The organism is Algoriphagus sp., assembly GCF_013373065.1.
GTDB lineage: Bacteria > Bacteroidota > Bacteroidia > Cytophagales > Cyclobacteriaceae > Algoriphagus.
Map to the genome: position 1 here is coordinate 1 of NZ_JABXIN010000022.1, position 115,343 is coordinate 115,343.

Sequence of the window (115,343 nt, forward strand, 5' to 3'; positions counted from 1 at the left end):
CGCAGGGGTCCCACCTCTTCCCATCCCGAACAGAGAAGTTAAGCCCTGCAGCGCCGATGGTACTGGGGTTACACCCGGGAGAGTAGGTCGCCGCCTCATTTATCAAAAGCCCCTTACATAAGGGGCTTTTTTCGTTTATAGGGACTACGAATTAATTTTTTAATGGAAAAGAGAGAGAATGGATTTCTTTGCTTAAGCTTTAAAAATTTACTTTAAAGTAACTAGGGAAACACCTGCACCTCCTCGATCCGCATGCTCATCTTGAACTTTTTGTACTGGTTGCATAGTATGAAGTAAATTCCGTGTTATTTCCCGTAAAATCCCATCTCCCTTCCCATGTACAATTCGTAATTCTTTAATTCCTAACATATAACCCTCATCAATAAAATTTTGAATCAGGGGCAGAACCTCTTCTCCTCTTTTTCCTCGAAGGTCGAGATTCGTTGAAAAATCCATTAATTTTTGCTGGGTTGTATAAGAAGTAGAATGTTTGGAATGAGTTTTTTTGCGAACTTCTGATTTTGAAATTTTTTCTAACCGTGACAGTTTAACCATCGATTTAAGGTCTCCGATGGATATTTCTGCTTCCTTATTTTTGAGTCCCAAAACTTCTGCAATAGCTCCGTTATCCTTTAATCGCACCCAATCTCCAACTTTTATTTCTCCTCCGATTGTTTTATAGGTTATGGGTTCAATACTTATTTTTTCGGGTTTTACCTTTGATTTAAATTGTTCCAGCGACTTTCTTACTTCTTTAGTCTTCTCTTTATCTGCTTTTTCCTCCTTAATAATTCGTATGGTATTTTCTATTTTTTTATTTGTCTCATCTAAAAGTCGCTTGGCCTCCAGTTTCGCTTCTTGAATAACTCGTTTTTTAGCTTGCTCGAGTGTCTCTTTTAGTTGATTGTATTCTTGAAGTCTTGTTTTAAGCAATTGTTCTTTTTCCTGGACATCCTTTAAAATGATTCCGTATTTGTTTTTTTCATTCTCAAGTTGGGTAAGGAGTCGATCATAACGTACCCGCTCATCTCCAATTTGAGATTTAGCATAATTCAATATTTCTTTTCGGATACCAATTTTAGAGGCAATTTCCAATGCAAAGGAAGAACCTGGTTTTCCAATTTGTAATTGATATAATGGGGATAGATGCTCTACATCATAGCGCATTGCAGCATTCACCAATCCGGGATGTTTATCTGCGGTCTGCTTCAAATTTCCGTAATGAGTCGTAACGATTCCGAAAACGCCCTTTCTATTTAATTCCAATAAAACAGCTTCCGCAATAGCTCCCCCAAACTGAGGCTCCGTTCCGGTACCGAATTCATCGATAAAAATGATTGTTTTTTTATCAGCAAAATCTGTGAAATACCGCATGCTCATGAGATGAGAACTGTAGGTCGAAAGGTCATTTTCCAAATTCTGCTCGTCTCCGATATCAATAAAGAAGTTCTTAAAAAGTGAGCACTTTGAATCAGGATGAACAGGAATTAACAAGCCACACTGAAGCATGTATTGTAACAGGGCGACGGTTTTCAGAGATACTGATTTACCCCCTGCGTTCGGCCCGGATATAATGACTAATCTTCGCTCTTTAGTTAATTCAATATCAATAGGTACGATATTTCTATTTTGAGCTTTTAAAGCTAGTTCTAAAAGTGGATGTCTTGCTTTTGTCCAGAATAGCTGTTGCTCCTTAAAAAGTTGAGGTTTATTACTTTCGGTCTTTAAAGCAAACTTTGCCTTGGCTCGTATAAAATCAATTAAACCCAAGAAATTGGTAGCTTTTCGAAGAGCTGGGATGGATGGCCGTAAGTGATTGGTCAATTCGGTTAGAATCCGAATAATCTCCCGTCGCTCCATGTATTCCAAGTCTCGGATTTCATTATTGATATCCAGTGCCTCTTCAGGCTCCATAAAGACAGTCTGTCCAGTTGCAGACTCGTCATGAATGAAGCCTCTCATTTTGCGTTTATTTTCCGCCGCAACAGGGATAACCATTCTTCCGGATCGAATTGTGATACCGGCATCTTCTACTGTCAGTCCTTTGGCCTTGGCTTCCTTGAAAATCCGCTCCATAACTTTTCGAAGACGGGTTTCTTCATAGATGATTTGGGATCGAATTAACTGCAACTCTTTACTAGCATTGCTTTTCATTTTCCCTTTTTCGTCCAAGACGCGATCAATCTCTTTCAAAAGGGAAAGATCCAAATCCATTACCATGGCCAATAATTGGGACAAAGTGGGATAAAAATCTCCATGCTTGGCGAAAAAATTCAAACAGCCTTGAAGTGTTCGTAAAGCCAGTTTGATTTCATGAAACTCTTCCTCGTCTAGAAATGTGCCTTCTAGCTTCGCTTTTTCTAGAAAAAAGCCCAAATCTGTAAAATTCGAACTTGGAAATGTTTCTCCTGAAATAAGAATTTCCTTAAATTCAGCCGTTTGATTTAATAGTTTCTGGATCAACTTCAGATCTGCTGAAAAGGAAATTTTGTCAACAAACCCTTTTCCCAAAGAGGAAGTACATTCTTCTTTGACTAGATCTTTGATCTTCTGAAAGTTTATCTTTTGTTCGAGATTTTTGGGGTATAGCATCAGAATGATTCTTGACTTTCTGGGGCAGATTCTTTTACTACCAATGAATCAATTACGCGGGCATAAAGTTTATCCATTTCATCCGGAAACTGTAAATAATAGCGCAAACTTTCATGGAAAATGGAATCCTCTACGCCATGCTTTTTGAACACCTCGAGTTCCATTAAAGAATAAACAGTTTGGGATGAATCGTAAGAAATGGGAAGAGCGCTAGCAATTCCTTCAGTGAGATGAATGTCAATTAAAATGCTCACCATTTCATCTTCAGAAAGTAGGGGGGATTGCTTTTTTTTACTTTCACATCCAAGAAGAAGGAAAAGTGTCAGAATAGCCCAAAACTGTGATTTCATGCACTAAAATTAGGTTTTTTTAACTGAATATCGAACGACCCTTCCTGTAAGCTTGATTTTATTATTGGAGAGGGAGGTTTATCTTAGGCCGTTAAATTGTCAAGGGATGAATCAGCAGCTTTTCAGCAAGCTTAGAAAGTATGAAATCATGATCCGAAAGGTGGCCAATAATCACCTTCAAGGGGATTATCAGTCTCTCTTTAAGGGTTCAGGACTTGAATTTGACGACTTGCGGCCCTATCAATATGGAGATGATGTACGGACTATTGAATGGAAAGTTTCTGCAAAAGGTCATGGTACCTTTGTAAAGACATTCAAAGAGGATAAGGAACAATCTGTCTATTTTTTATTGGATATTTCAGGTAGTCAAGATATTGGTCAAACCGGCCATAAGAAAATCGATCAAGGAAAAGTTATTGCCGGCGTTCTTACGCTTGCAGCCATTTTTGAAGGAAGCCAGGTTGGCTTGATCAGCTTTTCAGATCAAAAGGAAAAAGTGATTCTTCCGGGAAAAGGAAGTAAACAAGCCGTTAAGGTAGTTCGAGGTATTTTTGATCATCAAAATATTTCCCTAAAAACGGATCTCAATGAAATGTTCTCTTATGCCCTCAATTTGATAAAAAAGCGAAGTATCATCGTGGTTATTTCTGATTTCATCGATGAAGGATATGAGCGCTCATTTAGAGCGATGGCAGAGAAGCATGATTTAGTGGCTATTCAATTGACTGATCCACGGGAATCAGCATTGCCTTCCTTGGGAATAATCCCTGTTTTTGATAAGGAAAAGGGAAGAACTACTTGGGTAAATACTGCCTTTGGTAGTTTCTCAAAGAAAATATCAGAGACCTTTACCTCAGAACGTGATCATTTAAAATTGATTTGCAAAAAAAATCAAATCAATTATTTGGCGATTGATACTACCGAGGATATTGTATTGCCCTTGATGGAATTGTTTAAGTATAGAAACAAATCAATGAAGCGTGGTTAAGGTTAGGATTCTATTTGCTTTTCTTTTGCTATCTGCTTCCTTGATGGCCCAGGAGGTTCAAGTCAATGGATATTTTATGTCCGATTCTGCGAAACTTGGAGAGCGAGTGGGGTATGTGCTGAAAGCGACCTATCCTGCAGACCGACAGTTGATATTTCCGGATTCTACCTATGACTTTTCGCCATTTGTCCTCTTGGAAAAGCAAACATTCCTAAGTAGTACGCAGGACTCTGTGACTGCAGATAGTACCATTTATTTTCTTTCCAATTTTGAATTGGATTCGGTGGCTTATTTGACATTACCTGTTTTTGAGCTTTCGAGATATGATAGTATTACGCATTTTCCACTTGAGGCAAGCATTGCTGTGAAATGGACACTGGATTCAATTCCTGAGGAGTTGATGTTTCAGGAGAACAATGTATATCAACCTATCCCCAAAAAATGGGATTTGATTCTTTTAGGAATAATTTCAATAGGTTTAATCATTCTCATTGGAGGAGGCTACTGGTTATTTGGCGATCGGATAAAGCGGTTTTTGTTTGAGCGAAATGAGAAACGTAGGTGGAAGAAATTCGCGAAACGTTGGAATGAAGCAACTTCCAATTTGGAATCTCAGCCGAGTATGGAAGCTGCCGATGAACTTCTTGGAATTTGGAAAGGGTATATGGAGTCGATCACAGGGCTTCCGATCAAAGAATGGACTTCCAGCGAGTTAGGTGAAAAATTAGATGATTTGAAAATTTTCAGTTCCCTAAGAGCTATTGAATTAATTATTTATGCTGGTGCCCAATCCGAAATCAAAGAGGCTGCAGGTTACTTGCTGGAAGTGGCAGAGGAAAAGTTTGAGCAAAAACTAAAAAACATCAAGCATGATCGAGCAATTGTCTGATTTTTTTAGGTTTTCCTGGTTTACCCTCGAAGCTTTTCAAAGTTATGAGTGGGAGAAACCGCTATTTCTTCATCTGATTTGGGTAATTCTGTTTTTGATGCTACTTCGAAAAGCGATCAAGTTTTTGAAGAACCCAGTATTAGAACTATCACTACCCAAAAAAGTAGCTCAAAACAACCCTTGGACTTATTTAAGGCTTATTCCTTCGCTTCTTTTTTACTTGAGCTTGGTTTTTATCATAATCGCCTTGGCAAGGCCTCAGCGAACGAATGAACGAGTAGAGCAGTATACTGAGGGGATCGATATTATGCTGGTGATGGATATTTCGGAGTCCATGGATTTGCAGGATTTTTCTCCCAATCGTTTAGAAGCAGCTAAGCAAACTGCCATTGATTTTATTCAAGGTCGATTTGGCGATCGGATTGGGATTGTGGTTTTTGCGGGGGAGGCTTTTTCTTTGGCGCCTTTGACCAATGATTACAAATTACTGACCGAATTGATTTCGGAGATTTCATTTGACATCATGGAAGCAAAGGGAACAGCAATTGGTTCTGCCATAGCTGCAGGGACTAATCGTCTCAAAGATGCTGAATCTGTTTCTAAAGTGATGATATTGCTCAGTGACGGGGAAAGCAATGCTGGGAATGTAGACCCGCTTTTTGCGGCACAATTAGCATCCGCTTTGGGAATCAAAATTTATACGATCGCAGTCGGAAAAGATGGGATGGTTCCTTACGGAACGGATTTTTTTGGAAGACCGCAAATGGTTGAAAGCTATTTGGATGAAACAAACCTTCGAGAAATCGCTAATTTGACACAAGCGGAGTTCTTCAGAGCAAGTGACGGGAATGCCCTTCAAGATATTTTTCAACGTATAGATCAACTTGAAAAAAGTGAAATTATGGAAAATCGGTATCGGGAAACGACCGATTATTATCGGGTTTACCTTTTTTGGGGGATGATCTTTTTCTTGTTGTGGTTAATTCTGAAAAGCAGTTTCCTTAATAACTTCTTATTGGACTGATCCTTCAAAGGTTTTTTCCTTCCATTGAATCAATCGTGGGTTCATCATTGAAAACCATATCGGCGGAAAAAATGCAACAATGATCATAGCAGAATAGCCCGCTGGCAGTTGAGGACTTTCATCGTAGTGATTGAGAATTTGATATGGTTTATGGGCAAAAGCATGATGATCAGAATGGCGTTGCAATTGGAATAAGAGAAAATTACTTACCCTATGACTCGCATTCCAGGAATGAATGGGAGTTACCCGTTCATATCTCCCATTTTCGAGAAGTTTTCGTTCCATTCCATAATGCTCTAAATAATTAACAGCTTCCAAGAGGCTAAATGCTAAAATACTTTGTCCAAAAAAGAATACGGGGACTTCCCAAACCCATCGATCCAAAGCCATAGAAAATCCAATAAACACTAATGCTATAAATAAAATTGGAATCAGGGTATACTGGATCATTTCATTATGAACAGAGTAAAAGCGTAATTTTTTCTTTTGAAGTCGCTCCCTCTCTATTTTCCATGCGCTGCGATAACCATCACAAACTGATCGCAGCCAAAAAGCATAGAAATTTTCCTCGAATCGACTGGTAGCTGGATCTTCAGGAGTTGCTACCCGGACATGGTGTCCCCGATTATGCTCTATAATGAAATGCATGTAGCATACCGTCATCAAAAGGATTTTGGCGTAAAGCTGTTCTAATTTTCCGCTTTTGTGTCCTAATTCATGAGCGACAGTAATCCCAATTCCTCCTGTCACAAGTGCCATTCCTGTGGTCAATGAAAGCCAATCTACAATTGAAAGATTATCTGTGGCGACTACATAGAAAGCCCAACCTAGGACTGCTAATTGGATATAGACCCAGGAAAATGTTACCCATTGGTAAAACCGTTCTTTTGCGACCTTGGAGACTGCTTCTTTTGGAATATTCGTCGTATCCGTGCTGATCAAATAATCCATTAGGGGGACAAGAACAAATACAAAAATGTGAATCAACCACCGGTTGAATCCTCCCAAATAATATCCCGAGATAAGTAGAATAGGCAGGATTAATGCGCTAAAAAAACCGATTTTTTTAAGTACTCCCATTGTCGATTTGAGCTATGTCCGAATCTAATGCAAACCAAAATAAAAATCAATCTTAGGCAACTAGGTTCAGATTTCTGTAAATCCTGATTTATGTCATTTTTCAAGCTAGTTCCTGTCACTACTTCAGTTTTTTTTTGTTTTCATTTTTGACCTTCCAAATCAGTTATCTATGGGCAATTTCGCACTCATTAAAAAGTACAATACTCCTGCTCCACGGTATACCAGTTATCCAACTGTCCCTCTTTGGGACAATGATCTACTATCGGAAGATTGGGGTGAATTGGTTTCTAAATCATTTTCAATGTATGGAAAGGAGGATGGCGTAAGTCTTTACATTCATTTACCATTTTGTGAAAGTCTCTGTATCTATTGTGGATGTAATAAGCGTATCACAAAGAATCACGGAGTAGAAGAACCATATTTAGATGCCTTAATTCAGGAATGGAAAAAGTATTTGGAATACTTTGGGGAAAAACCTCAAATTTCTGGTATTCATTTGGGAGGAGGCACTCCAACATTTTTTTCCCCACAATCACTGAATTATCTGATTTCGTCTATTCTTAAATCGGCTGAGGTTTCAGAAAATCGTGAATTTAGTTTTGAGGGGCACCCTAATAATACGACCAAAGAGCACCTTGAAGTCTTAGCAGAGCTAGGGTTTGATCGGGTTAGTTTTGGGATACAGGATTTTGATGAAACAGTACAGCAGGCAATTCACCGGATTCAACATTTTGAAAAGGTTCAAAAAGCGACTGATCAAGCAAGAAGTTTTGGGTATACTTCCATCAATTTTGATTTGATTTATGGATTGCCTCACCAAACTCTACTTACGTTAGAGGACACTTTTGAAAAGGTGATTTCTCTTTCCCCCGATCGAATTGCTTTTTACAGCTACGCACATGTTCCAAGTTCATTTCCTGCTCAGAAGAGTTATGAAAATCATCTCCCTAATGAATTAGAAAAGCGAGAGCTTTATGAATTTGGAAAGAAAAAGTTGCGGGAAGCAGGGTATGTTGAAATCGGAATGGACCACTTTTCGAAGAAGGAAGACCCTCTTTATTTGGCTCTTCAGCAGGGAACTTTGCATCGGAATTTTATGGGTTTTACGACCTCGCCTTCAAAAATCCTGATTGGGCTTGGCGCGAGTAGTATCAGCGATATTCATTTGGCCTATGCCCAAAATGAAAAAAGCATTAATTCCTATCAATCCGTTATCGCTAAAGGAGATTGGGCTATTACAAAGGGGCATCGGATGACCAATGAGGACTTGATGATTCGCGATTTTATTCTGGATTTAATTTGCAATCATCAGTCAATCATTTCTAGAGATTTATGGGGAATATTGAGTGAAAACCAATTGCTCCAATTAGGCGAAATGCAGCAAGAGAAATTAGTAGAATTAGATGGAAATCAGCTTCAGGTTACCAAAGATGGAGTTTTATTTATCCGTCAGATCTGTAAGGTTTTCGACAATAGACTTCAGAATCAAACGAGAGAATTGGTGTTTAGCAAAGCAATTTGAGCCTATTCACAGACGGTGATGCCAATTTGCTCAGTTCCATAGTTGAAAATCTGGATATCAGGACTCAGTCCATGAATGCCCAGTCCCAATCCCCTGAAAATAAAAAGTACTCCCAATATCACTCCTAAATAGGGGATTGCTTTTTGGAAATTCAGTCGGGTTTTTACGCTGATTAATTTTCCTGAATACATTAAAAAGAGGAGGAGAGGGATGGTTCCTATTCCAAAAAAGAACATGTAAGTTGCTCCAAGGTAAGGGTTTTGGAAACCTAAAGCTGCAATAAGCGCCATATAAACCATTCCGCAAGGAAGTAAACCATTGGCTAACCCTGTTGCGAAAAAAGCTGGCTTTCCACCTTTCTTTAAGAAATAAGATAGTTTTGATTTTACCCAATAGACTACTCCTGATAGCCAAGGAATGGTCAAAATCTGCTCAGACTTCTTATAATTCAAAGAGAGCAAAACTAAAAGAACTCCCATTCCGATTGAAAATCCTTGTTGGATTCCTGCCAGCGAGAGGGAAAACCCTAAAAATCCAATTACTAAACCTAATGCCGCATAGGTTACACTACGTCCTAGGTTATAAAGAATTTTGTTCCACAGAAAGCCTGAATTCCCTGCATTTCCAACTGCCAATGCAATAGGACCGCACATTCCCACACAGTGGAATGAACCCAAAAATCCCAAAAGAAAGGCAGTCCAAAGCATTTAGATAGTTATTTTCTTTTCTTGATAAAAGGCCACGCCATTTTCAGTCCAGCTTAACTGGACTCTCCAATATCCAGGTTTTAAATCCGCCACTGAGACCGCCTTCTTTCCTTCTTCATTAATTTCAATGGATAAAGATTTATCCAGACTTGCGTCAGAAGGCCGGAATAATTGAAGGTTTCCCTTTGCTCCAACAGGAAGGTCTAAAATCATGGATTTTGTTTGGATATCATATCGTATAACCTCACGGTCGAGAGCCAAGGTTGAGGCTTCTTTATCAATTTGCTCTTGGTACTTGATTTCTGCTTCGTAATAATTATCCCTGACAAGTTCAATCCCATCCATTCTTACGGAGATCACAACCATAGTCATGATAATCCCAATAAAAACAATGATTGAAAGCAATATTCCTTTTCCCCAATTCATAATTTATTCTTTTGATACGGGAGCCATAAAGCTCGTTTCAATTTCGTCTATCTCTTTTTCCTTATGGATTAGCGAAAGTTTGACGTCCTGTTGCGGAGTAACTACCCTATTTTGATCCGTTACCAAGAAAAATCGTCCTTCTACCTTTGACTGAGGTTCCAATACCCAATCTTTTCCGCCTACCACTTCCACATCAAGTCCTTCAACAAGCGATGAAAGATGAACGGTTTGCTGTTCAAATGTTTTATTGATCAGAGTGATTTGGTATAGGTTTGAAACGGTTCCATTGTCACGTAATTGGTAGGTCATTCCTGGAAATCTCGTGATGGTTGCCTGAAGTTCATCCCGCGTTGCGATCAAGGTAATAAATGCAGTTACCAATAAAACCAAAACAACAGAATAGGCTCTTACTCTTCCGGTAATCAACTTTTGAAAACCTTGTTGAATACTGTTTTCGGAAGCGTATCGTATAAGACCTTTCGGCCGCTCCACTTTCTCCATCACCTCATCACATGCATCAATACAGGCAGTACAATTCACGCATTCCATTTGGACACCGTTCCGTATATCAATTCCAGTAGGGCAGACTTGTACACAAAGTCCACAATCTATACAATCACCTTTTGGTGACTCATCCACTTTATTTTTTCTGATCGGAGCCCTTGGTTCTCCACGCACATAATCATACATCACATTGATGGAGTTGTTGTCCAAAAGTACTCCTTGAAGTCTACCATAGGGACAAACAACTGTACAAGCTTGCTCGCGAAACCAAGTAAAGACAAACATGAAAATTCCCGAGAAGGCCACTAGGCCAATAAATCCTGCTAAGTTTTCGGTCGGGGGTTTGGTAATTATTTCTTGAACTTGATCGATTCCAATTAGGTAGGCCATGACCAAATGACCGATGAGAAGAGAAATTCCGGCGAAGATCAGGATTTTACTCCCCTTCTTTATGATTTTATTGGTATTCCAAGGGCTTGCATCAAGTGCTCGTTGTTGGTTTGCATCACCTTCAATCAAGTATTCGATTTTTCGAAACACCATTTCCATGAATAGAGTTTGAGGGCATGCCCACCCGCACCATATTCGCCCAAAAATGACTGTAAATAGAATAACAAAAACAAAAAATATCAATAAGAGAAAAATCAGTAAATGTGTGTCTTGAGGCCAGAAAACGGCTCCAAAAATGATGAATTTCCGCTCAAAAATATTGAATAATAACCAAGGTCTACCATCTACTTGAATGAAGGGACCGATAAATAAAATCGCAAGTAAAACCCAAGAAAGGTAGGTTCTGTATTTATAGAAAAAACCCCGAACTTTTTTGGGATAGACCCAATAACGTTTTCCATCCTCCTTAACGGTTGATAGTGAGTCGCGAAAGGATTCTGGATTGAGGTGTGGGTTTTTCTGTGCCATTTTGAATTTTAATTTAGGTCTACCGGGATTTCACCGGTAGACCAAATCTATCAAAGCGTCGTTGCCTCAGTTGTGCTTTCAGTCACGGACTCAGGCTCTGCTTTGGGAGTTTCTAATTCTCCCTGTGGTTCTTTAGGGTTTGCTGGAGAGGTTCCTACAAGTGTAAGGATGTAGCTGGAGACTTGTTGGATTTCCTGTGGAGAAAGTTGATCTTCCCAAGGAACCATCCCTTTGCTGACTACACCATACTTGACTATTGAGAAGACATCCTGAATGGAACCTCCATGCAACCAATATTGGTCTGTCAAATTAGGACCAACACCACCACCACCATCAGCAGCATGGCAAGCTGCGCAATTTGCTTCAAAGATGGACTTGCCTATCGCCAAGCTTGCCTGCGAATCATCGAACGTTACGTTGGTTTCATCAATGGAGGCCGCCATTGTGGCCATCCTAGCCTCAGCTGCTATAGCCTCTACTCGAAGCTCTTCCTGATACTCTTCCACACCGGTGAGTCCTAATCCAAGTATGGAGTAGTAGGTGAAATAGCCAACCCCAAAAATGATGGTTAAAATAAATACCCATTGCAGCCATGGAGGCATGAAATTATCCAATTCGGTAATTCCATCGTAGGAGTGATCAGCCATCATTTTGGCTTTTTCTTCTTTTCCTCCTACCACATCCATTTTACCGGTTACAAATCGCTCTTTAAACTTTTCCCACCAAGTTGGCTCATTTGCCAATTCTGGGTTTTCCTTTTTGAACACGGCAACCATGAAGGACATCAGGTATACCATTAAAAGGAGTAACAGTACAATCACAAGCAGAACGATGCCTAGAATGACCAATAGAGTCATCTGGGCGGGGTCCATAGCTTGTAGATCCGTATACCAATTGGAGGTTTCGGTCTGAGCAAATGCACTCAGGGTGGGAAACCACCCGATTGTTATTAAAAGGGTTAGAAACTTTTTCATGGCTGGTGTTTGGTTAATTCGTCATCATTTTCCATTGGTAGGGACTTCATATGGTCCACAAGTTCTTTGGGTAAGCTTTTCACCCAAACGAATACTCCCAGAAAAAACAGCACAAAGATGAGCAAGGAAATCACTGGGTAGATTTCGATATTTTCGATTGATCTTAATACTTCTTTATACATGATTTCCTGGGTTTAATTGGAAGCAGTTGCTTTAATATCCGTACCTAGACGCTGTAAGTAAGCGATCAGCGCCACAATTTCTGTGTTTGGCATCACCTCTACGCCTGCATCTTTTAAGTTGGTGACGATTTCATTGGCTTGTTTTTCCAAATCAGTCACTGCTTGCTCATCATACCCTTCTGGATATGGTACACCTAGTTTCTGTAGTGTTCTGATCTTAGCAGGTAGATCGGAGTAATCCATCACATTCTCCTTCATCCATGGATAAGGAGGCATCAAAGATCCTGGAGACATGGAAGTAGGGTCTTCCATGTGGAAGTAGTGCCATGAGTCAGGATATTTTCCACCGATACGGTGCAAGTCTGGTCCAGTCCGCTTCGATCCCCAAAGGAAAGGTCGATCATAGACGAATTCACCTGCTTTCGAATATTCGCCATATCGCTCAGTTTCAAAACGGAATGGTCGGATCATTTGAGAATGACAACCCACACAACCATTGGCGATATAGAGATCTCGTCCTTCTAGTTCAAGAGGGGTATAAGGTTTTACTGAAGAAATGGTCGGTACATTTGATTTTACCAAAATGGTTGGGATAATCTCAATTGCACCACCAATTGCAATAGCTACAGTTGCCAAAACGGTAAAGAAAACTGGCTTTCTTTCCCATGCTCTGTGCCAAAATTCTCCCGCTGGATTATAGTTTTTAGCCAATGCAGGAGCTTGATCTTCTTCATAAGCTTCAAAGGTTCCTTTTTGAGCTGTTTTGTACATGTTGTACACCATTATAATTGCTCCAGACAAATAGAGGAGACCTCCGAATGCACGTAGAATATACATCGGAACGATTTCTACTACAGTTTGAAGGAAGTTGCCATAGGCTAAACGACCCATTTCATCAAATTCACGAAGCATCAAGAATTGAGTCAAGGCGGATACATACATCGGGAGGGCGTAGAAAATTATACCCAATGTACCTATCCAAAAATGCGCATTCGCCATTTTTTGGGAGTAGATGGTAGTTTTGAAAAGTCTTGGCCACATCCAGTAAAGCATACCGAAGGTCAAGAACCCGTTCCAACCCAAACCTCCAATGTGAACGTGGGCTACAATCCAGTCAGTGTAGTGTGCAATTGCATTCACATTTTTAAGTGAAAGCATAGGGCCTTCGAAGGTTGACATACCGTAAGCAGTTACTGCAACTACCATAAATTTCAATACGGGTTCATTTCTGACCTTATCCCATGCTCCTCTTAAAGTCAATAGTCCATTCACCATACCCCCCCAAGAAGGAGCAATCAGCATCACGGAGAAAACCGTTCCCAATACCTGAGCCCATTCAGGAAGTGCTGTGTAAAGCAGGTGGTGAGGCCCTGCCCACATGTAGATGAAGATCAAAGACCAGAAGTGGACAATGGATAGCTTATAAGAGTAAACTGGCCGATTGGCTGCTTTAGGAAGGAAATAATACATCAATCCTAAAAAAGGTGTGGTTAGGAAGAATGCAACTGCATTATGACCATACCACCATTGTACCAAGGCATCTTGAACACCTGCATAAGCAGAGTAACTTTTAGTAAAAGACACTGGAAGTTCCAGGGAATTGAAAATATGAAGGACTGCTACTGTTACGAAAGAAGCCAAGTAAAACCAGATAGCCACGTACATGTGACGTTCCCGTCGCTTGATAAGTGTTCCGATCATGTTAGCTCCAAAAGCAACCCATACGAGGGCAATGGCAATGTCAATTGGCCACTCCAATTCTGCATATTCCTTGGAGGTTGTCAGACCAAGGGGTAGGGTGATGGCGGCAGCTAAAATGATTAATTGCCATCCCCAGAAATGGAACCAGCTTAAGGATTTGTTCCACATTGGGGTTTTTAGCAACCTCGGCATGGAGTAGTAGACCCCAGCAAAAATTGCATTTCCCACAAAGGCAAAGATTACTGCATTGGTATGCAGAGGACGAATCCTACCAAAAGTTGTGTAGGGATTGCCCAAATTTGCCTCAGGCCAGAATAGTTGGGTTGCGGCGATTACTCCCACTAGCATACCTACTATGCCCCAAATAATTGTAGCGGCTCCAAAATACTTGACAATCTTATTGTCGTATTGGAACCTTTCCAGTGTAGCGTCATTCATTGGACTTAGGTTTTATTGGTTGATGTTTACTTGTTTTTTTATGATTATCGAAAAGAATTCGTACGGAGGGGGTGTAGTCATCTTCAAATTGACCGCTTTTTACTGCCTTAAAAAACAGATACAAAAAGCTGCCTGCTAACACGAGACTTACACCGATTAAGAGAAAGATGACTTCCATATTATTTTTCGGTTTTTGATTGGATAAGGCCCATCTTCCAGGCTAATGCATTGGTAGAAAGGGTGGTGAAAACCACTACTGAAATACTGGATAGTGGCATCAAAACGGCACAAATCACAGGGCTCAGAATGCCCTGCACGGCCAGGCTGATGCCTACCACATTGTAAAGAAAGCTCAAACCAAAACTGGCTTTGATGATGTTCCGACTCTTCTTGGCGAAGTCGAGGTATTTTGGAATTTTTGAAAAAGAACTGGCATCAAGAATTGCGTCACTAGCAGGGGAAAAGTGACTTACCCGGTCTGAAATAGCGATCCCTACCTCACTTTCCTGAAGAGCTCCTGCATCGTTGAGCCCATCTCCAATCATAAGGGTTCTTTTTCCATCCTCGTTTAAGGATTGTAAATAGGTGAGTTTTTCGATTGGGTTTTGTTGGAAATGATAATAAATCGATTTTCCCAAATTTTGCTTTAGAGAGTTGAGTTCATGTGCATGGTCTCCAGATAGGAGGTGAAGTTCATAGCTCTGTTCAAGTGAAGAAATCACCTCAGGTGCCTTGGCTCTTAAACCTGACAGAATATGGAAATAGCCTAATTCAACTCCTGAAATGCTGAGGTATACAAGATTTCCCTCTCGATGAGAGACTGGATTTTTAATAGCACAGAAACTTGCCGAACCTAATCGGATTTCCTGTCCCAGATAAATTCCTTTTATCCCTTTTCCTTTCTCCTCTTGAATGAAACTTAATTTTTTTCCAGTAATATTTCCAAGCCACCCATTGATCCTGTTACTCAGAGGATGGGTGGACCGTGACACCATTGATTTTAAAATGGCTTTGGTTTCTTCTGAAAGGGATTCCCCGTAAAATTTGATTTGGGCTCTTGCAGGATCGGTTAAGGTTCCCGTTTTATCAAATACTACCGTATCCACCAAGGCCAATCGTTCTACCACACTGGCATTTTTGAGGTAAAATTTATCTCTACCAAAAATGCGAAGCGTGTTTCCCAAGGTGAATGGTGTGGACATGGCCAAAGCACAGGGGCAGGCTACAATCAAAACGGAGGCTAATACCTTGATGGCAAAAGACAGGTCTGTAGGAAGCCAGAAAAGGAAAGCGATCAAGGCAATGCTCAATACCGTCCAGGTGAAAATTCCTGAAACTTTATTTGAAAGTGGTTCGAGTAATTTATCCTTAGACTTTTCGAAACTCTCATTATTCCAAAGGTCTGTAAGGTAACCTTGGGAAGGAGATTTTTGAATGGTCAATAGAATAGGTTCTCCTTTTTGCCGTCCTCCGGCATAAATCAATTCTCCTTTTCGCTTGGGAACAGGAACTTCTTCTCCAGTTACAAAACTGTAATCGATATGAGCGGTATCGCTTAGTAATAAGGAATCAGCAGGGATTAATTCTTCATCCCGAACCAAGATTACGTCTCCAACCTCCAGTTTTGTTAGGGGAATAACTTCTTCTTGATTTTGGACTAATTTGGTGACAGCGATAGGAAAATAGGATTTGTAATCCCGATCAAATTCCAATGCTGAGAATGTTTTTTGCTGGTAGATTTTCCCGAGTAGTAAGAAGAAAAGTAATCCCCCAAGGCTGTCCATATAGCCGGCATTTCCATGGGCAAAAATTTCCCATAAGCTATAGACAAAAAGGGTAGCGATTCCTAATACGATCGGAACATCCATGTTGATCCGGCGCTGCTTTACTGAATTCCAAGCTGAAATGTAGTAGTCACTGGCAGCGTAGGTCACCACAGGAATGGCCAACAAGACATTGAGATAATTGAAAAGGCCACGGAAATTTTCAGCTATTAATTCTACTTCCGAGAAATATTCAGGAACGCTGAATAGCATCATGTTGCCAAAACAAAAACCGGCAACTGCCAATCGTTTTACAGTTCTTCGATCTACTGAACTGCTCTGAGCTTTTTTATCAAGGTTAGAAAGCGATATTTTGGGTTCATATCCTATGGTAGACAACAAACTGACTAATTCCTGCAAGCTTATTTTTTGATGCTGGAATTTGATCTGAACCTTCTTTTTTATGAAATCAACCCGACTGAATGTGATACCGGGGTGGATTTGATACAGGTTTTCCAATAACCAAATGCAGGAAGCGCAATGAATTAAGGGGATATAAAAAGTTACATGGCTTTCTGTTTCATTTTGGAAATCCAGAAGCTTCTTTGCGGTTTCTGGATCTTTGAGATAGTCAAATCGGTTGCTTCTGCTGCTTTTCTCTTTTTGACTTTCTCCTGGATGTGCCCCTAAATCATAGTAAGTGCACATATCATTTTCAGAAAGCACCTCGTAAACAAGTTTGCAGCCCTGACAGCAGAATATTTTGTCATCAATAGCCAATGCATCATTCTCGCAGGTTTCCCCACAATGATAGCATTTAGTTTTTTCGGTATTGATCGTATTGGGCATACTTTCTTTTTTACAAAAATTACCTATTAATCAAGCTAAAAACATGACATTTATCAGTTCTTGAAATGACTTAAACGGATAGATAAAAAGACAATTGGTTACTCCACATTTTACTTTTATAAAAATGATAGAGGACCTTGGTAAGGTCAGCTTGGTAATTTTTTGTAGTGACTAAAAGGGTACAATTGTGCTTGACAGCATAGGTCCAAAAGTCCCCAATTCGAATAAAATTGAACTTGATAAAGCTGGTTTCTCGAGTTGATTTTGCGACTAGTTGGATTAAGTCCTGCTCTTCTCGGATTTTGGATTTTGGAATAAAGGAGGGTGATATAATGGTAGCTTTGCTGTTTTTAATTTTATTCTGAAATAAATTGATGAAATGCCGAATTAATTGTGCGGATTGAGGAGTGCCATCGTAATGAAAAAGAAGGTGGTTGGTCGAAAAATCTGATACATAAAGTAAGACGGGGATTTCACAAACTTCTTTATCAATATGCTTGGGAAGTTCTTCCATCCGAAGCCAATCCAAAACTTTGATTAAATCTACCGTGATTAAGGAAGGTTCACCATCCAATGCGTCACACATGAGGCTTTCCAATTGTCCTGGCCAAAAATCCCTTGTTAAAACGGGACAGTTATATTCGCGCATAATTTCATCAGGCAAATGAAGTTTGATGCTATAGGGTATTTTGGTCTCCATAGACGTAGGTGTTTATGCAAATCTACATGGACCCTTCGTCGACCATTGTGACCAATTCCATAAGCCTATATGATTAAAGTCAGGTTTTTGGTAGCGTATAAAAGAATTTTGAAAAAAAATAACGCTGATTTTTACGAGTAAGGGTAAAAAAAAGAGGGCCTTGAAAGCCCTCAATAAATAGTGTGTGTTGGATTGGTTTATTTTTTAACAAGATTAAAAACATAGCTTCCTGCAACGGCTTGCACTCCGTTAATTCTTGCCCCTGGTGCAGGAATTGTAAATTGCAATCTTAGATTATCACCCGTTTTGGTAAAGGAAATTTCTCTTCCTGCGGCAGGTTTTCCACCAGTTAGAGAAAATTTATCAAAGTTGGTTCCTGCAAAACTCCAATTTCCTGAAGCATCAAACAGATCATTGTTGTTTAATGTAGTATAAGTTTTCGCAGAGCCGGAGTTCATGATCAATTCGAAATTTTGATAAAGATCAGTAACTGCTGTTCCACTTCGAGTCACGGATCCACCTCCAGCAATCGCCCAAGCTTGTGTCCCTGTTCCTGTTAGGGCTTCAATGGCTAATTCTTCAGGTGTTTTTTGTGGAGGTTGAGGTGAGGGGCTATCTCCACCACAGGCCCACAAAAAAGTAATTAAAAATGCAAATAGGGACCATTTTCCTACAAACTGTTTCATACTCTTTTCAATTAGAAATTTAAAATTAGGGATATACTCCTAAGTTCAAAACGTGTAATTTATTTATAATCTTCTAAAGCCAATTTTTGTTGGCAAAAATCATATTCACGCTGCTCATTTGAGCAAACAATCAGAATTCGATTCAATTGATAGCTTTCTACAAGTTTTTGATACCAAGCGATTCCTTTTTTATCGAGGTTAGATGTTGGTTCGTCAAGAAAAATCACATCCGATTTGGATAGTAAAGCAAGGGCCAGCTTCAGCCTTTGCTTCATTCCAGAAGAAAACTGGGAGACGAATTTCCCATGATGCTCTTTTAAGTAAACCAATTCGAGAATTTCTTGTATAGAAATACCTTTAATTGGCTTTTTAAACTTAAAGTGGAAATCCAGTAATTCGGAGAGTGTGAATTCTTCCGGTAGCTCCAAGTAAGGCGCAGCTATACTTAGATGCTTAAACCAATCCGATTCTTCTATTCCTTTTCCTTCAATTGAAAATTCGATCTTTCCAGAAGTCAAAGGGATGGAGCCTGTTAGGCATTTCAATAAGGTTGATTTACCGGAACCATTGCTCCCCGTAATCGCTAAAGAATCACCGGACTCCAATTGGATCGAAAGATTTTTGAAAATCCATTCGTATTGGAAGCGTTTTGAAGCTGCTTCTACTCGGATTTTCATGCAAATTAGTTAATATAACCCTTCATGACCCCTCTTTCTGAAGAGCGGATGAAGTTTAAGATTTCATCTCGTTCCTTCGTCGCAGGTAAATTGACCTCAATTTCTTCTAGTGCTCTTGAATTATTCATGCTATTCAAGAAAAGATACCGGTATACTTCCTGAATATGGGAGATCGTTTCTGAGGTAAAACCTCTTCTTCTTAAACCTAGCGAATTGACACCCGCATAGGAAAGAGGTTCTCGTGCAGCTTTTGTAAAAGGAGGCACATCTTTCCGAACCAAAGAACCTCCAGAAATCATGGCATGCATTCCGATTTTCACAAATTGATGAATCGCACTTGATCCGCCAACAATTGCCCAGTCATCGATGGAAACGTGTCCTGCAATCTGAACGGAGTTTGCAATGATAACATTGCTACCAATCACACAATCGTGAGCTATATGTACATAGGCCATCAGTAAACAATTACTTCCCACGACAGTGGTCTGCTTATCGACAGTTCCTCTACTGATTGTTACACATTCCCGAATGGTGGTATTGTCTCCGATGACTACGGTTGATTCTTCACCTTGAAACTTTAAATCCTGCGGAATCCCGGCAATTACTGCTCCGGGGAAAATTTTGCATTTTTTCCCAATGCGGGCACCTGGGAAAATAGTAACGTTCGGTCCAATCCAAGTATCATCCCCAATGATTACATCCTCATGGATCATGGTGAAGGGATCGATCTTCACGTTTTTGCCGATCTTGGCATCCGGGCTGACGTGTGCAAGTGGACTAATCATGATTCCTTTCGAGTTATACTAGCTGTCATCACTGCTTCGCAAACGAGCGTGTTACCTACATAGGCTTCCCCTTTCATTTTTGCGATTCCACGTCGGATTGGAGCCAGTAGTTCACATTTAAATATGAGTGTATCCCCAGGAAGGACCATTTTTCTGAATTTACAGTTTTCAATGCCTAAGAAGTAGGTCCAATAGTTTTCAGGATCGTCTACGGTACTTAGGACCAAAATCCCTCCTGTTTGAGCCATTGCTTCCACTTGTAACACTCCGGGCATTACTGGGTTTCCTGGAAAATGCCCCAAAAAGAATGGTTCATTCATGGTGACATTCTTCACGCCAGCGACTACAGTATCATCCAAGTAGATGACTTTGTCTAAAAGTTGGAATGGATATCGATGAGGAAGGATGTTGCTGATTTGATTAATATCCATTACCGGTGGCAGCTTTGGATCATAGTAGGGAATATGGGAAGAGGAGGATTTCTCCATTGCTCGCTTGATCTTTTTAGCAAATGCCACATTCGCTGCATGTCCAGGCCTTGCCGCCAAAATCTGAGCTTTTAATGGTCTCCCAACTAAAGCCAAATCGCCTACCACGTCCAATAATTTGTGTCTGGCAGGTTCATTACGGTATCGTAGGTCTACGTTGTTTAAGATTCCCTCTTTTTTGACTTCCACATGAGGTTTGTTGAACATCTTTGCGAGATGCTGCAATTCCTCTTTTTCAACGACGCGATCGACTACCACAATCGCATTGTTTAAATCTCCCCCTTTGATTAGGTTAGAATTATAAAGCATTTCCAATTCGTGTAGAAAACAAAAAGTTCTACAAGAAGCGATTTCAGATTTGAATTGGCTGATATCTGTAATGGATGCATGTTGACTTCCTAATACTGGAGAATTATAATCCACCATTACAGTCACTCGGTAATTATCCGTAGGAAGCGCGACCATCTCAACTTCACGAGATGAATCTTTGTACTGAATGCTTTCCTGAACTTCAAAAAATCGTCGAAGGGCATTTTGTTCTTCCAAGCCAGCTTCTTCCAAAACTTCAATAAACTGAATGGAAGATCCGTCCATAATCGGAGGTTCAGGCCCATCCAATTGGATCAATACATTGTCTATTTCCAACCCAACTAAGGCTGCCAATACATGTTCGACAGTATAAACCCGGGCACCGTTTTGCTCTAGGGTAGTTCCGCGTGAAACGTCAACCACCAAGTCGCAGTCTGCATCCACCGTAGGTCTGCCTTCAAGGTCAACTCGCTGAAATTTGATGCCGTGGTTAGGAGGGGCAGGTAGAAAAGTCATATTGGAAATCACACCAGTATGTAGGCCCACACCGGAAAGTTCCACCTGTTTTTTTATAGTATGCTGTTTTACTTTCATTTGTTAATCAACCAATTGGATTGTGTTGGGCCGCAAAATTAAGGCTTTTTTTCGAGTTCTTTGATTCGGCTTTCCAAGTCCTCCAGATTTTTGAAGATTGAGTAGGATTTTAAAAAGTGCTTCATCTCCAAACCGATGTATCCGAAAATGGTCTGTCCAGGTTTTTTGATCGACTTACTTATACCCGTATTCGCACCAATTGTGGTGTTATCAGCAATTTTCAAATGACCGACTATCCCAGCTTTGCCGGCAATAACACAGTTTTTACCTATTTCAGTGGATCCAGAAATTCCAGTCTGAGAAGCGATTACTGTATTTTCACCAACAATTACATTGTGGGCTATTTGAACCAAATTATCAATTTTTGCACCCTTGCGGATGATGGTTGATCCCATGGTAGCACAATCCACGGTGGTATTTGCGCCTATACTAACCCAATCTTCCAAGATCACATTTCCGATTTGAGGAATCGCTTTATATGAGCCATCCTCCTGAGGTGCAAAACCAAAACCGTCGGAGCCAATTACTACTCCCGGATGAATCTCGCAGTGGTTTCCAATGATTGTTCCATCACATATTTTTGCTCCTGCATGGATGATGCAATGGTCCCCGATTTTTACCTGATTTCCGATAAAGGCATGGGGGTGGATCTTCACTTGATTTCCGATTTGTGAATTCTTCCCAATGTAGGAAAATGCTCCTCGGTAATGACCTTCCCCAATTTGACTGCTCGGATCCATGTAGCTAGGTTCTTCTACCCCTTGGAAGGAGGCTTTTGTGAATTGTGAATAGGTTTCAAGGATCTGAGTAAAGCTGGAATAAGCATCTTTTACCCTTATGAGATTGGTTTGATAGGGTTTATTTGGCTGGAATCCTTCTGATATGATTACTGCTGAAGCAGCGGTTTGGTATAAGTAGGGTTCGTATTTTTCATTTGCCAAAAAACTGATTCCCCCGGGTTTTCCTTCCTGTATTTTGTCCAGTCGATTTACTGTGACGTTTTCGTCTCCTTCTACTTTGCCGCCGAGGAGATCAGCGAGTTGCCTTAAGGTGAATTCCATACAGCAAATTTGGGTTTAGTGATCTAAATTAGGTTTTTGGCTTTACATATGTAGTATTTCTTCACGATTTTACTCATGATTTTGATGTTTGGCAGGTCAGCTGCTTGAGCCACATCCACTACATTGCCTTTTTTAGTTAAAATAGAAATCCGATCTTTTGCCAGGTAACCATAGTTGCTTAGGGAGCCACTTGAAAAGAAATAATTCAGATCCTTTTCAGGGATTCCTAATTTTTGTATAGTTTTTAATCGAGAAGCTTCCAATGCATCTTCCTCAAAAGGGTCATTGCTAAGTTGAATTTTAAAAAGGTTCCGAGTTAAAAACATGGTGGATATATTTCTGAGTACGTAATCTTCAGATTTTTTCCAAAGCTTGATGGCTCCCCAAATATCAAAATCGTCCAGTTCCAAGAAGATCTTCAACAATGCTGGATTTCCTTCGAAATCAGCCAATTGTAAGTTGTTTTCTAATAAAAAATTAAATTCGTCTGAAACAGGAAAGGAAACGCCTGTTGATTTTAGGTCTTTTGCTCGCTGGATCAGATTAATTAGCATTTTCTCCGCACTGACAGTCGTTTTGTGGAGGTAAACCTGCCAGTACATCAACCTTCTTGCACTCAGGAAATTCTCAATGGAATAGATTCCCTTTTCCTCAATTACGATTTGATCATTTTTCACATCCATCATTTTGATGATGCGATCAGCTCCGATAGTACCTTCTGAAACCCCAGTAAAAAAGCAATCCCTTTGTAAGTAATCTAATCGGTCAATATCTAACTGACTCGATACCAATTGATGGAAAAATTTCCGTTCGTATTGATTTTTGAAAATTTTCAAAGCCAAATCCAATTCTCCACTCACTTCTTGATTCAATAGATCAATGATCATCAGGGAGAGTTTTTCATGGGGAACCCCTTTTAGCAGGCTGTATTCCAGCGCATGGGAAAAGGGTCCATGACCGATATCGTGCAAAAGAATGGCTATCAATGCCGCTTCGAATTCTTTGTCGCTGATTTCTGTTCCTTTATTACGGAGATTTTCCAATGTGATCTGCATAAGGTGCATTGCGCCCAAGGCATGATGGAATCGGGTATGCAAGGCGCCTGGGTATACGAAGTCTGTCAAACCTAATTGCTTGATCCGGCGTAATCTCTGGAAGTAAGGGTGGTCAATGATCTCAAAAATCAATTCACTCGGAATCGTGATAAAACCATAAACGGGATCATTGAGTATTTTCTGGCTTTTCAAGGAGGCCTGTTTTGTTTACCCAAAAGTAATTATAATTTTAAAAGAATCAGAAATCGGTATGTCTCAAAAAGCACGCATCCTCTGGGCAGATGATGAAATAGATTTGCTCAAGCCACATATATTATTCTTAGAACAAAAAGGCTATGAAATAACCACAGTCAATTCTGGGGTAGATGCCATTGAAGAAATAGAAAAGGAGTCTTTTGACTTGGTTTTTTTGGATGAGATGATGCCGGGGATGACTGGACTGGAAACACTCCAACAGATCAAACAGATCAAACCTCAGATTCCGGTGGTGATGATCACCAAAAGTGAGGAGGAGCAAATCATGAATGACGCGATTGGAGGAAAGATAGCCGATTACTTGATTAAACCACTGAATCCCAGTCAAATATGGCTTTCTGTAAAAAAAATCTTACAGAATAGGCAATTAATTGAAGAAAAAACCACGCTGAGTTATCAGCAGGACTTCATGAATATCAGTATGTCTTTGGGGGAAGCCGAGGATCATGAAGATTGGTCGACTATCTATAAAAAACTCACGTATTGGGAGCTTCAAATCGACCAGACTGAGAATAAGAGTATGCAAGAGGTTCTTGAAACCCAAAAAACCGAGGCAAATTCGAATTTTGCCCGATTTATCAAAAAGGAATACATCCATTGGATGGATGAACGAAATGCTGAAAAGCCCTTACTTTCTCATCAGGTAATGCGAAAAAAAGTATTTCCACGAATCAAAAATGGAACACCCTTATTTTTCATTGTTATTGATAATTTGAGGCTGGACCAGTGGGAGGACGTGGAGCCATTGTTGACTCCTTATTTTACCATCCAAGAGAAAGAAACCTATTACAGTATTCTGCCCACCACAACCGCTTTTGCAAGGAATGCGCTTTTCAGCGGAATGATGCCTTTGGATATGGCCCGTTTTTATCCTCAATATTGGGAAAACGAGGATTCAGATGAAGGGAAAAATAATTATGAGGAGGAGTGGTTGAAAATCAATCTCGAAAAGAATCGCCTCAATTGTAAATTTTCCTATACAAAAATCCTTCAAGCCAATCAGGGGAAAAGTGCCTTAGACCAATTTCATAACATGCTCCAAAATGACCTGAATGTATTGGTCTATAATTTTGTGGATATGGTTTCTCATGCCCGAACAGATATGAAAATGATCCGGGAATTGGCACCTGACGAATCAGCCTATCGATCCTTAACCAGGAGTTGGTTTGAGCATTCCACACTTTTTGAAATGCTCAAAAAAATACAGCAAGCTGGAGCTGAAGTAATTATTACAACAGACCATGGTACGAAACGGGTGAATAAACCTTATCGGATTATTGGGGATAAAAATGTAACGACAAACCTTCGCTATAAACAGGGTAAAAACCTGAGTTTTGAACCTGGAAAAGTATTTGAGATTTCAAAACCCGAAGAGGCAAAACTTCCTCGACTGAATGTTTCCAGTACGTATGTCTTTGCTGTTGAGGATTATTTTTTCGCCTATCCCAACAATTATAATTACTATGTCAACTATTACAAGGACACTTTCCAACACGGTGGTGTATCTTTGGAGGAAATGATTGTTCCTTTTCTATATCTGAGACCAAAATAGAGAGCCTTGATATCAAGAGTATATGAATTGAAGGACTTAGAAGAAATTGCTCAATGGCTTATTGAGGAAGCTTCTGAGGAGAAAATTTGGGTGTTCCAAGGTGAAATGGGTGCGGGTAAAACTACCTTGATTCGTATGATTGCCGATAAAATGGGTTTAGTGGATGAAGTCAGTAGTCCTACGTTTTCACTGGTTAACCATTATGAAACTCAAACTGGAGAATCGATCTATCATTTTGATTTTTATCGATTAGAAGATCCTGATGAAGCTTTGGATATCGGAATAGAAGAGTATTTTTATAGTGGAAATTATTGCTGGATTGAATGGCCTGAAAAACTCGGAGCGTATATCCCGGAACATTTTCTACATGTAAAAATTGAGTATCAGAGCCCATCAAGCCGAAAAATCACTTTAGAACATTTCCAAGATGCCTAACGAAATCAAAGAAATTGCAGCTGCTGGCCTTCTTCCAAAGGAAGCTCCCGCGGTGGTTCAAAAAGGAAAACGTTCCATCACTATTGGCATTCCTAAAGAAAAATCTTCGGAAGAGCGACGGGTAGTGTTAACACCGGAGGCAGTAGGGCTTTTGACTAATAATGGTCTGGGAGTGGTCGTCGAAACAGGTGCTGGTAAAGCCTCGAAATTTTCAGATCAGGATTACTCAGATGCAGGTGCCAAGGTGGTTTATTCTCATGAAGAAGCTCTCAAGGCTCAAATCGTTCTAAAAGTTGATGCCCCTGATTTATCAGAAATCGATAAAATGAATCCCGGAAGCTGTTTGATTTCTGCTTTGCAGATTGGAAGACAAACTCGGGAATTTATAGAAGCCCTCAATGCCAAAAAGATTACTGCCATTGCATTTGAATACTTAGAAGATAAGGTAGGAGGGATGCCTGTTGTTCGGGCTATGTCGGAGATTGCTGGCAGTACAGTGATGCTTATAGCGGCTGAGTACCTTTCGAGTGTTAACGATGGCAAAGGACTAATAATGGGAGGAGTGACTGGGGTGCCTCCGACGCAGGTAGTCATCATTGGTGCTGGAACTGTGGCAGAATATGCCGCTCGGACTGCGTTAGGTTTGGGAGCAAATATCAAAGTATTCGACAATCATATTTACAAATTACGGAGGTTGAAGCAGTTGCTAGGACAGCAGATATATACTTCAACCATTGATAATTTGACCCTGACTCAGGCGCTAGCTGAGGCAGATGTGGTAATTGGTGCGCTTCGTGCCGAAAAAGGCAGGAATAAGATCGTGGTTAATGAGGAGATGGTGGCCAATATGATGCATGGAAGCATAATCATTGACGTGGGAATCGATCAGGGTGGTTGTATTGAAACAGCTCGGATGACTACCCACGAAGATCCTATCTATTTTGTACACGATATAATCCATTATTGTGTACCCAATATTGCCTCCAGAGTTTCCCGTACAGCCTCCTATTCCTTATCAAATATTTTTACACCCATCATTTTGCAAATGGCGGATTTGGGAGGAGCAGAGGAGATGATTTTTAATTACCGCTGGTTCCTGAGGGGAGTATATACGTATAGAGGAAGTCTAACCAATGCCTATTTGGCTAGGAAATTCGACCTAACCCACAAAGAGTTACAATTGCTGTTGGCAGCTCGGTATTGATTTAGGAAAGCAAATTTTGTCTCAATAAAAACTCCAATTGCTCATTGGCTTTGATCAAAGCTTGCGTCAGGCGTTCGTTTTCTCTACGAAGTGAAAAAACTTCGTAAGCATTTTTGATCACAGTTCGTAAGTAATCTTCCTCCCAAGGTTTGGTAAGATAATGGTATACCTGACCTTTATTAATTGCATCAATTACGGCTTGAATGTCCGTATACCCAGTTAATAAAATTCGAATAGGGCTTGGGTGAATTGGGATAATGGATTCTAAAAATTCCACACCTGTTTGCTCAGGCATCCGTTGATCTGTGATGATAATTTCAATATCCTCTTTTTCCAGAATTTCACGGCCTTCCTGGGCAGAAATAGCTAAAAAGATCTTATAATCTCTTCTGAAAGTGGCCTTAAATGCTTGAAGATTATTTTCTTCATCATCCACATAAAGAATTTTGATTTTTTCTTCTTTCTTGTCTTCCATTTCTAAGCCCAACAGGGTACGAATTAAAATTTCCCCAAATAATTATTTTTTCTTGTCAAAAACAAACGGCGACAGTTTTTCATTTTCCCTTTTTAGTTTATCAATTAACATTTAAAATTAAATTAGAAATTGATTTGAGAATCAAAATCAAAAACTAACTTTACCTTGCATATCACCCATTTATGCTCAATTCATGCTAGCTTCACCGAAGATTAATTTGGCAGGGCAGGCTTATCCTGTATTTCTTGATCCAAAATTACCTCAGCATCTTGAGGAGATTTTGCGATTGAAGGAGATGCAGTATGTCGTAATTGTGGATGAGATTGAAAGCCAAGTAAAAGATCTTATCAAAGCAGATTCTCCAAATAAGACATTTTCTCCAGAAGAGTTGTCTGAGGGTGTTGAGGAATTTTTTCGAAAAGAGAATCGAGAAACTTATGGAAACTGGGTTTATTTCCCTTGGAAAAACCACTTGGTGCATTTACTTCCTGAAAAGGAATTTATTCGAATCCGGACTATTCGGAATAACTATAAAATAACTCCAAAAGAACAAGAAACCTTAGCTGGCAAAAAGGTAGGTGTAGTAGGGTTGTCAGTTGGTCAAAGTATCGCACTTGCAATTGCTTTGGAAAGAAGTTGTGGAGAATTGAGGCTTGCAGATTTTGACACCTTGGAGCTCAGTAATTTAAATAGGCTAAAAACAGGGGTCACAAATTTAGGTCTTGAAAAGTCTGTGATTGCTGCTCGGGAGATTTCTGAGATAGATCCATACTTGAATCTTAGCTTATTCAAAGAAGGGGTCACTGAAGAAAACATTGATGATTTTTTAACCAAGAACGGAAAGTTGGATTTGGTGATCGATGAATGTGACAGTCTGGATATGAAGATTTTGCTTCGTCAGAAAGCCAGGTCTTATGGGATTCCCGTTTTAATGGATACTTCTGATCGAGGGATGTTGGATGTGGAGCGATTTGATCTTGAACCTGACCGTCCAATTTTCCATGGCTTAATGGGGAACATCGATCTTAATTCACTAAAAAATCTCACGAATCAACAAAAAATAGGGGTCGGTTTAAAAATTACCGGAACTGAAACTCTATCCCCTCGAATGAAAGCATCTTTATTAGAGGTAGGGCAGACCATCAGTAATTGGCCTCAGTTAGCTTCAGCCGTTTTTTTGGGAGGAGCTTCAGTTGCCCATGTGGGAAGAAAACTGCTTCTGGGAGATCCAGTTAAATCGGGTCGTTATTACGTGGATTTGGACGAGATCATCCATTTGGAAACGCTTGAAGAAATCGAATCTGAAGTTCCAAAAAAAGTGAAGAACGGAGATTTCAAAGAGTGCATTCCTGATGATATTCTCCCCTCTGGTTATTTGCCTTCCGAAAAAGAACTCGAGGAAATGCTCTCCTTTGCCAATTTAGCGCCATCTGGAGGGAATATTCAGCCTTGGATATGGGTATTGGACAAACGCGGAGTTCTTCATTTATTCCATGATAAGGAGCGAAGCTATTCTTTGCTTGACTACAAGGGTACAGGATCTCTAATTGCTTTTGGGGCTGCGCTTGAAAATTTGAGAATTTATTGTGGGAAACATGGGATTGAAATCGAGATCATTTCCCAAATCCAAGAGTTTGAAGATGATTTGATTGCGAGTATCCGACTTGTTAGTAAACAAAATCAATCTCTGGACGTCCCTCACCTGGATTTGTATGAGGGAGTTGCTATTCGATGTACCAATCGAAAAAATCCCAAAAGAAAGCTTCTGGAACCAGATCAATTGGAAATGCTTCTCGCTTATGCAGCTGAAGATGGGATGAACTTGGATTTCCTTGCCGAAGAAAGCGATTTAGAAAAGCTTTCAGAAGTTTTGGGGGGGATGGATCGGATGCGATTGTTTCATGAGCAAGGCTTGCAAGACTTTATTCATGAACTGAGATGGAATAATAAAGAAGCCCAAGAAACCAAAGATGGGATTGATATTGCCACATTGGAACTAAGTGGTGCTGAAAAAGCAGCAATGGGCTTATTGAAAGACCCCCGAACTGTTAAGTTTTTTAGAAAATTTTTGATGGGATATGGATTGACTAAAATATCCCATTCTACCTTGATGGCAAGCTCGGCCATATTTTTGCTACAGAGTAAAAAATATACACCCCAAGCCTTGTTAGAAGCTGGAAAAATCATACAACGCATTTGGATCAAAGCCAACCTTCTAGGAATAAGCTTCCAGCCGGTAACTGCATCCTTGTTTATTTTTCAGCTTTTGAAACGGGAAAATGACCATGGGTTTGAGGAACGGGAAGTGCAGTTGATTGCAAATCATTATGAGTCCTTAAAAAAACTCTATGGAGTACAGGAAGGAATGGAAGAAATTTTTATGTTCAGGCTAAATTACGCAGGAGAGCCAAGTATGCGATCTTATCGAAGGGACGTAAGAGAAACTCTTATATTAATTTGAAGGAATGTTTCGATTGATTGCATTTAGGGCGGTTGATGATCGGGAACGATGCGAGAAATTCATTGAAGGGCATCGTATGGTACTAGAAAGTATTGGTGTGAAAAAAGTCACTTCCGCCAATAACGACTGGATGTTTAATCCTGATGTGATTGTAGTAATTGTAGAATCCAGTGAGGATAACATGGTTTATGGTGGGGCAAGGATTCATAAAGCAAATGATAAATTTCCTCTTCCAATGGTCGAGGCTATTGAGGAGTTAGATAGCAGCATAAAGGATGTTATAAATAAGGATTTAGATGCTGGAACTGGGGAGATTTGTGGTTTATGGAATTCTAGAAAAGTCACTGGCTTAGGGATTGGGGCAATTTTTATGTCAAAAGCATGCTTAGCTTTAACTCCAAAACTTGGTTTAACCTCCTTGTATGCATTATTCGCTCCCATGACCGTAAAGCTAGGTTTAGAAATGGGATATGAAGTTTTGACTGAAGTTGGTAATAATGGTACATTTTATTACCCTAAATTGGATTTAATAGCTACAGCTATGAAACTTCATGATGCTGTTAATCTTCCAAAAACTTCTGAAGAACATCGTGAATCAATATTTGAAATACGAAATAATAAACGCCTTTTGATTAATGAAAATTATAGAGGAAGAAATATCTCTCTAGAATATACATCTTATATAGAATGATTAGAAAAAGTATATTTTTATTAGTTTTTGTATCTGTTTTGATTTCTTGCCAACAAAAAGAGAATGAAGATTTTTCATTTATTGGATGGTATAAATTATCAGAACAGCATCAAGACATTAAAAGTCTTATTGATCTATCAAATAATGATTATAATAAATCGGAGGAAAATTATCTTTCTTTGGGTTATTCTGACGAGCCTTTTTGGATAAAAATTGAATTAAACGAAACACAAAAAACAAAACAAAATAAATTTCTATCTCTTCCAAACCCAATGTTGAATAGTATTGAGGTTTTTGATGAAGCTGGAAATTTATATAAGGAAACGGGTAGGTTGAATTATACCAAAGAAAATTATGATAGTTTCTTTAATTTTGTTGATTTAGATGGGTTTAATGGAGATGTCTTATTTTTAAAAGTCTCTAGTTTTGGAAACAATAATATACCAATTGAAATCCTTTCAGAGTCCGATTATTCTTTTTCAATAGATGAAAGGAATTTATTTTTCGGGATTTATTTTGGGGTTGTTTTCGCAATGTTTTTTTATAATCTTTTTCTTTGGGTGTCTACCAAAGATAATATATATGGTTTATATATTTCATACATTTTCTTCGTAGGATTGACCCAAGGAATTTTGGGGGGATATATAGATAGTTACTTATGGCCAAGTAGTATCTATATGAGGAATTATAGTTTTTATATTAGTACCTCAATTGTGAATATTGTTGGTATTTACTATTCTCTTAAATTCCTTAAGATAAAAGACTTTAATAGAAAAGTATTTTCATTAGGTAGAGCAATCATTGGTGTTTATTTTTTTATTTTATTCTCCTTTTTGATTGATATCGGTATTGGCCAATTAAAATTCAGATTTCTTCAAATCTTTTTGGGAATAGTTCCTTTTTATTTATTGTCAATTTCCTTTTATAGTCTCAAAAAAGGTTATCGTCCTGCCAAATTCTTCTTAGCATCTTGGTTTTTGCTGATTTGTAGCATGATTGTTTTCCTTTTAAGTGATTTGAATATCCTTCCACATAATTTCTTCACAAACTATGTGTTTACGGCCGGTTCAACCTTTGAGGCTTTACTGCTTTCTTTCGCACTTGCTGATAAGATCAATATCCTGAAAAAGGAAAAGGAAGAAGAGCAAGCCGAACGCTTGAAGGTTTTGAAGGAAAACGAAGAATTGGTACGGGAGCAAAATACCTTATTGGAAGAGAAAGTTCGATTGCGGACGGATGAATTGGAACAGGCTCTTCGAAATCTCCAAAATACCCAAAGCCAGCTGGTAAGCCAGGAAAAAATGGCCTCCCTTGGTCAGTTGACTGCTGGCATTGCGCATGAAATCAATAACCCGATCAACTTTGTAAGTTCCAATATCACACCATTGAAACGTGATATCAATGACATAATGGAAGTCATTGATTTTTATCGTGAAACGGCGCAAAAAGAATTCCAGGAAGGGTCCAAGAAGAAAGCTGCTGACCTCGAGGAGGAATTGGAATTGGATTATGTGCTTGAGGAAGTTAATCAGCTACTCAAGGGGATGGAAGAAGGTGCTAAGCGTACGGTTGAAATTGTAAAGGGTCTCCGGCTTTTCTCCCGTGTGGATGAACAGGATGTGAAAAAAGTTGACCTGCATGATGGAATCAACAGTACGCTTATTCTTTTGAATAGCTCTATTCCAGGTAAAATCAGAATTGTTAGAGAATTCGGAGAATTGCCAATGGTTGAATGTTTAGCGGGGAAAATCAACCAAGTGTTCATGAACATTATCAACAATGCGGTACATGCCTTGAGCGACCGCATTGATGAAATCAAGGATCCAAAAATTGAAATCCGAACCCGATCTATGGGAGATATGGTGTCTATCGAGATTGAAGACAATGGTCCAGGGATGCCGGAGAATGTAAAACAGCGTATTTTCGAACCATTCTTCACTACCAAAGCAGTTGGGAAAGGGACAGGTTTGGGGCTTTCAATAGTTTATTCTATAATTGAGAATCATAAAGGAACGATGGAGGTAGAAACTGAAGTCGGCAAAGGAACAACTTTTATCATTACGCTACCAGTCCACCAAAGCAACGTCAAGCATGAATAGTAGTGATATTCGCGTGCTTTACATCGATGATGAGGACAATAACCTCAAATCATTTAGAGCAACATTAAGAAGAGATTTCAAAATTTTTACTGCCATTGATGCTTTTGAAGGGCTAAAGATTGTGCAGGAAGAGGAAATTCATGTCGTGATTGCCGACCAGCGAATGCCGGGGATGACGGGTACTGAATTTTTTGAGAAAATGATTGAGATTAATCCGGATCCTATCCGGATTCTTTTGACTGGTTATTCGGATATCGCTTCTGTAATTGATGCGATAAATAAAGGCGAAGTCTACCGATTCATCGACAAACCATGGAATATCGAGCAGATCAAAAACTCCATTAAAAATGCTGCTGATATTTACTTCATGAAACAAGAGCTCAGGGAGAAGAATATTAAACTCCAAAAACTGCACACGGAGATGAACCAGTTCGTGTACAGTTTGTCTCATGAACTAAGGGGACCTTTGATGAGTATCTCTGGAGTTTCCAAACTTGCAAAAATGGAGGTTCAAGATCCTCACGTGCTTGAGTTTTTTGAAATGATTGATTCGGCTACAACCAAGTTGGATGATTTCATCTACAAGATGCTAGACTTTTATCGGTCCACTAAAATTGACCACAAGGTCGTAGCCATCGATTTCAAAGAAGTGGTTGATCAACAGATGGAAGCCTATCGGGCTAAATTTGATTTGACCCATTTTCATGTAGAGGTACAGGTCACCCAAAACGAGGAGTTCTTCTCTGATGATTCCAAGATTCGGGTGATTTTGAATAACCTTTTTTCCAACTCCGTACAGTTTCAGAAAAATGAGCCAGGGGAAAAAAGAATTGCCTTAACGGTTGATGTTCGGGATGGAAATGCCACGATTATGTTGGAGGATAATGGGATTGGAATTGAAGATCGTCACCATCCTGAAGTATTTAATTTGTTTACCCGGGCAACCCAAAAAAATGTTGGGACAGGTCTTGGCTTGTACATGGTAAAAGAGGCCGTCGAACAATTAGGAGGAAATGTTGAGTTAGAGTCTATTTTGAATGAAGGCACAACCGTTCGAGTAGTTCTTCCTTCATTGAATTTTTAAGCAAGGCTGGGCTTTTGAACATGAAAGCCTATCTTTGCACCAAACTTTTTCTCAACAAAACAAATCCGTATGATTAATCCTTGGCACGATGTAAATATCGGAAAGAACGCTCCTGAAATCGTTATGGGCGTTGTGGAAATTCCAAAAGGAAGTAAAGGGAAATATGAGCTTCACAAAAAATCAGGTATGCTGATGTTGGACCGCGTGTTGTTCTCCGCTGTTCACTATCCGGCAAACTATGGTTTTATTCCCCAAACCTATTGTGAGGATCATGACCCGCTCGATATCCTGATTATTTCTCAGATTGATATTCCTTCCATGACCCTTGTTGAAGCCAAAGTAATCGGTGTTATGCGAATGGTCGATGGGGGAGAAGCTGATGATAAAATCATTGCCGTTGCTGCCGGTGACCAATCCGTCAATTACATCAATGATATTGATGAACTACCTCCTCATTTGATGAAAGAGGTGCATCGCTTCTTTGAGGATTACAAAAAACTGGAAAACAAGGAAGTAAAGGTGGAGGACTTTTTGGGTAAAGAGGAAGCCTTACGAATTATCACTGAAAGTATTCAACTCTACGATAAGCATTTTAGAAATCAACGATAAAAAGAAGCCTGAGAAATCAGGCTTTTTTGTTTTTGACTTCTTTTTTTGGGGCTTTTTTGCGAAGATATTTTACCAATTCAGTATAGGACTTGTGCTCATGATTAGACACGGAAAACGACTGCTGATCGGAAAATGCAACGGTCAGTTGTCTGAATTCTTTTTTATTAGCCATTAAAATTTCCTCTTCCCAAGCAAGGATTTCTGAAACAGGATAAGCCTTCTGAAAACTTCTTAACGGCAATTTGAGGATAATTTGGTCTCTACCGGCTGTAATAAACCGAAAGCCAGCCATCATTTTAACAAGTAGCATCAACAAAACTACCGTGATGATGGATGCAGCTATTAGGTAAAACCAAAGCCCAAAACTTCCCTTGTATGCGAAATCCCGAAGAATCATGATTAGGCCTGCTATTAAAATAAGGACTATAAGCCCTAAAGAGAAATAGGTGGAGCCTTTCGGTTTGATGACAATCATGCTTGTTTTTCCAGTTCGATTAATTTCTGGTAGGCAAAACTCTCCAATTCCTTGAAAAAAGCGAAAAAAATCACCTCAAATTCATTCTCATTTTCAAGCAAAGCCAAATGGGCTTCCTCCATTTTAGAGTCGAAATTGGTTCGTTTGGCCATTCCGGTTAGTGCTCTTCGGATTCCTTGAATTTCACCATACTGCAAAAGCCAGTTTTCTTTTTTCATCCAATGGTACATGCCGGCAAATTTCTGTGGGAAAATCAAGGAATACCGGTCTAAGGTTTCGTATACTTCCTCAATAAACTTTTCCAAAGCCTTTGCTGAAAACTGATCCCAAACTTTGATTAGGAAATAATCAAAAAAGACATCTGTAATAACAGAGGAGTAATGCCCAAACTTTGGTCTCAAAAAAGATTGGGCAGCTTTAACCAATGGATGGGAATCCGTAAAAAGATCGATTTCTCGATGCAATTGAATTCCGGTTCTAATTTGCCTTTCGAAGGATTCTATCTGCTTTCCCTTTACAAAATCAGCAATAAAATTCCCGACCAGGATTTTTTCTTTTCCGAAGGACAGAAATGCATGCGCGAGGAAATTCATGAATAAAAATTAGCAGAAAACTCTATTGCTTTTGATTAGTTTCGCTTACAAAATACGGATTGATGGACAAAGTCACGGAGGAATTAAAAAAAGGTCTAAAACTTTTACGTTTGGAATGGGAAGAAGACTTATCCCAATACAAAAAGAAGTTCCTGAATACATCTCTCGCTGACAAGAAAAAAGAAGGGATTAGCTGGCATCCTATTCAGGTCAAAAAAGCTAAAATCGGAATGGGAGAGCGGCTTTTGGTTGAAATTGAAAAACTAGATTCATCTCAAAACTCAGCCTTTCAATCCGGTAAATCTGTCGCATTTTTCTCCACACAAGAAGGTTATACCAAATCAGAGTATCGTGTAAATGGAGTAATCAATCAGGTGAAAAAAGATTCCATGGTAGTGACACTGCAAGTGGATGAACTTCCCGAATGGATGGATAGCAGCAGGTTGGGAGTGGATTTACTCTTTGATGAGGGAAGCTATCGGGAGATGGAATTTGCCTTGAAAAAAGTGATCAAGCCTGAGAATGTCCGTTTAATGGAATTGCGAGATATTCTTTTGGGAGACAGGCCACCTTCGTTTACCAGTCAAAAAGAAGAAGTTAGAGCGGGGCTAAATTTTTCCCAAAATCAGGCTTGCCAAAAGGTAAAGGAAGCAAAAGATGTTGCAGTCATTCATGGACCTCCGGGGACAGGGAAAACCACTACCTTGATTCAGGCCATCTCTGAAGCAGTTCAACTAGGGCAATCTGTTTTAGTCTGTGCCCCAAGCAATGCTGCTGTAGATTTGTTAGTAGAAAAATTGACAGATCAGGGAATCAATACGCTTCGGATAGGTCATCCTGCTCGGGTGGAGGAAAAGATTTTAAACCAAACCCTGGACGCCAAAACAGCCTTTCATGAAAGTTTTCGAGACTTGAAGAAACTCCGAAAGGAAATTGATCAGTACTTGAAACTGGCCAAGCAATACAAACGAAACTTTGGTCCGGAAGAGCGACGACAACGAAAATTGCTTTTTGATGAGGTGGGTAGAATTCGGGAAGCCGCCAAACATCTGGAAGAATATATCTCCTATGATATTTTTCAAAAAACGCAGGTGTTTGCGAGTACTTTGGTCGGGGCTTCTTCGGTTCATTTGAGGGGAATGACCTTTGATGTGGTATTTATCGATGAGGCTGCCCAGGGCTTGGAAGCAGCCACTTGGATTCCCATCTTGAAAGCCAAGAAAGTGGTTTTTGCTGGAGATCACCTTCAACTTCCGCCTACAATTAAATCATATGAAGCTGCCAAATCAGGGTTAGAAGTAACACTTTTCGAAAAAGTAATACAGCGAAAACCTCAATCGGCTCACATGCTTCAAGTTCAATATCGTATGAAGGAGGAGATTATGGGCTTTTCAAACGAATATTTCTATGGAGGGAAATTAGAAGCAGCAGAAAACACTCAATCTCATTTTTTTGAAAATGAACCGGTGCTCGAGTGGATTGATACCGCAGGTGCTGGATTTTCTGACAGGCAGGAGGAGGAAAGCCTGAGTACCTTCAACCCTGAGGAGGCACGATTTGCCTGTCGTTATTTGGAGGATTTGATCAAGCGGATTGGAGTAGGAAAAATCAAAGAGAATCAATGGACGATTGGCCTAATTGCGCCCTACTCAGCCCAAGTCCGTTATTTAAGACATTTGATTTTTGAAACCTTTGATTTTCCGAATCTGAAGACCTTTTCAGACTTGATTACCATCGATACGGTGGATGGATTTCAAGGACAGGAGCGGGATTTGATGCTGATTTCCCTGACTCGCTCCAATGAGCGGGGAGAGATCGGATTTCTAGCCGATGAGCGCCGAATGAATGTGGCCCTGACCCGCGCCAAGCGCAAGCTGGTCCTGATCGGAGACAGCAGTACCTTGGCTAGCAACTCCTTCTTTGATTCCCTTTTGGTTTATTTTGAGGAAAAGGGGGGCTATCGAAGTGTGTGGGAATTCTTGGTGGATTGAAAGATTTAACAATCAAGCAACAAATTTTCCAATTTTCCAATCTTTCAATTTCTGGAAATTCTTTCCTGCTGATAAACTAGGTTCAATAAACTTAGAACCTCTCCAAAAGCTTCTGCGGATTTCAATTGCTCCTCCGAAACTTTCTTTCCCAATAATCGGCAAAGCAAGAGGCCATAGATCCCGTTTAGGCAGATTTGGATTTCATTTCCCAGATCTTTTCCTTCTGCATCTAGAATAGCCTGTAAGATGTGCGGTTTAGCTTTTTTATAGGTTTCAAAATAAGTTTTATCAGATTTAAGCAGTTGCCAGTGGATTTGGGAAAGCTTCTGTACCAGTTTTTGAGTTTCCTCCAGATGACCTTTTTCCAGAATCCCTTCTTTTTCCATCTGATTTCTAAAATCCCGATACCAGTTAAAAATCCCTTCTTTCTCCATTTCTTCTACTGGAAAATGAGCCACTACATACTGTCGAATTTCCTCCAGATTCCCTTGGAAAGAGCGGATTAAATCCTCCTGCTGATAGAGATAAATGATGTATTCGGCTATGTTTTGGGACTTTTTGTTGTCGGCGATGGATTGCATGAATTGGTTTTGTTTATGAGGTAAAATTAAAAGTAAACAGTTAGAGAGGGAAATACCATAGAAATACTATTGAAATAAATCCACCTTCGATGAATGAAATAAAACTGCCCAGAAGAGTCATTTAGCGTAAAGCCTATTTCGCCGAAGGTTTATTTCAAAAAGCGAAGTGGTTGTATTTCCACTGTATTTCTTTTGTACTTTGTCTAAGCTGTATTTCAACTGTATTACTCATAAATTCTCCTTCTTTTTCCCTACTTTTGCGCCCTGAATGACTATGAAAAACATACGAAATTTCTGTATCATCGCCCATATTGACCATGGGAAGAGTACACTGGCGGATAGGTTGTTACAGTTTACCAATACGGTAACTGACCGAGAGATGCAAAATCAATTATTGGACGATATGGATTTGGAACGTGAACGAGGAATCACGATCAAATCCCATGCGATCCAGATGAAATATAATTACAAGGGGGAAGAGTATACATTCAACTTGATCGATACCCCTGGACACGTGGACTTTTCATATGAAGTCTCCCGGTCGATTGCAGCTTGCGAAGGGGCTTTGTTGATTGTAGATGCATCCCAAGGTATTGAAGCCCAGACCATTTCCAATTTGTATTTGGCGATGGGACATGACCTGGAGATTATTCCTGTCCTAAATAAGATCGATTTGCCGGGTGCTGATCCAGAACTTCGTGCCGATGAGGTAATTGATTTGATCGGTTGTGATCGGGAGGATATTATTTTGGCTTCCGGAAAAGAAGGAATCGGGATCGAGGATATTCTGAATGCCGTTGTAGAGAAAATTCCAGCTCCAACTGGAGATCCAGAGGCACCTTTGCAGGCCATGATTTTTGATTCGGAATTCAACTCATTCCGTGGCGTGGAAGTAATCTTCCGTATTTTCAACGGAACGATTAAAAAAGGAGATAAAATTAAATTCGTCAATACTGGACGTGAATACGATGCCGATGAAATCGGTATTCTTGGCCTGAACCAAATCCCGCAGCAATCTATGAGTGCCGGGAACGTAGGTTATCTCATATCCGGCATTAAGGTCGCCAAGGAAGTTAAGGTTGGTGATACGATCACGCATACGAAGCGTCCTTGTGAAAAAGCCATTCAAGGTTTTGAAAACGTGAAGCCCATGGTATTTGCTGGGATCTATCCGGTAGATACCTCTGAATTTGAAGAATTGCGGGCCTCCATGGAAAAGTTGCAACTCAATGATGCATCCTTGGTATGGGAGCCCGAAACATCTGCAGCTTTGGGCTTTGGTTTCCGATGCGGTTTCTTGGGAATGTTGCACATGGAAATTGTTCAGGAGCGTTTGGAGCGGGAGTTTGATATGACCGTCATCACAACGGTTCCTTCGGTACAATTCCGTGCTTTGATGAATGATGATACCTATCAGGTTATTAATGCTCCGTCTGACATGCCTGATCCCAATAAATACAAGCACATTGAGGAGCCTTTTGTAAAAGCTTCCATCATCACTGCGGCTGAATATGTCGGTCCAGTGATTCAGTTGTGTATGGAAAAACGGGGTCAAATTAAGAATCAGGTCTATCTGACATCCGATCGTGTCGAGTTGCAGTTTGATATGCCATTGGCAGAGATTGTATTTGACTTCTTCGATAAGTTGAAGACCATATCCCGCGGTTATGCATCCCTAGATTATGAATTAAAAGGTTTCCAGCCGTCCCACATGGTTCGGTTGGATATCATGCTTAACGGGGAGCCTGTAGATGCTTTATCTGCCATCGTTCACCGGGACAAAGCTTATGAATGGGGCAAACGATTGTGTGAAAAGTTGAAAGAATTGGTACCTCGTCAAATGTTCGAAATTGCAATTCAGGCAGCTATCGGAACCAAGATTATTGCACGAGAAACAATTAAGGCTTTGCGTAAAAACGTCTTGGCAAAGTGTTATGGTGGTGATATTTCCCGTAAGCGTAAATTGCTTGAAAAGCAGAAAAAAGGAAAGAAACGCATGAGGCAAGTCGGCAATGTCGAGGTTCCTCAGGAGGCCTTTATGGCGGTGTTGAAGCTCGATTAGAAATACGAGGTACGTAATACGAAATACGTGGGATAGAGTATTTGAACTTAAGGTTAAAATGAGCCAAGCATTAAAAGATAGAACAAAAAAGTTTGCACTTGATGTTTGGCAGTTGTGTTCAAAATTACCTCATTCCAGAGAATTTAATAATTATGTGAATCAGCTGCTTAGGTGTTCAAGTTCAATTGCTGCAAATTATAGGGCTGCAATGAGAGCAAAATCTAATGCTGATTTTATTAACAAGTTAAAAATAGTGGAAGAAGAAGCTGATGAAAGCCAATTCTTCCTTGAGCTTCTTCAAAGTATAAACCGAGATGAGAGTTTAAGTCAAGAATTTGAGAGATTACTTAAAGAAGTTGATCAATTAATCTCGATAACCGTTGCTAGCTTGAAAACTGCTCGTTCAAAATTTAAAAAATGAACCGAATTTTGAGATGTCCGTACTTCGTATCTCGTACTTCTAATTTTGTTTGATCTTAAAAATAATCAGTAATGCCAATTATCATCGACGGTAAAAAAACCTCACAAGACATAAAAAATGAAATTGCTGCGCGGGTAGCCGAAATCAAAGCTGAGGGTGGAAAAATCCCGCATTTGGCTGCGGTGCTAGTAGGAAATGATGGAGCTAGCCAAACCTACGTAGGAGCAAAGGTGAAAGCCTGTGAGCAGGTGGGCTTTGAATCTACTTTGGTACGTTTGGAAGAAACCGTATCCGAAAGTGAATTGCTTCGCGTGGTGGAAGACATCAATAACAATCCTGAAATTGATGGCTTGATCGTACAATTGCCGCTTCCAAAACATATCTCTGTTGACCGGGTAACTGATAAAATCAAGCCCAAAAAGGATGTGGATGGATTTACCCCTGCCAATGTAGGCAGAATGACGCTCAATTGGCCGGCATATGTAGCAGCTACACCTTATGGGATTGTGGAATTGCTGAAGCGTTACGAAATCGAAACTTCCGGAAAGCACTGCGTGGTAATTGGCCGAAGCCATATCGTAGGAAGCCCGATGAGTATTCTAATGGCTAGAAATGAATATCCCGGAAATGCTACGGTGACGCTGACGCATAGCCGAACCAAAAACTTAGCTGAGATTACAAAGACAGCAGACATCCTGATCGTGGCGATAGGCAAGCCGGAATTTGTGACAGCTGATATGGTGAAAGAAGGAGCGGTGGTGATTGATGTGGGAATTCATCGAATCGAAGATGCTAGCAAGAAATCTGGTTTTAGGCTAATTGGAGACGTGAAATTCGATGAAGTTGCTGCGAAAGCTTCAGCGATCACGCCTGTTCCTGGAGGAGTTGGACCAATGACGATCGCTTCACTTTTGTACAATACCTTGCTGGCTGCAGAGGGTAAAATTTACAGATAAAATATTTTGGCAAAAGGAAGGAAAGGGTTTGCATCAGATGCCGTCACTTTCTACTTTTGCAATCCTAATCCGCGCATGTGGTGAAACTGGTAGACACGCCATCTTGAGGGGGTGGTGCTCTATGGGCGTGGAGGTTCGAATCCTCTCATGCGCACCAAACCTTCCCAAATAGGGAAGGTTTTTTTATTAATGGCGAATTGATACACAGGAATTTTGGCTATTTTTCGGTGAAATCAATTCACTATGAAAAAAGCATTATTACCCCTTTTATTTCTTGTTTTCTTTGGTTTTTCAAGCCTTCAGGCCCAAACCCCTCATTTTCCAATTGTTAAGGGTTTTGGGGGAATCTATGAAGTTCCTGATGCGACCGAAAGGCCTGATCCTACACTGGAATACAAAATCCTAATCGATTTGATTTCTGGGACTGAAACGCCGGAAACTATCAATCGCTACGTAGATAATGTCGCTAGACTGATGAATTTGCATGGATTGGCAGGTGTTCCCAAAGAGCGTTTGCATGTAAAAGTGGTCGTACATGGAGGGGCTATTTTCTCTCTTTTGAAAAATGAAAACTATCAAGAAAGATTTAAGGTGGATAATCCGAATTTGAAAGTCTTTGATGCCTTGAAAGAAGCCGGAGCTGACATCTTGGTTTGTGGTCAATCCATGGTCCTTCGGAAATTGAGTAAAGAGGATCTTTGGCCGGGTGTGGAAGTAGCTCATTCTATGCTAACTACGGCGACTACCTACGTTCCTCAAGGCTATACGATGCTTCGATTTTAGGGCTTTGAAGGGAATGTTTGAATCTCTAATTCAGATTTGAACTTTTCGCCCCAAAATTCCTTTAAATTGCTGTACCTTTGTACCATCACGCTAACTTATCTCCCGGTCAATGAGTGACGCAATTAAACACGAATGCGGAATAGCCATGGTAAGGCTCCGCAAATCTCCCCAATACTACATTGATAAATATGGTACGCCTGCCTATGCTTCCAACAGAATGTATGTCCTGATGCAGAAGCAAATCAACCGCGGTCAGGATGGTGCAGGTGTAGCCAATGTCAAAATCAACACTAAACCCGGTACTCGTTACATTAGCCGATACCGGTCTATAGAGCCTTCAGCTGTTAATTACATCTTTGAAAAAATCAGCAAAAAGTACAAAAAGGCTAAAAAACTAGGAGGACATGATGGCCTGAGCGATGCCGAGTGGTTGAAGGAAAATATTGCGTTTACAGGAGAAGTTTGGCTGGGACACTTGCGATATGGAACCCACGGAGAAAACAGTATAGAAACTTGCCATCCTTTCCTCAAGCAGAACAACTGGCGAAGCCGAAATCTGGTTATGGCCGGAAACTTTAACATGACCAACGTAGAGGAACTTTTTGGAAAACTCGTACAGCTTGGCCAGCATCCCAAGGAAAAAACCGATACGGTGACGGTAATGGAAAAGATCGGTCACTTTTTGGATGAGGAAAACCAGCGGATCTTTGACAAATACAAGCATCAATATACCAATGAGCAAATCACTCAGTTCATAGAGGATGAGTTAGATGTAGCTCGAATTCTAAGAAGATCTTGCCGAGACTTTGATGGGGGTTATGCCATGTGTGGCCTGATTGGAAACGGATCCAGCTTTGTAGTTCGTGACCCATCGGGAATTCGCCCGGCTTATTATTATGCTGATGATGAAATCATTGTCGTAGCTTCCGAAAAACCCGCAATCAAATCGGCTTTTAATATTGATTTCAAAGCCATCAAAGAAATTCAGCCAGGTCATGCCTTGGTGATGAATAAAGACGGTTCTTTCTCTGAAGAAGAAATCATGCCGGCTCGTGAGAAAAAATCCTGTTCTTTTGAGCGGATTTATTTTTCAAGAGGAACGGATCCGGATATTTATCAAGAGCGAAAAAATCTAGGAAAGGCCCTTATTCCACAGATTCTGAAAGCAATTGATTTTGATCTCAAAAACACGGTATTCTCTTATATTCCAAATACAGCTGAAACAGCGTTTTTGGGAATGATAGAAGGTTTGGAAGAATATCTCGTTGCCAAGCGAAAAGAGGTTTTCTTGGAAGGAAAGCCTCATGTGGGAGATTTAGAGGAATTGTTGAATTTCCGACCTCGCGTTGAAAAGCTTGTCAGCAAAGATGTCAAACTCCGGACCTTCATCACCAATGATGACGATCGGGATACCATGGTAAGTTCTGTTTATGATACGACTTACGAGGTAGTAAGACCGGGTGTTGATACTTTGGTGGTAATCGATGATAGTATCGTCAGGGGTACAACTTTGGAAAAAAGTATTTTGACCACTTTGGATAAGTTGAATCCGAAACGAATCATTATTGTATCATCAGCTCCACAAATCCGCTACCCGGATTGTTATGGTATTGACATGTCCCGAATGAAGGACTTTATCGCTTTCCGAGCAGCTACAGCCTTGCTGAAAGAGCGAAAGATTGATAATATTATGGAGGAAGTGTATGAAGCTTGCCAAGCGAATCAAAGGGCCTCTGAGAACTTTGTAAAGCGGGTATATGATCCATTTACAGATGAAGAAATCTCAGATAAAATTGCCGAGATCGTAACTTCCCCAGAAATTAACGCTGAAGTAAAGGTTATTTACCAAACTGTAGATGCGCTGCATAACTGTATTCCTAATCACACTGGGGATTGGTATTTTACTGGTGATTATCCTACAAATGGGGGGACATGGGTGGTTAATAAAGCCTTTAAAAACTATATGGAAGGAAAGACTATTCGAGCCTATTAATCGAATTGGATTATTAATATTTAAAAGGCGTTGGGTATCTTCCCTGCGCCTTTTTCATTTTATATCTTAGTGAATATTTATTGAAGAAAACTCTAAACGTATGACGATTGATATTTCTCTGTTGAAGCAGGTGTGTGAAATTGCCGGAGCTCCCGGTTTTGAAAAGCGTATCCGGGATTTGGTGATTGATTTGGTACGTCCCCTTGTGGATGAAATCCGTACAGATAATCTTGGGAACGTAATCGCAATCAAAAAAGGAAAGCGAAATCCAGATGGAAAGCGGGTCATGGTGGCTGCACACATGGACGAAATTGGATTTATCGTAACCCATATTGATGATCAGGGCTTTGTTCGTTTCCACACACTCGGTGGATTTGATCCAAAAACCTTGACTGCCCAGCGTGTGATTGTTCATGGTAAAAAGGATTTGGTAGGCGTAATGGGAACCAAGCCTATTCATGTCATGAGCCAGGAGGAGCGGAATAAATTGCCAAAGACTACGGATTTTTTCATCGATTTGGGAATGTCAAAAGAGGAGTTGGAAAAATATGTTTCTGTTGGGGATCCGATTACCAGAGAGCGAGAATTGGTAGAAATGGGTTCTTGTGTGAATTGTAAATCCATTGATAATCGGGTCGCTGTTTACATTTTGATTGAGGCTTTGAAAAAAATCCAAAACCCAGCCTACGATGTATATGCAACCTTTACGGTGCAGGAAGAAGTTGGGATTCGAGGTGCAAATGTCGCAGCTCATGGAATCAATCCGGATTTTGGAATTGCTTTGGATACCACCATTGCCTTTGATGTGCCGGGAGCACAGCCGCATGAAAAAGTGACCGAACTTGGAAAAGGAACTGCTATCAAAATCATGGATGCAATGACCATCTGCGATTACCGCATGGTGGAGTTTATGAAGCAAACCGCCAAAAAGGAAAAAATAACCTGGCAGCCTGAAATTTTAACTGCCGGAGGAACGGATACAGCCGGTGTACAGCGAATGGGGAAACAAGGTGCGATCGCAGGTGCGATTTCCATTCCGACCCGTCACTTGCATCAAGTAATTGAAATGGCGCATAAACAAGATATCGCCGATTCGATCGAATTGTTGGTTTCTTGTCTCGAGCAAATCGATACCTACAATTGGAGCCATTAAAAAAGGCCTGAATTCACAGGCCTTTAATTAATTCAGAAACTCTTCCTAGATTAACTGGGGAGAGTTTTCTTATCCCAATTTTGCCAAGCTATCTTCCAAAGCCTTGATTTTGGCTTCTGCGTCAGCTTGTTTTTTCTTTTCCATTTCCACTACCTGAGCAGGAGCATTGTTGACAAAACGTTCGTTGGAAAGCTTTTTCATCACTGTTGCTAAGAAGCCCCTCGTGTATTCTAGTTCCTTTTGCAGATTGGCTTTTTCTTCCTCAATATTGATGGAATCACCCATAGGAACAAAGCACTCATCAGCCTTCACGACAAAACTCATGGCATTTTCCACTTTGTCTGCAAAACTCAAGGAAGAAAGGTTTGCCAACTTGGTCAGGACAGATTCAAACCGAGCGTATAAATCCGGGTTTTTGGAATTGATCGTCAAATCCAAAGTCTCTTTTGGAGACATGCCCTTAGAGGCTCTTAAATTTCTGATTTGCGAAACTACTTCGAAAACCTGAGCCGCTTCTTCAATGATCTTCTCGTCGAATGATTTTTGACTTGGCCAGCTAGCTAAAATCAAAGATTCCTCAACCTTCCTTTCCTGAATCTGATGCCAAATTTCCTCTGACAAGAAAGGCATAAAAGGATGAAGTAACTTCAAAATTCTCTCGAAGAATTCGATCGTCTGTTCGTAAGTCTTCTGGTCAATGGGTTGCTGATAAGCAGGCTTGATCATTTCCAAATACCAGGAACAGAAATCATCCCAAACCAATTTATATGTCGCCATTAAAGCATCCGAAATACGGAACTTTTCAAAATGGTCATTGATCTCTGCTAAAGCTTGCTGAAATCGATTCTCAAACCATTCTATACTCGAAGCATTTGCTGATCCGTCCAAATTTGGATCAATCTCCCAGCCTTTTACCAAACGGAAAGCATTCCAGATTTTATTGGCAAAATTCCGTCCCTGTTCAACCAGTTTTTCATCGAATGGCAAGTCATTTCCGGCAGGGGAGGAGAAGAGCATACCGGTGCGAACACCATCTGCTCCATATTGGGCTATCAATTCCAAAGGATCAGGGGAGTTACCCAAAGACTTGGACATTTTCCGCCCTAATTTATCCCGTACAATTCCCGTCAAATAGACATTTCGGAAGGGCTTTTCACCCATGTACTCGTAACCGGCAATGATCATTCGAGCCACCCAGAAGAAAAGAATTTCCGGAGCAGTTACGAGGTCATTGGTTGGGTAATAGTATTTTAAATCCTCATTTGGTTTTCCTGTTGTGAATACGTCCGTATCAAAAACAGAAATCGGCCACAACCAAGAGCTGAACCATGTATCCAAAACATCCTCATCCTGCTTCAAATCCTCTAGGGTGAGGTTTGAATTGAATTGTTCATTGGCAAGCTGAAGTGCTTCTTCGGCGGTTTTCGCAACCACAAATTCCCCATTTGGTAGATGATAGGCAGGAATTCGATGACCCCACCAAAGTTGTCGGGAGATACACCAATCCCGCACATTTTCCATCCAAACGCGGTACATGTTTTTGAACTTTGGTGGATGAAGTTGAATGATGTCATCCATTACAGCCTTGAAAGCAGGCTTGGTGATTTCATCCATTTTCAAAAACCACTGCAAAGAAAGCTTTGGTTCGATGACTGCATCGGTCCGCTCGGAATGACCCACATTGGATTTGTAATCTTCGATTTTTTCCAACTGGCCAACTTCCTCAAGTAGTTTTCCGATTTTCTTCCGAGCTAAGAATCGATCCTCTCCAACTAAGATCTGGGCCTTTTCATTCAAGGTTCCGTTATCATTGAGGATATCGATCACCTCGAGCTTATGCTTAACTCCCAGTTCGTAGTCATTGAGATCGTGAGCAGGCGTGACTTTCAGACAGCCCGTTCCAAACTCCATGTCCACATATTCATCTTCAATGATTGGAATAGAGCGGTTGATCAAAGGAATGATCGCTCTCTTTCCTTTCAAATGCGTGAATCGAGGATCATTTGGGTTGATACAAATGGCTGAGTCAGCCATGATGGTTTCTGGTCGGGTTGTAGCGATGGTCAAAAACTCATTTTCGGAACCTTCAATTTTATACTTGATGTAGTATAATTTCGAAGCTACCTCCTTCATGAATACCTCATCATCTGAAAGAGCAGTTTGTCCTTTCGGGTCCCAATTGACCATGCGGATCCCTCGGTAGATTTTACCTTTCTTATAGAGATCTACGAAAACTGAAATCACCGCATCGCTTAATCCCGGATCCATAGTAAAGGCCGTTCGGTCCCAGTCGCAAGAGGCTCCCAATTTCTTTAATTGCTCCAGGATAATTCCTCCATACTTTTCCTTCCATTCCCAAGCATGCTTCAGAAATTCTTCTCGGGAAATGTCCTTTTTATCAATACCTTTTTCTTTTAAAAGCTGAACGACCTTTGTTTCCGTAGCAATGGAAGCATGGTCTGTTCCAGGAACCCAGCAGGCATTTTTGCCTTGCATACGAGCGCGACGAATCAAGACATCCTGAATGGTATTGTTAAGCATGTGACCCATGTGAAGGACACCGGTAACGTTTGGTGGTGGAATCACAATGGTGTAGGGCTCTTTGCTATGATCAACTTTCGATGAAAAAAGCTTGTGTTCCATCCAATAGGCATACCATTTGGCCTCGGCCTGTGACGGATCGTATTTACTGGAAATAGACATGCTCGGATTTTGTTTTTCGAAGTCGCAAAAATAGCAGAAAAAGGGGAAAAGGCCTTGAATGATGTAGGCTGTAAAAACAAAAAGACCGGGAAATACCGGTCTTTTTGAAGTTTTGAATTTTGTGTTTAATCTCCTTTGTATTCATCCCAACTTAATTCAGCTTGAGGATGTGGAAACTGTGTGAAAATAGTTCCTCCATCAAAGGTCGTTGGAATTTCATCCAATCTATTGTATCGTCGTGCATCTATCCAACGGTGGCCCCAAGGTTCTGCCCACAGGGAATATCTTCGTTGATAAAGGATTTCATCAATCAAAGCACCTTGAGTGGTGGAACCTTCATAATCACCTAATCCAGCTGCATTTCGAATGATATTAATTGCTTCCACCGCTTGGTCAGTTTGACTGAGATTGGCATGTGCCTCAGCCTTCAAGAGAATCAATTCTTCATTTCGAATAAAAGGAATGGAAGTGGTATTCGAAGCCCATCGTGCATCTTGGTGGGTGCCTACCAGCGTTCCTGCGTCTGTTGAAACAGTAACAGGTGTATCTCTTTCGAAGAATTTAGAAGCAACTCGCAAATCTCCCGGGGTAGCATCTTCTAGAACAGAAGGATGGACAACGATCAGGGTATTTACAGCGGCATTCGGTACATAATAAAGTGGATTGAAAATATCAGGGGCTGCTCCATAAGGATGCGCAGGACCCGCATTTAAATCTCCATTTAAATCCATGAAAGATGCGTCAAGGGCTGATAATACGCCTTGCCAATCTTGTCGATAGGCGTTCAGTCGAGCCGTAATCGCTCGGTTGACTTGTCGCAATCCTGCTATTGTATTGAAACCGTCAAATCCACGAGTGAGGGTAAATGGAAATGCTCCTGATCCAGCTGAAGATAAAGCTGCGTCTCCTTCATCCAAAATGCCCTTTATTGTTTCTAAGGCTTGTTCGTAAGAAACAAATGGCCCTGGATTCAATGGGTCTGAGACATCAACTCGGATTCCATTTTGGTATACAAAATTGGCAGGAATCATGAATTGATAGCCTTGTATGGTTTTGGCAAAACCGCTTACTGCACTCTTGGAAGCTTCAGAAATATTTTCGGTGTTTTCTGCAGCGGTGATCAAAACGTTTGCTTGATTGATCGCTTGGTAAGGGGATGCCCACGAACCACCACCTGTGGTTCCAAAACCAAAGTAGGAATTGTCAGGCGTACGGCCATTTTGTCCAAGCCAGTCCGTCTGGAATCGTGGATCGGATGCATTGAGGTACCAGATTTCCCTTCCGAATGTATTCCAGGCTTGAGAAACGTTTGTTACATAGCCTCTGTGCCTGGATTCCAATCCAGTAATTAGAAACTGAATCTGTTCACGAGTGGCGTTATCAGAAACCGAACCTATAGAAGGGTTGTTAGGATCCTGAATCTCATCCAACTGAAGTGGATTACAAGCTGCCAGTACACCTGCAACTGCAATCACTTTGCTTATATTTTTAAGTGTATTTTTCATATGGTTGCCGGTTTAAAAGTCAATAGTTAAGTGAAAGAATACGCGACGAGGCGTGGGATAAGGTGCGATATCCACGTTGTTAGCAACTGCCTGAGCTCCGAAAGTGGAGGTTTCTGGGTCATAGCCTTGGTAGTCAGTAAATAAGAATGCATTATTTACAGATCCACCTACACGGATATTTTGAACAGCACTTCCAAACCAAGTTTGAACTGTTGCTCTCGGTACGGTGTAGTACAACCCTATTTCACGAATTTTTACAAATGTTGCGTCCTGAACCCATCGACCTGCATTGTTGTAGGGTTCCGGCTCTCTTTGTCGTCCATTCGGAATTCCATCTCCGTTGTCATCATCAAACCAGCCATTGGTAGTACCTCCGCTGTCTGTTAGGAAGGAAGTCAAGTTGATGTTGTCACCGCCTTTTCTCCAGTCCACCAAGACAGAAAGCTCCAATCCTTTGTAAATATTTAAGCTATTGAAGAAGGATAAGTTAAAGTCTGGCTGAGAATCTCCCCAGATTGTAAATCCTCCTGGTACACTTGGATCGGCTGGTGTACCCACGATTGTTGTTGGAGAATATCCTTCCGCATAAAGGAAAGTACCCAAGCCAGCACCAAATGCTCCTGAAATATATGTTGGAATTCCCAATCGGGTCATTTCAATTTGATTTTTCCAGAAGAGTACGCGAGAGAACCATTTGAAATTCGGATTCTCGATAATGTTACCTGAAAGTGCGATTTCCACCCCTTTATTTTGAAGCTCTGCTTCATTACTTGGGGTAGTGGTTACACCCGTAGAAGGAGAAAGTCTCAAGCTTTGGATGTTGTTTTGAGTGTTTTTGATGTAATACGTTGCCTCTAAGCTTAGACGATTATTAAACATCCCCAAGTCCACACCAAATTCTAACTCGGTTGCTGTTTCAGGTAAGATTTGAGTATTTCCAATTTGAGTGGAAACAACCGAACCTAGCAATCCGCCGATATTGGTGCCACCTAGTGGTGTAAAGGTTGCTCCGAATCCTACAGGACCGGCTGTTTCACCATAGGCAATACGAGGCTTCACTTGGTTGAAGACCGAAGAGTTCCAGAAATCAAAGTTTCCTAAATTCACAGCTAAGGAAGCTCGTGGGAATGCATAGTATTTGTTTGGATCACCATTCAAGGTAGACTTGTCCCATCGGATACCTACAGTACCGATTATTTTGTCTTCAAAGTTGGCTTCTTGCTGTAAGAAGATACCTGCTTCTTGTACTTCTTGCGTGAACTCTTGGTTAATTTCCTGAATGGCTGCTTGTCTTAGGTTAGTTTGGCCAGGAACGAGTCCTCTACCTCTATTGAAGAGGGCATTTTCATTGAAGTCCAGTCGAACCAAACCTGCCTGAGAGTTCATGTTGACTTTTCCTAAATTCCAGTTGTAAACCAAGGCTGCCTGGAAGTTGGTGTTAAAGCTTTCCTGCTTTCCTTTTAGGATATCACCAGGATTCGCTTGCGCTCGCTGGAATTGAAGAAATTCTGGAAGATAAATCAGCGTCCTGTTTTGCAAGAAATCCAAACCTCCTGCAAGTGAAGCTTTTAAGAAACTATTCTCAGTCTTCAAAAGATCAATGTCCAAGGTAAAGGCCTGAATAAATCGATTAACTTCCGAATTATTGATGGCATTATCAGTTACAGCAACTGGATTATCTGAAAAATATGGGTTAACAGGATAGGTGCCATCTTCATTTCTTCTCAGGTCAAAATAATTAGGCACATAAGCGATGCTATACCCAATTGAAGCACCGGTGTTGTTTTGGTTACCCGTGAAACCCCGGTCTGTGCTCGATTGAATGTAGTTAGAAGAAACTCCCAATTTAATTGCATTGGAAATTTTGTGGTCAATATTTGCCCGTACCGAATATCGCTGGAAACCTGTATTTCTTACGGTACCTTCTTCATCGGAAATATTTCCTGATACAAAGAATTTTGTCTTTTCATTTCCGCCGGTCACATTGATCCGGGTGTTCAGAAGGGTCGCTTGATTATTGTAAAAGAAATCCTCATAATCCACGAAATTTCCTGATGCCTGAGCAGCTCTAAAACGCTCCAATTCCAGAGGTCTTCTTGCTTCAGGGAAGTAGAAATTAATTTTCTCCTCACTCCATTCATCAACACCTAATAGTCTTAGTGGCTGAGCGAAACCAATGTCCTGAGAAAGGGAAACGGTGGTTCGGCCTTCAGCACCTCTTTTCGTAGTAATGATAATTACCCCTGCATTTGCACGTGTACCATAAATTGCCGCTGCAGATGGTCCTTTCAAAACTTCAATCGTTTCGATATCTGCAGGATTCAAGTCAGCGAGACGGTTTGCACCATCATCCTGATTACTTCCTCCTGCTCCCGTAACAGTAGCTCGACCAGTTCGCTGGGAAGCATTGGAAATGTAAACACCATCTACAATAATCAAGGGTTGAGAAGCTCCGGAAAGACTAGAAATACCCCGTAATTGAATGGATAATCCACCTCCCGGTGCACCGCCATTGGATCGAATTGTTGCACCGGCCACTTTGCCATAAAGCGCACCATCAGTGGTTTGAATGGTAGTGGTTCCTGTTAAATCTTTCGCCGAGACAGTTGAAACGGCATTTGCTAGGTTACTTCTCTTTACAGAGGATGCAAGTCCTGTTACGACTACTTCCTCAAGGTTTGTTGCATCTTGCTTCAATTGAATCGTCAGATTGCTCATTGAAGTGGAAACATTGACTTCTTGAGAAAGATATCCGATCGAGGAGACAACCAAGGTAGCTTCGCCACTACTAGGAACTGTCAAGGAAAAATTCCCGTCAAGATCTGTAATGGTCCCGGTGGTAGTCCCTTTGAGGAGGATACTTGCTCCGATTAACGGCTCCGATGTCCGTTCGTCAGTTACCGTTCCTGAAACGGTAAACTGCGCCCACGCCCAACCTGTAGAAATCCACAGGAAGAATAGTGGTAGCATTAGTTTGTAGGTTTTTTTCATAGAAATAAAAATTGGTTAATTGTAATCTTCAAATTAGAGAATAACTGTTATGGTTAATAGTCTTTTTAGTTATTCTTTCTTTAAAGTAGTATAAGTGGAAACTATTGAGGATATTTTGTAATTATTATGTTTTTAAATAGAATTATTTAAATAAAAAAGGGAGGTTCAAACCTCCCTTTCAAATTTTCAATTTGGTAAGACTTTACTTTTTAATCATGGGCAAAACTACTCGGCTTAAAAATTTACCGCCATGATGGATGGAGTTGGTTGCGACAACTCCTTCTGATTCGTCATAATTATTTCCACCGGTATTCATGTTTCGGTCAAATCTTGGGAAGTTTGAGCTTGTTACTTCGATTCTGATTCGATGGCCTTTGTCAAAGTAATTGGACGTACTCATAGGAGTCATTTTGATTTCATAGACCTTTCCATCCTCCATCCAGACCTCTTTGTCATAGCCTTCCCGATAACGAACACGCTGTATGGTTTCGTCCAAATTGTAGGCTTTGCCGTCAGGATAGACATCAATCAATTTGATCGTTACGTCGGTATCTTTTGCGTCTGAACTGAGATAGAGGTAGGACTCAATAAATCCAGAAATTTCAACCCCTTCCTCCAAAGGTTCAGAGGTGTAGACTAAGATGTCGTCCCGCAATTCCATTTCCGATTGATCAAAAGAACCTCCTTGGACGGCATTTCCCGTACAGCAAACATTTCCTCCATAAGAAGGGACTGGATTCATCGGGTCGTAGTTGAAGGTGTCTTTATTTTCTTTTTTAGGAGCTTTGGATACTAATTTTCCATCTCCGTTTCGCGTATTTGCATTTCCTTCAGAATCAAAATAGAAAGAAGTCATTACCGCATCCTTGGGTGGCCAGACATCAGAAGATTGCCATTCGTTTGTACCCATAGTGAAGTAGGTCACTTTCGGAAGATTGTCAATTGTTTGGCTGGATTCTCCTTTGAGCCACTTGTCAAACCAAGCCGTAATGACCTCGTCATAATTCCACCGTGCATCTCCCATACTTCGTTCACCGACAACGGTGTTTTCTGTAGCCCGGGTGTAAGAGCAATGCAAAACAGGAGCAATTACTAGATATTGATTGTCTCGTGCCATTTGGCTAATGGCATTTTGTCTGGCATGATTGTATAAAGCAATATTGGGGGAGGTGGACACATCGTACCAGGATACAAACCACATACTTGGCTTATCAAAAGGCATGTTGTCATGATATAATCCGCCTTGATACCAGCGGGCATCATTCGGTTTTCGAGTGATCATTTCCTCATAAATTCCTTGTGGTCCATTGACATTCTTGATGATGTCTTGTACCGGTAAGTGAGCTAAACCTTCTTTCCAATCCACTCTTGGATATTCAGGAGCCATGTCATAAAATCGCTGCAATCTCAATAAATCTTCTTGACTAATTCCGCGCCGAAGTCTCGGGGCCAAAGGATCATGCTGTGTGCCATAGAGCCATGCTGTAAAAAGCATTTGGCCAGCTCCACCTCGGTACCAGTTTCCTTGCTCAAAATATTCTCCAATTCTACCAACACCGGCTCCATAGCCTTGGGGAACTAATGCTGCCAAAGCTGGGTGATTAAGAGAAGCCGCAGCCATCTGCCATTCAGCAGTAGAAGAACAGCCCAAAAGCCCAATCTTACCATTACTCCAGTCCTGCTTGGCCATCCAGTCGAAAGCGTCGTAACTGTCAGTTAATGGGGTGCCTAGAATATCCCAGTCGCCTTCGGAAAAGAATCTTCCACGCTCATTTTGAACTACATAGGCATACCCTTTCTGAACCCAGGAAAGTGCGGTTTGCATAGTTCGGGTTCGTAATTCTCCATCCCCATAGGTGTTAAAATTGTATGGGGTTCGGGAGAATACGATGGGTACTGGTTGGTCAGTTTTTGGTCGGTAAATGTCAGTTGCTAAGCGAATTCCATCTCGCATCGGCATCATGACTTTTTGGTCGACGATTGCTACTTCCTCCAGTTGATCAAGAATGGATTTTTCTTGGCCAAAAACCTGTATTGAGAGCAGAAAAAATAAGGATAGTAACAGATGAAGCTGTAATTTTTTGTACATGGCTTTTAGAATTTGATTAGGTAAAAACTACTGGTTTAATTCCTTTTTTTCAAAAAAATAATGATGAAAGGTTAAAATGGGATAGGAGTAATTTTCGAAAAGATAGATTTAAATGGAAGGGAATTTCTTTTTCACTTTCGATTTCATGGATAAGCTATAAATTTGCTTTCTCAAATTTTTAATACGAAGCGAACCGAATGATGATGTCTGAGCTGAAAACTTGGGTTGAAATACCAAAGAACTCTGATTTTACAATCTATAATCTTCCTTTTGGGGTGTTTAAAAACAAACGCCTCAGCCCCAGAATTGGGATAGCGATCGGGGATAAAATTGTGGATCTAAGTGTATTGGATCAAGAAGGTTTCTTTTCGGATTTATTTCTGCCGGAGGGGATTTTCCTACAGGATTCTCTTAACGAGCTGATTTCTTTGGGAAAAGCCCAAACGCGTAAAATTCGAGAGCGGGTTCAGGATTTATTGCTAGCTGATAATGAAAAACTACGCGATCATTCTATCCGTGGAAAAGTAATGGTCAATCGAAAGGAGGCAGAGATGTTGCTTCCTGTTAAAATCGGTGACTATACGGATTTTTATAGTTCCATGGAGCATGCAACCAATGTTGGGAAAATGTTCCGAGATCCGGAAAATGCGCTTCTGCCTAACTGGAAACATTTGCCTGTAGGTTATCATGGTCGTGCATCTTCCATCATTCCTTCTGGAGTCAATATCCACAGACCCAAAGGCCAGTTTAAGGATCCAGATATGGAAAGTCCTTCTTTTGGACCTAGTCGAAGAATGGATTTTGAACTTGAATTGGCATTTATTACCGGTAAGCCAACCAAATTAGGCGACTCTGTATCAACTGCAGAAGCAGAGGATTATATTTTCGGTTTTGTGCTTTTCAATGACTGGTCTGCTAGAGATATCCAAGCATGGGAGTATGTTCCACTGGGTCCTTTTCTAGGAAAAAACTTTGCTTCTTCCATTTCACCTTGGGTGGTAACCTTGGAAGCCTTGGATTATTTCCGCGTGGAAGGTCCTAAGCAAGATCCGGAGGTATTACCTTATCTTCAATGTGAAGGCCTGCATAGTTTCGATATTAATCTAGAGGCTTACATCCAACCTGAAGGAGCGAGACAAGCTAGTCGTGTATGTCTTTCCAATTTCAAATACATGTATTGGAATATTGCCCAGCAACTGGCGCATCACACGGTAAATGGATGTAATATCAATGTAGGAGATATGATGGCTTCGGGAACCATTTCCGGTCCAACCGAAGATTCCTTCGGTTCCATGCTGGAGCTGAGTTGGAAAGGAAGCAAGCCTATCAAATTGGAAACAGGGGAGGAGCGGAAGTTCATCGAAGACGGAGATACCGTCATAATGAAAGGCTATGCTGAAAAGGATGGAATTCGGGTTGGATTTGGAGAAGTAAGATCCAAATTGCTGCCTGCTAAATAAGTTGAAAAAAATCCCTGAATAAGATCATTCAGGGATTTTTTATTTAATCAAATCTTACTTTCTGGATTTTAGAATTTCCAGTAAAAGTTCTGGTTCGTCTGTGGTAATTTGGTCAATTCCTTGATCCAAAAGCCAAGTCATGGTTTCGGGGTCATTGACAGTCCAGGAATTGGTAATTAGTCCAAGTTCGCGAGCTTCCTGGATCCATTCTGGTTTCATTTTTAAAATCCGAAAGTTGTAATCAAATCCATAAAAACCTGCACTTCTTAACTGGGAAGGTGATTTATCACCTGTCAAGTAAGACACTTTGGCTTCCGGGTCAGTGGCAATTGCTTTCAAACCGCCTTCATAGCTAAAGGTGATATACTCCACCCAATCTTCAGCATGAAGTTCATGCACGGTTTTCACCACAAGCTCTCCGATTTTTTCACTTCGCGCTACGCTGATTCCAGAAGGTTTAAATTCTAAAATTAGCTTGGTTTTATTTTGCTTCATCCCTTCCTGAAGGTACTCTTTGAGAGTTGGTATTTTTTCTCCATTCGGGAGAGTCTTAGTCAAAAGTTCTTTATATGTAACCTGCTCGATTTCCATCCCTTCAAATTCTGCGTCATGGTTGATTACCAAAACTTCATCTGCTGTCATCCAAACATCAAATTCGGAACCTTCACAACCTAGCCGAATAGCTTCTCTAAGGGAAGCGATGGAGTTTTGCGGAAATGCATTGTTCTTCCAAGCACCCCGGTGAGCTATGACTTTATTTTTGATAAAGGGGGATTGGGCGACTGATGCGAATGAAATTAGGAAAAGCATGATTGTAAGTAATCCTTGCATAATGAATTGGTAGGAGGTAATTGAAGCGATTAATTTTCTTCTGATGTATTCTTTTCGTTTTTATTCGACCCAGTCATTTTATATATCAACCATCCGATTCCAACCAAAAAATGAAGCGCTAAAACAGAGACTACAATGATTAAGGTGGTGTTACTTTGCATGGTATTGGATGGAGCTTTTTAAGCTAAAATAAAAAAGCCAACCCGAAGGTTGGCTCTAAAATATGATAGTTTACTGAAATCCGAATTTTTTCAATCCTTCATGGCTGATTTTAATTGCTTCCAACGGATCCAATCCAAAGGTATTATCCTGTTCTACCAAGTAGTAAACCATTCCTGATTTGTCCTTTTCTGAAAGGATTTTGGAGAAGTCTATATTTCCTGTCCCAACAGGCGCAAAATTACCTTCATCATTCATGTCTTTCACGTGCCATGCTTTGAAACGGCCCGGATACTTTTCAAAATAAGCCAAAGGATCAGCTCCTGCTTTGGTAACCCAGAAAAGATCCATCTGATAATTTACATGAGCTGGATCAGTATTTTCCAAGATATAGTCAGTCAAGATCGTACCGTCTTCCATAGGCTTAAACTCAAAGTCGTGGTTATGGTATAAAAGCTTCAGTCCCGCAGCACTACACTTTTCACCGATAGTGGAAAGGATATTTACCAAATCTTCTTTGGTGCCTTTCATGCCCATACCATCTGGTCCGAAGGTAAACATACCCATAGGTGGAACAGGGATAACAAAGTATTCAAATCCTGCTGCCTTGGTTGCGGCGATTTGTTCGTCTGCATTTTCCAAAGTAACTCCACCCATGTGGGTGCTTTTTGGTTCTAGATCGATGGATTCTAGGTAGCTTTTGAACTCAGCTGGTTCCATTCCATAGAATTTTCCATCTGCATAACCAGCAGCTTCAACATAAGCATAGCCTGCATCGGCTACTTTTTGAAGAGTACCTTTTGGGTCTTCGGACATGGCATCTCGTAAGGTGTATAATGCCAAGCCTCCAAAATTAGATGATGTCATTTCTGGGGTCTCGGTTGTTTCCGTATTTTCGGTAGCTTGCTGACTACATGATGCCAAGGAAGCTACCAAAAGGGTGATTAAGAAGAAATTGTGCTTTTTCATAGTTTGGCGTATTTGATTGCTAATTTACCCAAAAAAGGATTTAGAGTTTAATTATCTTCATAAAGGATTTAATAATTATTCCTATTTAGGAAAACCCAAAAAGGATAGGAAATAGGAATATGACGATGGCGGACCAGATGAAATAAACCGGAAGGTAGGCTGAAATAGTATTTCCTACTTGTTGTATTTCACTTTTTCCCTTGACCGCCAGAAGTAATTTTTTTCCTACCAAAATCAGATGAATCATCATTAAAACATTGATTCCCAAAACCGCCATTCGGTTTGGCGTCAGTCCCCATTCATTGATTCGGAAGATGATGGCAGAAAGCGCAATAGCATTAACGATTAAAGTAATCCCAGATAAGAGAAAAAGAATCCAGGTTCCGGATTTTTTGTTTTTTTCATTTGAGCTTTCGGCGATTGAAAAAAAGATCAAGGCCATTACTCCAATCAACAATAAATTGAAGAGTAATAGAAACTCCCGGTCATTATAAGGGTCCTTGCCTGAAAACACGATCGCTCCGAGATAAATGACCAACATCACCAGAACAATAGGACTGAAAATTTTGGCTATGATGGGTGGGACTTTATTAACCAATTGAGGATTGGTCTGGGTCAGGTGGGTTGCCAAGAGAGGGATGGCTGCCATTCCAAAAATCCCAATATACTCAATGTAAAACTTCTCAATATTGATCCCTATCAAGCCAAATAAGCCAATAGTGATACCGGATAGGAGCATTCCAGAAAGCACCAATAATGCTCCCATAACTACTGCATCCCCATTGAAGCGCAAGAATGCCAATCTGCTGGGTAAGTCTTTCAAGTTCCCAGAACCGAAAGTAAATCCTAGGATTGCCCAAAGTAGTAACGGCAAATGGATACAGGCTAAAATGAGTGTATCGCTAGTTTTATCATTAGGTAAGAGATTGATATAGAGTAAAGAGATAAGAAAAAGAGAGGATACAACCAGAATGGTTTTGGAGGTTAATTTATTAATCCAAATGAAATAAGCCGAAACAAAAGGAAAGACCATTAAACCGAGGTTTTTTGCATAAAAGAGCTCGTTTTCAATGGAGAAGATTTCCGGAAGTTTTGCATAAAGACCCGCTAAGAGAGAAGCGATAATTACTACTCGCCAGTCTTTCATACTCCCCCAATTGATGGCATCGGATTCATAGTGGAGGCGGGTATGCCAAAACTTGGCAACGCTGCGATTTTGCAGCTCTGGGTAGAGGGCATCGAATTCCCGTTTGAATTCTGATTTGTTTTTACGGTAGAGTTTTTCGAGTTCTGCCGGATTGTCAAGGTTGCTTTCGAGTAGCTCTTTCATTTTTGTGTGGGGTAAGTGATGAATAATTTACAAAGAATTGAAGGTTAATTAATGCCAATGGCCAGTGTAATTGAAGACAAAGACTGAGGTAAGCCAAAGGATAATGAAGTAAAGGATACTGCTGAAAATGATAGCGATGAGCTTTCTATTTCCACGAGGAAACCAATGGAATCCCATAAAGAAAAAGAAAATTGCTCCCGCGGCTCCACTCAAAGGAATGAGAGTGAGCGGTAGGTACATCCAGATTTGGAAGATGTTTTCATTTGCCAATGCCAGAAACACCAGCCAAACTGTGGGAAGAATCATCCCCAAACATGCAGGAAGTAGGAGGTCTTTGATTCGAATAGTGGGGGTGGAATTGAATGGATTCATGTTTTCGTATTTTGAAAGTACTTTGATTTTCAAAGTGAATAGATAAATTTTTTTAGGTTTTACTTGTTTTGATCAAATTTTCAAGGAATTCCAGATGGGCCTCAAAGGCCTTTTTTCCGGTTTCTGTTGCGTGATAATTCGTTTGCGGTTTTCTCCCCACAAAGGTTTTTTCAACTTGGATGTACCCTTGATTTTCCAAGTTTCGAAGGTGTGAAGCCAGATTTCCATCCGTCACTTCGAGAATTTCCTTAAAGGAATTAAAGTCATATTCTTCATTTGCCATCAAAATGGACATAATGCGTAATCTGACGATATTCTCAAAGGCCTTATCGTATTCTCCCTTCACCTTATCGATCGTAACGGTAATACATCATGGATCCGTAGATTACATGTAGCAATCCAAAGCCCAAAGCCCAACATATCAGTCCAAAATCAGGGAAAAAGGATGCTAGAATCCCAAGGATTAACTGTCCAATTCCTAGATTTCTGATTTCTCCCAAAGTAAAATGAGAGGCACTTATTAATCCAAGGCCATAGAAAGTCAAGGTAGCAGGAGCAAGCAGCTGGAAAGCACTTTGGTGAATCAAAGCAAAGGAAAATAATCCGCCTGCAATCACTGGAATAAAAAGAGCGAGCAAAAACCGTTTGCTAGCAGGAGACCAAAATTGTTGGGATTTTTTCTGGCTTTTGTACTGACTCAGTAGGTAAGCCGAACCTATTGCGAGGACTAGTACCAAAAAGGCTATTACTAACAGTTTGGTCTGCAACTCGTCCGTTGTTGGGACTTCAGTATCCATTCCAAATTCATAGTCAGGGTAGTAAACCCAATACCAAGCAATTCCTGCACCCAAGAATGCGTAAATTCCAGCCAGTACACCAGAGAGTCCACTCAATGAAAGAAAACGGGTACTCCGTTCCATCATCGATTTTATTTCTGCTAATTCTTTTTCCGGGTTCTTCATTTTAAAAGTACTTTGAAATACAAAGTAAAATAATAATTTTCAATTATTGATGCAATTGAAAATATTTTTCACAAAAAAAGCTCCCGAAGGAGCTTGTAGGTTTAGAGAGCAAAATGGTGTTAAAATAATCTTGGAGCAAACTGACTTAGATAAACTCTCCAGTTTCTCCAAGTATGGCCGCCTTCACTTTCTACATACTCATAAGGCATGTTCATGGAATCGAGTTTGGCTAAGTATTCTTGGTTGGCATCATATAGGAAATCAGTTTTACCAATGGCTATCCAATAGAGTTTGTAACCATTTTCCATTTGCTTTTGTAGGGTTTCGTCAAAATTGCCGTAAACCTTTCCTGTTGCATCCTCTCGTGGCATAATAGCCGCAGAAAACGCCCCGATGTAATCAAAGGTATTGGGATAATATCTTGAAATATGAATGGTATGGAATCCACCCATGGACAGGCCAGCAATTGCTCGGTGTCTTTTGTCAGCTTTTACCCTATAGTTGTTTTCGACAAATTTGATAATGTCCTCAAATGAACTTTCATAGGTTCCATCCATAGTTTTTGGAACCATAAACTGAGGTTTATAGAAGCCCATACTTCCCTCCCCTGGAGCACCGTCTTGGATCACATTTCCGTTTGGCATAACCACGATCATGGGTTTTGCTTTTCCTTGGGCAATCAAATTATCCATGATTTGAGCTGTTCGCCCTAATGAGATCCAAGCTTCCTCATCTCCCCCTGCACCATGCAAAAGGTACAAAACGGGATACTTTTCGCTTGACTTTTCATAGCCTGGAGGCGTATAGATGGTGATCCGTCGGTCCATCCCCAAGCCAGGAGAATCGTACCAACGTCTGGCTACTGTTCCGTGAGGGATATCGTTGGTTTTAAAAAGGTCAGCATGACCACCACCAATGATGAAAATGTTGGTGCTTGAGGCTACATCACGAATTAAGAAGGGATTATTTGGATCCGTTGTTTTAAAACCATCAATGATAAATGAGTAATTGTACAATTCTGGATTTAGAACTTCGGAGATATAGCTCCATACTCCTTGCTCATTTTTCGTCATTTCTACCTTACCCGGACCGTCCATTTCACCCATCGGTGTTTTCATTTTTACAGTAGGCAAAAAGTCTCCAGTGATCTCAACTTTTTCGGCATTAGGGGCCAAAAGTCGGAAAGTAACGGTATTGTTTTCATGAACCTCCGGGGAGATAATTTGCTGTCCTCCAAATAGTGCTTCCTGGGAAAAGCCTAAAAGACTGAATGAAAAAAGAAAGAATGCGGTTAGAAATTGTTTTTTCATGGATTATGAGGTCTATTGTTTCATTTTGGAAAAATAGGTAAAACTCTTGTGAAAACCTACAAAAGCATAAAACTTGATTGAATGATCCTACCGGGAGCATTTTCCTCAAGCTTCAAACTTTCTTTTTCAAAAAGCTAAATTCTCTGAAAAGAAAGGAAGTGCTTTGGTTTGAATTCGCTCGGCTATTCGGTTGAGGTGATCTCCTTCATAGCTTTCGTAGAAATGTGGAATCTGATAGGATTCAAGCAATTCATGGAGCTTTTTTGTTGCCTCGCTGATTCCTCTGTCCTGGAGTCCTGCGTCTATTGCAATGGCCTTGAGCTTTTTCAGGCTTAGGATATGTTGATCGACATAGTTCAGTGTACGATTGGCGATGATCTTATTGATCACTTCCTCTTGTGGCTCTCCGTCTTTTGCCGGCAGATCAAGATAAAGAGGTGGATTTTGTGGGTTGGGTGCAAAAGCTGCAGAAGTGGCCAAAGCAGCTATTTCGAAGAAGGAAGTTTCTTGCAATTGATCTGGAGTCAAGCCTTCCAATTTTTCCATCAATTCTGGATTGGTCGAAGCAGTACCATCCATGCAACAGGGACTGAGGGCATAGATAGCGGCATAGATATCTGGGTTTTTCATACCTAACCGTAAGGTGCCATAGCCTCCCATGGAATGACCAGCTAAGCCTCGGCTATTTCGGTTCGGGATGGTTCGGTAGTTTTTGTCGATGTAGCTTACCAATTCTTGGGTCACGAAAGTTTCCCAGTCTCCAATGGTGGCCGAACTCGCATACATGCTTCCTTTGAATCTGTTGTAGGCATTGGGCATGACTACGATCATTTCTTTGGAAAGACCTTCTGCCAATGATTGCTCGATAACGTTCTGTAAGTTGATCCAATGATCTTCCCAACCAAACCACTGCGAATCTGTGTCAGTAAACCCATGCAGCATGTACAAGACTGGGAATCGTTTTTCAGGATTTGAAAAGTAAGAGGGAGGAAGGTAAACGGTGACATTCCGATCAGCTGGATCACCAATCAAGTTGCCCTCAAGTGCTTGGCTGTGAATTTTGATCCTTTCTTTTGTGCCTTTCTGGGCGAATAATGAGAAAGACCCACAAATGATTAGGAAAAAGAGAAGTAGTTTTTTCATAGGTCATGGATTAAGGTTTGAATAAATGTAGGTTTTACATCTAGTTCGAGCAAAGTTTTATTCAATAAGCGGATTTAGGGTGATTTTCACTTATTTGATAAACTTTTATTTAAATTCAATCAAACGATACCTACCCTTTGCCCCATGAAAAAGATCCTGCTTCTTTTAAGTTTAGCTTTTTTGATCATTCTCCCTGCTTTTTCCCAATATCAAATCATTACTGGAGGTTGGGTTTATGATACGGAAACCAAAAGTTTCAAAAAGAATTCAGGGATTTACTTGGTGAATGGAATGTTTGGAACGGGGAAAGAAAACGTCACCAATTGGGATGTGAAGAAACTTTCCGAAGATGATTATATCCTGCCAGGATTGATCGATTTGCATGCACATTATCGGGTTAGCTTTGAAGGGAAAGCCTATGATGATACAGTTGCCATGCCAAAGATTTTTTTAGCAAATGGTATTACCAGCACCTTTCCTGCAGGTGAAATTGAACCAGAAAAAATGTGGGATTTACAGGAGAAAATAGATGCTGGCCAAATTCCAGGACCACGGATTTTGCATTCGGGACCTTATTTTGGTACGGCAGCGCCTGATTGGGATCCGGATATTTCAGAGTCAGCAATCCGACAACGTGTCGATGAGTGGGCCAAACGGGGAGCCTATGGATTCAAGGCAAAAGGCGTCACTGCTGAGCAGCTCCAAGTGCTAATTGATCAAGCCCATAAACACCAATTGACCGTAACCGGGCATCTGAATTCAGGGTATCGAAACTCTATTAATCCTCAGGAAGCGATTGCCATGGGGATCGATCGGGTAGAACATTTTTTAGGAGGACGATTGCTGGTTGACTCGGTGGATGCATATCAAAGTTTAAAATCGATGGATCCATCAGACCCAAGATTGGATGAAATTATCCAATTATACATCGAGAACGGAGTTTACTTTGATGCTACCTTGGCTACCTATGGAGCTATTGGAATGGTAGATTCTCCGATCTTTTTTGATTTCGCCATTGAGAACGAATATTTCACAGATTTCACTTTGGACATCATCAAATCAAAGAATACTCCCTCTGCTTTCAATGAACTTTGTGCCCTGATTTATCCGGTGAAGCAGGGGACTTTGAAGCGGTATTACGAGGCTGGAGGTTTGATTACGGTAGGAACTGACCGGCCCTTGTTATTGGATAATTATCTAGGTGCTGGAATTGGAGGTTTTTTTATTCATAGGGAATTGGCAGCGATGGTGGAGATTGGAATTCCAGCAGGAGAGGTTATTTATTTGGCGACCCAACAAAATTCAGAAGCTTTGGGTATTGCCGATAAAGCAGGGAGTATTAGCCCGGGTAAATGGGCAGATATGATGATCATTAGAGGAAATCCAATCGAAGATATCAACCGAACCCGAAGTGTGCACACAGTGGTCAAAGGAGGGAAGTTTTACTCCTCCCATGATTTAAAAAATGCAGCAAAGGGGAAGTTGGGGCCTTTGGTTGTGGAAGTTCCGGATGAAGATCAATGAAAAGTTTGATCAAATGATTCCCAAAAGTCCTCTTCCATTTTTTCTGTATTGATCCATGTATAAATTTTCACTTTCCTTCGTGTGTTTTCTTCTGGTGTCAAGAATTCCTCGAATCGAGCCCAATCCGGATGAATAAGTGCTTCGATGATTGCTACATCCCACATAATCCAGTGTTTTTTTTCAGGGTCTTCTTGGGTCCACCATCGAGTATAGGTTTCCCATCGATCGATCAGATAATCTCCCAATTCGGATTTACCTTTCAGCTGCTGATCCACTTTTTCCTTTTCAAAAACTAAATATTGACTCGTGGTAGCGGACATGATGGACAGGTCAAGATTTGGAGTGTCAAATAGAAGATTGACTGCTAGGGTATCATTCCCGGAATTGAACTCCTTTTTGTCAAAGGTATTTGTCTCAGGATCATGCCAGATACCCAAATAGTGAACCTTAATTTTGGGAATGATGCGAGGCTCTTGGAGAATGGCAGAGGCGACATTGGTGCAGCTTCCCAAAATGACCAGATTCAATTTTTCATTTCCAGTCATTTTCAATGCCTCTTGAATGATAAAATCAGAAGCAGGAGAACGTTGGGGTTCTGATTTTGATCGGAGGGGTAAATTCGAACCTATTGGTAATGGAATTTCTGTTCTTTTGGCCAATTGGGCGAGTTCTTCATTGATTTTCTGGCTTTCTAAGACCGTTGAATCACTTGCCAAAGGGGAAATGTGGAATTGAGCAGAAGTGATTCCCTTAATATCCAGTCGGTCGGATGTCATTGCTCCAACCAAAGCGAATAAATCATCCACTTCATTGGCGGTATCCGCATCGATAATTACGGGGATTTTATTATCCTGATTTTTTGAAGGTAAAAAGTTGACTTGAATAAGGATGAAAAGAGAAATAAGAATTAATTGAGGCATTTTTTAATGAATTACCAATGGGTGATTTTGAATACAAACCTACACATGAGGATAGAATGGAGCCAATAATTTAAATAAATGTTCATTGGTTTTATTCCGATCATTCTTTTTCTCCCTATTTGTCAATCCCCACCTTCCAAGGTATCTTTGTCCCTTCATTCTAACGTCTTAGCCGTGGCAAATAAAACCATTAAAGTAGGGATGGTCCAACTCAGTTGCTCTGGGAATGTGGCCGAAAACATGGAAAAAACCATTGCAGGTATTCGAACAGCCGCTCAAAAAGGAGCTCAAGTGGTCGTCTTGCAGGAACTTTTTAGATCCCTGTATTTCTGTGATGTTGAGGATTATGAAAACTTCAAATTAGCGGAAGCGATTCCTGGACCTTCAACAGATACCCTAGGTGCGCTGGCCAAAGAGTTGGGGGTGGTAATCGTTGCTTCTCTATTTGAAAAGCGAGCTGAAGGCTTGTATCACAATACCACGGCAGTATTGGATGCTGATGGTGCCTATTTAGGAAAATACCGTAAAATGCATATTCCGGATGATCCCGGATATTATGAGAAATTTTACTTCACCCCCGGTGATTTAGGATATAAGGTATTCAAAACCAAGTTCGGGAACATTGGAGTTTTGATCTGTTGGGATCAATGGTATCCGGAGGCGGCTCGAATTACTGCTTTGAAAGGTGCTGACTTTTTGGTGTATCCTACAGCTATCGGCTGGCACAAGGATCAGGATGAACTTACCAATGAGGAGCAATACGGAGCTTGGCAGACGATTCAACGTTCGCACGCAGTTGCTAATGGAATTCCGGTTGTCTCAGTCAATCGAACAGGCGTAGAAGGGGAGATGCAATTCTGGGGTGGATCTTTTGTTGCCAACCCTTTTGGAAGAGTCGTTTACAAAGCGCCCCATTTGGAAGAAGAAATTCATGTGGAGGAATTGGATTTGACTGGTTCAGATCGCTACCGTACGCATTGGCCTTTCCTGAGAGATCGAAGAATTGATTCTTACGATCCTATCACGAAGCGTTTCCTTGACGAAGACTAATCCATGAAAGACCTATTTGAATTGGCAAAAAGTGGGGAAGTTACCCCTGCCGAACTGGGTTACTATTTCCCTGCTGAATTCGCTCCCCAAGAGTCGATGTGGTTATCTTGGCCTCACAAGGAAGCGTCCTGGCCAGGAAAGATCGATACGATTTTTGCTCCCTATTCCCAGTTTATCAAGGAAGTAGCCAAAGGGCAAAAAGTCAATATCAATGTAGCCGATGAGGCGATGAAAGGCTTTGCTTTAGGCCATTTGGAAAAGGCCGAAGCGGATTTGAGCAAAGTCCATTTTCATTTCTTTCCAACCAATGATGCCTGGTGCCGGGACCATGGACCTGCATTTGTGATTAACCCTAAGGCAGAACAAAAGAAGGCTATCGTCAAGTGGAACTACAATGCCTGGGGAGACAAATATCCTCCCTATGATTTGGATAATCAGATTCCGATTCGAATCGCTGAGGAGTTAGGAATTCCTTGCTTCAAGCCGGGTATCGTGATGGAAGGAGGTTCGGTAGAATTCAATGGAAAAGGAACCTTGCTGACCTCGACAGCCTGTCTGCTCAACGAAAACCGGAACCCTCATCTCAATCAGGCCCAAATTGAAAAATACCTTTGTGATTACTATGGCGTAAGTAATATCCTTTGGGTAGGAGATGGGATTATTGGGGACGATACGGATGGACATATAGATGATATCACTCGATTCGTCAATGAGGATACGGTGGTGACAGTAGTGGAAGAAAACAAGGTCGATGAAAACCACGAGATCTTAGCGGAAAATCTCAAGCTTCTCCAGAAAATGCGCCTTGAAAACGGCAAACAATTGAATATTGTGGAGCTTCCGATGCCAAGTCCAGTGATTTGGGAAGATCAGCGTTTACCAGCCTCTTATGCCAATTTTTATATCGGAAATGAGGTGGTGGTTGTTCCAACTTTCAGGGATAAAAACGATCAAAAAGCGCTCGATATCCTGACGGATTGCTTTCCGGGAAGAAGGGTAGTAGGGATTGACAGCACTGACATCATTTGGGGCTTGGGATCTTTTCACTGCTTGAGTCAGCAAGAACCTGCTGTATAGAACTAGTTAAAGAGTTAAAAAGAGGCTGTTTTATAAATCGGTTTTTTGTCAGCCTGAGCGGAGTCGAAGTTTATTTCCTGTACCCAGTATTACATTTCGATTTCGCTCAATGTGACACTTTACTTTTTAAACAGCCTCTTTTTGATTATTCAATGATAGCTTGATAAACCATTTGTCTCATTTTATCACCATAATAGCTCGTGTACTGACTGTTTTGAGTCATCAGAAAGGATACCATATTTTCCTTAGGATCAATAAAGAAGTAGGTGCAATAAGCCCCATTCCAAAAATACTGGCCCTTTGACCCTAAGAGGTCAGCATCAGCCAGATCGACCATGAGTCCAAAACCTAAGCCAAAGCCATAGCCTGGGTCATAGCTAAGTCCTTCAACATGATTTTGGGTCATCAGTTCAATTGTTTTTGGGCTGAGGTATTGTTTACCATTCCATTCCCCACCATTGAGAAGCATTCTGGCAAAAATGGAGTAATCTTGCGCAGTAGAAAATAGCCCATGAGTACCCCCAAAAACAGTATTTCCTGAAGTTTTGGTTTGATTGGGCATTTTGATCAGTTTCCCTTCCTTGGAATATCCATGTAGGGCGATCATGCGTTTTGCTTGTTCATCGTTAAGGTTATAGCCTGTGTCTTTCATATCCAAAGGGTCGAAAAGTCTCTCTTTTAAAAATTGATCAAATGGCTGGCCCGAGAAAATTTCCACCAACCTTGCCGCTATATCTGGAGAGGCAGAATAATACCACTGTTCGCCCGGTTGCCCAATTAATGGAATACTGGCAAGCGCCTTTACCCGAGATTCAATACTTGCATGAGGCTGAGCATAGAGCGCATCCCTTACATCAATTTCTTGCTGGGTAGATCCCAATCCATGTGAAAAACCAGCAGTATGACTTAGAATTTGTGCAATAGTAATCTTTTGCTTTGCAGGATCCGTTTCTCCATTTTTCCCATCCTCTGGATTTTTTAGTACTCGAAGATTTTTGAATTCAGGAATATAATTTTCAACAGGGTCGGATAAGAAAAATTTCCCTTCCTCATATAACATCATCAATGCTACTGTGGCAATGGGCTTGGTCATGGACTGGATGTAAAAAATTTGGTCGTTTTGCATTGGAGTTTTGGCTTCAATATCACTTAAGCCATAGGCCCTTTCGTAAGCCTTTTCACCGTCTTTGTAAATCAAAACAACGGCCCCCGGAATCTTCCCATTAGAAATTTCGGATTCTAAAAAATTATCATAGCGCTCCAGTCTTTCTTGCGATAACTGGTTTTGTGCTAATAAAGTGGAAGCGCTGAAGGCGATTGATAGAATAAAAAGAGCTAATTTTTTCATAATTAATTTGGTGTGTTTGGTTTTATGATTTAATGACCCTCCCATCCTCCATTTCAATAATTCTGTCCGTTCCCTCGGCGAATTCTTGATCGTGGGTTACTACCAGCATGGTTTGCTTAAACTCCTGGGCGAGTTCCTTGAACTTATTGAAAACGATGTCGGAATTCTTTTTATCCAAATTTCCTGTAGGTTCATCGCCCATGATTAAAAGTGGGTCATTAATCAAAGCTCGTGCTATGGCTACACGTTGCTTTTGTCCTCCAGAAAGCTGATACGCTTTTTTTAAGGCATGTTCTTCCATCTCAAAAATTCGAAGCTTTTCCATGGCCCGATATTCCAATTCTTCCCGAGAGAGTTTTCCCAGTTTCAGTCCCGGAATCATGATGTTTTCTAGGACTGAAAATTCATTTAAGAGGTAATGAAACTGAAAGACAAAGCCGATTTTTTCATTTCTAAGATGGGCAAGGTAATTTCTGGGTTTTCCAGTGATCAATTCCCCGTCCATGTGGAGCTTGCCTAGGTAATCGGTGTCCATAGTGGAAAGAATATAGAGTAGGGTGGATTTACCACATCCGGATTTACCCACCACCGAAATAAATTCACCTCGCTTCACTTTAAAGCTTACCTTTTTGAGGACTTGGGTTTTTGTTGGATTGTAGAAAAATTTTTCAATCCCTTCTGCCTGTAGTACCGTTGGATGATTATTTTTCATTTTCCTCGAATAATGTCCACTGGATCCACTCCACTTGCTTTTCGTGCAGGGAAAAAGCCTGCCAAATAGGTTGTGATCAAGCTAAAACTAGCCCCTATGAAATAGTATTTCGGATTATAATCAACCGGAAATGTCTTGATGGTAGGTAAGGCCTCTGTTTCAAAGGGAATCTGATCTATTCCCAAACAGGCAAAATATCCAAATATCAATCCTATTCCTCCGCCAATCACCCCTATGGAAATGGCGATAGTAATGAAAATCCGATTGACGTCTGTACCGTTAAATCCAATGGCTTTCAGAATAGCAATGGTGTCTAGCTTCTCATAAATCATCATGTTTAGAATATTATAAATACCAAAACCGGATACGACCAAGAGGGTGATACCTACTGCGTAGCTGATTAAAGTCCTGATATTCGTACCAGTCTCAAATTGAGCGTTTACAGTTTGGATATCATCCGCGTCGATATTGTAAATCTGCTCGAGTTCACGAGCCATGGAAGGAGCCAAGTCCAAATTATGTAGCTTCACCTGAATATCTGTCACATAGGAGGGAGGTTCGCCCAGCATTTTTTGAACAGTATTGATGGAGGCAAAGCTGTTTGCATTGTCATAATCTCCCAATCCGGATTGGTAAAAGCCAACTACCTTGACCTGCATTTTATTTCCTTGTGCAGTTGTGATTTGAATGACGTCCCCAATTCCTGTCAGCATCCGATCCGCCAAGCCTTTTCCCAAAATGATAGTGTTTGTCTGGTTTAATTCTTCAAAATTTCCAGAAGTCACATAATCTGTAAAGGCAAAAAGTTGGGCTTCTTTATTGACATCGATCCCGTTAACTACTCCAGTTAGGTCAATGGTACCCACATTAAAAAATACCTGGGCAGCAATTTTTGGACTTACACCCAAAACCCGTGGATCATTTTCTAGATTTTGGATGATTTTTTCGGCATTGTAAATCGCCAGTCTGCTCGTGCTGGGTTTGATGGATCGAATGATTTTCCAGGTATTTTCAAATTCATCGTTGATGTCTACCGGCTGATTGGGATTGGGTTTGATTTCATTATAAAACCGAATGTGAGGTGTTCGATTCAATACCAATCCATCCAACATGGTATTTAGCCCATTCATAAATCCCAAAAGGGTCACAAACATGGTAATACTAAACATGACACCCACTGCAGCAACAGCGGTTTGTTTAAACCTAGCCAACATGAGGGCTCGTGAAAGTTCAAAAATCAAGGACCATTTCATGTGTTAAAAATTTGCTTTTTAATGGTCCCAAGGCTCATTACATTATAAATTATATTTCTGCTTTTCCTCACGCCTGGTATCATGGCTTGATCAGTTTTTGGTCAGCATTGATTCCTTCGATGATTTGAGCAAATTCAAAGTTTTTAAGTCCAACTTTAACTGGGATAGTATCTCCCTCTTCAAGGATGACCTGTTGATCATTTATCAAATAATTCCGAGGAATTACCAATGCATTTTCAACTTGATTAGTAACGATATTTGCCTCTAAACTTAAATTGGGATAAAGCACTGGTGGTGGGGTCGTAAATACTGCTTCGACCGTAAAGCTTTTGGATTGAGTATCCATTAGAGGATAGATTTTAGTAACCTTCCCTTCAAATGTCTGATCCATATAGCTATCCATTCGGATGATAACTCGTTGGTCCAAAGCGATTTTTGAAATATCATATTCATCTACCAATAGTTCCATAATAAAGTCATCCTCATCTCCGAGTACTGCTACTACCGTTTGGGGGCCGACCATTTCCCCTTGTTCTTTGGGAAGTGCATAGACCTTTCCGTGAATTTTACTTTTCACTACAAATTCACTTTCTAATACTCTGCTGATTGCCAGGCTTTTGGAAGCGCTTTTTGAGGTGTATTCGATTTCACGTTTGAGGTCTCCATATCGAATTAATGCTGATTCGTAACTGTTTTTGGAGTTTTCATAGGCTAGTTTTCGCTGCTCCAATTCCACTTCAGTCCCAATATTTTGAACCCATAATTTCTGCTGCCGGGCATAGAGAAGGGAATCATTGTGAAATTTGCTTTTTGCCAAGTCAATAGAAAGTTGTAGATCCCTGAGTTTGGATTGATTTTGCTGATAGTCTGCAAAGGCTTGTGCCAATTCTGCATTTTCCCTAGAGAGCCGTTCCCGTTCATTATAGACAGCCAAAATGGGATCACCCTCATTTACCACATCTCCTTCTTTCACAAAGATTTCTTGAATGGGGCCCGAACCAACCGCAAATGCTTCGTATTGGTTTACGGCTTTGATGTTTCCAGATGCATAGACCGATTCCGTGATGGATTGGTATTGTGGGATGAGGGAACTTTCTTCAGAATCGCTACAAGAAAAGGCAACAATTCCCAAAAAAACTGCTAGAAAGTACTGTAGACGAAGTTTCATGTGCTGGAAGTCAGTACTCAAATAAATACCTTAGTTACTGGTTTTTTTATGATAATTGTCAACTTAAAAACAATAATTTCCCCAAACAAAGATTTTGATAGCAAGTTAGCTTATCACTTATTCCTTTATGCGCAGTTATTTACTCCTTCTCTTATTGGCCCTAGAATCCTGTGCTTTTCGAAGTGTGGTTCGAACCAAAGACATCGCTTATATCCAAAGCGAAAATTCGCTCAACTTACCGGCTAAAAATCTCAATGTTTTTTCACCCAAAAAAGCTGCGGATCTACCGGTTTTGATTTTTGTCCATGGTGGAAGTTGGAATAAGGGGCGAAAGGAGATTTATGACTTTTTAGGGAATCGAATGGCTCGAAGGGAAGTGGTAACGGTAATTATTGATTATCCCTTGGCTCCGGATTTTCAAGTGGATGCCATGGAAAAAGCAACGGTTCAGGCTGTCAAGTGGGTTAAGCAAAATATTGATCAATATGGTGGAGATCCGGGACGAATTTATATCTCCGGACATTCGGCGGGCGGCCATTTAGCTGCTTTGGCGGCTATAAAAAAGGAGCCTTGGGAGGAAGCTGGGCTTTCCAATCCACTGAAGGGTGCGATATTAAATGATCCGGCTGGGCTGGATTGGTATTGGTTTTTGGAAGAAATGAAGGGCAAACCCAACGGGGAGGATAATTACGATGCTTTCACGGATAATACAGAAGTTTGGAAGGCCTACTCACCGATTTACTTTTTGGAAGGGAATGAAATTCCTTTGTTGATTATGGAAGGCGAAAAGACCTATCCCGGAATTCGACTTACAGTGGAACGTTTTCGCAAAGAAGCCGAAGAAAAAGGGACGGATTTGACCTATTCTTTCTATCCTAAAACCAAACATATTCCGATGATTACTCAGTATTTCTGGACCTGGAGTAAAGGATTTGGTGATGTTTTGGATTTTATTGAAGCAGAAAAATAAGCCTTGGATTTAGTTGGGATCCACATCGATGATCCATCGGACGGAACGGAACTCAGTCCGCGATTGTAATTCTTCCAAAATTTTGCCAAGACTTTTCTTAAAAGTGTGCTGTGTCGCTCCTGACCGGTCCAGTTTGATCAAACTTTCGAATTGGTATTGGTTTTTAATTCGTCCGATCAGGGCCTTTTCTGGTCCTAGGACAATCTTTTTTACCCCAATCTGCGCCATTCCCCGATGCAGTGCTATGGCTGCTTTTTCTGCAGTTTTAAAGTCGGTATGCCGAGTCGTAATCTTGATGAGCTTGACAAAAGGCGGATAGTAAAACTGCTTTCGTTCCGCTAGTTCAACCCTGAAAAAATCCTTGTAATCTCCCCTAATTACTTTTTCATATAGGTCCTGTTCAGGATTACGGGTTTGGATAATGACTTGGCCTTTTTCAGATCTTCTACCTGCTCTACCAGCTACTTGGGTGATCTGCTGAAAGGCTCGCTCTCCAGCTCTGAAATCCGGAAAATTTAAAATCCGATCCCCGTCCCAAATTCCCACTACGGTCACCCTTCCAAAGTCGAGCCCTTTGGTAATCATTTGAGTTCCCACTAAAATGTCGATCTGACCCGCTCCAAACTCATCGAGGATACGTTGATAGCCATATTTATTTCGTGTGGTATCTAGGTCCATTCTCCCCAACCTTGCCTCGGGAAAGAGCAGGCTTAAGGATTCTTCGATTCGTTCTGTCCCCATCCCTTTGGTAGAAAGTTGGCTGCTTCCACAAGCTGGGCAGGAAGTGGGAACTTTTTCCTTATAGCCACAGTAATGGCAGCGCAATTCTTCAGAAAATTGATGGTAGGTAAGACTAACGTCGCATTGCACACATTCGGCAGTCCATCCGCAATCCTCGCATTGGACATAAGGGGAATAACCTCTACGGTTTTGATAAATTAAGACCTGTTCGTTTTTTTTCAGTGCTTCCTGAATTTTCTCCCGCATAAGTCGGGTGGAATCGAGCTTAAGGAGGTTTTTTCGACGGTCTGCTCCTAAATCAGCTAAGTGAAAATCCGGAAGTTTTGCATCTCCAAATCGCTGATGAAGTTCTACATAGCCATATTTTCCCTGAGTTGCATTGTAATAGGATTCAAAGGATGGGGTTGCAGAACCGAGGAGGATTTTAGCTTGATGGAAATAACCCAACATAATGGCAGCGTCTCTTGCATGAAAGCGGGGAGCTGGGTCAAATTGCTTGTAGCTTGCCTCATGTTCTTCATCTACTATGATCAATCCTAGGGAATCAAAGGGTAGGAAAATGGAGGATCGCACTCCGACTACGAATGAAAATCTCCCGCTGAGTACACCATTCCAAACTTCTACGCGCTCATTATCAGAGTATTTGGAATGGTAGACACCCATCTTTGAACCAAAAACTTCCTGTAAACGACTCACGATTTGGGTGGTCAAGGCAATTTCAGGGAGAAGCAACAATACCTGAGATCCACTTTCCAAGACCTCTTGAATCAACTGAATGTAGATTTCAGTTTTTCCACTTCCGGTTATCCCATGAAGCAGGACCGTTTGTTTCTCTTCAAATTGGCTCTTGATGGATTGGATTGCTTCTTGTTGGGTTGTGGAAAGTTGAAAGGCTGTTCGTTCAGGGTGAATTTCTTCGAGTCGATTGACGACCACCTTGAAGGATTCAAAAACCCCATTTTTGATTAGGGTTTTCAACGAACTTTCGGAATCTCCCTCTTCCAATAGCGTGGCTTTATCCAATCCTTTTTCATTCAATTCAGGCTTTTGGAAAACAGGGACATCTCGCAGGTATTTCAGTAAAATTGACTCTTGCTTGACTTTTCCAGAAAATGACTCAAAAAGACTTTCTAAAGCCTTTTTATCTTGAGCTAAGTCACTTCGAAGACGGATTCGGGTTTCGATTTTGGGGGTGAATTTTTCCTGTACTTTTTCAAAAATCAAAATCGCTTCCTTTGCAACCAGACTTTTCAGAATAGGATGAATCGTCTTGATTCCCAATACCTTCTCGCAATCATCGTAGCTCAGTTCCGATTGATTCTCAAGTGCTTCTAAAATCTTTTCTTCCCGCTCATCTAAGGGATAGGGGCTTTTATCCCTGTCAAAATTAGGATTAACTTGAATCCGTGATTCGCTGGATAACCGAAGCCCGGAAGGAAGGGCAGCATGCATGACTTCTCCGATATGGCAGCAATAATATTCTGCCATCCATGCCCAAAATCGGATTTGTAGTGGATTGACCGAAGGCTGCTGATCCAAAACCTCCAGAATAGGCTTGGCTTCGTAAACCTGCGGAGCTTTATTGTGGACTTTTCCGATGATCCCAGTCAGGATTTTTTTTCGTCCGAATTGAACAATAACCCGTGCTCCAATCTGGATTTCGTCATGCAGGTTTCGTGGGATTTTGTAAGTGAACATTCGAGGAATGGGCACTGGCAAAATCACGTCTGCGAACGAAAATTCAGGTTGACTAGTCGGTAAATCTTTTTCTTCGAAAAGGTTCAGCACAGAATTAATTCAAAAACGGTAATTGCGAAAGGGCCTCATCCACCTCCGAAACTGGTCTTCGGCAGGCATGGTCGAAGCAGACATAAATTAAGGCATTTCCTGTCGAATCGGGAGTTTTTCCTGTTAAAATCGGGGCATTTTCTGTCACTTCTTCACTCCAGGCTACTACCAAATTAGCAGGGACTTTTTTGAGTAAATCCAAAGCCTTTTTCTTGGCACCAAGTCCAACTATTCCGATTTCTGCTGTCGGTATAACTTGCTCTAGCAGTAGGCTTGCCCAATTACTTAAGAAGCCGGGATCTTTGAGAATTAATTCCCGCATTTTGCGAAGCATGGACCGGGAGATCTCAGCATACTTTTCCTCGTAGGTGAGGAGTGAGAGTTTGTGGAAATTCCTCGCCATGATGGAATTTGAGGCAGGGATGACATTGTCAAACAACTCTTTTTTATTGGCAATGAGTTTTTCAGCTTGGGGATCATTGAAAAAGAAAAAGTCCTCTTGCTCATCATAAAAATGAGTCAAGCAGAAGTCTGAGAGTTCTTTTCCAAAATCTAAATAGTTACTGTTTCCACTAACCTCAAAGGCCATCAAGCTAGCTTTAATTACGGCAGCATAATCTTCCAAGAAGGCAGGGGTGTAAGCCGCTCCATTTTTGTAGGTGCGCTGGAGGATTCCTTCTTTCATCATATGCGTTCGGATGAAATCCAAATTTGCCAAAGCCAATTGCAGTGCTCGCTCAGTTCCGGTAGCAAGGTACGCTTGAATCAATCCTGAAGCCATCAGACCATTCCAGCCTGCGATGATTTTATCATCTTTTCCAGGGAAAATCCGCTCGTTTCTTGCCTTTAGGAGGGTTGCTTTTACTTGAATGAGTTTTCTTGATAATTCCTCACCGGACATATTAAACTCTTGAGCGACTGTCTCATAATCCAGGGTTTGAAAAAGAATATTGACTCCATCTTCCCAATTCCCATGGATTTTAAGATTGTACAATTTCCGAAGCCAAGGTAATTCATCACCCACTAGCTGTTCAAGTTCGGAATACCGCCACGTATAAAATTTTCCCTCTATGCCTTCACTGTCAGCGTCTTGGGCTGCATGAAAACCGCCCTCTTCTTCCAGCATTTCGGCTTCCAGCCAATGAATGGTTTCTTCGATTTTTTCCAAGAAAAATTCATCCTTGCTCAGTTGATAGGCTTTTGCGTATAATTCCAAAAGTTGCCCATTGTCATAAAGCATTTTTTCAAAGTGGGGCGCAAACCATTCTCCATCCACAGAATATCGGGCAAATCCACCACGCAGGTGGTCATATATGCCTCCCATTCCGATTTTATTCAAGGTGAAGTAAACTGCCTCTTTCAAATCTTCCCGTTGACTGAGATAGGCATAATCCAATACGAAATTCCAGATGACCGGCATGGGGAATTTAGGAATCCGGTTCATGCCTCCCCATTCTTTATCAAATTGTGCACTGAGTTTGGTGATTATTTCTGACAAATCATCCTCGCTAATTTCCTCCTCGCTGGGTTGGATTCCGTATTTTTCAATTTCAGATCGATTTAGCGAGCGTCCAAAACCTTCGGCGCTTTCAGCAAGTTGATCCTGATGATTTTTGAAGGCATTTGCAATATTTGCTAAAAGACGGGTCCACTGCTCATTTTTGAAATAAGTGCCTCCATAAAAAGGTTTTTGATTTGGCATTAGAAAAACGTTGAGGGGCCAACCTCCCTGCAAGCCCATAGCCTGGACGGCATCCATGTAGATGTTGTCTAAATCAGGGCGCTCTTCACGGTCAATTTTGATGCAGACAAAATGCTCATTCATCAACTCGGCTGTAATCTCATCTTCGAAGCTTTCCCGCTCCATCACATGACACCAATGACAAGCAGAATAGCCAATTGAAACAAGGATCGGCTTGTTTTCTATTTCTGCTTTTTTCAGGGCTTCAGGGCCCCAGGGATACCAATCAACAGGATTATGGGCATGTTGAAGGAGGTAGGGACTTTGGCTATGGATAAGACGATTTGGCTTCATGGAATTTTGAATAATTGAAAATCGGAAGATTGAAAAATCAGTAATTCCACCCTTCCAACTCTTTTTGAACTTTATTTATTTCTCTTGAAAAATCGAATTCTCCATTGAATCGTTCCAGTTTGTCGAGTAAGTTTTGGAGGAATTTACGATGGGAATCAGAATGAGGATTGAGGGGTCGATGTGCTAGTTCACGGTGGATTTTAGAGATTTCATTTACTTTATTTTGAGTGGCTGAGTCAAAATAAGTTTGCATCCATTTTTCCCAAATGTAATTTTCTGCCTCGGCCGTGGGGTGAATTCGGTCTTCCTTGTAAAAGCGGTAATCCCTCAATTCATCCATCATGATTTCATAGGAAGGGAAGTAGGCAACCGAATTAAACGCTTCCTCCAATTGATAGCACAATACGCGGAGCAAACTTTTGCTGAGTTGATTTTCGGGGATTCCATCTTTTATATGTCGAACTGGGCTAACCGTGAGGATGATTTTTAAATTAGGATTAGCTTCTGTTAACTTTTTGAAAAGTTCGAAAAAGGGACTTTGCATTTCTTCTAATCCCGAAAGCCGCTTTTTAAAAATCTTCTGAGGCTGCTTGTGGCAGTTTGCCACCGGTCCAAAATCCTGGTGCTCGTAGATCCAGGACGTGCCAAAAGTCAGTATCAAATGACTGCCGCTTTTTAGATATGAGCTGGTAGTCTCTATTTTTTTATTGAACTTTTCGATAAGTTCCTTTTTGCTGGTTTCAACCAAATCAGAATGGGCGGAAAAATGGAAATACATGCCCTCTCTTTCCAGAATCTGGTTTTCATTAATTGCCCTTTTTTCAAGAGCCATGTCCAGTAGCTTGTGGAGTGCCAAAGGGTGAAAAATAGTCCCAAATGGATTAATTGAAATGTCGAATTTATGGGTATTCATCTTTGTCCCCATGCTTTGGGCGAAACAAGATCCCATGCTCAGAATTTTAGACTGATGAGATATTGGAAAAGGGGATTGGGGAATTTCAAATTCGGTAAACCACTGCATTTTATGAATTTAATGAAACTGTTGTCAGCTTTTTCTTTTCTACTTCAATTTGACAATTAAGGACTACTTTTCATTTTTTCCCAAAGCTTTTTTACCTGCAAATCTCCGAAGCCATAGATAGGAAGGTGATTTTGAAATTCTCTGAAAACTTTCCGAAAGTCCCAAACTGGATTTTTTATTTGGATATCCCGAAGGGTTTGCATTGGAAGTCCTTCTGATTTTTGAGTCGGGATCATGTTTTCCCATGCTTTTACCGCTGGAAATAAAAAAGAAAATTTCGGTTCTGAAGATTCCAAGTAATCTAAGGCATTTGCTACATCGGCATTTTGGTAAAAAGTCCAAAGGGAGTTAAATAGTCTTATATCCTCAAGATCAAGTTTTAGGGCATTTTCCCATTGATGAAATAATTGGGCAGCACTTAGATGTGCGAATGAATAAGGGGAGTTTTGTCCAGGAAGAACGAGATACGCTTCTTGAAGATCTTTTGGTAAAAGCGTACTGGCTTTCCAAAAGTTAACTTGACAAAAGAGGTCTTCTTCAAACCAAAAGAAAACGGTTGATTCCGAAGGGATTTTGGTGATTTTGAGAATTTCTTCTTTGGATTTCCTGTCATAATCAGTTGCTTCATAAGCGAACTCCAGAAATTCTTTTCTCATTTGCCAGAATACATCTTCATTTTTTGCAACTAGGGGACCATCTAGCAAGCACTCTCGAAAAATAATTTTCTCACCTGGAATATCATTTGGGAATTGTCCAGAAAGCGAGTCCCCATTCAGGATATGAAAGATCATTTGGTTGGATATTTCGCCTTCATGTAATCGTAGGACTTCTTTATCAGTTCACGTAAAACCTGTTCATCAACGTCGCTTAGCTTATTGATATAGAAACAAGAAGCTCCGGTTTTGTGTTTTCCTAGTTTGGCAAAAAGCTCGTTGAAACTGGTTTCCATGCAGCCTAGTAAATACAAGGAAATAGCAGTTTTTCTTGGCGAGAAACCTACAATTAAAAAATCTCCTTCCAGTCCGCTTTCATATTTGTAGTGATACTGTCCAAAACCCACGATCGATGGACCCCACATCACAGCTTTTTCTCCAGTGACTTCTTCCATTATCTGTTTTATGCGAAAAGCATCCTCTCGCTTTTTAGGGGATTCTGTTTGGTTGATAAAATCATCAACAGAAGCCTTGGTTGGTTGGGTTTTATTTTCAGCCATGATTAGTTCATTAAGTGTTTTTTGAGGAAGTTGGCTGTTTCATTAGAAACCCGAATCATATTTTCCCATTTCATCCAATGATGTGTGTCCCCGGGAATTAAGATCGATTCATAGGGTTTTTCGAGCTCATCAAATCGGCGGATCAAATCCGTGGTTTGGGATACATTCACATTTCGATCATCGTCCGAGTGTATGAAAAGTACTGGGCTGATCCAGGTGTCTAAATCTGCAATCGGAGAAGATTTCCAAGCTACCTCTAATGCTTTTTCATAATCAGGCGCTACTTCATAGCCTTCTGGAAAATCATAACGCCCATCCAAATCATGTACTCCATGAATATCTATTCCAACTTTAAATAATTCAGAATCCCGAGCCAAGGCCAAAGCTGTCAAATACCCCCCATAACTTCCTCCGTAGATTCCAATTTTATCGCCTCTGACCTGTGGTAAATTTGCCAAAAACTCCCCTCCGGCTTTGATATCTTGATATTCCACCGCGCCCTGATAATAGCCGTATGCTGGTCGGTGAAATTCATAGCCATAACCAATCCCCAAACGGAAATTGACCGAAAGAACGACAAAACCCATTTCAGCCAAATATTGATTTAGGGCATAAGTATTGGTGTAATAGTCCATGTAGCTCCAACCCAATAGCATTTGACGCTGTGGTCCTCCATGGACGAATACGACCCCTGGCTTTTCAGCTGGGCCGCCTTCCTTCTCGAAGAGTTGCCCGTGAACCGTCGTTCCATCGGGGGCTTTGAATGTGACCTGTTTGGGTGTGACGAGATTTGCTTGAGGAAATTCAGTAGGAATATGGTCTGCTTGCAAGAGCTGGGTTTGGGTGCCTTTTTTAAGTGTGACTAAATGGGGTCGCTGAGCCGTTGCTGAAAAATAGGCCAGGCTTCCATCAGCCAAGCCTACAGGGTAAGCCTCAATACCAGCTCCTAAAGTTTCCCAGTTAAGTGTTTTATCCGACAATTCGATCGTACCGATATGCCTTCGGTCTATATCTGCTTTATCAGGTCCGTAATTAGCGGAGAATAAAATGCGCTTTCCATCAGGATTGAGTTTGATTTGCTCAACCATATAGTTGCCTGGGGTCAGAAGGGTTTCCTTTTGGCTTTGTAAATCCAAATTGTATAAATGTTGCCAGCCGTCGTGGTAGGATTCAAAAATGAGTTCCTTTTCATCCGGATAGGAGAAAAAGAAATAGCGATAGGAACCTCTCAAGGTTTTCGGAGCGGTCCATAGTTTTTCAGCTGCTCCGCTTTCCACATCAGCAAGCCAGATTTCCCAAGGAATATGTCGAGGTTCTAGAAGGGGATAGGCAGCTCCCGATCCCCCTAGTGTTTTGATAAAAGCGATCTTGCTCCCATCAGGAGACCATTTGGGTTGGGAATATCGATGAAAGGAAGGGGCTATAAATTGGATGGGAGTTTCTTCATTCCGATAAATTCCAATTAATTGGTGCCCTCCTCTGTTAACAGTGAAGGCTAGGCTTTTTCCGTCCGGAGAAAATTCCATGGAGGTAACAGTTCCCTTGATTTCAAACAGTTGCTTGGGAGTCTCCATATTGTGTGCGTTTGCCTCCCAAACTTGGCCATTTTTTAAGAATAGAATTTGGTTCCCTGGTCCTAGGTGAATATTGTCGCCAGGCCCAATGGTTTCTATCATTCGAGAAAGTAGGTTGATGGCAAAGATTTCTACTTTGGGTAGCTGAGGAAGGTTGTCCGGATTGACTGTGGAGGAAGCATTTGAGCCGCCATGGTCGCCTCCACGCACAAAGACCAAATGCTCACCATCTGGTGAAAAAGTTAAACTGGTGATTTCTTGCCCATCATCTTTATCAAAAAACGTGAGTTTTTCGGGTTTAAAATCAGGTGCTTTAGCATAGTAGACATTTCGCCTTCCCTGCTCGTAAAGTGCCCAAGCTATTTGGGTTCCAGATGGATCGACTGTGAGTTCAGAAGGAAAGGTAAATTTCCCCACCTGCTCCATGGTAAAGGATTGGGAAAAGAGAAATTTTGGAAGTAGTAGAAAAGTTATCAGTAGGAGGGGAAGAGTCTTTTTCATGGTTTAATACTTGTCATGGATTAAATAGAGTACTTTTTGTAATTCCTTTTTCAAGTCATTGGAAGGAATTTGATAGTTATTCATCAGGCAGGAAAAATGAAGGATTTTTCCACTTTTGGTGATAAGGTAACCACTGAGCGCATTGGACATGCTGAGGGTTCCTGTTTTCGCATAAATGTAAGGGGCTTGTCCTGGATCCGCCGGATACCAATTTCGGATGGTGCCTGATTCCCCTCCAGCAGGGAAATAAGCTTTGATTTTTTCCAAGGGAACCTCTTCCCGTATTTTACCCAATAAGGTAATAATGGATCGAGGAGTGAACATGTTCCTAGAGGACAGACCTGAGCCATCGTACCATATAGGTTCATCAGGAAGATCCTTTAATAGATTTTCTTTTGCATAATCAATTGCTTCCCGAGTGCTTAGTTGATTGTTTAATTGGTCTGATACCAGTAGCATCAATTGCTCTGCAAGGAAGTTATCGCTGATTTTCATCATTTGGGCATAAATGCTATCTGCTGGAGCAGACGGGAGTTTTTTTGGGTCAACATTCAAATAGCCCTCGTTTTGAAGTAGGGTTACTTTTTTACCCAAAGCCTCCGACAGTAATTGCGTAGTCAATGTAGCGGAGGTGATAAAGGGAATATCCCGATCGAATTCATCAATCTCAATCTCATCAGCTATTTCGTAGGTGAATTTATTTTCGAACCGTTCTCTACTGAATCGAAATCCACTCCAATCATCTGTAGGCTTGGCCGTCAAAAGTGGTTTAAAGCGTTCTGGATAAACTGAAAAAAGGTCTGCATCCAATTTGGAAGAAAAGCGGACTACATTTCCATAGATAGGGAAAGCGGAACGTTCGGTAGCATAATAATAGGGGTACCAATCCCAAGCCCAGCCCGGTCCAAAGGCATTGACTTGCTCAAAGTTGTCGAGAAGGTAGAGTTGCTTTTCAGAGTTATTGAGAAAATTCAGTACGGTGCTGTCTTGCAAGTCAGGATGAAGTAAGCTTGGGTCTCCCGTTCCCCAAAATATCAATGAATCTCCTCGCTCCAAATAATTTAGTCCATTTACTAAACCGTCACCTAAGACGGTATAAGCGGTGTAGAAGGTGAACAATTTGGTATTGGAAGCCGGAATAAAGTAATTGTCTTCATTGATCGCTACGAGAGCTTTATCCTTGGCAGGATCTACTAGCATAAACCCTAAATGACCTTTTTCAAAAACATCAGATTTGGAGATTGATTTTTGAATTTTTTGAACGGTGCAAGAAGCTGATAGGATAAGTATCAGAAAGGGGAGGAGTTTCTTCATAAGCTTAAATTATAAAAAAGTCTCCTGCTTTTTGAGAAGGAGGGACTTAGATAGACGTTAAATTTTCGAAGATCAAAAAGCTAAGTATGAAATAAGTGAGTCACAGAAAATAAAAAAGGCTGCCATTTCGAAATGACAGCCTTTTAATAAGGTGTGGGGAAATTATTCCACCACTGTTTCGATTTCAGTGACGATCTTCTTTCCGTCTTCGTATTTGATCTCTTTTTTGACTTCGACTACTTTGGCATCTGCCATTTCGCCATGAGAATCATGAGAAGATAGAAGTGGCGCAATTACTAATCCTACCAAACAGGTCAACTTGATCAATATATTCATGGATGGACCAGATGTGTCTTTAAATGGGTCTCCAACAGTATCTCCGGTTACAGCTGCTTTGTGAGCTTCCGAACCTTTGAAGGTCATTTGTCCATCGATCATTACACCAGCTTCAAATGATTTTTTGGCGTTATCCCATGCACCACCAGCATTGTTTTGGAAAATGGCCCACATAACACCAGAAACTGTAACACCCGCCATATATCCACCAAGAACCTCAGCAGCAAGCATGGTGTCTCCAGTTGTCAGTTGTGTTAAAAACGCGATCAAGATTGGAGAAACAATAGTCAATAAGCCAGGAAGCATCATCTCCTTCAAAGAAGCAGTCGTCGAGATCTCTACGCACTTGTCGTACTCAGGCTCAGCTTTACCTTCCATGATACCAGGGATCTCTCTGAACTGACGTCTTACTTCTTTTACCATTGCCATTGCCGCTTTACCTACAGAGCTCATAGCCAATGCGGAAAACACAACTGGAATCATCGCTCCGACGAAAAGAGCGGCAAGCACTGGGGCTTTGAAAATGTTAATCCCATCAATACCTGTAAAGGTTACGTAAGCTGCGAAAAGCGCTAGTGCTGTCAAGGCTGCAGAAGCAATCGCAAAACCTTTACCAATAGCTGCAGTCGTATTTCCAACAGAATCAAGAATATCTGTTCGCTCACGCACTTCTTTTGGTAATTCGCTCATTTCTGCAATCCCTCCGGCATTATCAGCAATTGGACCGAAGGCATCGATAGCCAACTGCATTGCTGTGGTGGCCATCATGGCTGATGCAGCAATCGCTACCCCGTAGAAACCTGCGAAAGCATATGCTCCCCAGATTGCAGCAGCAAAAAGAAGTACTGGCGCGAAAGTGGACATCATACCCTGAGAAAGCCCGGCGATGATATTGGTTGCAGCTCCAGTAGATGAGTTTTGAATAATGGTCATAACCGGCTTTTTGCCCATACCTGTATAGTATTCTGTAAAGTAGCTAATCAAGCCTCCAACAGCCAAGCCTATCAATACGGCAGCAAATACATTGAATGAGCTCACAGTTTGCAAACCTTTACCGAAGAATGTCATTTGCATTTCTACAGGTAGCATCCAGTCAATGATGAAATAAGAAGCAATACCTGTCAAGATGATAGATCCCCAGTTTCCTTTATTCAAGGCCGCCTGTACTTGTGCTTCTTTTGCATTATTGTCGCTGATTTTGATAAACCAAGAACCTACGATTGAGAAAATGATACCGATACCAGCAATCAAAACTGGTAATAGTATTGGTCCCATTCCTCCAAAGGCGTCATTCATTGGTGCGCCATTATTAATATCATTGATCAGGTAATTACCTAATACCATCGCCGCCAACATGGTTGCTACATAAGAACCGAAAAGGTCAGCCCCCATACCTGCAACATCTCCTACGTTATCACCAACGTTATCTGCAATAGTAGCAGGATTACGTGGGTCATCTTCTGGAATACCAGCCTCTACTTTACCAACTAAATCAGCTCCTACGTCTGCAGCTTTGGTATAAATACCGCCTCCTACACGGGCAAAAAGGGCAATGGATTCAGCACCTAGAGAGAAACCGGCAAGAGTTTCAAGAACGATGGTCATTTCCATATAGAATGATTGCTCACCGGTTATGAAAAACTGAACGAGAAGTGCAAGCAGTAAAGAAAGACCGAATACGGCCAATCCCGCGACACCAAGTCCCATAACGGTACCACCTCTAAATGAAACCTGAAGGGCTTTAGGTAAGCTGGTTCTTGCAGCTTGCGTTGTTCTTACGTTAGCATCCGTTGCAATCCGCATCCCGATGTTACCTGCAATCGCTGAGAATACAGCTCCGATTACAAAAGCAATAACGATGAACCAGTGTGTGGTTTCAACCAACATTGAAACGACACCTAGCAGAATCCCTGCTACGACAACGAAGATGGCCAGCATTCTGTATTCAGCAGCTAAGAATGCCATCGCGCCTTCTTTTACGTAACCTGCAAGCTTCTTCATGTTTTCTTCACCCTGATCTTGCTTATTCACCCACGTTCTTAAATAGAACATGTACGCTAATCCGATTACCCCAAAGGCTGGTAAAATGTAGATTAAGTTTTCCATTTATTTTTTTCTTTTGACTCCTTGGTTAATAATTTGGCAAATATAGGACTTCTAGCTTTCCAGCCAACTGGTAAAAAATTTTCTGTTTAGTGAATTTTATTGGGTGATTTTTGAATTAAAGGCAATTTTTCGAGGTGAATGCCTTATTTTTTATTGAGTTTGGAAAATAAAATTGAAAATCAAATAAAACTATCAGTAAAATGACCGTCAAAGAATTCAAAAATTTAGAACGACCACTCCCATCATTTACACCCGAGTTGGCGGCTTTATGGTGGGACTTCAAGGGAAATTGGGATATGGCTCATGCTGAGGTAGATCAACTTCCAGGAAAGTTGGCCGCTCGAGTGCATGCGTATCTGCATCGAAAGGAAGGTGATCTTTGGAATGCCGATTATTGGTATCGAAGAGCAGGGGAGCAGCGGCCTTCTTATTCTTTAGACCGGGAGTGGGAAGGCCTACTTGAGAGATTTCTGTAATAAACATTCCCTGTTCCCCAGTGTTTTTAAACCATGGCTTTTTTATTACTAATTCTCTTTTGTTTGAATTTTCAGGAAGCGAAAACTCTTAAAGATTTTCAGTGGGAACGCAGAGTTCTTGTTCTTTTTGATTTCAAGAGTTTGAATGACAGAGGAGAAGAATTGGAAAAACAAATCAAAGAGCGGAGACTTTTAGTCGTCCAATTTGAAGGAGAAAAACTCATTGGTATTTCTGAAGAATTTGAAATAAACAACCCCTCATTTTTGAGTTTGAAACAAGTAAATCCCAGCTCTTCTAAATGGTATCTGATTGGCTTGGATGGTGGGGTAAAGGCATCAGGACATTCCGATAATTTTGATTGGGAATGGATTTTTAGAAAGATCGATTCTATGCCCATGAGGCAGAGTGAAATCAGAAATGGGGTAAAAAATTGATACTAAACCCCTGAAAAATACCCATTTTAGGGGATGTTTTCGTGTTTTTTAGATTGGTACCTTAGGGCTGTTTTTATTGTTCAATAATCAAATCTGATTATGAAATTCTTTTATATCTCCTCCCAGACCAATCCGGATAATTTGTTTGAAATTCATGAGCGGGATTGCGCTCATATTCCAGATGCAATTAATCGAGATTATTTGGGACCTTTTAATAATGGTTCAGAAGCGCTAAGAACAGCAACCCGAACAAAGAACAACGTGACGCTTTGCCCCAATTGTTGTCAGGGTCAAAACGCTGCGATTATTTTTAAGGATAAGGTTTCTAATTGAGGGTTGATTCATCTAGTTGGGTCAGCTTTATTTTAAAATACTGGCTGGATTTTTTCTTTGAATCTTGTAGATTTGCTTCCCTGAAAAAGTCGTGGGAGAAGCTCTATTTCCTTCATGTGCTTTCTTCTTTTCTTAATCGGGGTGTGGCGCAGTCCGGTTAGCGTACACGTCTGGGGGGCGTGTGGTCGCAGGTTCAAATCCTGTCACCCCGACTATAAAAAAAGGGAGATTCGATATTAACTCGAATCTCCCTTTTCTTTTAAAACAATCCTGAAATCACACCATCAGCCGAAATATCTACTTGCTCAGCAGCTGGGGTTTCAGAAAGTCCCGGCATACGCAGAATTTCACCTGCGATGGGTATCAAAAAGCCAGCTCCTGCTGCAATCTCAAATTCCCGAATGGTAATTGAAAAATTACGCGGTCGCCCGATCAACTTTTCCTGATCACTGATACTCTTTTGGGTTTTGGCGATGCAAACAGGCAAATGGTTGTAGCCAAGTCGTTCGATTTTCTTGAGTTGGCTTTGGGCTTTTGAAGAAAGGATGATTTCCGAAGCCCCATAAATAGTGCGGCTAACTTTTTTGATTTTTTCCTCCACGGAATCGGCCAATGAATAGGTGGGCTTGAATTGATATTGACAGTTTTCAGCAGCTTGGATGACCAAATCTCCCAAATTCAAGCAGCCATCTCCTCCTTTTTCCCAACCTTCGCTAAGCGCTACAGGAACGCCTAAGCTTTCGCAATAATCCAACAGCAAGTCTTTTTCCGCTTGGGTATCGCTGCTGAAGACATTTACTGCAACGACTACAGGAATCCCAAAACTTCGAAGGCTTTCCAGGTGATGAAGCAAATTAGGTAACCCATTTTCAAGGGCTTCCAGATCCTCAGTTGTCAAATCTTTTAGTGACTTCCCTCCATGATATTTCAAGGCTCGGATTGTCGCCACCAACACAGTTGCCTTGGGTGAAATACCTGCTTCCCGGCATTTGATATTGAAAAACTTTTCGGCTCCTAAATCAGAACCAAAACCAGCCTCAGTGACCACATAGTCTCCTAGACTTAAGCCCATCTTAGTCGCTAAAATGCTGTTTGTTCCCTGAGCAATGTTGGCAAAAGGTCCACCATGAATCAAAGCTGGGTTGTGTCCCAAGGTTTGAACGAGGTTGGGTTTAATAGCCTCCTTCATCAAGGTAGCCATGGCCCCCTGTGCATTCAGATCCCCTGCAAAAACCGGGCTTCCGTCAAAGCGGTCTCCAACATAGATTTTGGCGAAGCGTTGCTTTAAATCATCTAAATCTTTGCTCATGCAGAGAATGGCCATCACTTCACTGGCAGCCGTGATATTGAATCCGGTTTCCCGAGGTAATCCACCGCTTTTTCCTCCTAAGCCCGTGATAATACCCCGTAAGGCCCTGTCATTCATATCCATCACGCGTTTCCACAACACAGTTCTTGGATCAATTCCCAAATTCCTTGTTTTGCTTTGGATATTATTGTCGATAAGTGCTGAAAGAAGGTTGTTCGCTTTTTCGATAGCATGAAAATCCCCCGTAAAATGCAGATTGATATCTTCCATAGGGATCACTTGCGATCTGCCTCCTCCTGCTGCGCCACCTTTGATTCCAAAAACAGGTCCCAAACTTGGTTCACGGATGACCGCTAAAGTGCTTTTCCCCAATTGGTTAAGTGCATCTGTAAGTCCGATGGTTACCGTAGTTTTCCCTTCTCCGGCAGGGGTAGGCGTAATGGCAGTGACTAAAATAAGGTTGGATTGGGCGACTTTTTCTTCGTCAATTAATTCGAGAGAGAGTTTTGCTTTGCAGCGTCCATAGATTTCGAAATCTTCATCTGGTATCCCGAGTTTTTCTGTGATTTTCCGTATGGGTAAAGGTTTAACGGATTTGGCTATTTCGAGGTCATTCATGGTGATTGTTTTTTCAAAAAAAGCAGAAAAGCAGTTCTCAAGGCCTGATAATTTTATGTAAAAAAGATGATAGAAGTCAGTAAATAGTTGGAATGAATAATTGCTTCATTTGGATTTTTGAAACCCAGCTTTTTCTTGGTTTAAATAAAAAATCCCAACTTAAAAGGGCTGGGATTAATCAGGTTTACAGGTCATATTTTAGTGTCAGCAGGCCGTACCTGGGCTGAACTAAGTAGGAAAATGTACTGATCAGGTTTTCACTGAAACTATCTCGCCGTATGGACCGCGTATCAAAAATATTCCAGACAGAAACCTTGAATTCCCAGGGACTGCTTTTTCCTCGATAGGTCAAAAAGGCATTTAGAAAATCAAAGTCACTTTGGGTTCCTGCTGCCCGATTCAAATAGGTGTTGTAAGTGTAATCTGCGTTTAATCTTAGGCCTTTAAAGATATCCAAATCGATTTCAATTCGTGGGCTGTGGGTTGTAAAGGTATTTTCTAAGATTCCTGAATTATAGCGATTGGTTGTGAATGAGTAGGCAAAATCCACCTCTAGAACTTTGAAGAAAGTAGTAGTCAGCTTCGTGTCATAGGTTTGAGAAAACTGCTTATTCTGTGCAGCTTGATTATCTAAAAGCAAATTGGTTGAAAAAGCATTCCAATTTCCTCCTACCTCAAACTTCAATTTATTCAATGCTTTATCCAAGCGAAGATCTCCATTCAAGGTTTCATTTACGGGTTCAATATTTTGCAAAGACAATAGTCGATTAATCCCAGCAAAATCAGTAGTTGTCACAATCTCATCCCGCTTTCGCTGATAATTCATGTTTCCGAACACAGTCAGCCCGGAGAACATGTCAAAATGAGTATAACTTAAATTGTGATTGGAAAACAAGCCATTGTCTAACAGGCGATTTCCTTGGAATACCGCATTATAGTCCTGAAGTACTAGCCCTTGGGCTAATTTTTGGATATCCATAAAATTGGCCTCCACTTGATAGCGGTAGGTTAGGGACCGATTGGATTTGATGTTCCACTTGGTGTAGAGCCCTGGGAATACCAAGGTTTTTTGGTAGGAAAGTTCATTTTCAAACTGCATGTCCTGCCAAGTATAGCTGTGGGCATAGAGGGAAGGACTGATGATAAACTTCTTCCATTTCGTTTTCCAAGTCATACCCGCATACAAATCCTGGAAACCGAATTCATTTTGATTGTCAAAAGCCTGGAATTCCTCGGCTGTACCATCCTGATTCAATTGCCCATTTAGGGTTTGATTGAGTTGCTGATATCCAAGTGACCAATTGAGGTGATTGGTGGGGTTGAGGATATAGTAATAATTGAATGCTCCTTCCAAAATATTCGTTCGAAGCTCTTGGGATTGAATCAAACGGTATTGCTCTGCATCGGGAATGACTGCCAATCCAAGAATCGGTTTGAGATTGGTGGTCAGGTCAAAAATAGGGTCCGTGAATTTTCGCTCCCAATTCAATTCGGTAGAAAATACATGCCGCTCAGAAGGTGCATGATACCATTCAAATTTTTGTTGAAAGGCATAGGGATTTCTTGAATTGATAGAGGCAAGGTTTTGCTGATTTTGTCCAAAGTTAGACTGAAGCAAATTGGAGTTTCGGATGTCCGAAATTTTCCCAAAAGCACTGTAGCGAACATAGGTTTCTTCCCGAGGCGTGTAGGTAAGAGAATATTTCCCCAAAGCGGAGGTGTTTTTAACTTCAATTGCTGAAGTCAGGGTTTCCTGCGCATTTTCGCCAGCATTCAAATAGGTCCGCAGTGAGTTGCTGCCCAGATTATTGTTAGATGCCGAGCCGATAAGAAATCCGGAATGACGCCAAGATTTGCTTGGAGTGAGGTTAAAATTGAAGGCTCCTAAATGAGTTTTCAATTGAGCGGCATTGGTGCGGTTGGCTAAAGGGATTCCGATATCATCTCCGTTAAGACTTACCCGAGATCCTGATCGGGAACTAAGCCCTGACAGCCCACCATTGAATCGAAAATAGTCCTGCAAGGTGAAGGTTTGTTCACCTACATTATTACTTCCGCCAATGAGATTCAAATTCACTTTGGGGGCATAATAAAAGACATTGGCATGTCCCAAATATCGCTCTTTTGGTCCTGCACCTGCCTCTAGGTCCCCAAAGACCATGTTCTTTTTCCCATCCTTCAATTGAATATTCAGGGCTAGGGTTTCGTTTGTGTCTAATCCTCTGATTGGAGAAACCTCATTGAAGTTTTTCAGTACTTGCACCCGATCCACGGCGTTGGCAGGCAGGTTTTTAGTTGCCAATTTGGTATCTCCGTCAAAGAAGGTTTTTCCATCCACCAACACTTTATCGACCTTTTTACCCTGAACTTTCACCTCTCCATTTTCATCGACTTGGAAGCCTGGAAGTTTTTCTAAAACATCTTCCAGTTTTCGTTCATTTCCCGTGGTAAATGCTTCGGTTTTGTAGGTCAAGGTATCTCCCTTCATAGTGACGGGAAGCTCGGAGACTACTTCCACCATTCCCAACTCGGTATCAGCTTGCTCCAACACAATCAAAAATGGAGTTTCGGAGTCCCATTCTGTAACGGACATTTCGAACTGTCGATAGCCCACAAACGAAACCCGCAGCAAATATTCGGAACCGGGATTCAAGGTAATTTTGAACTTACCTTCATCATTGGAAATTCCAAAACCGCCTATTTTCTGGGTAGATTGATTGATCGCTACGATATTGGCATAGGCGATCGGTCTATCCAGGGAATCCAAAACTCTACCGGTCAAAGCCTTGCTTTGGCCCAAGGCAGGTATTGCTATTCCAGCCAAAAAGGAGATAAAAATCAAACGTCTCAAAAAAAGCATGTTGGTTTAGTTTTCTTAGTTTTTTGAGCGGTGTTTAATTTCCGATTCGGATTGTAAATTGATTTCCATCTCCAGGTTTGCCCTGATAACGGTTCATCATTTGCTTCATTCCTTCCTCTTGGATGGTTCTAAACTCTTCTCGCGTTACCACTTTTCCTCTATCGGGACGAACAATGGCTACAGGCTCTGCGGATGGATTCAATTCAATTCGTTCACAAATCAAAACGCGTCCTCCATTGTTGAGCTCCAAGATGAGACCGGGAAGTCCAAAGTAATTCTCTGGCCCATGGGGTACAGGGATTTCGGGTGTAAACCATGCTGTAATTGACAAAGTGTCTTTGACGGTTTCCATTTCAGTCATCCCTGTAGAAAATCGCTGCGAATCAACAATCCGGGTGTAGGTTGCTTTTTGGGCAGTATAATCACCGATTTGTTTGGATTCACCTGTTAATTCCCATTCAGCTGGCTCCAAGACATCTTTGATTAGAAATTCTTTTCCCATCACGTCCTGCTCTTGCTCAAAGGTTTGCTCGGCGATGTTTTTATAAAGAATCCTATCCTGACTTCCAGTGTTGATCACGATTTGCATACCCCCTGAAGAAGCGGTGGCAGGACCTCCTCCCAAGCTTTCCACTTGTTTCCAAATGGATTCGATGGGGGTAAAGGATAGCACATATTCCCGCTCCATTTGTTTTTTGAGTTGGGCTTGGATTTCTGCCATTTGATCAGGATTCATCTGGCTAGAATCCATTTCAAATTTGAAAGAAGAGGAAGATTTATAATATGCTCTTCCTGTCAATCCTTGAGAAAAAAGCGGTTGAATACTCCCCATGAGTAGGGCAATAAGAATTAGAAATCTGGCTTTCATAGTGTTTCTGTTTTTTTGACAAAGCAATAAAGTTAGGACAAAACATTCCGTTAAGTACTGTTAACGAGTGTTAACCATCATTTTTTGGGTATTTTATACTCTTAACTTTGAATTGTGAAAAAGCTGGAATTCAAGCGGATTGGAATTTTAATCGGGGTTACGCTCTTGATAGCAGTGGCTGTTCAGGCTTGGCGAATCGCTTCCGAATTTGAATTGATTCAAACCCAATTGCAAGGGGATATTCAGGAATGCCTGGATAATGCGGTGGAGAATTATTATGCTGATTTAGCAAAGACTGACGTGATCACCTTAACTGATTTCAACGTCAATCGAGAACTCATCAATGATTCAATATCTTCCTCCAAAATCAAACGAATTGAAATAAATAGACTGGATAGTGTAGGAAGCTTTATTGATCGAGTTGGAAAAAGCACCCGTTTATTTGAGGCTCTAGAAAATGCTGAAAATGGAGGGTTGGACTCCTTATTTTGGGAGGGTAGCCTACGGGACAGCACATCCAGTTTTGTATTGGTAGATTCGGCAAGGAAGATTGCCTTCGATGAGAAAAATGATCTACAAATCTTCATGGGAAAAGCCAATGCCGATAGCATTAATCGACTTGAGTTTTTGACCAGTAAGATCATTATTTCCATCACAAGGGATAGCTTGGATTTTGACAAGATCAATGCATTTCTGTTTCAAGAATTGGATCGAAGAGGAATTGATATCAATTACCGCTTGGTTCATCTGACAGGAGATACTAAAACGGATAGTCTCCTGCTTGCAAGTGCCACTCCTATGCCTTTCAAGACGGTTTCCCGGTCGACTTTCTTACCAGTCGGACAACGGTTGGAAATGTATTTTGAAAACACCGCATTGACAGTTTTGAAGCGGGGTATGGTGGAGGTTTTAACAGCTTTGGTCTTTTTGGGAATCATTACCTATGCGTTTTACTATCTCTATCAAACCATCAAAAACCAAAAGGAAATTGCAGAGATAAAGCAGGATCTCATTTCAAATATCACCCACGAGTTTAAGACGCCAATCGCCACCACACTTTCTGCGATCGAAGGGGTAGAGCATTTCAATCCTGAAAATGACCCTGCGAAGACCAGTCGGTATTTGGGTGTTTCTAAAATCCAAATGCATAAACTGAATCAAATGGTCGAAAAGCTATTAGAAACGGCTACTTTGGATACAGACCAGTTGGTGTTGAAAAAAGAACCCATTGAACCGGAGCCCATGCTTAGGCAATTGGTTCAAAAGTTTCAAACCTTGGCTCCTGAAAAGCACTTGGACTTGATCGTTCCGGCAAATCCCAAACCTATGACGGTTGATCCTTTTCATTTTGAAAATGTGATTTCAAATCTTTTGGACAATGCGGTGAAATACGGAGGGGATGAAATCCGGGTTTGTTTTGACCAAAATGGACTTAATAAAATCCGGGTGCAGGATAATGGTGGTGCTATTAGCCCAGAGCAAAAAGAGCGAGTTTTTGAGCAGTTTTACAGAATTCCAAAAGGGGATTTGCATGATGTGAAAGGCTTTGGGATCGGCTTGTATTATGTCCGCAAGATTGTGGAAAAACATGAGGGGAAAATCCAACTGGAAACCGGTAAAAATCGAACCACCTTTATTACCTATTGGCCATGAGCAAAATCAACGTATTGCTGGCCGAAGATGAGCTGGCATTGGGAATGATCATTCAGGAAAGTCTTGAAAGTAGAGACTTTAAGGTAAAACTCTGCGAAAATGGACAAGTGGCCTGGGATAGCTATCAGCAAAACAAACCGGATATTCTGATATTGGATGTGATGATGCCCAAAATGGATGGGTTTTCCCTTGCCTCAGAAATCCGAAAAATCGATCCCTACACACCAATTATTTTTCTGACCTCCAAGAGCCAAACGGAAGATGTTGTGAAAGGCTTTGGGCTTGGGGCAAACGACTATGTAAGAAAGCCTTTCAGCATGGAGGAATTAATCGTACGAATTAAAGCCCATTTGGATCGCCTGCGAACCAGGCAGAATCAAAGCGACTGGATCGCTGTTGGAAAGTACGAGTTTCATCCCACCCGTCAATTGCTCAAGCTAGGCGATACCGAAACTCCCCTAACTGCCCGGGAAAGTCAATTGCTGCAGATGCTTTTGGAAAATGCCAATGACATCACCGATCGCACGCTGATTTTGAAACAGATTTGGGGATCCGATGATTTTTTTAATGCCCGAAGTATGGATGTTTTCATCACCAAACTCCGGAAAAAACTTCAGGATGACCCGGAAATTCAGATTTTGAATATTCGTGGATACGGATTTAAACTGGTTTGTTGAAAAAAATAATCAGTGAGAATTCCCCAAGATTTTTACCTTCTGTTGAATATTTTTTGATCCCTTCCTAAAAAGTTAGAGTTTAGTCCTAGATTTAATTAAGCCACTAATTCACGGATGATTCAGATTACCCACAAAAATTCCACCCTACGAAAGGCCATCGCACAAGCCATCGTCAAAGTAAGTTTACCGGAAACCATTCAGGCCATTCAAGAAAAAACAGTCCCTAAGGGGGATGTTTTGGAATGTGCCCGGGTAGCTGGACTTTTTGCAGCAAAGCGAACAGCTGATATGATTCCTGATTGCCATCCGCTGCCCGTAGAATATACTAGTGTAAGCTATGAAATTCAGGAAATGGAGGTTCGGGTACTGGTAGAAATCCATACGGTTTACAAAACAGGGGTAGAGGTAGAAGCCATGCATGCAGCATCTGTGGTCGCATTGACCATGTATGATATGTTAAAACCGATTGATAAAGGGATTAGCATTGAGCAGATCAAATTGGTAGAGAAAAAAGGAGGAAAATCTGATTTCAAAAAGCTTTCCGAAAAGCAGTTGACTGCAGCGGTAATCGTTTGTTCTGATTCCATTTCTTCAGGGGAAAATGAAGATTCCGCAGGTAGAATGATCGCAGAGAAATTGAAAAGCTATGGGATTGAAATAGATGATTTGGAAGTGATTCCAGATGAAAAAATCCTTATTGAGGAAAAGGCCTTGATTGCTGTAGAGGAAGGGATTGATTTGGTGATTTTTACTGGTGGGACGGGTTTGTCACCTAGAGATGTGACCCCGGAAGCATTATCGGATATTCTTGAACAACGTGTGCCAGGAATTGAAGAAGCTATGCGAAGCTATGGACAGCAGCGAACCCCGCTAGCGATGCTTTCCCGTTCAGTTGCAGGAATGATTAAAAACTCCTTAATTCTTGCGCTTCCTGGATCGCCCAAAGGAGTGGTTGAATCCATGGATGCCATATTTCCTGCAGTATTGCACGTATTCAAAGCTAGGGAGGGTACACGGCATGATTAATTTAGTGGATTGAAAAAAAGAGGCGTCTTAAAAGAATTACGTCATTGCGAATAAAGTGAAGCAATCTATCCTGATTTAATTTAAATCAACATTGAGATCGCTTCGTTTCACTCGCGATGACGAACCTAAGGCTTTTAAGACAGCCCCCTGCCCTCTTTTTGGTTTAATTAAACATCAAGGGAATTTGAAACTTACCATTAAGAAGAAATTTCTTCCCGGTGCATACATAGGCATTTTATCTGTGCCAATGGGTCGAGTTAAATGCTCGTAATAAGTTTCATCCAAGAGATTCTGTATACCTGCTTTGAGGAATAGTTTTTCTCCTATGGGATAACTGACATCCCAGTCAACCAGTGAGAAACCAGGTGTGACCCCTTCTCCAAAAGCCTCAGAAATTCGATTTTGTTGAGAAACAAATCGAAAACTTACCCCTGTTTGAAGTTTTCCTTCGATCAAGTGCCCCAAAAAGCGATATCGGATATCCAAAGGAGCCACTTCCGGCAATGCCGCATCCCGATCCAAATCTTGACCATAAGTGTAAGCAAGATTTAGAGAATGACTTAAATGAGAACTGATACGCTGATTGAAGGAGAATTCAACTCCCGATTTGAAGGCTTTATTCAAATTCACGTAGCGTCTTACTCCCGGACTACTAGGTAGCCTTGGGGATAGATCAGTCCTTTCTGAAGAAATGTAATTGCTTAGATAGGACCCAAATAGAGTTACTTCAGCAGAAATTCCTTCTTTTTCAAAGCCCAGTACCCAATCCAGTTGATTGTTGGTTTCGGGTTTGATTTGAGGATCACCTACCATTTCCCATGGATCCAAGCCTACAGGAAGGAAATTAATATACCGTTCCAAGAGGCTTCCGCTTCTGCTTACCCTAGCTGCCCAAATACCCATGGTGAATTTTTCTCCTAGATTTCGCTGAATCCCAACACTAATTCCGGGATTAACTTGCGTATTGACGACATCAGGATTGAGTTGGGTAAATTCTTCAGCAGGATCATTTGCCTGGGCTTGGTTCACTTCTAATCTAGCAGAAGTTGTGAGAACTGAGCCACCAATAGGGAAGGAGTAATTTGCAAAGAATCCGGTTTTGTTGATCTGGGAATCTTGCCATACTGGATCTATAAATATTCTTCCAGCCATGGGACCCATTAGCATTTCGCGTGTGCGGTTACCGTCTGCACTTTCAGATCTGAAATCTGCCCCAGCATATAATTTTGCCTGATCAAACTGCCAGGTTCCTTCAGTCCTGAATCCCCAATTTTGGGTGCTCGCCGGTGTGGAGGCATTTACCATTCGAGGATTCAGCTCCCGCATCAAATTGTCCATCAAGTGGTCCACTTTCGTGAAATAAGCGGAATTGGTCCAAGAGACTAAATTTTGTCCATGAAGAGAACGGGTGTGATACAAACTGGCCATCCAGGTATCATCGGTCCGTAAATCCATTGCTAATGAAGGGAAGTCCACATCCCGCGCAAAGTTTCTATTTACAGAAACTTGTACAAGATCATAATTGGATACTTTCAGGTCCCCATATAGACCAAGGGTGCCTCGTTTAAACGCGGCAGGAATATATTCCCCATTTCCTGCTTTGTAGTCTTCGCCGATGGAATAGCTTCCCAAAACTCCTATTTCATAATTGGAGCCTTGAAATCCCACTCTTCCTTCATTTCTCCAGATATTTCCATTGGATTCATAGAGGCTGGAAAATCGTCCATAAGTCCCTGGATCGGAAGTGAATTCAGGGCTTTCAGGAATATAATTGATTGTTCCTCCTAGACCAATTCCATACCGTAACGCATGCGGGCCTTTGAGAATTTCCACCTGTTTGATTCGGTTTAGGGCTACTTGGGAGGTTGGGGGATCCATTCGGTTGGGACATGCAGCATTGGCGGTTTGAATCCCATTCACGACGACATTGAGTTGGTCGTATTTAAACCCTCTCATCACCGGGTCAAAAGCAAAGCTACCTGCTTTCCGAATACCAGAAACGACAGGGTTCAACATCAAAATGGCTCCTGCATCATGATGAAGTCGTTCCTGATCCGAAAGGATAATTTTCTTATCCTTTTCCTCTGTCATTTTGATCGAAATTACGGATACGGGTTGAAGCCCAAGAATTGCTTCTTTCTTGAAAATAATGCCTTTCTTTCTGGCTTCAAGAACTTCCTGTGCAGTCAAGAACCAAGACCCGTAGCTCAGGTGATTGAGGTATAATATTGTGTTTTCCTGAAAATCAAGATTAATTATGCCATCCAAATCGGAAATTCCTTTTTGACTTCCATAATGATAGGAGGCGCCAATGATGGCTGTTTTTTGATCTTGATCCTGCAGCTTGAGGTGGAATTTTTCTTGAGAAAGCACAGGAGTACTTACCAAAAACATCGCTATCAAGCTCAGTAAATAAGTGTGTTTTTTTACAAATAGATATTTCATGTAATCCTTGATTTGTGGTAATAGACTTCCATTTCCCGTTGGGATAGTGCCCAAGGGATTAAGGAATAATTCAAATGTGTTGATCAGGATTATTGGGGTGGATGGAAAAAATCAAAGCTGAAATCCGAGCGAAAAGCTTCAGCTAATTTTAAATGCTTTTGAATGGAAAAAGAGGCCTTTCTTTGAAGGAAAAGTTCATTTAGCCCAATGGGAAGGTAGTGAAGTTGTAATTCCTCCAATGTAATTTCTTCTCCATTTTCCTGAGATTCACTAGCTTTTGCCAATCGTTTTCCCAATTCGCATTGACCGTTACATTCTAATTCAGGCTTGTCTTTATTCACACAGTACAAAGCAGTAATTTCTTCTCGATCTGAATAGAAATGAGCCTGAATCAAGGTGTAGCCCATGCCGTTGAGGAGAATTAAGGGGATAAATATGCTGTTAACAAGCGCTTTCCACATACGAATGCAATAATCACAAGAAACTAAAAATGAACAGGTGATTAAAATCACTTTTTCGAACTACAAATATCCTAGCCCTAGGAATCAAAATGGTTGAAATTGCATCCCGATGGTGAGTATAGTTACGAATTACTTGCATTCTAAATCCTAAATTCAAAATCAATCAAACACCTAGACTATGAGCTATTTTCAATCTAAAACCATTAAGTCAAACTCTTTGGAGGACCTTCGAGGAAAAGTAGAAGCTGCACTTAAATCTGAGGGTTTTGGGGTTTTAACAGAAATTGATGTGCAAGCTACGATGAAGAAGAAGCTTGATAAGGATTATGCACCGTATTTGATTTTAGGTGCTTGCAATCCTGTTTTTGCGGACAAAGTATTGAGTGCTGAACCTCACATCGGTGTGCTTTTACCTTGTAATGTTACAATTCGACAATTGGAATCCGGAGAATTTGAGGTAGCAATCATGAATCCGGGAGCGGCCATGGCTGCAGTGAATAATCCAGCAATTGAACCGCTAGCTGATGAAGTAGGGGAGAAATTACAGCGCGCCCTTGATCAAATTGGAGCCTAAACCCTTTGAATTCTTATGGAAACTGATTTGGATTTGCTTCGCTTAGAGCTATCTACTTTGGAGAAAGAAATGGTAGAGGAAGTGGAGCGAAGGAAGGTTTGTTCAGCAAATATCCAATCGCGCCAATATAATTCCTGGAAGAATCTGATTCACTACCTCACGCTTCGACGAGCTGATCGGCGTGATCTTCAGCTACGTCTTCATAATGCAGGCTTATCAGCACTTTCTAACTCCGAAAGCCATATTAGGCATCAAGTTCAGGCAATCCAAAAACGATTAGGAGTCTCCTTGGAGGAAAAGGATTTTGCTACTTGTAATTATCAAGTATCCAGGGAAATTTTATCTGAAAATGTTTCCCAGCTTTTTGCTTCTGAGCATCCCCATCAACCTTCCATCATGGTTACTCTAGATAGTTCTGTAGCCACTTCGGCAGCGTTTATCGCTGAATTAATGAAGGCAGGAATGACTGTAGCCAGAATTAATTTGGCACATGAATCAGAAAAGGAATGGAGGGAAATTCTTGAACTCATAAGGAAGACAGAGGTCATAAGTAAAAAAAGCTGTAGAATTTACATGGATTTGGCCGGGCCAAAAATCAGAACCAAGTTTATCGGAAAGCAGCAGAAATTAGAGCAGATTCCGATAAAAGAAGGTCAATTAATTTATCTAGGCTCAAGCTATGAGGGGGTAGATGAAAAAAAAGACTTGGTAATCAGCCCTACCGAATTGGAAGTTTTGAAATTTTTAAAAACAGGAGATAGGGTATTTATAGATGATGGCAAAATTCAGGGCTTCATCGAAAAAATAGCAGGAGAGGGATTAGTGGGTGTCCGGATTTTGAGGATCGTCAAAAAGAAGCCAAACCTTAAACCTGAAAAAGGAATCAATTTTCCTGATTCAAAAATCAAAATCAACCCGCTTACTGAATATGATTTGAATGTATTGCCTTTTGCGGTAACCCATGCGGATTTAATTGGATATTCATTTGTAAACAGGCCAAAGGACATAGCCAATCTCATGCAGGAAATGAAAAATCATGGAGAAAAGGTCCCTTCTGTGATACTGAAAATAGAAACTTCTTTGGCTGTCCGGAATTTACCAGCCTTGCTTTTTGAAGGAATGAAAAATCCCTTTTTTGGAGTAATGATCGCGCGGGGTGATTTGGCTGTGGAGGTTGGATTTGAGCGTTTGAGTGAAGTACAGGATGAGATTCTTTGGATCTGTGAGGCAGGGCATGTTCCGGTTATTTGGGCGACCCAAGTGATGGAAACACTTCATAAATCAGGTTTGGCAACCCGTGCTGAAATTACAGATGCTTCTCAGGCTGCTATGGCTGAATGCATTATGATCAATAAGGGACCTCATACCCTTGAAGTATTGGATTCTCTGCAAAACATCATTCAACGGATGGGGACTCATCGGGATAAAAAACGATATACTTTTCGGGAATTGAAGATCGCTTCCAAATTCCTTTCGAAGCAATTGCTATTCTGATATCCTACAATCTTTAAATACGTAGGGAACCTAACCTTTTTCGAAGCTTTGTGGAATTTCAGTTATTTTTATCGAATGAATTTAAACAAGCCTAATACCCGAACTTATTCTTTTACCAATCTTTTGAGATTGGTTTTTGTCTTTTCCTTGGTTTGGATGACTTCCTGTCAGGGAACAGATGTGAAAAAAACAGAAACTCCTCCAATCGCTGAAAAAGTATCCATCGCTGAAATAGAAGCAGGTATAAAAGCCTACATAGAAAAAGAGACAGAAGCCAATGGAGGAATATTCCCGGTAAAAGATGAAGCACATGATCTCAAAATGAAGTTGGTTCGCGTTCATACCGAATACCTCTCTAATTTGGGACCTGACCGACATTTTGCTTGTGTGGATCTGGTAGACGAGAGTGGGGAAGTCTTTGATGTTGACTTTTTTATGGAAGGAAAACCTGGGGAAATGACTGTGACCCAAACAACCGTACACAAGTTGAATGGCAAACCCTTTTATTCATGGAAGCAAAATAAGGAGGATAAAACCTGGTATCGGGTGCCTTTGGAGGAATCATCCAATCAGTTGTTAGGAATTGTAGAAGGTGTTGATTCGTTTGAATTTTATTATCGAGTTCAAGTCCCTCCACTTTCCTCTAAAGCTAAGATTTGGATTCCAGTGGCTGCTTCGGATCATTATCAAAAAGTTGAGGTTTTGGAAATGAAATTAGCGGGGGAAGTTCAGGAATTAGAAGATCGGGATTTTGGGAATCAATTGGTATACATGGAATTGGATCCAATTGATTCGGGTAAAGAGATTTTTCTTTCCTATTCAGTAGAGCGGAAAGAAAAAGGACCTTATGAAGCTCCCGAACCTAATCCTGAATTGTATTTGGCCTCCAATCGTCTGATGCCTACCGGTGGAAGGTTTGAAGAAATTGCGATGGAAGTTTTGGGTTCTAAAATCAACGATTCAAAATTGATTCAAGCAAGAGCTCTTTACGATTATATCATCGATAATATGCGGTACATGAAATTCGGAGATTATGGCAGAGGAGATTCAAATTATGCCTGTGATTCAAAAACAGGGAATTGTTCTGAATTTCATTCCTTTTTCATTTCATTAGCCCGATCTGTGGGAATTCCTGCTCGATTTGCCATTGGAGCTTCAATCCCGTCGGATCGGGATGAAGGAGGGATAGATGGCTATCATTGTTGGGCAGAATTTTACGCGGATGGCAAATGGTGGCCTGTGGATATTTCAGAAGCAAATAAATATACTGCTTTAGCAACCTATTATTTTGGAAGACATCCTGCCAATCGAATAGAATTAAGTAGAGGTAGAGATTTGGTGGTTGATCCAAGTCCTGAATCAGGCCCTTTGAATTTTATCGCTTTCCCATATTTAGAAATTGATGGAAAAGAAGTGAAAGCTGTATCTAGTTTCTCTTTTTTGAGGAAGTCAAAAAGTTGAATTCAAAAAAAACAGGCTCAATTTGAGCCTGTTTCCGATATTAATTTGATGGATGTTCTGAGCCACCGCTAGTGCTGTCACTACCTTCTGATGGATGCTCAGAAGGATGCTCGCTACTATCCGAAGGATGTTCAGATGGGTGCTCACTACTTTGTTCAGTTTCTGTTTCCTGAGCTTCTTCTTTTTTACCTCCACAAGAAGTAAAAGTGACTGCACTTAGAAAACTTAGTGCAAATACAAGGGATAGGATGGATTTAAATTTCTTCATAGTCGTTTCTATTTTGGTGATAAGACACGAAGTTAAATTGAATTCAGGGAATTTTCCAAAAATGGTAAATTATCTTCGATACTATCGTTCTTTTTTATCGAAGTATATTTTTTACGAGTTCTCTTTTTACAAAAACAATTAGAAACCAGGAAATTAAAGCAGCTAAAACCCCAACGAGCCCCCCTACGAGCAAATCGAGCGGATAATGAACGCCTAAATAAATTCTCGTATAGCTAACAAAAATGGCATAAAGGAAAAGCCAACCCATGCCTTTTAGTTTTCCTTTTAGCTTTAAAATGAGGAAAACCGTCATCCCAAAGGTATTAGCGGCATGCGAAGAAGCAAATCCATAGAGTCCCCCACAACGTTCGTAGGTGTGGATCAGTCCATCCCACCGAGGATCATGGCAAGGACGAAGACGCTCGAAATAAGGTTTCATCAATCCTGAAGTGGTTTGATCTGCCAGTAGAATGGTCAATGCAACTCCACCAAATACCCACCAACTGTTTTTTGGGTCGGATTTGTAGATTTTAAAAATTAAAAATCCGAAAAGAGGGACCCAAGTTATGGTTTTCGTTGATTGATTGACAATCGGGTCAAACCAGTCCCAATGGTGGGAGTTCAGAAAAAGAAAAAGTTGTTCATCCCAATGGATAAGGGTTTCCATCATAGCCCAAAATTTAACCAGTCCACATTTTTCTTAAGATTTCTGAGTGTGAATTCTTCTTCACTTCCAGGTTCCTCTTGGTACATGTAGGTCCACTCCGCTTGAGGAGGCATGCTCATCAGAATACTTTCGGTACGGCCATTGGTGTCTAAACCAAATTTTGTTCCTGCATCCCAAACTAAGTTGAATTCCACATAGCGACCTCTTCTTAGGTTTTGCCATGCTTTTTCTTTGGAGCCATAAGGTATTTTTGAATTTTTCTTCATGAAGTGGCCATATACCTCTGGGAATAAGCGGCCAATTGCTAAGCTGAATTGGAGGATGTTTTCAAACTCAACCTCGTCTTTTCCGGTAAGTCTATCATAAAATATCCCACCTACACCCCGGGTTTCTTTTCGGTGCTTTAAGTAAAAGTATTCGTCTGCCCAAGCTTTAAATTTTGGATAATAGGCTGTATCAAATTCATCACATGTCTCTTTTACCCGGTGATGAAAATATCGAGCATCCTCAGGAACGATGTAGTGGGGGGTAAGATCTATTCCTCCACCAAACCAATAGACTCCATTTTCCATTTCGAAGTATCGAATATTCATATGAATGATGGGGACCATGGGGCTTTTGGGATGCAAAACAATGGATACTCCTGTTGCAAAGAAATTGGCCTTTTCCAATCCCAGTTTTTTGAGGATTTTTTCAGGGGTTGGGCCATGAACAGCAGAGAATGCTACACCTCCCTTTTCGATAATCGCTCCGTTTTGAAAGATACGGGTTCGACCCCCGCCTCCTTCACTTCGTTCCCAGCGGTCCTCTTTAAATTTTCCTTGCCCATCAAATTTTTCCAGTTCTGTGCAGATATAGTCCTGCATTTGCTGATAGATAGTTGCTATTTCCTCTTTCGTTTTTCGTGCCATGTCCAATTTAAAATGGATATCCAATCCCAAAATTCAATACAGTTTGACCTTTGATTCCGAAAGGACTTCTGAAAGAAATATTGTCCAAAACCCAGCGTTCCCCATCAGGTTCGGCAGGATCTATAGCTTTCGTAGCTAGGTCCAAACGAATGACCAAAAAATCAAAATCCATCCGTAATCCTATACCAGTACCAACAGCCAGTTCCTTGTAAAAACGATCAAATCGAAAATCTGCTCCAGGACGGGTTTGGTCGGGGCCGATTACCCAGGAGTTTCCAATATCAACAAAAAGAGCCATGTCAAAGTATCCATACAATTTGCGTCGGTATTCCAACATGGATTCAATAATCATTTCTGCGGGTTGTTCAATCGGGTAGTCATACCGTCCTCCTTCACCCTGGTTTGGCTTATAGCTACCGGGCCCCAATCGTCTGGCTTGCCAAGCACGAATACTAGTTCCCCCGCCAGCAAAGAAGTATTTTTCATAGGGTAAAATCCCGTTACTGACCCCATAGGGTTGAGCAATTCCAAAATTCATTCGATAGGCGAATGTTTGTTTTCTATCAATCGGATAATACCTCCTAAAGTCAGCTTGGAATTTTAACCACTGGAAATTGGCAATTTCAGTATTCTCGTTGTTTCCTCTAGTATTAGTAAAATTGAGAAGAGTACCACCACTTTCTCCGAAAAGACGGAGTAAGGAGGAGGGCTTGCTTTGGAAATCCCCGTATCGATTGAAATTGATTATGGATTGACCGGAAATGCTGCTCACGAAGGAAGGAAGAAAGGACCAAACTAAGTTGTTACCTTGGTCAAATAAATCCTCTAGAATTTGTCTAAATTCTGGCGTGACCCGTGGTGTTCGAATAAAGTTAATATCGGCCAGATTTAGGGTAAATTGCTGTCGATTGTTCAAGGTCGCCCAAGTATAGGATAAGAGACCGTTAAAACCGCTTCGGGTATATTCTGGTCGATTGGTGTAATTATATCCGATTTGAGTTCGGGTGTTCGGATTATATTTTCCGAATTTTTCAAGAGAGCTAGTCCAAAATGGAATTAAGAAGCGGGGGAAAATAACAGAGCCTGAAACACCAAGTTCGCGGCTTTGATAAACTCCCTGATTCGTAGCAGATGCAACCCCCTCCAAGCCGGCTCTGAAATTAAACTCGAGGATTTCTCCACCTCGGAAAAAATTTCTGTTTCGTAGAGAAGTACTGAAAAACGGCCCTGGTAGCTGTTCAGTAATACTTAAGCCAACCTGATTAGTTAATTGATATTTCTGGGCCGGCTGGGTAAAAATGTTTGCGGTGAGCGATGTGCCAAGTGTATCAAAAGTGATGTTTACAAATCGAAACAAGTCCAAATTGCTAAGCTGTTTCTGGCTTTCAATAACAATATTCCGGTTGTATTTGGAGCTTTTATCAAACAGCACTCGAGAGGCTAGTATTTTTTCAGAATAGCGATCTCGGTAGAAATTGAAATCGATTCCATGTAATTCACGGTTGACTTGGCGATCTGCAAATTCATCAGAAGGAGGGTTGACCCGAAAATTTATTTTGTCAACCGTGTAGATATTGTGTTTGTCTGCAAAAGTGGGTTTCTGAACTCGCTGTTCGACCTGTACCTTTTTTCCTACGGAATCTGTGTAGACAAAATACTCCAGGTAGCTCTTTGAAAACATGTAGAAACCATTGTTTTTAAGCATTTCTTCAATCCGGTTTCTTTCAGCGATGATATCGTCTTGTGCGTAGAAATTTCCGGTTTTCAAAAAACTTTTGGAAGCTTGTTGATTGAGGAGTTTTCGGATTTCCTCGTTGTCTGTACGGGTATAGATGGAATCTATCAAATAAGGGGGTCCTTCTTTCACCTGGTAGGTTATGTAGGCTTTTTTTCCTTTGGTTTCTACCTCAAATCCTAGGCTAGAATCAAAAAAACCATTGTTCTGAAGGTAACCTGACATGTTTTTTACCGAGCGATCTATAAGTGAAGAATCCAGTAAAGCAACTGGGTTACCAGTCCTCATGAGTCCATTTCCGAATTCTGCTTTATGATTTAAGGATTCAATTCGTGACTCGGCTTTATCACGTTTTTTCAAAAGTTTGCGGTCATCTCCCAAGGAATCGAGCTGAATTTTGATTTCCTCAAGTTCTTGTTCCTTCTCACTGATTTTTCGGGCGACCCGAGCACTGTCAAAAAATGATTTCCCCACTCGGTAAATAGTGACACCCGGGGAAACATTCAATAAAGGAATTCTAAAATTAGTTTCCGGTTGGATCAATCCAGCTAGAGCCTCTTCATCCGCTTTTTCAACTCCACTTAATTCATTTTCAAAAAGTGCATACTCTCCTTCCTTCAGATTTTTAGTCAATGAACAGGCCTGAATGAATCCAAGCAGCGAAAGAAAAAGTATATATTTGGTGAACCTCAAGACGGATAAATCGAACGGAATGCTTAGCAAAAATACAGTTAAGTTTATAAAATCCTTACATCAAAAGAAATACCGAATTTCTTCTCAGCGCTTCTTCGTGGAGGGTGAAAAAAGTGTATTGGAAGTGCTTCATTCAAATTTTTTGGTTGAGACTCTTTTTGCAACAACCCAATTTTTGGAAAAACATGAAGGAATGCTTTCTAGAATGAATCTGGAAATTCAAGAAGCTTCTCAAAAACAATTGGAAGCCATGGGCTTCTACCAAAGTAACGACATGGCATTGGCCTTGGTAAAAATGAAAGAGAATCTGCCCATTATTCCTGAGAAAGGCGATTGGGTAGTAGCTTTGGATGATGTTCGGGATCCTGGAAACTTGGGTACAATTATCCGTATAGCAGATTGGTATGGGATTCGAAAATTATTCTTTTCAAACCAAACGGCCGATTTTTATAATCCCAAAGTCATCCAAGCAAGTATGGGCTCTTTTTGCAGAGTGGATTTTAGCTATGGAGATTTATTTTCCTGGATCAAAAACTACGAGGGGCCAATCTATGGGGCTTTTATGGATGGCGAGAATATACATGGATTCCAAGAAATAAAAGCTGGGGTCTTGGTGATGGGAAATGAGTCAAATGGGGTATCTAAAGAAATTGAAAGTTTGGTTACCCAAAAGCTAGCAATCCCTTCATTTGGTCAGGCCGAGTCGCTCAATGTTGCGATTGCAACGGCAATTCTATGTGATAATCTCAAAAGATTGGAAAAGCATTGATGAGTACGATCCGCTCTTTTCTTCAAAAAATCGGCTTTAATGGATTCTTGCTGGGTTTGGTAATTGCTATTGGATTGGCTTGGCTTTTTCCTGAAGTTGGGCAATCCCAAGGTCCGATTTCTTGGAAGCCCTTTATCAACGGCGGAATTGCTTTAGTCTTCTTTTTTTATGGAGTGAAACTTGACCCTCAACAATTGAATTCGGGTCTTTCAAACTGGAAACTTCATCTACTCATTCAGGCTTTCACCTTTCTGATTTTTCCGGTATTAATGCTTTTATTACTTCAATTTTTACCTTGGATTGATGAAGATTTTAAATTAGGAATCAGTTATTTATCAGCCTTACCATCAACGGTTAGTGCATCTGTGGTGATGGTAAATATTGCTGGTGGAAATATACCTGCAGCGATTTTTAATGCCAGTGTTTCCAGCTTGCTTGGTGTGGTGATTACACCCGCTTGGATGGGGATCTTGGCAGAAGGAATGGGGCAGGGGCAAGTGGATTTTTGGCCTACATTTCTTGATCTAACCATCAAGGTTATCCTTCCTGTTGTTTTGGGGATTTCCTTGCATGGGATAATTTTTCCCTTGATCAAAAGACATTTGTCTAAGTTGAAATATTTAGATCAGACGGTGATTATGCTGATTGTGTTTACAGGTTTTTCTGACTCGTTTTATCAAAAAGTATTTTCACCCTATTCCTTTGGTACGCTTATTCAAATTGCCTTAACCATGTTAGGTGTTTTTATTTTGGTGTGGCTATCTATTTCAATAGTGACTCAATTTTTAGGTTTTTCCTTGGCAGACCGAATTACCGCTCTTTTTTGTGGTTCCAAGAAATCCTTAGTCCATGGTGTGGTGATTGGAAAAGTGATTTTTCCTGATCCAGCTTTATTGGGTCTGATTTTACTACCGGTTATGCTGTATCATTTCCAGCAACTCATTTTAGGGTCAATTTTAGCAGAGCGGTTTAGTAAGAAAAGTAAGGGTTGATTGTTTATATCTTTCTTTGAAAACTTATAATAGCGTGTGAATAGATCAATCATCTGGAAAATGAAAAAAATTGTATTTAAAAAAATAGCCTGCAATTCGATTTGCCGGCTGTTTTTTTATATGTGATTTGCAGCGAGTTTATTTACCAATTCCAAATATTGGTTGGCAGCTTCTTCTTTGGATAAACCTTTCAAATTCAGCCAGGCATTGTATTTGGCAGCCGCCTTAAAATCAAATCCACCAGGCCGTTCAGTTTCATTGTCACCTTCTGTCGCCTGTTTGTATAAGCCATATAGCTTTAACAATTCTTCATTACTAGGTCTGCTTGTGAATTTTTTGGTGAGGGCTACCGCTTCCTCAAGGGTATTCGCTTTCATTTAAGGTATTTTGTTGGGTTAATTTGTCCAAAGATACTGTATAAAAAAGACCAACCTTTTGGGTTGGTCTTTGATATGAATCAAATAATGATTAGCGCTTATTCATGGAAACATAATCACGCTCGTTGGCACCAACATATACTTGACGAGGTCGTCCGATTGGCTCTCCGTTTTCACGCATTTCTTTCCACTGTGCAATCCATCCTGGAAGTCGACCTAATGCAAACATTACGGTAAACATGTCCGTAGGGATGCCCAATGCTCTGTAAATGATTCCAGAGTAGAAGTCTACGTTTGGATATAATTTTCTATCGATGAAATATTGATCATTCAAAGCCGCATGCTCCAATTCTTTGGCAATGTCCAAAATTGGATCGTTTACGCCCAGCTTGCTCAATACATCGTCTGCAGCCTTCTTAATGATCCGTGCTCTTGGGTCGAAGTTTTTGTAAACTCTGTGTCCAAAGCCCATCAATCGGAATGGATCATTTTTGTCTTTTGCCTTATCCAAATACTTTTTAGCATCGCCACCATCTGCTTTGATTGCTTCCAGCATTTCGATCACGGATTGGTTGGCTCCACCATGTAGCGGTCCCCAAAGTGCATTGATCCCTGCAGAAATCGAAGCATAAATAGATGCTTGAGAAGATCCTACAATTCGAACGGTAGAAGTAGAGCAGTTTTGCTCATGGTCTGCATGAAGGATAAGAAGTTGATCCAAAGCTTTTGCTACCACAGGATCTACATCATATTTTTCTGCAGGAAGAGCAAACATCATTTTCAAGAAATTGGAGCAATAATCCAGTGTGTTGTCTGGATAATTTACAGGATGGCCCATTTCGTTTTTGAAAGCCCATGCTGCAAAAGTTGGCATTTTTGCAATCAAACGAATGATGCTAAGGTTAACCTCTTCTTGGGATCGGTTTGGATTCAATGAATCCGGATAGAATGCTGAAAGTGAACAAATCAAAGAAGACAAGACACCCATGGGATGTGCATTGGATGGGAATCCATCTAGGATCTTTTTAATATCCTCATGCACCAAGGTGTGGTGAGTGATCTCTTTGGTAAATGTTTCGTATTCAGCTTGAGAAGGCAGCTCTCCATAAATCAAGAGGTAGGCAACCTCTAAAAAGGTGGATTTTTCAGCAAGATCCTCGATACGGTAACCTCTATAGCGAAGAATTCCTTTTTCTCCATCTAAAAAGGTGATCGCACTGGTAGTAGACCCGGTATTTTTGTAGCCAGGATCAAGGGTGATTAAACCAGTCGAACTTCGAAGTTTGGCAATATCAATTGCTGGTTCATTTTCTGTTCCGACTGTAACCGGAAATTCAAAGTCCTGTCCATTGTAGGACAGCTTAACAGATTCAGACATATAAGTTTATTTTGGATTGCTTATAAGAAAAACTCAGAAACTGCCCTTAAGTTAATAAAATCCCCTACTTTATTTAGGGATATTTACATTTCCTTTAGGAATATTTGGTAAAGGGATACAGGCTCGTTTTTCTGAAAATTGAAGATTCTAAAACCTCCAATTGTTTTGTGTTTAGGATTGAAATTTTATCCTGCATTTTTCAATTTTTGCCAAATAAATAAAAAAGCCCCGAAGGGCTTAAATTATTCGCAAAAATGCTCGAATACTTCTACCAAGTGATCACCGATCATTTTGGCATTTCTACCTTCAATGTGATGGCGCTCGATAAAGTGGACTAATTCGCCATCTTTAAACATAGCCATTGCAGGCGAAGATGGGGGATAAGGAAGTACAATTTCCCGAACTTTCGCAACTGCTTCACGGTCGTTTCCTGCGAAAACTGTGGCTAATGTAGTCGGTTTCTTGGATGCGTTCTCCAAGGCATATCGAACGCCCGGACGAGCTGCGCCAGCCGCACAACCGCAAACGGAATTAATGACTACAAACGTGGTTCCTTTATGATCTGGACCAAGATGGGAAGCTACCTGCTCGGCAGTTCTGAACTCCTCAAAGCCCACGTCGGTAAGTTCTGCTCTCATTGGAGCAATCAAATCTTCTGGGTACATAGCTGTTATTATTTTAGTTTTATAGAAATCCTAATTCAAGTTTTGCCGCTTCAGACATCATGTCCTGAGAGTAGGGCGGATCAAAAGTTATTTCCACTTCCACGTTATTGACTCCTTGGATTTGCTGAATTTTATCCTTTACCTCGGAAGGGATAAATTCGGCAGAAGGGCAATTAGGGGAGGTAAGTGTCATTAACACATAGACATTGTTGACGGGGTACACCGTGATTTCATAAATCAATCCAAGCTCATAAACATCTACAGGAATCTCAGGATCATAAACCTGTTTGATTGCCTGTATAACCTTTTGCTTCAGTTCGTTTTTATTTTCGTTTTCCATCTCAGGCGTTGAGTTTGGTTTGAAAGGCTAAGGCGTACAATTTCATTTGTTTAATCATGGCAGCTAAACCGTTGGACCGTTGACTTCCAATGAGGTTGCCCATACCAATCCGCTCGATGAAATTCAAGTCTGCAGAAAGAATCTCCTCGGGGGTACGGTTGTCTAAAACACGGATCAATAATGAAATTAAACCTTTGGTAATATCAGTGTTGGAATCTGCCAAGTATCGAACTTTTCCGTTCTCTTCATTTGCAATGAGCCAAACCTTAGACTGACATCCTTTGATTAAGTTTTCGTCTTTTTGCTCAGCTGCGGGGAAATCTGGTAAGTTTCCGCCGAGTTCCATGATGTAGAAAATCGTGGATTCACGGTCATCTCCTAGAATATCAAATTCTGAAACAATTTCGTCTTGAATGCCTGTTATGCTGCTCATTTGTTTTTAATTCTTGCGATTTTGGCAATTCCTTCTGCCAGATTCTCAATTTCTGTTTTGGTGTTGTAAACAGCAAAACTAGCCCGCACAGTTCCTTCGATTCCAAATCTCTGCATCAAGGGTTGGGTGCAATGATGACCTGTCCTTACAGCAATTCCTCTCGCATCTAACATTTGTCCTACATCAAAGGGGTGCATTCCATTAATAGTAAAGGATAGAACGGAAACCTTGTTAGAAGCAGTTCCCACGGGAATAAATCCTTTAATGTCTTTAGTCAACTCGTTCGCATAGGCTAGTAGCTCGTCCTCATGCTTTTTGATCTGGCTTTTCCCCAATGAATTGATAAATGCTAAGGCTTCCTTAAAGGCAATTACATCAGCAATGTTAGGAGTGCCAGCTTCAAACTTGAAAGGGATTTCATTGTAGGTGGTTTTTTCAAAAGTCACCTCCTTGATCATTTCACCCCCTCCTAAAAATGGAGGCATTGCTTCTAAAAGTTCACGTTTACCATAAAGTACTCCAAGCCCAGTTGGTCCATAGAGTTTATGGGCTGAAAATACCAGAAAATCACAATCCAATCCCTGAACATCTATCTCCAAATGAGAAGTCGACTGTGCCCCATCCAATAGAACTTTTGCTCCTACAGCATGGGCTGCTTCGATCATTTTTTCTACTGGGTTGATGGTCCCAAGTGCATTGGAAGCATGAACAATGCTGACTAGTTTGGTTCTTGGAGAAAGTAAATTTTCAAATTCCTCCCAAATGATTTCTCCCTCATCAGAAATGGGAATGACTTTTAAATTAGCACCCTTTTCTTCGCAAAGCATTTGCCATGGAACAATATTGGAATGATGCTCCATGGTAGAAATGAGGATTTCATCGTCTTTGCCAATGAATTTTTTCCCAAAGGTTTTGGCTACCAAATTGATGCTCTCTGTGGTCCCTTTGGTGAAAATTATTTCAGCTGATTCTTTGGCTTTGATAAAATCCCTTACAGCATCCCGGGTTGCCTCATAATAGCGTGTTGCTCGATCAGCTAGGGTATGGGCTCCACGATGGATATTCGAGTTGTCTAACTCATAATAGTTGGTCAATGCTTCAATGACCCCTATTGGTTTTTGGGTCGTTGCAGCATTGTCAAAATAGATTAAAGGCCTGCCATGTACTTCCTGGTGAAGCACAGGGAACAGGCCTCTAATTTCATTGATATCAAATCTCATGAAAAAGGTTTAGAATTTGCTTCCAAGTCGCTTTTGGATCAACTCCACCACGTGGTTTTTGAAGCTTTCGTCCTCAATCTTTTCTAAGACTTCACCCACAAAGGCATAAAGTAAAAGTCCCTTAGCCAAGGTTTTGTCAATTCCTCTAGCCTGCAAATAGAATAAGGCTTCCTCATCCAACTGGCCAACGGTACAACCATGAGAACATTTTACATCATCAGCCCAGATTTCCAATTGGGGTTTGGTATTGACGATCGCATCCTCAGAAAGCAAAACATTATTATTCTGCTGGAAGGCATTTGTCTTTTGAGCATCCTGTCTTACGAAGATTTTTCCGTTGAAAACACCTCTTGATTGTCCGTCGAAAATACCTTTATAAAGCTCGTTTGATTCGGCATGAGGAATGGTGTGATCCACGTTAGTGTGATTGTCCACATGGCTTTTTCCATTCAATAGATAAATGCCGTACATATTCCCTTCGCAGTTGCTTCCAAGAAGATTCAAACTAAGGTTGTTACGGACCATATCCCCGGAAACTGAAATATTTACAGATGTAAATCGCGCGTCAGCTTGCACATCGGTTTCGATATTGCTCACCTCCAAGACTTGGTTCCCTTCATCTTGAAGTCGGAAATAGTTGATTTGGGAATTGATCCCGCCTTTCACTTCCACGACTTTATTTACGAAATAAGGTGATTCACCCAAGGCAATGCTTTGGTCCATAAAGGTTACTTCTGCGAAATCACCTACCTCGATCCAGTAACGAGGAATTATCACTTGTCCCTCGTTTGCTTGATTGAATGAAAGTAAAAGTATGGGCTTTTCGACCTGAACTTTTTTCGGAACTTTGATTGAAATGCCACCAGCGAAACTCGCTTGATTAAGTGCAGCAAAAACATCCTTTTCCGCTTTGGCAATAGAACCAACTTCTGCTACCTCAATGTCAAGTGTGCTGATTTCAATTCCCTCTATTGATTGGGAAAGTTCAGGCAAAAACTTTCCATTTGAGAAAACCAATACATGACCATCGAAACCTTTGAACAAGGATTCTTTGATCTGATTTTCAGAAATCGAAAAAGGAGAAGCAGCTCTAAAATCTGAAATCGTTTTCTCCAGCTTTTTAGTAATAGCCGTGAACTTGTATTCCTCTTCTTTTGCTGCGGGTAGTCCTAAGGAATGATAAATTGCTTTTCCAGCGGCTCTCAATTCCGAAAAGTTTTGAGGAGCTGACTCCAGCAATGCTTCGAATGTATCTTGTGTTGTCAAGGTACTCATGCTTTTGTTGGTTTAAACTGCTGCTGAATCTACCTCTTCCTTGATCCAATCGTATCCTTTTTCTTCAAGCTCTAGAGCCAGTTCTTTAGTCCCGGATTTTACGATTCGACCTTTATAAAGTACATGTACATAGTCAGGAACGATGTAGTCCAACAATCGCTGATAGTGAGTAACCACGATTGTAGCATTCTTGTCAGATTTCAATTGATTCACTCCATTCGAAACGATACGTAGGGCATCGATATCCAAACCTGAATCTGTTTCATCCAAAATGGAAAGAGTTGGCTCTAGCATGGCCATTTGGAAGATTTCGTTACGCTTTTTCTCTCCTCCGGAAAATCCTTCGTTCAAAGATCGACTCAATAGTTTTTGATCAATTTCAACGAGCTTCATTTTTTCTTTCATCAAGGAAAGAAATTTTACTGCATCCAAAGGCTCCTGTCCTCTGTATTCCCGCACTTGATTCAAAGCTGTACGAAGGAAGTTGGTAGAGGAAACTCCAGGGATTTCAACTGGGTATTGAAAAGCTAAGAAAACTCCTTCTCTTGCCCGATCTTCCGGAGCCATATCCAACAAATCTTTTCCTTGGAAAATTACTTCTCCTTCTGTAACCTCATATTCTTCTCTTCCTGCTAAAACAGAAGCCAAGGTGGATTTTCCGGAACCGTTTGGTCCCATGATCGCATGGACTTCACCAGCTTTCACTTCTAGATTAATCCCTCTGAGAATCGGGGTGCCATCTACGGAGGCATGCAAGTTTTTTATCGTCAGCATATGTTTGTTGTTTCTTTTTCTTCTATTAATAAGGTGAAATTATCCAACAGAACCTTCAAGCGTCAAGGCCAATAGCTTTTGGGCTTCGACAGCAAATTCCATCGGTAATTGGTTCAATACTTCCTTCGCATAACCATTTACGATAAGAGCTACTGCATCTTCTGTATCAATACCGCGCTGATTACAGTAGAAAATCTGATCTTCACCAATCTTTGAAGTGGTGGCCTCGTGTTCTACTTTGGCAGTTGGATTTTGAATATCGATGTAAGGGAAGGTATGTGCTCCGCAACGATCACCCATTAATAAGGAGTCGCATTGAGAGAAATTTCGTGCATTGGTAGCACGCTTCATTACCTGTACTTGGCCTCTATAAGAGTTTTGTGATTTTCCTGCAGAAATACCTTTTGACACAATCCGGGATTTAGTGTTCTTCCCGATATGGATCATTTTTGTTCCAGTATCAGCTTGCTGCATGTTGTTAGTTACAGCTACAGAATAGAATTCACCTACTGAATGATCTCCTTTTAAAATACAAGATGGATATTT

100 protein-coding genes, 2 tRNA genes and 1 rRNA gene (1 of these 103 running past the window's edge) are annotated in these 115,343 nt (G+C 40.9%); 38 read left to right on the forward strand and 65 right to left on the reverse strand.

The features are described 5' to 3' along the window. Positions 1-99: ribosomal RNA gene (gene rrf, locus HWE15_RS13585) — 5S ribosomal RNA — on the forward strand; the annotation flags it as partial. Positions 100-207: 108 nt separating this feature from the next. Here rrf and HWE15_RS13590 read toward each other — a convergent pair. Both HWE15_RS13590 and HWE15_RS13595 read right to left on the reverse strand, forming a co-directional pair. Beyond that, the gene (locus HWE15_RS13590; protein WP_290508090.1) at positions 208-2,592 is read right to left on the reverse strand and encodes a Smr/MutS family protein; all 2,385 of its coding nucleotides are present in this window, start codon (positions 2,590-2,592) and stop codon (positions 208-210) included. Next, positions 2,592-2,942 (reverse strand): DUF4296 domain-containing protein, encoded by a 351-nt coding sequence (locus tag HWE15_RS13595; protein WP_290508091.1) that lies wholly within the window; start codon positions 2,940-2,942, stop codon positions 2,592-2,594. Before HWE15_RS13595 ends, HWE15_RS13590 begins: the two co-directional genes overlap by 1 nt. Positions 2,943-3,048: 106 nt before the next feature. On the opposite strand from HWE15_RS13595, the gene HWE15_RS13600 reads away from it, so the two are divergent. From HWE15_RS13600 to HWE15_RS13610, 3 genes are read left to right on the forward strand one after another with little or no spacing between them, the layout of a single operon-like run. Continuing rightward, complete coding sequence (locus HWE15_RS13600; RefSeq protein ID WP_290508092.1) at positions 3,049-3,930, forward strand: DUF58 domain-containing protein; 882 nt, start codon at positions 3,049-3,051, stop codon at positions 3,928-3,930. Next, positions 3,923-4,819, forward strand: a complete 897-nt coding sequence (locus tag HWE15_RS13605; protein ID WP_290508093.1) for a hypothetical protein — start codon at positions 3,923-3,925, stop codon at positions 4,817-4,819. Before HWE15_RS13600 ends, HWE15_RS13605 begins: the two co-directional genes overlap by 8 nt. Further along, positions 4,800-5,843, forward strand: coding sequence for a VWA domain-containing protein (locus HWE15_RS13610; RefSeq protein ID WP_290508094.1), 1,044 nt, complete (start codon positions 4,800-4,802; stop codon positions 5,841-5,843). Before HWE15_RS13605 ends, HWE15_RS13610 begins: the two co-directional genes overlap by 20 nt. Here the strand turns inward: HWE15_RS13610 and HWE15_RS13615 are convergent. Further along, complete coding sequence (locus tag HWE15_RS13615) at positions 5,832-6,923, reverse strand: alkane 1-monooxygenase (protein WP_290508095.1); 1,092 nt, start codon at positions 6,921-6,923, stop codon at positions 5,832-5,834. The two genes, HWE15_RS13610 and HWE15_RS13615, sit on opposite strands and share 12 nt — an antisense overlap. 169 nt (positions 6,924-7,092) lie before the next feature. Between HWE15_RS13615 and hemN the strand changes: the two genes are divergently transcribed. Beyond that, a complete protein-coding gene (gene hemN / locus HWE15_RS13620; protein ID WP_290508096.1) occupies positions 7,093-8,445 on the forward strand; it encodes an oxygen-independent coproporphyrinogen III oxidase in 1,353 nt (450 codons plus the stop codon). 2 nt (positions 8,446-8,447) lie between these two features. On the opposite strand, the gene HWE15_RS13625 is transcribed toward hemN, so the two are convergent. The 15 genes from HWE15_RS13625 to HWE15_RS13695 form a co-directional block, all read right to left on the reverse strand. Further along, positions 8,448-9,152: a sulfite exporter TauE/SafE family protein gene (locus HWE15_RS13625; RefSeq protein ID WP_290508097.1), complete on the reverse strand. Its 705-nt coding sequence runs from the start codon at positions 9,150-9,152 to the stop codon at positions 8,448-8,450. After that, positions 9,153-9,578 carry a FixH family protein gene (locus HWE15_RS13630; RefSeq protein ID WP_290508098.1) on the reverse strand — a complete coding sequence of 142 codons (426 nt, stop codon included), beginning with the start codon at positions 9,576-9,578 and terminating at the stop codon, positions 9,153-9,155. It lies immediately after the preceding gene. 3 nt (positions 9,579-9,581) lie between these two features. Beyond that, the gene (ccoG, locus tag HWE15_RS13635) at positions 9,582-11,000 is read right to left on the reverse strand and encodes a cytochrome c oxidase accessory protein CcoG (protein WP_290508099.1); all 1,419 of its coding nucleotides are present in this window, start codon (positions 10,998-11,000) and stop codon (positions 9,582-9,584) included. A 50-nt stretch (positions 11,001-11,050) separates the two neighbouring features. Continuing rightward, positions 11,051-11,974, reverse strand: coding sequence for a cbb3-type cytochrome c oxidase N-terminal domain-containing protein (locus HWE15_RS13640; RefSeq protein ID WP_290508100.1), 924 nt, complete (start codon positions 11,972-11,974; stop codon positions 11,051-11,053). Next, positions 11,971-12,156 (reverse strand): cbb3-type cytochrome c oxidase subunit 3, encoded by a 186-nt coding sequence (locus HWE15_RS13645; RefSeq protein ID WP_290508101.1) that lies wholly within the window; start codon positions 12,154-12,156, stop codon positions 11,971-11,973. The genes HWE15_RS13640 and HWE15_RS13645 overlap by 4 nt, the downstream gene beginning before the upstream one ends. A gap of 12 nt (positions 12,157-12,168) precedes the next feature. Then, a complete protein-coding gene (gene ccoN / locus HWE15_RS13650; protein ID WP_290508102.1) occupies positions 12,169-14,295 on the reverse strand; it encodes a cytochrome-c oxidase, cbb3-type subunit I in 2,127 nt (708 codons plus the stop codon). Further along, complete coding sequence (gene ccoS, locus HWE15_RS13655) at positions 14,288-14,473, reverse strand: cbb3-type cytochrome oxidase assembly protein CcoS (RefSeq protein WP_290508103.1); 186 nt, start codon at positions 14,471-14,473, stop codon at positions 14,288-14,290. The genes ccoN and ccoS overlap by 8 nt, the downstream gene beginning before the upstream one ends. A 1-nt stretch (position 14,474) precedes the next feature. Next, positions 14,475-16,907 (reverse strand): heavy metal translocating P-type ATPase metal-binding domain-containing protein, encoded by a 2,433-nt coding sequence (locus HWE15_RS13660; RefSeq protein ID WP_290508104.1) that lies wholly within the window; start codon positions 16,905-16,907, stop codon positions 14,475-14,477. Positions 16,908-16,977: 70 nt separating this feature from the next. Continuing rightward, positions 16,978-17,607: a hypothetical protein gene (locus HWE15_RS13665; protein WP_290508105.1), complete on the reverse strand. Its 630-nt coding sequence runs from the start codon at positions 17,605-17,607 to the stop codon at positions 16,978-16,980. 197 nt (positions 17,608-17,804) lie between these two features. Next, a complete protein-coding gene (locus HWE15_RS13670) occupies positions 17,805-18,293 on the reverse strand; it encodes a hypothetical protein (RefSeq protein ID WP_290508106.1) in 489 nt (162 codons plus the stop codon). Positions 18,294-18,352: 59 nt separating this feature from the next. Beyond that, a complete protein-coding gene (locus HWE15_RS13675) occupies positions 18,353-18,970 on the reverse strand; it encodes an ATP-binding cassette domain-containing protein (protein ID WP_290508107.1) in 618 nt (205 codons plus the stop codon). A 5-nt stretch (positions 18,971-18,975) separates the two neighbouring features. Next, on the reverse strand, positions 18,976-19,755 hold the full coding sequence (lpxA, locus tag HWE15_RS13680) for an acyl-ACP--UDP-N-acetylglucosamine O-acyltransferase (protein WP_290508108.1): 780 nt from the start codon (positions 19,753-19,755) through the stop codon (positions 18,976-18,978). Beyond that, on the reverse strand, positions 19,752-21,146 hold the full coding sequence (locus tag HWE15_RS13685; protein WP_290508109.1) for a bifunctional UDP-3-O-[3-hydroxymyristoyl] N-acetylglucosamine deacetylase/3-hydroxyacyl-ACP dehydratase: 1,395 nt from the start codon (positions 21,144-21,146) through the stop codon (positions 19,752-19,754). The genes lpxA and HWE15_RS13685 overlap by 4 nt, the downstream gene beginning before the upstream one ends. A gap of 38 nt (positions 21,147-21,184) precedes the next feature. Further along, positions 21,185-22,207 carry a UDP-3-O-(3-hydroxymyristoyl)glucosamine N-acyltransferase gene (gene lpxD, locus HWE15_RS13690; RefSeq protein WP_290508110.1) on the reverse strand — a complete coding sequence of 341 codons (1,023 nt, stop codon included), beginning with the start codon at positions 22,205-22,207 and terminating at the stop codon, positions 21,185-21,187. A 23-nt stretch (positions 22,208-22,230) separates the two neighbouring features. Next, positions 22,231-23,454, reverse strand: coding sequence for an HD domain-containing protein (locus HWE15_RS13695; RefSeq protein ID WP_290508111.1), 1,224 nt, complete (start codon positions 23,452-23,454; stop codon positions 22,231-22,233). Positions 23,455-23,512: 58 nt separating this feature from the next. Here HWE15_RS13695 and HWE15_RS13700 point away from each other — a divergent pair, with 58 nt between their 5' ends. Genes HWE15_RS13700 through HWE15_RS13710 form a run of 3 tightly spaced genes read left to right on the forward strand, consistent with a single transcriptional unit; the run spans position 23,513 to position 26,708 of the window. Then, entirely contained in the window at positions 23,513-25,069 is a 1,557-nt protein-coding gene (locus HWE15_RS13700; protein WP_290508112.1) for a PglZ domain-containing protein, read from the forward strand. Between the two features lie 6 nt (positions 25,070-25,075). After that, positions 25,076-25,504 carry a tRNA (adenosine(37)-N6)-threonylcarbamoyltransferase complex ATPase subunit type 1 TsaE gene (gene tsaE, locus HWE15_RS13705; protein WP_367204005.1) on the forward strand — a complete coding sequence of 143 codons (429 nt, stop codon included), beginning with the start codon at positions 25,076-25,078 and terminating at the stop codon, positions 25,502-25,504. Continuing rightward, positions 25,497-26,708, forward strand: coding sequence for an alanine dehydrogenase (locus HWE15_RS13710; protein ID WP_290508113.1), 1,212 nt, complete (start codon positions 25,497-25,499; stop codon positions 26,706-26,708). The genes tsaE and HWE15_RS13710 overlap by 8 nt, the downstream gene beginning before the upstream one ends. A gap of 1 nt (position 26,709) precedes the next feature. Here HWE15_RS13710 and HWE15_RS13715 read toward each other — a convergent pair whose 3' ends face one another. Continuing rightward, on the reverse strand, positions 26,710-27,183 hold the full coding sequence (locus HWE15_RS13715; RefSeq protein WP_290508114.1) for a response regulator: 474 nt from the start codon (positions 27,181-27,183) through the stop codon (positions 26,710-26,712). Positions 27,184-27,376: 193 nt separating this feature from the next. On the opposite strand from HWE15_RS13715, the gene HWE15_RS13720 reads away from it, so the two are divergent. From HWE15_RS13720 to HWE15_RS13740, 5 genes are all read left to right on the forward strand, one after another. Further along, a complete protein-coding gene (locus HWE15_RS13720; RefSeq protein ID WP_290508115.1) occupies positions 27,377-29,644 on the forward strand; it encodes an Rv1355c family protein in 2,268 nt (755 codons plus the stop codon). A 4-nt stretch (positions 29,645-29,648) separates the two neighbouring features. Continuing rightward, positions 29,649-30,335: a hypothetical protein gene (locus HWE15_RS13725; RefSeq protein WP_290508116.1), complete on the forward strand. Its 687-nt coding sequence runs from the start codon at positions 29,649-29,651 to the stop codon at positions 30,333-30,335. Continuing rightward, positions 30,332-32,434, forward strand: a complete 2,103-nt coding sequence (locus HWE15_RS13730; RefSeq protein ID WP_290508117.1) for a 7TM diverse intracellular signaling domain-containing protein — start codon at positions 30,332-30,334, stop codon at positions 32,432-32,434. The genes HWE15_RS13725 and HWE15_RS13730 overlap by 4 nt, the downstream gene beginning before the upstream one ends. Further along, a complete protein-coding gene (locus HWE15_RS13735) occupies positions 32,427-33,518 on the forward strand; it encodes a hybrid sensor histidine kinase/response regulator (RefSeq protein WP_290508118.1) in 1,092 nt (363 codons plus the stop codon). Before HWE15_RS13730 ends, HWE15_RS13735 begins: the two co-directional genes overlap by 8 nt. Before the next feature lie 69 nt (positions 33,519-33,587). Continuing rightward, a complete protein-coding gene (locus HWE15_RS13740; RefSeq protein WP_135069071.1) occupies positions 33,588-34,127 on the forward strand; it encodes an inorganic diphosphatase in 540 nt (179 codons plus the stop codon). Positions 34,128-34,143: 16 nt separating this feature from the next. On the opposite strand, the gene HWE15_RS13745 is transcribed toward HWE15_RS13740, so the two are convergent. Together HWE15_RS13745 and HWE15_RS13750 are read right to left on the reverse strand one after the other, a co-directional pair. Next, positions 34,144-34,602: a hypothetical protein gene (locus tag HWE15_RS13745; protein ID WP_290508119.1), complete on the reverse strand. Its 459-nt coding sequence runs from the start codon at positions 34,600-34,602 to the stop codon at positions 34,144-34,146. After that, on the reverse strand, positions 34,599-35,195 hold the full coding sequence (locus HWE15_RS13750) for an ACP phosphodiesterase (protein ID WP_290508120.1): 597 nt from the start codon (positions 35,193-35,195) through the stop codon (positions 34,599-34,601). The genes HWE15_RS13745 and HWE15_RS13750 overlap by 4 nt, the downstream gene beginning before the upstream one ends. A 62-nt stretch (positions 35,196-35,257) precedes the next feature. Between HWE15_RS13750 and HWE15_RS13755 the strand changes: the two genes are divergently transcribed. Then, positions 35,258-37,186 carry an AAA domain-containing protein gene (locus HWE15_RS13755; protein WP_290508121.1) on the forward strand — a complete coding sequence of 643 codons (1,929 nt, stop codon included), beginning with the start codon at positions 35,258-35,260 and terminating at the stop codon, positions 37,184-37,186. 44 nt (positions 37,187-37,230) lie between these two features. Here the strand turns inward: HWE15_RS13755 and HWE15_RS13760 are convergent, their stop codons facing one another. Next, positions 37,231-37,767: a DUF4924 family protein gene (locus tag HWE15_RS13760; RefSeq protein ID WP_290508122.1), complete on the reverse strand. Its 537-nt coding sequence runs from the start codon at positions 37,765-37,767 to the stop codon at positions 37,231-37,233. Positions 37,768-38,041: 274 nt separating this feature from the next. On the opposite strand from HWE15_RS13760, the gene lepA reads away from it, so the two are divergent. The 7 genes from lepA (at position 38,042) to HWE15_RS13795 (ending at position 45,135) form a co-directional block, all read left to right on the forward strand. After that, positions 38,042-39,829 (forward strand): translation elongation factor 4, encoded by a 1,788-nt coding sequence (lepA, locus tag HWE15_RS13765; RefSeq protein ID WP_290508123.1) that lies wholly within the window; start codon positions 38,042-38,044, stop codon positions 39,827-39,829. 58 nt (positions 39,830-39,887) lie between these two features. Then, the gene (locus HWE15_RS13770) at positions 39,888-40,250 is read left to right on the forward strand and encodes a four helix bundle protein (RefSeq protein WP_290508124.1); all 363 of its coding nucleotides are present in this window, start codon (positions 39,888-39,890) and stop codon (positions 40,248-40,250) included. Between the two features lie 71 nt (positions 40,251-40,321). Then, positions 40,322-41,206 carry a bifunctional 5,10-methylenetetrahydrofolate dehydrogenase/5,10-methenyltetrahydrofolate cyclohydrolase gene (locus HWE15_RS13775; RefSeq protein WP_290508125.1) on the forward strand — a complete coding sequence of 295 codons (885 nt, stop codon included), beginning with the start codon at positions 40,322-40,324 and terminating at the stop codon, positions 41,204-41,206. Positions 41,207-41,277: 71 nt separating this feature from the next. Continuing rightward, positions 41,278-41,363, forward strand: a tRNA-Leu gene (locus HWE15_RS13780). A gap of 86 nt (positions 41,364-41,449) precedes the next feature. Then, on the forward strand, positions 41,450-41,989 hold the full coding sequence (locus HWE15_RS13785; RefSeq protein WP_290508126.1) for a DsrE family protein: 540 nt from the start codon (positions 41,450-41,452) through the stop codon (positions 41,987-41,989). 109 nt (positions 41,990-42,098) lie between these two features. After that, positions 42,099-43,982, forward strand: coding sequence for an amidophosphoribosyltransferase (locus HWE15_RS13790; protein WP_290508127.1), 1,884 nt, complete (start codon positions 42,099-42,101; stop codon positions 43,980-43,982). A gap of 100 nt (positions 43,983-44,082) precedes the next feature. Continuing rightward, positions 44,083-45,135 (forward strand): M42 family metallopeptidase, encoded by a 1,053-nt coding sequence (locus HWE15_RS13795; RefSeq protein ID WP_290508128.1) that lies wholly within the window; start codon positions 44,083-44,085, stop codon positions 45,133-45,135. 69 nt (positions 45,136-45,204) lie between these two features. Here HWE15_RS13795 and HWE15_RS13800 read toward each other — a convergent pair whose 3' ends face one another. The 4 genes from HWE15_RS13800 to HWE15_RS13815 form a co-directional block, all read right to left on the reverse strand. Continuing rightward, the gene (locus HWE15_RS13800; RefSeq protein WP_290508129.1) at positions 45,205-47,838 is read right to left on the reverse strand and encodes a valine--tRNA ligase; all 2,634 of its coding nucleotides are present in this window, start codon (positions 47,836-47,838) and stop codon (positions 45,205-45,207) included. A 125-nt stretch (positions 47,839-47,963) separates the two neighbouring features. Further along, entirely contained in the window at positions 47,964-49,343 is a 1,380-nt protein-coding gene (locus HWE15_RS13805; RefSeq protein WP_290508130.1) for a RagB/SusD family nutrient uptake outer membrane protein, read from the reverse strand. 12 nt (positions 49,344-49,355) lie between these two features. After that, positions 49,356-52,334, reverse strand: a complete 2,979-nt coding sequence (locus tag HWE15_RS13810) for a SusC/RagA family TonB-linked outer membrane protein (RefSeq protein WP_290508131.1) — start codon at positions 52,332-52,334, stop codon at positions 49,356-49,358. Positions 52,335-52,536: 202 nt separating this feature from the next. Then, positions 52,537-54,423, reverse strand: coding sequence for a CocE/NonD family hydrolase (locus tag HWE15_RS13815; protein ID WP_290508132.1), 1,887 nt, complete (start codon positions 54,421-54,423; stop codon positions 52,537-52,539). 197 nt (positions 54,424-54,620) lie between these two features. Between HWE15_RS13815 and fahA the strand changes: the two genes are divergently transcribed. Next, positions 54,621-55,883, forward strand: a complete 1,263-nt coding sequence (gene fahA, locus HWE15_RS13820) for a fumarylacetoacetase (RefSeq protein WP_290508133.1) — start codon at positions 54,621-54,623, stop codon at positions 55,881-55,883. 54 nt (positions 55,884-55,937) lie between these two features. Here the strand turns inward: fahA and HWE15_RS13825 are convergent, their stop codons facing one another. The 8 genes from HWE15_RS13825 to HWE15_RS13860 form a co-directional block, all read right to left on the reverse strand. Then, positions 55,938-56,693, reverse strand: coding sequence for a glycerophosphodiester phosphodiesterase family protein (locus HWE15_RS13825; RefSeq protein ID WP_290508134.1), 756 nt, complete (start codon positions 56,691-56,693; stop codon positions 55,938-55,940). A gap of 252 nt (positions 56,694-56,945) precedes the next feature. Then, complete coding sequence (locus HWE15_RS13830) at positions 56,946-57,842, reverse strand: sugar phosphate isomerase/epimerase (protein ID WP_290508135.1); 897 nt, start codon at positions 57,840-57,842, stop codon at positions 56,946-56,948. A gap of 85 nt (positions 57,843-57,927) precedes the next feature. After that, positions 57,928-59,172, reverse strand: coding sequence for a DUF4173 domain-containing protein (locus tag HWE15_RS13835; RefSeq protein WP_290508136.1), 1,245 nt, complete (start codon positions 59,170-59,172; stop codon positions 57,928-57,930). A 48-nt stretch (positions 59,173-59,220) separates the two neighbouring features. Continuing rightward, the gene (locus HWE15_RS13840; protein WP_290508137.1) at positions 59,221-59,544 is read right to left on the reverse strand and encodes a hypothetical protein; all 324 of its coding nucleotides are present in this window, start codon (positions 59,542-59,544) and stop codon (positions 59,221-59,223) included. 52 nt (positions 59,545-59,596) lie between these two features. Beyond that, complete coding sequence (locus tag HWE15_RS13845; RefSeq protein ID WP_290508138.1) at positions 59,597-59,890, reverse strand: transcriptional regulator; 294 nt, start codon at positions 59,888-59,890, stop codon at positions 59,597-59,599. A gap of 1 nt (position 59,891) precedes the next feature. Then, positions 59,892-60,506, reverse strand: a complete 615-nt coding sequence (locus HWE15_RS13850) for a hypothetical protein (protein WP_290508139.1) — start codon at positions 60,504-60,506, stop codon at positions 59,892-59,894. A gap of 119 nt (positions 60,507-60,625) precedes the next feature. Further along, a complete protein-coding gene (locus tag HWE15_RS13855) occupies positions 60,626-61,816 on the reverse strand; it encodes an esterase (protein ID WP_290508140.1) in 1,191 nt (396 codons plus the stop codon). A 126-nt stretch (positions 61,817-61,942) separates the two neighbouring features. Further along, positions 61,943-62,959: an alpha/beta hydrolase-fold protein gene (locus tag HWE15_RS13860; protein ID WP_290508141.1), complete on the reverse strand. Its 1,017-nt coding sequence runs from the start codon at positions 62,957-62,959 to the stop codon at positions 61,943-61,945. A gap of 144 nt (positions 62,960-63,103) precedes the next feature. Here HWE15_RS13860 and HWE15_RS13865 point away from each other — a divergent pair, with 144 nt between their 5' ends. Further along, positions 63,104-64,483: an amidohydrolase family protein gene (locus HWE15_RS13865; protein WP_290508142.1), complete on the forward strand. Its 1,380-nt coding sequence runs from the start codon at positions 63,104-63,106 to the stop codon at positions 64,481-64,483. Here HWE15_RS13865 and HWE15_RS13870 read toward each other — a convergent pair. Next, a complete protein-coding gene (locus tag HWE15_RS13870) occupies positions 64,477-65,403 on the reverse strand; it encodes a nucleoside hydrolase (RefSeq protein ID WP_290508143.1) in 927 nt (308 codons plus the stop codon). The genes HWE15_RS13865 and HWE15_RS13870 overlap by 7 nt on opposite strands. A 201-nt stretch (positions 65,404-65,604) precedes the next feature. Between HWE15_RS13870 and HWE15_RS13875 the strand changes: the two genes are divergently transcribed. Then, positions 65,605-66,453 (forward strand): carbon-nitrogen hydrolase, encoded by an 849-nt coding sequence (locus HWE15_RS13875; RefSeq protein ID WP_290508201.1) that lies wholly within the window; start codon positions 65,605-65,607, stop codon positions 66,451-66,453. A 3-nt stretch (positions 66,454-66,456) separates the two neighbouring features. Continuing rightward, positions 66,457-67,530, forward strand: coding sequence for an agmatine/peptidylarginine deiminase (locus HWE15_RS13880; RefSeq protein WP_290508144.1), 1,074 nt, complete (start codon positions 66,457-66,459; stop codon positions 67,528-67,530). Between the two features lie 145 nt (positions 67,531-67,675). On the opposite strand, the gene HWE15_RS13885 is transcribed toward HWE15_RS13880, so the two are convergent. The 4 genes from HWE15_RS13885 to HWE15_RS13900 form a co-directional block, all read right to left on the reverse strand. After that, positions 67,676-68,878, reverse strand: coding sequence for a serine hydrolase (locus HWE15_RS13885; RefSeq protein ID WP_290508145.1), 1,203 nt, complete (start codon positions 68,876-68,878; stop codon positions 67,676-67,678). Positions 68,879-68,900: 22 nt separating this feature from the next. Beyond that, the gene (locus HWE15_RS13890; protein WP_290508146.1) at positions 68,901-69,590 is read right to left on the reverse strand and encodes an ABC transporter ATP-binding protein; all 690 of its coding nucleotides are present in this window, start codon (positions 69,588-69,590) and stop codon (positions 68,901-68,903) included. Further along, the gene (locus HWE15_RS13895; protein WP_290508147.1) at positions 69,587-70,843 is read right to left on the reverse strand and encodes an FtsX-like permease family protein; all 1,257 of its coding nucleotides are present in this window, start codon (positions 70,841-70,843) and stop codon (positions 69,587-69,589) included. The genes HWE15_RS13890 and HWE15_RS13895 overlap by 4 nt, the downstream gene beginning before the upstream one ends. A 79-nt stretch (positions 70,844-70,922) precedes the next feature. Then, complete coding sequence (locus tag HWE15_RS13900; RefSeq protein WP_290508148.1) at positions 70,923-72,011, reverse strand: efflux RND transporter periplasmic adaptor subunit; 1,089 nt, start codon at positions 72,009-72,011, stop codon at positions 70,923-70,925. A 127-nt stretch (positions 72,012-72,138) separates the two neighbouring features. On the opposite strand from HWE15_RS13900, the gene HWE15_RS13905 reads away from it, so the two are divergent. Then, a complete protein-coding gene (locus HWE15_RS13905; protein ID WP_290508149.1) occupies positions 72,139-72,981 on the forward strand; it encodes an alpha/beta hydrolase in 843 nt (280 codons plus the stop codon). A gap of 9 nt (positions 72,982-72,990) precedes the next feature. Here HWE15_RS13905 and priA read toward each other — a convergent pair whose 3' ends face one another. The 8 genes from priA to HWE15_RS13945 all read right to left on the reverse strand — a co-directional run bounded on the left by priA (position 72,991) and on the right by HWE15_RS13945 (position 85,610). Then, a complete protein-coding gene (gene priA, locus HWE15_RS13910; RefSeq protein ID WP_290508150.1) occupies positions 72,991-75,510 on the reverse strand; it encodes a primosomal protein N' in 2,520 nt (839 codons plus the stop codon). 4 nt (positions 75,511-75,514) lie between these two features. Continuing rightward, positions 75,515-77,545, reverse strand: a complete 2,031-nt coding sequence (locus tag HWE15_RS13915; protein ID WP_290508151.1) for a thioredoxin domain-containing protein — start codon at positions 77,543-77,545, stop codon at positions 75,515-75,517. Between the two features lie 37 nt (positions 77,546-77,582). Continuing rightward, complete coding sequence (locus HWE15_RS13920; protein WP_290508152.1) at positions 77,583-78,566, reverse strand: GSCFA domain-containing protein; 984 nt, start codon at positions 78,564-78,566, stop codon at positions 77,583-77,585. A gap of 56 nt (positions 78,567-78,622) precedes the next feature. Then, positions 78,623-79,357, reverse strand: a complete 735-nt coding sequence (locus tag HWE15_RS13925; RefSeq protein WP_290508153.1) for a DUF1835 domain-containing protein — start codon at positions 79,355-79,357, stop codon at positions 78,623-78,625. Then, positions 79,354-79,779 carry a DUF1801 domain-containing protein gene (locus HWE15_RS13930; RefSeq protein WP_290508154.1) on the reverse strand — a complete coding sequence of 142 codons (426 nt, stop codon included), beginning with the start codon at positions 79,777-79,779 and terminating at the stop codon, positions 79,354-79,356. Before HWE15_RS13930 ends, HWE15_RS13925 begins: the two co-directional genes overlap by 4 nt. 2 nt (positions 79,780-79,781) lie before the next feature. Next, positions 79,782-81,854, reverse strand: a complete 2,073-nt coding sequence (locus tag HWE15_RS13935; RefSeq protein ID WP_290508155.1) for a prolyl oligopeptidase family serine peptidase — start codon at positions 81,852-81,854, stop codon at positions 79,782-79,784. A gap of 3 nt (positions 81,855-81,857) precedes the next feature. Beyond that, complete coding sequence (locus HWE15_RS13940) at positions 81,858-83,168, reverse strand: D-alanyl-D-alanine carboxypeptidase (RefSeq protein ID WP_290508156.1); 1,311 nt, start codon at positions 83,166-83,168, stop codon at positions 81,858-81,860. Positions 83,169-83,330: 162 nt separating this feature from the next. Then, a complete protein-coding gene (locus HWE15_RS13945) occupies positions 83,331-85,610 on the reverse strand; it encodes a sodium-translocating pyrophosphatase (protein ID WP_290508157.1) in 2,280 nt (759 codons plus the stop codon). Positions 85,611-85,810: 200 nt separating this feature from the next. On the opposite strand from HWE15_RS13945, the gene HWE15_RS13950 reads away from it, so the two are divergent. From HWE15_RS13950 to HWE15_RS13965, 4 genes are all read left to right on the forward strand, one after another. After that, on the forward strand, positions 85,811-86,086 hold the full coding sequence (locus HWE15_RS13950; RefSeq protein ID WP_290508158.1) for a hypothetical protein: 276 nt from the start codon (positions 85,811-85,813) through the stop codon (positions 86,084-86,086). A gap of 33 nt (positions 86,087-86,119) precedes the next feature. Continuing rightward, a complete protein-coding gene (locus tag HWE15_RS13955; RefSeq protein ID WP_290508159.1) occupies positions 86,120-86,521 on the forward strand; it encodes a DUF4174 domain-containing protein in 402 nt (133 codons plus the stop codon). A 99-nt stretch (positions 86,522-86,620) separates the two neighbouring features. Continuing rightward, the gene (locus tag HWE15_RS13960) at positions 86,621-86,854 is read left to right on the forward strand and encodes a hypothetical protein (protein ID WP_290508160.1); all 234 of its coding nucleotides are present in this window, start codon (positions 86,621-86,623) and stop codon (positions 86,852-86,854) included. A 137-nt stretch (positions 86,855-86,991) separates the two neighbouring features. After that, positions 86,992-87,066 (forward strand) — tRNA-Pro (locus HWE15_RS13965). Between the two features lie 47 nt (positions 87,067-87,113). Here the strand turns inward: HWE15_RS13965 and HWE15_RS13970 are convergent. The 3 genes from HWE15_RS13970 to HWE15_RS13980 all read right to left on the reverse strand — a co-directional run bounded on the left by HWE15_RS13970 (position 87,114) and on the right by HWE15_RS13980 (position 92,509). Continuing rightward, positions 87,114-88,781 (reverse strand): formate--tetrahydrofolate ligase, encoded by a 1,668-nt coding sequence (locus tag HWE15_RS13970; RefSeq protein WP_290508161.1) that lies wholly within the window; start codon positions 88,779-88,781, stop codon positions 87,114-87,116. A 184-nt stretch (positions 88,782-88,965) separates the two neighbouring features. Continuing rightward, complete coding sequence (locus HWE15_RS13975; protein ID WP_290508162.1) at positions 88,966-91,641, reverse strand: carboxypeptidase-like regulatory domain-containing protein; 2,676 nt, start codon at positions 91,639-91,641, stop codon at positions 88,966-88,968. Between the two features lie 34 nt (positions 91,642-91,675). Next, positions 91,676-92,509: a GLPGLI family protein gene (locus HWE15_RS13980; RefSeq protein WP_290508163.1), complete on the reverse strand. Its 834-nt coding sequence runs from the start codon at positions 92,507-92,509 to the stop codon at positions 91,676-91,678. Positions 92,510-92,623: 114 nt separating this feature from the next. Here HWE15_RS13980 and HWE15_RS13985 point away from each other — a divergent pair, with 114 nt between their 5' ends. The 3 genes from HWE15_RS13985 (at position 92,624) to moaCB (ending at position 95,865) form a co-directional block, all read left to right on the forward strand. Continuing rightward, positions 92,624-94,162 (forward strand): HAMP domain-containing sensor histidine kinase, encoded by a 1,539-nt coding sequence (locus HWE15_RS13985; RefSeq protein WP_290508164.1) that lies wholly within the window; start codon positions 92,624-92,626, stop codon positions 94,160-94,162. Next, positions 94,159-94,839: a response regulator transcription factor gene (locus tag HWE15_RS13990; protein WP_290508165.1), complete on the forward strand. Its 681-nt coding sequence runs from the start codon at positions 94,159-94,161 to the stop codon at positions 94,837-94,839. Before HWE15_RS13985 ends, HWE15_RS13990 begins: the two co-directional genes overlap by 4 nt. Before the next feature lie 114 nt (positions 94,840-94,953). Then, positions 94,954-95,865, forward strand: a complete 912-nt coding sequence (gene moaCB, locus HWE15_RS13995; RefSeq protein WP_290508166.1) for a bifunctional molybdenum cofactor biosynthesis protein MoaC/MoaB — start codon at positions 94,954-94,956, stop codon at positions 95,863-95,865. Positions 95,866-96,039: 174 nt separating this feature from the next. Here the strand turns inward: moaCB and HWE15_RS14000 are convergent, their stop codons facing one another. Together HWE15_RS14000 and HWE15_RS14005 are read right to left on the reverse strand one after the other, a co-directional pair. Then, positions 96,040-98,310: a TonB-dependent receptor gene (locus HWE15_RS14000; protein WP_290508167.1), complete on the reverse strand. Its 2,271-nt coding sequence runs from the start codon at positions 98,308-98,310 to the stop codon at positions 96,040-96,042. 89 nt (positions 98,311-98,399) lie between these two features. Next, positions 98,400-98,771 carry a hypothetical protein gene (locus HWE15_RS14005; protein ID WP_290508168.1) on the reverse strand — a complete coding sequence of 124 codons (372 nt, stop codon included), beginning with the start codon at positions 98,769-98,771 and terminating at the stop codon, positions 98,400-98,402. A 178-nt stretch (positions 98,772-98,949) separates the two neighbouring features. Here HWE15_RS14005 and HWE15_RS14010 point away from each other — a divergent pair, with 178 nt between their 5' ends. The 3 genes from HWE15_RS14010 to HWE15_RS14020 all read left to right on the forward strand — a co-directional run bounded on the left by HWE15_RS14010 (position 98,950) and on the right by HWE15_RS14020 (position 102,300). After that, complete coding sequence (locus tag HWE15_RS14010) at positions 98,950-99,345, forward strand: DUF302 domain-containing protein (RefSeq protein WP_290508169.1); 396 nt, start codon at positions 98,950-98,952, stop codon at positions 99,343-99,345. Positions 99,346-99,360: 15 nt separating this feature from the next. Next, entirely contained in the window at positions 99,361-100,839 is a 1,479-nt protein-coding gene (locus HWE15_RS14015) for a pyruvate kinase (protein ID WP_290508170.1), read from the forward strand. Positions 100,840-100,914: 75 nt separating this feature from the next. After that, positions 100,915-102,300 carry a transglutaminase-like domain-containing protein gene (locus HWE15_RS14020; RefSeq protein WP_367204014.1) on the forward strand — a complete coding sequence of 462 codons (1,386 nt, stop codon included), beginning with the start codon at positions 100,915-100,917 and terminating at the stop codon, positions 102,298-102,300. Between the two features lie 40 nt (positions 102,301-102,340). Here HWE15_RS14020 and HWE15_RS14025 read toward each other — a convergent pair whose 3' ends face one another. From HWE15_RS14025 to HWE15_RS14040, 4 genes are all read right to left on the reverse strand, one after another. Then, entirely contained in the window at positions 102,341-102,568 is a 228-nt protein-coding gene (locus HWE15_RS14025; protein WP_290508171.1) for a hypothetical protein, read from the reverse strand. Positions 102,569-102,662: 94 nt separating this feature from the next. Further along, complete coding sequence (locus HWE15_RS14030) at positions 102,663-103,238, reverse strand: phosphatase PAP2 family protein (protein WP_290508172.1); 576 nt, start codon at positions 103,236-103,238, stop codon at positions 102,663-102,665. Further along, positions 103,235-104,146: an oxygen-dependent coproporphyrinogen oxidase gene (gene hemF, locus HWE15_RS14035; RefSeq protein ID WP_290508173.1), complete on the reverse strand. Its 912-nt coding sequence runs from the start codon at positions 104,144-104,146 to the stop codon at positions 103,235-103,237. Before hemF ends, HWE15_RS14030 begins: the two co-directional genes overlap by 4 nt. 7 nt (positions 104,147-104,153) lie before the next feature. Then, the gene (locus HWE15_RS14040) at positions 104,154-106,574 is read right to left on the reverse strand and encodes a BamA/TamA family outer membrane protein (RefSeq protein WP_290508174.1); all 2,421 of its coding nucleotides are present in this window, start codon (positions 106,572-106,574) and stop codon (positions 104,154-104,156) included. Positions 106,575-106,593: 19 nt separating this feature from the next. Between HWE15_RS14040 and HWE15_RS14045 the strand changes: the two genes are divergently transcribed. Beyond that, positions 106,594-107,343: an RNA methyltransferase gene (locus HWE15_RS14045; protein ID WP_290508175.1), complete on the forward strand. Its 750-nt coding sequence runs from the start codon at positions 106,594-106,596 to the stop codon at positions 107,341-107,343. Next, on the forward strand, positions 107,343-108,335 hold the full coding sequence (locus tag HWE15_RS14050; RefSeq protein WP_290508176.1) for a bile acid:sodium symporter family protein: 993 nt from the start codon (positions 107,343-107,345) through the stop codon (positions 108,333-108,335). Before HWE15_RS14045 ends, HWE15_RS14050 begins: the two co-directional genes overlap by 1 nt. A gap of 116 nt (positions 108,336-108,451) precedes the next feature. Here the strand turns inward: HWE15_RS14050 and HWE15_RS14055 are convergent, their stop codons facing one another. The 9 genes from HWE15_RS14055 to sufB form a co-directional block, all read right to left on the reverse strand. Beyond that, the gene (locus tag HWE15_RS14055) at positions 108,452-108,712 is read right to left on the reverse strand and encodes an acyl-CoA-binding protein (RefSeq protein WP_290508177.1); all 261 of its coding nucleotides are present in this window, start codon (positions 108,710-108,712) and stop codon (positions 108,452-108,454) included. 91 nt (positions 108,713-108,803) lie between these two features. Then, on the reverse strand, positions 108,804-110,090 hold the full coding sequence (locus HWE15_RS14060; RefSeq protein WP_290508178.1) for a citrate synthase: 1,287 nt from the start codon (positions 110,088-110,090) through the stop codon (positions 108,804-108,806). A gap of 242 nt (positions 110,091-110,332) precedes the next feature. Beyond that, a complete protein-coding gene (locus HWE15_RS14065; protein WP_290508179.1) occupies positions 110,333-110,755 on the reverse strand; it encodes a BrxA/BrxB family bacilliredoxin in 423 nt (140 codons plus the stop codon). Between the two features lie 19 nt (positions 110,756-110,774). Continuing rightward, a complete protein-coding gene (locus HWE15_RS14070; protein WP_290508180.1) occupies positions 110,775-111,095 on the reverse strand; it encodes an SUF system Fe-S cluster assembly protein in 321 nt (106 codons plus the stop codon). Between the two features lies 1 nt (position 111,096). Next, positions 111,097-111,528: a SufE family protein gene (locus HWE15_RS14075; protein WP_290508181.1), complete on the reverse strand. Its 432-nt coding sequence runs from the start codon at positions 111,526-111,528 to the stop codon at positions 111,097-111,099. Next, positions 111,525-112,748 carry a cysteine desulfurase gene (locus tag HWE15_RS14080; RefSeq protein WP_290508182.1) on the reverse strand — a complete coding sequence of 408 codons (1,224 nt, stop codon included), beginning with the start codon at positions 112,746-112,748 and terminating at the stop codon, positions 111,525-111,527. Before HWE15_RS14080 ends, HWE15_RS14075 begins: the two co-directional genes overlap by 4 nt. Before the next feature lie 9 nt (positions 112,749-112,757). After that, positions 112,758-114,023, reverse strand: coding sequence for a Fe-S cluster assembly protein SufD (gene sufD / locus HWE15_RS14085; RefSeq protein ID WP_290508183.1), 1,266 nt, complete (start codon positions 114,021-114,023; stop codon positions 112,758-112,760). 12 nt (positions 114,024-114,035) lie between these two features. Then, positions 114,036-114,797, reverse strand: a complete 762-nt coding sequence (gene sufC, locus HWE15_RS14090; protein ID WP_290508184.1) for a Fe-S cluster assembly ATPase SufC — start codon at positions 114,795-114,797, stop codon at positions 114,036-114,038. A gap of 39 nt (positions 114,798-114,836) precedes the next feature. Beyond that, a protein-coding gene (sufB, locus tag HWE15_RS14095) for a Fe-S cluster assembly protein SufB (RefSeq protein ID WP_290508185.1) crosses the window boundary here: on the reverse strand, positions 114,837-115,343 show its 3' end. It continues 939 nt past the right edge of the window; the window shows 507 of its 1,446 coding nt (coding positions 940-1,446); its start codon lies off the right edge, out of view; the stop codon is at positions 114,837-114,839.

Coding starts and splice junctions, on each gene's coding strand:
- sufD (WP_290508183.1), bottom strand. CDS start 114,023: ATGAGTACCTTGACAACACAAGATACATTCGAAGCATTGCTGGAGTCA.
- HWE15_RS14010 (WP_290508169.1), top strand. CDS start 98,950: ATGAGCTATTTTCAATCTAAAACCATTAAGTCAAACTCTTTGGAGGAC.
- HWE15_RS13715 (WP_290508114.1), bottom strand. CDS start 27,183: ATGGAAGACAAGAAAGAAGAAAAAATCAAAATTCTTTATGTGGATGAT.
- HWE15_RS13875 (WP_290508201.1), top strand. CDS start 65,605: ATGGTCCAACTCAGTTGCTCTGGGAATGTGGCCGAAAACATGGAAAAA.
- HWE15_RS13840 (WP_290508137.1), bottom strand. CDS start 59,544: ATGAATCCATTCAATTCCACCCCCACTATTCGAATCAAAGACCTCCTA.
- HWE15_RS13825 (WP_290508134.1), bottom strand. CDS start 56,693: ATGCTTTTCCTAATTTCATTCGCATCAGTCGCCCAATCCCCCTTTATC.
- HWE15_RS14080 (WP_290508182.1), bottom strand. CDS start 112,748: ATGAGATTTGATATCAATGAAATTAGAGGCCTGTTCCCTGTGCTTCAC.
- HWE15_RS14060 (WP_290508178.1), bottom strand. CDS start 110,090: ATGTCTGAATCTGTTAAGCTGTCCTACAATGGACAGGACTTTGAATTT.
- ccoN (WP_290508102.1), bottom strand. CDS start 14,295: ATGAATGACGCTACACTGGAAAGGTTCCAATACGACAATAAGATTGTC.
- HWE15_RS13925 (WP_290508153.1), bottom strand. CDS start 79,357: ATGATCTTTCATATCCTGAATGGGGACTCGCTTTCTGGACAATTCCCA.
- lpxD (WP_290508110.1), bottom strand. CDS start 22,207: ATGGAATTCACCTTAAGGCAACTCGCTGATCTCCTCGGCGGCAAAGTA.
- HWE15_RS13880 (WP_290508144.1), top strand. CDS start 66,457: ATGAAAGACCTATTTGAATTGGCAAAAAGTGGGGAAGTTACCCCTGCC.
- HWE15_RS13850 (WP_290508139.1), bottom strand. CDS start 60,506: ATGAAGAACCCGGAAAAAGAATTAGCAGAAATAAAATCGATGATGGAA.
- hemN (WP_290508096.1), top strand. CDS start 7,093: ATGGGCAATTTCGCACTCATTAAAAAGTACAATACTCCTGCTCCACGG.
- HWE15_RS13815 (WP_290508132.1), bottom strand. CDS start 54,423: ATGTACAAAAAATTACAGCTTCATCTGTTACTATCCTTATTTTTTCTG.
- HWE15_RS13970 (WP_290508161.1), bottom strand. CDS start 88,781: ATGAATGACCTCGAAATAGCCAAATCCGTTAAACCTTTACCCATACGG.
- HWE15_RS13885 (WP_290508145.1), bottom strand. CDS start 68,878: ATGAAAAAATTAGCTCTTTTTATTCTATCAATCGCCTTCAGCGCTTCC.
- HWE15_RS14015 (WP_290508170.1), top strand. CDS start 99,361: ATGGAAACTGATTTGGATTTGCTTCGCTTAGAGCTATCTACTTTGGAG.
- HWE15_RS13865 (WP_290508142.1), top strand. CDS start 63,104: ATGAAAAAGATCCTGCTTCTTTTAAGTTTAGCTTTTTTGATCATTCTC.
- HWE15_RS13860 (WP_290508141.1), bottom strand. CDS start 62,959: ATGAAAAAACTACTTCTCTTTTTCCTAATCATTTGTGGGTCTTTCTCA.
- HWE15_RS14030 (WP_290508172.1), bottom strand. CDS start 103,238: ATGATGGAAACCCTTATCCATTGGGATGAACAACTTTTTCTTTTTCTG.
- HWE15_RS13870 (WP_290508143.1), bottom strand. CDS start 65,403: ATGCCTCAATTAATTCTTATTTCTCTTTTCATCCTTATTCAAGTCAAC.
- HWE15_RS14050 (WP_290508176.1), top strand. CDS start 107,343: ATGAGTACGATCCGCTCTTTTCTTCAAAAAATCGGCTTTAATGGATTC.
- HWE15_RS13720 (WP_290508115.1), top strand. CDS start 27,377: ATGCTAGCTTCACCGAAGATTAATTTGGCAGGGCAGGCTTATCCTGTA.
- HWE15_RS14025 (WP_290508171.1), bottom strand. CDS start 102,568: ATGAAGAAATTTAAATCCATCCTATCCCTTGTATTTGCACTAAGTTTT.
- HWE15_RS13750 (WP_290508120.1), bottom strand. CDS start 35,195: ATGAATTTCCTCGCGCATGCATTTCTGTCCTTCGGAAAAGAAAAAATC.
- HWE15_RS14020 (WP_367204014.1), top strand. CDS start 100,915: ATGAATTTAAACAAGCCTAATACCCGAACTTATTCTTTTACCAATCTT.
- HWE15_RS13930 (WP_290508154.1), bottom strand. CDS start 79,779: ATGGCTGAAAATAAAACCCAACCAACCAAGGCTTCTGTTGATGATTTT.
- HWE15_RS13960 (WP_290508160.1), top strand. CDS start 86,621: ATGAAATTCTTTTATATCTCCTCCCAGACCAATCCGGATAATTTGTTT.
- ccoG (WP_290508099.1), bottom strand. CDS start 11,000: ATGGCACAGAAAAACCCACACCTCAATCCAGAATCCTTTCGCGACTCA.
- HWE15_RS13685 (WP_290508109.1), bottom strand. CDS start 21,146: ATGAAAGTAAAACAGCATACTATAAAAAAACAGGTGGAACTTTCCGGT.
- hemF (WP_290508173.1), bottom strand. CDS start 104,146: ATGGCACGAAAAACGAAAGAGGAAATAGCAACTATCTATCAGCAAATG.
- HWE15_RS13590 (WP_290508090.1), bottom strand. CDS start 2,592: ATGCTATACCCCAAAAATCTCGAACAAAAGATAAACTTTCAGAAGATC.
- HWE15_RS13940 (WP_290508156.1), bottom strand. CDS start 83,168: ATGAAGAAACTCCTCCCCTTTCTGATACTTATCCTATCAGCTTCTTGC.
- HWE15_RS13800 (WP_290508129.1), bottom strand. CDS start 47,838: ATGTCTATTTCCAGTAAATACGATCCGTCACAGGCCGAGGCCAAATGG.
- HWE15_RS13730 (WP_290508117.1), top strand. CDS start 30,332: ATGATTAGAAAAAGTATATTTTTATTAGTTTTTGTATCTGTTTTGATT.
- HWE15_RS13665 (WP_290508105.1), bottom strand. CDS start 17,607: ATGGAGACCAAAATACCCTATAGCATCAAACTTCATTTGCCTGATGAA.
- HWE15_RS13640 (WP_290508100.1), bottom strand. CDS start 11,974: ATGAAAAAGTTTCTAACCCTTTTAATAACAATCGGGTGGTTTCCCACC.
- HWE15_RS13615 (WP_290508095.1), bottom strand. CDS start 6,923: ATGGGAGTACTTAAAAAAATCGGTTTTTTTAGCGCATTAATCCTGCCT.
- ccoS (WP_290508103.1), bottom strand. CDS start 14,473: ATGGAAGTCATCTTTCTCTTAATCGGTGTAAGTCTCGTGTTAGCAGGC.
- HWE15_RS14000 (WP_290508167.1), bottom strand. CDS start 98,310: ATGAAATATCTATTTGTAAAAAAACACACTTATTTACTGAGCTTGATA.
- HWE15_RS13980 (WP_290508163.1), bottom strand. CDS start 92,509: ATGAAAGCCAGATTTCTAATTCTTATTGCCCTACTCATGGGGAGTATT.
- HWE15_RS13600 (WP_290508092.1), top strand. CDS start 3,049: ATGAATCAGCAGCTTTTCAGCAAGCTTAGAAAGTATGAAATCATGATC.
- HWE15_RS13645 (WP_290508101.1), bottom strand. CDS start 12,156: ATGTATAAAGAAGTATTAAGATCAATCGAAAATATCGAAATCTACCCA.
- HWE15_RS13835 (WP_290508136.1), bottom strand. CDS start 59,172: ATGAAAGAGCTACTCGAAAGCAACCTTGACAATCCGGCAGAACTCGAA.
- HWE15_RS13670 (WP_290508106.1), bottom strand. CDS start 18,293: ATGAAACAGTTTGTAGGAAAATGGTCCCTATTTGCATTTTTAATTACT.
- HWE15_RS13950 (WP_290508158.1), top strand. CDS start 85,811: ATGACCGTCAAAGAATTCAAAAATTTAGAACGACCACTCCCATCATTT.
- HWE15_RS13740 (WP_135069071.1), top strand. CDS start 33,588: ATGATTAATCCTTGGCACGATGTAAATATCGGAAAGAACGCTCCTGAA.
- HWE15_RS14075 (WP_290508181.1), bottom strand. CDS start 111,528: ATGAGCAGCATAACAGGCATTCAAGACGAAATTGTTTCAGAATTTGAT.
- HWE15_RS13660 (WP_290508104.1), bottom strand. CDS start 16,907: ATGCCCAATACGATCAATACCGAAAAAACTAAATGCTATCATTGTGGG.
- HWE15_RS13935 (WP_290508155.1), bottom strand. CDS start 81,854: ATGAAAAAGACTCTTCCCCTCCTACTGATAACTTTTCTACTACTTCCA.
- HWE15_RS13700 (WP_290508112.1), top strand. CDS start 23,513: ATGTCTCAAAAAGCACGCATCCTCTGGGCAGATGATGAAATAGATTTG.
- lepA (WP_290508123.1), top strand. CDS start 38,042: ATGAAAAACATACGAAATTTCTGTATCATCGCCCATATTGACCATGGG.
- HWE15_RS13890 (WP_290508146.1), bottom strand. CDS start 69,590: ATGAAAAATAATCATCCAACGGTACTACAGGCAGAAGGGATTGAAAAA.
- HWE15_RS13770 (WP_290508124.1), top strand. CDS start 39,888: ATGAGCCAAGCATTAAAAGATAGAACAAAAAAGTTTGCACTTGATGTT.
- HWE15_RS13745 (WP_290508119.1), bottom strand. CDS start 34,602: ATGATTGTCATCAAACCGAAAGGCTCCACCTATTTCTCTTTAGGGCTT.
- HWE15_RS13775 (WP_290508125.1), top strand. CDS start 40,322: ATGCCAATTATCATCGACGGTAAAAAAACCTCACAAGACATAAAAAAT.
- HWE15_RS13630 (WP_290508098.1), bottom strand. CDS start 9,578: ATGAATTGGGGAAAAGGAATATTGCTTTCAATCATTGTTTTTATTGGG.
- HWE15_RS13595 (WP_290508091.1), bottom strand. CDS start 2,942: ATGAAATCACAGTTTTGGGCTATTCTGACACTTTTCCTTCTTCTTGGA.
- HWE15_RS13920 (WP_290508152.1), bottom strand. CDS start 78,566: ATGCAGTGGTTTACCGAATTTGAAATTCCCCAATCCCCTTTTCCAATA.
- HWE15_RS13900 (WP_290508148.1), bottom strand. CDS start 72,011: ATGAAACTTCGTCTACAGTACTTTCTAGCAGTTTTTTTGGGAATTGTT.
- lpxA (WP_290508108.1), bottom strand. CDS start 19,755: ATGATTAGTCCACTTGCACACGTCAGCCCGGATGCCAAGATCGGCAAA.
- HWE15_RS13675 (WP_290508107.1), bottom strand. CDS start 18,970: ATGAAAATCCGAGTAGAAGCAGCTTCAAAACGCTTCCAATACGAATGG.
- HWE15_RS13755 (WP_290508121.1), top strand. CDS start 35,258: ATGGACAAAGTCACGGAGGAATTAAAAAAAGGTCTAAAACTTTTACGT.
- HWE15_RS13945 (WP_290508157.1), bottom strand. CDS start 85,610: ATGGAAAACTTAATCTACATTTTACCAGCCTTTGGGGTAATCGGATTA.
- HWE15_RS13805 (WP_290508130.1), bottom strand. CDS start 49,343: ATGAAAAATACACTTAAAAATATAAGCAAAGTGATTGCAGTTGCAGGT.
- HWE15_RS13725 (WP_290508116.1), top strand. CDS start 29,649: ATGTTTCGATTGATTGCATTTAGGGCGGTTGATGATCGGGAACGATGC.
- HWE15_RS13810 (WP_290508131.1), bottom strand. CDS start 52,334: ATGAAAAAAACCTACAAACTAATGCTACCACTATTCTTCCTGTGGATT.
- HWE15_RS13975 (WP_290508162.1), bottom strand. CDS start 91,641: ATGCTTTTTTTGAGACGTTTGATTTTTATCTCCTTTTTGGCTGGAATA.
- HWE15_RS13625 (WP_290508097.1), bottom strand. CDS start 9,152: ATGCTTTGGACTGCCTTTCTTTTGGGATTTTTGGGTTCATTCCACTGT.
- HWE15_RS13710 (WP_290508113.1), top strand. CDS start 25,497: ATGCCTAACGAAATCAAAGAAATTGCAGCTGCTGGCCTTCTTCCAAAG.
- HWE15_RS13990 (WP_290508165.1), top strand. CDS start 94,159: ATGAGCAAAATCAACGTATTGCTGGCCGAAGATGAGCTGGCATTGGGA.
- HWE15_RS13895 (WP_290508147.1), bottom strand. CDS start 70,843: ATGAAATGGTCCTTGATTTTTGAACTTTCACGAGCCCTCATGTTGGCT.
- HWE15_RS13790 (WP_290508127.1), top strand. CDS start 42,099: ATGAGTGACGCAATTAAACACGAATGCGGAATAGCCATGGTAAGGCTC.
- HWE15_RS14070 (WP_290508180.1), bottom strand. CDS start 111,095: ATGGAAAACGAAAATAAAAACGAACTGAAGCAAAAGGTTATACAGGCA.
- HWE15_RS14045 (WP_290508175.1), top strand. CDS start 106,594: ATGCTTAGCAAAAATACAGTTAAGTTTATAAAATCCTTACATCAAAAG.
- sufC (WP_290508184.1), bottom strand. CDS start 114,797: ATGCTGACGATAAAAAACTTGCATGCCTCCGTAGATGGCACCCCGATT.
- HWE15_RS13735 (WP_290508118.1), top strand. CDS start 32,427: ATGAATAGTAGTGATATTCGCGTGCTTTACATCGATGATGAGGACAAT.
- HWE15_RS14065 (WP_290508179.1), bottom strand. CDS start 110,755: ATGTACCCAGAAGATTTGATTGCTCCAATGAGAGCAGAACTTACCGAC.
- moaCB (WP_290508166.1), top strand. CDS start 94,954: ATGATTCAGATTACCCACAAAAATTCCACCCTACGAAAGGCCATCGCA.
- fahA (WP_290508133.1), top strand. CDS start 54,621: ATGATGATGTCTGAGCTGAAAACTTGGGTTGAAATACCAAAGAACTCT.
- HWE15_RS13915 (WP_290508151.1), bottom strand. CDS start 77,545: ATGAAGCCAAATCGTCTTATCCATAGCCAAAGTCCCTACCTCCTTCAA.
- HWE15_RS13905 (WP_290508149.1), top strand. CDS start 72,139: ATGCGCAGTTATTTACTCCTTCTCTTATTGGCCCTAGAATCCTGTGCT.
- HWE15_RS14005 (WP_290508168.1), bottom strand. CDS start 98,771: ATGTGGAAAGCGCTTGTTAACAGCATATTTATCCCCTTAATTCTCCTC.
- HWE15_RS13785 (WP_290508126.1), top strand. CDS start 41,450: ATGAAAAAAGCATTATTACCCCTTTTATTTCTTGTTTTCTTTGGTTTT.
- HWE15_RS13760 (WP_290508122.1), bottom strand. CDS start 37,767: ATGCAATCCATCGCCGACAACAAAAAGTCCCAAAACATAGCCGAATAC.
- HWE15_RS13795 (WP_290508128.1), top strand. CDS start 44,083: ATGACGATTGATATTTCTCTGTTGAAGCAGGTGTGTGAAATTGCCGGA.
- HWE15_RS14055 (WP_290508177.1), bottom strand. CDS start 108,712: ATGAAAGCGAATACCCTTGAGGAAGCGGTAGCCCTCACCAAAAAATTC.
- HWE15_RS13855 (WP_290508140.1), bottom strand. CDS start 61,816: ATGAAAAAACAATTTCTAACCGCATTCTTTCTTTTTTCATTCAGTCTT.
- HWE15_RS13610 (WP_290508094.1), top strand. CDS start 4,800: ATGATCGAGCAATTGTCTGATTTTTTTAGGTTTTCCTGGTTTACCCTC.
- HWE15_RS13830 (WP_290508135.1), bottom strand. CDS start 57,842: ATGAAAAAGCACAATTTCTTCTTAATCACCCTTTTGGTAGCTTCCTTG.
- HWE15_RS13955 (WP_290508159.1), top strand. CDS start 86,120: ATGGCTTTTTTATTACTAATTCTCTTTTGTTTGAATTTTCAGGAAGCG.